Source organism: Bacillus sp. FSL M8-0077 (assembly GCF_038050255.1).
Classification (GTDB): domain Bacteria; phylum Bacillota; class Bacilli; order Bacillales; family Bacillaceae; genus Bacillus; species Bacillus altitudinis.
Map to the genome: position 1 here is coordinate 2,497,698 of NZ_JBBPAF010000001.1, position 115,343 is coordinate 2,613,040.

General features: G+C 42.2%; 113 protein-coding genes, 1 other RNA gene, 1 pseudogene, 1 riboswitch and 5 other annotated features (2 of these 121 cut by a window edge). Of the genes and pseudogenes, 16 read left to right on the top strand and 99 right to left on the bottom strand.

Going from position 1 to position 115,343, the window contains the following annotated elements:
* From NST57_RS12885 to NST57_RS12955, 15 genes are all read right to left on the bottom strand, one after another.
* Window positions 1–898, bottom strand: the 5' portion of a protein-coding gene (locus NST57_RS12885) for a peptidoglycan D,D-transpeptidase FtsI family protein (protein WP_341298652.1). It extends 845 nt beyond the left edge of the window; the window shows 898 of its 1,743 coding nt (coding positions 1–898); its start codon is at window positions 896–898; its stop codon lies beyond the left edge, outside the window.
* Between the two features lie 50 nt (window positions 899–948).
* A complete protein-coding gene (gene greA / locus NST57_RS12890) occupies window positions 949–1,422 on the bottom strand; it encodes a transcription elongation factor GreA (protein WP_142155572.1) in 474 nt (157 codons plus the stop codon).
* Window positions 1,423–2,052: 630 nt separating this feature from the next.
* The gene (gene udk, locus NST57_RS12895; protein ID WP_007501435.1) at window positions 2,053–2,685 is read right to left on the bottom strand and encodes a uridine kinase; all 633 of its coding nucleotides are present in this window, start codon (window positions 2,683–2,685) and stop codon (window positions 2,053–2,055) included.
* A gap of 7 nt (window positions 2,686–2,692) precedes the next feature.
* On the bottom strand, window positions 2,693–3,961 hold the full coding sequence (locus tag NST57_RS12900; RefSeq protein ID WP_017358097.1) for a peptidase U32 family protein: 1,269 nt from the start codon (window positions 3,959–3,961) through the stop codon (window positions 2,693–2,695).
* A gap of 20 nt (window positions 3,962–3,981) precedes the next feature.
* On the bottom strand, window positions 3,982–4,911 hold the full coding sequence (locus NST57_RS12905) for a peptidase U32 family protein (RefSeq protein ID WP_008342670.1): 930 nt from the start codon (window positions 4,909–4,911) through the stop codon (window positions 3,982–3,984).
* A complete protein-coding gene (locus NST57_RS12910; protein ID WP_008342672.1) occupies window positions 4,908–5,573 on the bottom strand; it encodes an O-methyltransferase in 666 nt (221 codons plus the stop codon). Before NST57_RS12910 ends, NST57_RS12905 begins: the two co-directional genes overlap by 4 nt.
* A gap of 212 nt (window positions 5,574–5,785) precedes the next feature.
* A complete protein-coding gene (gene mltG, locus NST57_RS12915) occupies window positions 5,786–6,868 on the bottom strand; it encodes an endolytic transglycosylase MltG (RefSeq protein ID WP_341298653.1) in 1,083 nt (360 codons plus the stop codon).
* Between the two features lie 73 nt (window positions 6,869–6,941).
* A complete protein-coding gene (locus tag NST57_RS12920; RefSeq protein WP_341299226.1) occupies window positions 6,942–8,030 on the bottom strand; it encodes an acetyl-CoA C-acyltransferase in 1,089 nt (362 codons plus the stop codon).
* A 2-nt stretch (window positions 8,031–8,032) separates the two neighbouring features.
* On the bottom strand, window positions 8,033–9,475 hold the full coding sequence (locus NST57_RS12925; RefSeq protein ID WP_341299227.1) for an acyl-CoA synthetase: 1,443 nt from the start codon (window positions 9,473–9,475) through the stop codon (window positions 8,033–8,035).
* On the bottom strand, window positions 9,475–10,044 hold the full coding sequence (locus NST57_RS12930) for a biotin transporter BioY (RefSeq protein ID WP_341298654.1): 570 nt from the start codon (window positions 10,042–10,044) through the stop codon (window positions 9,475–9,477). The genes NST57_RS12925 and NST57_RS12930 overlap by 1 nt, the downstream gene beginning before the upstream one ends.
* A gap of 152 nt (window positions 10,045–10,196) precedes the next feature.
* Window positions 10,197–10,481, bottom strand: a complete 285-nt coding sequence (locus NST57_RS12935; protein ID WP_017358102.1) for a DUF1292 domain-containing protein — start codon at window positions 10,479–10,481, stop codon at window positions 10,197–10,199.
* Between the two features lie 15 nt (window positions 10,482–10,496).
* Window positions 10,497–10,913 carry a Holliday junction resolvase RuvX gene (gene ruvX / locus NST57_RS12940; RefSeq protein WP_003216519.1) on the bottom strand — a complete coding sequence of 139 codons (417 nt, stop codon included), beginning with the start codon at window positions 10,911–10,913 and terminating at the stop codon, window positions 10,497–10,499.
* Between the two features lie 3 nt (window positions 10,914–10,916).
* The gene (locus NST57_RS12945; RefSeq protein WP_024718370.1) at window positions 10,917–11,183 is read right to left on the bottom strand and encodes an IreB family regulatory phosphoprotein; all 267 of its coding nucleotides are present in this window, start codon (window positions 11,181–11,183) and stop codon (window positions 10,917–10,919) included.
* An 89-nt stretch (window positions 11,184–11,272) separates the two neighbouring features.
* Complete coding sequence (alaS, locus tag NST57_RS12950; RefSeq protein WP_341298655.1) at window positions 11,273–13,909, bottom strand: alanine--tRNA ligase; 2,637 nt, start codon at window positions 13,907–13,909, stop codon at window positions 11,273–11,275.
* 80 nt (window positions 13,910–13,989) lie between these two features.
* Window positions 13,990–14,197 (bottom strand) — a binding site (T-box leader).
* A 43-nt stretch (window positions 14,198–14,240) separates the two neighbouring features.
* Window positions 14,241–15,305: an AI-2E family transporter gene (locus NST57_RS12955; RefSeq protein WP_142155575.1), complete on the bottom strand. Its 1,065-nt coding sequence runs from the start codon at window positions 15,303–15,305 to the stop codon at window positions 14,241–14,243.
* A 189-nt stretch (window positions 15,306–15,494) separates the two neighbouring features.
* Between NST57_RS12955 and NST57_RS12960 the strand changes: the two genes are divergently transcribed.
* From NST57_RS12960 to NST57_RS12975, 4 genes are all read left to right on the top strand, one after another.
* Window positions 15,495–16,223 carry an ATP-binding cassette domain-containing protein gene (locus NST57_RS12960; protein WP_142155576.1) on the top strand — a complete coding sequence of 243 codons (729 nt, stop codon included), beginning with the start codon at window positions 15,495–15,497 and terminating at the stop codon, window positions 16,221–16,223.
* 13 nt (window positions 16,224–16,236) lie between these two features.
* Window positions 16,237–17,046 (top strand): transporter substrate-binding domain-containing protein, encoded by an 810-nt coding sequence (locus NST57_RS12965; protein ID WP_142155577.1) that lies wholly within the window; start codon window positions 16,237–16,239, stop codon window positions 17,044–17,046.
* 80 nt (window positions 17,047–17,126) lie between these two features.
* Window positions 17,127–17,780 carry an amino acid ABC transporter permease gene (locus NST57_RS12970; RefSeq protein ID WP_007501460.1) on the top strand — a complete coding sequence of 218 codons (654 nt, stop codon included), beginning with the start codon at window positions 17,127–17,129 and terminating at the stop codon, window positions 17,778–17,780.
* A gap of 15 nt (window positions 17,781–17,795) precedes the next feature.
* Entirely contained in the window at window positions 17,796–18,446 is a 651-nt protein-coding gene (locus NST57_RS12975) for an ABC transporter permease subunit (protein WP_142155578.1), read from the top strand.
* A gap of 38 nt (window positions 18,447–18,484) precedes the next feature.
* On the opposite strand, the gene NST57_RS12980 is transcribed toward NST57_RS12975, so the two are convergent.
* The 8 genes from NST57_RS12980 to cymR all read right to left on the bottom strand — a co-directional run bounded on the left by NST57_RS12980 (window position 18,485) and on the right by cymR (window position 25,698).
* Window positions 18,485–18,616, bottom strand: a complete 132-nt coding sequence (locus NST57_RS12980; RefSeq protein ID WP_008362324.1) for a YrzQ family protein — start codon at window positions 18,614–18,616, stop codon at window positions 18,485–18,487.
* Between the two features lie 20 nt (window positions 18,617–18,636).
* On the bottom strand, window positions 18,637–18,828 hold the full coding sequence (locus NST57_RS12985; RefSeq protein ID WP_003216308.1) for a hypothetical protein: 192 nt from the start codon (window positions 18,826–18,828) through the stop codon (window positions 18,637–18,639).
* Window positions 18,829–18,841: 13 nt separating this feature from the next.
* The gene (locus NST57_RS12990; RefSeq protein ID WP_058214180.1) at window positions 18,842–19,300 is read right to left on the bottom strand and encodes a PRC-barrel domain-containing protein; all 459 of its coding nucleotides are present in this window, start codon (window positions 19,298–19,300) and stop codon (window positions 18,842–18,844) included.
* 284 nt (window positions 19,301–19,584) lie between these two features.
* Window positions 19,585–21,969, bottom strand: a complete 2,385-nt coding sequence (gene recD2 / locus NST57_RS12995) for an SF1B family DNA helicase RecD2 (protein ID WP_341298656.1) — start codon at window positions 21,967–21,969, stop codon at window positions 19,585–19,587.
* Window positions 21,970–21,988: 19 nt separating this feature from the next.
* The gene (locus NST57_RS13000; protein ID WP_008342707.1) at window positions 21,989–22,642 is read right to left on the bottom strand and encodes a tetratricopeptide repeat protein; all 654 of its coding nucleotides are present in this window, start codon (window positions 22,640–22,642) and stop codon (window positions 21,989–21,991) included.
* Window positions 22,643–22,904: 262 nt separating this feature from the next.
* Complete coding sequence (gene mnmA, locus NST57_RS13005; protein ID WP_008342709.1) at window positions 22,905–24,023, bottom strand: tRNA 2-thiouridine(34) synthase MnmA; 1,119 nt, start codon at window positions 24,021–24,023, stop codon at window positions 22,905–22,907.
* 94 nt (window positions 24,024–24,117) lie between these two features.
* On the bottom strand, window positions 24,118–25,260 hold the full coding sequence (locus NST57_RS13010) for an IscS subfamily cysteine desulfurase (protein WP_142155581.1): 1,143 nt from the start codon (window positions 25,258–25,260) through the stop codon (window positions 24,118–24,120).
* 18 nt (window positions 25,261–25,278) lie between these two features.
* Window positions 25,279–25,698, bottom strand: a complete 420-nt coding sequence (gene cymR / locus NST57_RS13015) for a cysteine metabolism transcriptional regulator CymR (protein ID WP_142155582.1) — start codon at window positions 25,696–25,698, stop codon at window positions 25,279–25,281.
* Between the two features lie 207 nt (window positions 25,699–25,905).
* Here cymR and NST57_RS13020 point away from each other — a divergent pair, with 207 nt between their 5' ends.
* On the top strand, window positions 25,906–27,171 hold the full coding sequence (locus NST57_RS13020; protein ID WP_341298657.1) for a replication-associated recombination protein A: 1,266 nt from the start codon (window positions 25,906–25,908) through the stop codon (window positions 27,169–27,171).
* A gap of 236 nt (window positions 27,172–27,407) precedes the next feature.
* On the opposite strand, the gene NST57_RS13025 is transcribed toward NST57_RS13020, so the two are convergent.
* The 5 genes from NST57_RS13025 to NST57_RS13045 form a co-directional block, all read right to left on the bottom strand.
* Complete coding sequence (locus NST57_RS13025; RefSeq protein WP_341298658.1) at window positions 27,408–28,172, bottom strand: tRNA threonylcarbamoyladenosine dehydratase; 765 nt, start codon at window positions 28,170–28,172, stop codon at window positions 27,408–27,410.
* Between the two features lie 92 nt (window positions 28,173–28,264).
* A non-coding RNA gene (gene ssrS / locus NST57_RS13030) (6S RNA) lies at window positions 28,265–28,445 on the bottom strand.
* A gap of 77 nt (window positions 28,446–28,522) precedes the next feature.
* Complete coding sequence (gene aspS, locus NST57_RS13035) at window positions 28,523–30,301, bottom strand: aspartate--tRNA ligase (RefSeq protein WP_341298659.1); 1,779 nt, start codon at window positions 30,299–30,301, stop codon at window positions 28,523–28,525.
* A gap of 18 nt (window positions 30,302–30,319) precedes the next feature.
* Complete coding sequence (gene hisS / locus NST57_RS13040) at window positions 30,320–31,594, bottom strand: histidine--tRNA ligase (RefSeq protein ID WP_142155586.1); 1,275 nt, start codon at window positions 31,592–31,594, stop codon at window positions 30,320–30,322.
* A 73-nt stretch (window positions 31,595–31,667) separates the two neighbouring features.
* Window positions 31,668–31,907 (bottom strand) — a binding site (T-box leader).
* 58 nt (window positions 31,908–31,965) lie between these two features.
* On the bottom strand, window positions 31,966–32,136 hold the full coding sequence (locus tag NST57_RS13045; protein ID WP_003216250.1) for a YrzK family protein: 171 nt from the start codon (window positions 32,134–32,136) through the stop codon (window positions 31,966–31,968).
* Window positions 32,137–32,273: 137 nt separating this feature from the next.
* Here NST57_RS13045 and NST57_RS13050 point away from each other — a divergent pair, with 137 nt between their 5' ends.
* Window positions 32,274–33,848: an SH3 domain-containing protein gene (locus NST57_RS13050; protein ID WP_341298660.1), complete on the top strand. Its 1,575-nt coding sequence runs from the start codon at window positions 32,274–32,276 to the stop codon at window positions 33,846–33,848.
* A gap of 93 nt (window positions 33,849–33,941) precedes the next feature.
* On the opposite strand, the gene dtd is transcribed toward NST57_RS13050, so the two are convergent.
* From dtd to NST57_RS13090, 8 genes are all read right to left on the bottom strand, one after another.
* Window positions 33,942–34,385, bottom strand: coding sequence for a D-aminoacyl-tRNA deacylase (dtd, locus tag NST57_RS13055; RefSeq protein WP_142155588.1), 444 nt, complete (start codon window positions 34,383–34,385; stop codon window positions 33,942–33,944).
* A gap of 18 nt (window positions 34,386–34,403) precedes the next feature.
* Window positions 34,404–36,614, bottom strand: a complete 2,211-nt coding sequence (locus tag NST57_RS13060) for a RelA/SpoT family protein (protein WP_142155589.1) — start codon at window positions 36,612–36,614, stop codon at window positions 34,404–34,406.
* Window positions 36,615–36,756: 142 nt separating this feature from the next.
* On the bottom strand, window positions 36,757–37,269 hold the full coding sequence (locus NST57_RS13065) for an adenine phosphoribosyltransferase (protein ID WP_008342729.1): 513 nt from the start codon (window positions 37,267–37,269) through the stop codon (window positions 36,757–36,759).
* A gap of 23 nt (window positions 37,270–37,292) precedes the next feature.
* Complete coding sequence (recJ, locus tag NST57_RS13070) at window positions 37,293–39,626, bottom strand: single-stranded-DNA-specific exonuclease RecJ (RefSeq protein ID WP_341298661.1); 2,334 nt, start codon at window positions 39,624–39,626, stop codon at window positions 37,293–37,295.
* Window positions 39,627–39,707: 81 nt separating this feature from the next.
* Entirely contained in the window at window positions 39,708–40,064 is a 357-nt protein-coding gene (locus NST57_RS13075; protein ID WP_142155591.1) for a lipopolysaccharide assembly protein LapA domain-containing protein, read from the bottom strand.
* A 99-nt stretch (window positions 40,065–40,163) separates the two neighbouring features.
* Window positions 40,164–40,652 carry a cation:proton antiporter regulatory subunit gene (locus NST57_RS13080; protein WP_008342734.1) on the bottom strand — a complete coding sequence of 163 codons (489 nt, stop codon included), beginning with the start codon at window positions 40,650–40,652 and terminating at the stop codon, window positions 40,164–40,166.
* A gap of 252 nt (window positions 40,653–40,904) precedes the next feature.
* Complete coding sequence (secDF, locus tag NST57_RS13085) at window positions 40,905–43,133, bottom strand: protein translocase subunit SecDF (RefSeq protein ID WP_341298662.1); 2,229 nt, start codon at window positions 43,131–43,133, stop codon at window positions 40,905–40,907.
* Between the two features lie 41 nt (window positions 43,134–43,174).
* Window positions 43,175–43,471: a post-transcriptional regulator gene (locus NST57_RS13090; protein ID WP_003216788.1), complete on the bottom strand. Its 297-nt coding sequence runs from the start codon at window positions 43,469–43,471 to the stop codon at window positions 43,175–43,177.
* Between the two features lie 116 nt (window positions 43,472–43,587).
* Between NST57_RS13090 and spoVB the strand changes: the two genes are divergently transcribed.
* On the top strand, window positions 43,588–45,138 hold the full coding sequence (gene spoVB, locus NST57_RS13095; protein ID WP_019743030.1) for a stage V sporulation protein B: 1,551 nt from the start codon (window positions 43,588–43,590) through the stop codon (window positions 45,136–45,138).
* Window position 45,139: 1 nt separating this feature from the next.
* Here spoVB and NST57_RS13100 read toward each other — a convergent pair whose 3' ends face one another.
* Complete coding sequence (locus NST57_RS13100) at window positions 45,140–45,802, bottom strand: DUF421 domain-containing protein (protein WP_019743031.1); 663 nt, start codon at window positions 45,800–45,802, stop codon at window positions 45,140–45,142.
* Between the two features lie 165 nt (window positions 45,803–45,967).
* Between NST57_RS13100 and NST57_RS13105 the strand changes: the two genes are divergently transcribed.
* Window positions 45,968–46,345, top strand: coding sequence for a TIGR04086 family membrane protein (locus NST57_RS13105; protein WP_142155595.1), 378 nt, complete (start codon window positions 45,968–45,970; stop codon window positions 46,343–46,345).
* 49 nt (window positions 46,346–46,394) lie between these two features.
* Here NST57_RS13105 and yajC read toward each other — a convergent pair whose 3' ends face one another.
* The 7 genes from yajC to NST57_RS13140 form a co-directional block, all read right to left on the bottom strand.
* Window positions 46,395–46,661 (bottom strand): preprotein translocase subunit YajC, encoded by a 267-nt coding sequence (yajC, locus tag NST57_RS13110; RefSeq protein WP_142155596.1) that lies wholly within the window; start codon window positions 46,659–46,661, stop codon window positions 46,395–46,397.
* A gap of 47 nt (window positions 46,662–46,708) precedes the next feature.
* The gene (gene tgt, locus NST57_RS13115; protein WP_007501495.1) at window positions 46,709–47,854 is read right to left on the bottom strand and encodes a tRNA guanosine(34) transglycosylase Tgt; all 1,146 of its coding nucleotides are present in this window, start codon (window positions 47,852–47,854) and stop codon (window positions 46,709–46,711) included.
* Window positions 47,855–47,887: 33 nt separating this feature from the next.
* On the bottom strand, window positions 47,888–48,916 hold the full coding sequence (gene queA, locus NST57_RS13120) for a tRNA preQ1(34) S-adenosylmethionine ribosyltransferase-isomerase QueA (protein ID WP_142155597.1): 1,029 nt from the start codon (window positions 48,914–48,916) through the stop codon (window positions 47,888–47,890).
* A 34-nt stretch (window positions 48,917–48,950) separates the two neighbouring features.
* Window positions 48,951–49,151, bottom strand: a complete 201-nt coding sequence (locus tag NST57_RS13125; protein ID WP_008342752.1) for a DUF2905 domain-containing protein — start codon at window positions 49,149–49,151, stop codon at window positions 48,951–48,953.
* Window positions 49,144–50,148 carry a Holliday junction branch migration DNA helicase RuvB gene (ruvB, locus tag NST57_RS13130; RefSeq protein ID WP_007501501.1) on the bottom strand — a complete coding sequence of 335 codons (1,005 nt, stop codon included), beginning with the start codon at window positions 50,146–50,148 and terminating at the stop codon, window positions 49,144–49,146. Before ruvB ends, NST57_RS13125 begins: the two co-directional genes overlap by 8 nt.
* A gap of 11 nt (window positions 50,149–50,159) precedes the next feature.
* A complete protein-coding gene (gene ruvA / locus NST57_RS13135) occupies window positions 50,160–50,765 on the bottom strand; it encodes a Holliday junction branch migration protein RuvA (RefSeq protein ID WP_142155598.1) in 606 nt (201 codons plus the stop codon).
* Between the two features lie 147 nt (window positions 50,766–50,912).
* A complete protein-coding gene (locus NST57_RS13140; protein WP_269430751.1) occupies window positions 50,913–51,413 on the bottom strand; it encodes an intercompartmental signaling factor BofC in 501 nt (166 codons plus the stop codon).
* Window positions 51,414–51,651: 238 nt separating this feature from the next.
* Between NST57_RS13140 and NST57_RS13145 the strand changes: the two genes are divergently transcribed.
* Window positions 51,652–52,296 (top strand): protein kinase family protein, encoded by a 645-nt coding sequence (locus tag NST57_RS13145; protein ID WP_142155599.1) that lies wholly within the window; start codon window positions 51,652–51,654, stop codon window positions 52,294–52,296.
* 217 nt (window positions 52,297–52,513) lie between these two features.
* Here NST57_RS13145 and NST57_RS13150 read toward each other — a convergent pair whose 3' ends face one another.
* Window positions 52,514–52,696, bottom strand: a complete 183-nt coding sequence (locus NST57_RS13150; protein WP_008342761.1) for a hypothetical protein — start codon at window positions 52,694–52,696, stop codon at window positions 52,514–52,516.
* Between the two features lie 190 nt (window positions 52,697–52,886).
* Between NST57_RS13150 and NST57_RS13155 the strand changes: the two genes are divergently transcribed.
* Entirely contained in the window at window positions 52,887–53,036 is a 150-nt protein-coding gene (locus NST57_RS13155) for a hypothetical protein (protein ID WP_200831231.1), read from the top strand.
* A gap of 30 nt (window positions 53,037–53,066) precedes the next feature.
* On the opposite strand, the gene thiC is transcribed toward NST57_RS13155, so the two are convergent.
* Entirely contained in the window at window positions 53,067–54,827 is a 1,761-nt protein-coding gene (gene thiC, locus NST57_RS13160; RefSeq protein WP_142155600.1) for a phosphomethylpyrimidine synthase ThiC, read from the bottom strand.
* Window positions 54,828–54,953: 126 nt separating this feature from the next.
* A riboswitch (TPP riboswitch) is annotated at window positions 54,954–55,063 on the bottom strand.
* A gap of 238 nt (window positions 55,064–55,301) precedes the next feature.
* On the opposite strand from thiC, the gene NST57_RS13165 reads away from it, so the two are divergent.
* Window positions 55,302–55,934 carry a LysE family transporter gene (locus NST57_RS13165; RefSeq protein WP_007501508.1) on the top strand — a complete coding sequence of 211 codons (633 nt, stop codon included), beginning with the start codon at window positions 55,302–55,304 and terminating at the stop codon, window positions 55,932–55,934.
* 47 nt (window positions 55,935–55,981) lie between these two features.
* Here the strand turns inward: NST57_RS13165 and NST57_RS13170 are convergent, their stop codons facing one another.
* The 5 genes from NST57_RS13170 to nadB form a co-directional block, all read right to left on the bottom strand.
* Window positions 55,982–56,602 (bottom strand): YhcN/YlaJ family sporulation lipoprotein, encoded by a 621-nt coding sequence (locus NST57_RS13170; protein WP_017367717.1) that lies wholly within the window; start codon window positions 56,600–56,602, stop codon window positions 55,982–55,984.
* A gap of 133 nt (window positions 56,603–56,735) precedes the next feature.
* A complete protein-coding gene (gene safA / locus NST57_RS13175) occupies window positions 56,736–57,932 on the bottom strand; it encodes a SafA/ExsA family spore coat assembly protein (RefSeq protein WP_341298663.1) in 1,197 nt (398 codons plus the stop codon).
* A gap of 131 nt (window positions 57,933–58,063) precedes the next feature.
* Window positions 58,064–59,173: a quinolinate synthase NadA gene (gene nadA / locus NST57_RS13180; RefSeq protein ID WP_341298664.1), complete on the bottom strand. Its 1,110-nt coding sequence runs from the start codon at window positions 59,171–59,173 to the stop codon at window positions 58,064–58,066.
* Entirely contained in the window at window positions 59,160–60,023 is an 864-nt protein-coding gene (nadC, locus tag NST57_RS13185) for a carboxylating nicotinate-nucleotide diphosphorylase (protein WP_017367720.1), read from the bottom strand. Before nadC ends, nadA begins: the two co-directional genes overlap by 14 nt.
* Window positions 60,005–61,576 carry an L-aspartate oxidase gene (gene nadB / locus NST57_RS13190; protein WP_142155604.1) on the bottom strand — a complete coding sequence of 524 codons (1,572 nt, stop codon included), beginning with the start codon at window positions 61,574–61,576 and terminating at the stop codon, window positions 60,005–60,007. The genes nadC and nadB overlap by 19 nt, the downstream gene beginning before the upstream one ends.
* Before the next feature lie 92 nt (window positions 61,577–61,668).
* Between nadB and NST57_RS13195 the strand changes: the two genes are divergently transcribed.
* Both NST57_RS13195 and NST57_RS13200 read left to right on the top strand, forming a co-directional pair.
* Entirely contained in the window at window positions 61,669–62,817 is a 1,149-nt protein-coding gene (locus tag NST57_RS13195) for an IscS subfamily cysteine desulfurase (protein WP_341298665.1), read from the top strand.
* 3 nt (window positions 62,818–62,820) lie between these two features.
* Window positions 62,821–63,360 (top strand): transcription repressor NadR, encoded by a 540-nt coding sequence (locus NST57_RS13200; protein ID WP_017358132.1) that lies wholly within the window; start codon window positions 62,821–62,823, stop codon window positions 63,358–63,360.
* Between the two features lie 24 nt (window positions 63,361–63,384).
* Here the strand turns inward: NST57_RS13200 and pheA are convergent, their stop codons facing one another.
* The 20 genes from pheA to NST57_RS13300 all read right to left on the bottom strand — a co-directional run bounded on the left by pheA (window position 63,385) and on the right by NST57_RS13300 (window position 81,468).
* Entirely contained in the window at window positions 63,385–64,263 is an 879-nt protein-coding gene (pheA, locus tag NST57_RS13205) for a prephenate dehydratase (RefSeq protein WP_017358133.1), read from the bottom strand.
* A gap of 18 nt (window positions 64,264–64,281) precedes the next feature.
* Complete coding sequence (locus tag NST57_RS13210; RefSeq protein ID WP_008342790.1) at window positions 64,282–64,725, bottom strand: ACT domain-containing protein; 444 nt, start codon at window positions 64,723–64,725, stop codon at window positions 64,282–64,284.
* A gap of 55 nt (window positions 64,726–64,780) precedes the next feature.
* Window positions 64,781–66,067, bottom strand: a complete 1,287-nt coding sequence (gene obgE / locus NST57_RS13215; protein WP_142155607.1) for a GTPase ObgE — start codon at window positions 66,065–66,067, stop codon at window positions 64,781–64,783.
* A 21-nt stretch (window positions 66,068–66,088) separates the two neighbouring features.
* Window positions 66,089–66,682 (bottom strand): Spo0B C-terminal domain-containing protein, encoded by a 594-nt coding sequence (locus NST57_RS13220; protein WP_142155608.1) that lies wholly within the window; start codon window positions 66,680–66,682, stop codon window positions 66,089–66,091.
* A gap of 278 nt (window positions 66,683–66,960) precedes the next feature.
* Window positions 66,961–67,245: a 50S ribosomal protein L27 gene (gene rpmA, locus NST57_RS13225; RefSeq protein ID WP_003216586.1), complete on the bottom strand. Its 285-nt coding sequence runs from the start codon at window positions 67,243–67,245 to the stop codon at window positions 66,961–66,963.
* Window positions 67,246–67,257: 12 nt separating this feature from the next.
* Window positions 67,258–67,596 carry a ribosomal-processing cysteine protease Prp gene (locus tag NST57_RS13230; RefSeq protein ID WP_142155609.1) on the bottom strand — a complete coding sequence of 113 codons (339 nt, stop codon included), beginning with the start codon at window positions 67,594–67,596 and terminating at the stop codon, window positions 67,258–67,260.
* Window positions 67,597–67,610: 14 nt separating this feature from the next.
* Complete coding sequence (rplU, locus tag NST57_RS13235; RefSeq protein ID WP_041090936.1) at window positions 67,611–67,919, bottom strand: 50S ribosomal protein L21; 309 nt, start codon at window positions 67,917–67,919, stop codon at window positions 67,611–67,613.
* Window positions 67,920–67,931: 12 nt separating this feature from the next.
* Window positions 67,932–68,005, bottom strand: a sequence feature (ribosomal protein L21 leader region).
* 66 nt (window positions 68,006–68,071) lie between these two features.
* Complete coding sequence (locus tag NST57_RS13240) at window positions 68,072–68,941, bottom strand: site-2 protease family protein (RefSeq protein WP_142155610.1); 870 nt, start codon at window positions 68,939–68,941, stop codon at window positions 68,072–68,074.
* A complete protein-coding gene (locus tag NST57_RS13245) occupies window positions 68,934–69,725 on the bottom strand; it encodes a peptidoglycan DD-metalloendopeptidase family protein (RefSeq protein WP_142155611.1) in 792 nt (263 codons plus the stop codon). The genes NST57_RS13240 and NST57_RS13245 overlap by 8 nt, the downstream gene beginning before the upstream one ends.
* A gap of 109 nt (window positions 69,726–69,834) precedes the next feature.
* A complete protein-coding gene (minD, locus tag NST57_RS13250; protein ID WP_017358134.1) occupies window positions 69,835–70,638 on the bottom strand; it encodes a septum site-determining protein MinD in 804 nt (267 codons plus the stop codon).
* A gap of 2 nt (window positions 70,639–70,640) precedes the next feature.
* Window positions 70,641–71,324 (bottom strand): septum site-determining protein MinC, encoded by a 684-nt coding sequence (gene minC / locus NST57_RS13255; protein ID WP_142155612.1) that lies wholly within the window; start codon window positions 71,322–71,324, stop codon window positions 70,641–70,643.
* Window positions 71,325–71,378: 54 nt separating this feature from the next.
* Complete coding sequence (gene mreD, locus NST57_RS13260; protein ID WP_008342803.1) at window positions 71,379–71,897, bottom strand: rod shape-determining protein MreD; 519 nt, start codon at window positions 71,895–71,897, stop codon at window positions 71,379–71,381.
* Window positions 71,894–72,793: a rod shape-determining protein MreC gene (gene mreC, locus NST57_RS13265; RefSeq protein ID WP_007501536.1), complete on the bottom strand. Its 900-nt coding sequence runs from the start codon at window positions 72,791–72,793 to the stop codon at window positions 71,894–71,896. The genes mreD and mreC overlap by 4 nt, the downstream gene beginning before the upstream one ends.
* A 27-nt stretch (window positions 72,794–72,820) precedes the next feature.
* Window positions 72,821–73,840: a rod shape-determining protein gene (locus NST57_RS13270; protein ID WP_007501538.1), complete on the bottom strand. Its 1,020-nt coding sequence runs from the start codon at window positions 73,838–73,840 to the stop codon at window positions 72,821–72,823.
* Between the two features lie 90 nt (window positions 73,841–73,930).
* Window positions 73,931–74,605 carry a RadC family protein gene (radC, locus tag NST57_RS13275; RefSeq protein WP_026050121.1) on the bottom strand — a complete coding sequence of 225 codons (675 nt, stop codon included), beginning with the start codon at window positions 74,603–74,605 and terminating at the stop codon, window positions 73,931–73,933.
* Between the two features lie 48 nt (window positions 74,606–74,653).
* The gene (locus NST57_RS13280; protein ID WP_268439738.1) at window positions 74,654–75,223 is read right to left on the bottom strand and encodes a Maf family protein; all 570 of its coding nucleotides are present in this window, start codon (window positions 75,221–75,223) and stop codon (window positions 74,654–74,656) included.
* A 177-nt stretch (window positions 75,224–75,400) separates the two neighbouring features.
* The gene (locus tag NST57_RS13285) at window positions 75,401–76,594 is read right to left on the bottom strand and encodes an SPOR domain-containing protein (RefSeq protein WP_341298666.1); all 1,194 of its coding nucleotides are present in this window, start codon (window positions 76,592–76,594) and stop codon (window positions 75,401–75,403) included.
* Window positions 76,575–77,306 carry a prepilin peptidase gene (locus NST57_RS13290; RefSeq protein ID WP_341298667.1) on the bottom strand — a complete coding sequence of 244 codons (732 nt, stop codon included), beginning with the start codon at window positions 77,304–77,306 and terminating at the stop codon, window positions 76,575–76,577. Before NST57_RS13290 ends, NST57_RS13285 begins: the two co-directional genes overlap by 20 nt.
* Window positions 77,307–77,455: 149 nt before the next feature.
* A complete protein-coding gene (locus tag NST57_RS13295) occupies window positions 77,456–78,760 on the bottom strand; it encodes a bifunctional folylpolyglutamate synthase/dihydrofolate synthase (RefSeq protein ID WP_341298668.1) in 1,305 nt (434 codons plus the stop codon).
* A 65-nt stretch (window positions 78,761–78,825) separates the two neighbouring features.
* The gene (locus NST57_RS13300) at window positions 78,826–81,468 is read right to left on the bottom strand and encodes a valine--tRNA ligase (RefSeq protein WP_142155617.1); all 2,643 of its coding nucleotides are present in this window, start codon (window positions 81,466–81,468) and stop codon (window positions 78,826–78,828) included.
* Window positions 81,469–81,527: 59 nt separating this feature from the next.
* Window positions 81,528–81,757 (bottom strand) — a binding site (T-box leader).
* A gap of 169 nt (window positions 81,758–81,926) precedes the next feature.
* Between NST57_RS13300 and NST57_RS13305 the strand changes: the two genes are divergently transcribed.
* Entirely contained in the window at window positions 81,927–82,115 is a 189-nt protein-coding gene (locus NST57_RS13305) for a hypothetical protein (RefSeq protein ID WP_003216497.1), read from the top strand.
* A gap of 74 nt (window positions 82,116–82,189) precedes the next feature.
* Here the strand turns inward: NST57_RS13305 and ysxE are convergent, their stop codons facing one another.
* The 8 genes from ysxE to hemA all read right to left on the bottom strand — a co-directional run bounded on the left by ysxE (window position 82,190) and on the right by hemA (window position 90,896).
* Complete coding sequence (gene ysxE / locus NST57_RS13310) at window positions 82,190–83,221, bottom strand: spore coat protein YsxE (protein WP_142155618.1); 1,032 nt, start codon at window positions 83,219–83,221, stop codon at window positions 82,190–82,192.
* 37 nt (window positions 83,222–83,258) lie between these two features.
* Entirely contained in the window at window positions 83,259–84,509 is a 1,251-nt protein-coding gene (locus NST57_RS13315; RefSeq protein ID WP_142155619.1) for a LysM peptidoglycan-binding domain-containing protein, read from the bottom strand.
* A gap of 132 nt (window positions 84,510–84,641) precedes the next feature.
* Window positions 84,642–85,934 carry a glutamate-1-semialdehyde 2,1-aminomutase gene (hemL, locus tag NST57_RS13320; protein WP_341298669.1) on the bottom strand — a complete coding sequence of 431 codons (1,293 nt, stop codon included), beginning with the start codon at window positions 85,932–85,934 and terminating at the stop codon, window positions 84,642–84,644.
* Window positions 85,935–85,961: 27 nt separating this feature from the next.
* Entirely contained in the window at window positions 85,962–86,930 is a 969-nt protein-coding gene (hemB, locus tag NST57_RS13325) for a porphobilinogen synthase (RefSeq protein ID WP_142155621.1), read from the bottom strand.
* The gene (locus NST57_RS13330) at window positions 86,930–87,721 is read right to left on the bottom strand and encodes a uroporphyrinogen-III synthase (RefSeq protein ID WP_341298670.1); all 792 of its coding nucleotides are present in this window, start codon (window positions 87,719–87,721) and stop codon (window positions 86,930–86,932) included. Before NST57_RS13330 ends, hemB begins: the two co-directional genes overlap by 1 nt.
* Window positions 87,718–88,653 (bottom strand): hydroxymethylbilane synthase, encoded by a 936-nt coding sequence (hemC, locus tag NST57_RS13335; protein ID WP_341298671.1) that lies wholly within the window; start codon window positions 88,651–88,653, stop codon window positions 87,718–87,720. The genes NST57_RS13330 and hemC overlap by 4 nt, the downstream gene beginning before the upstream one ends.
* A 37-nt stretch (window positions 88,654–88,690) precedes the next feature.
* On the bottom strand, window positions 88,691–89,521 hold the full coding sequence (locus NST57_RS13340; protein ID WP_008342830.1) for a cytochrome c biogenesis protein: 831 nt from the start codon (window positions 89,519–89,521) through the stop codon (window positions 88,691–88,693).
* A gap of 7 nt (window positions 89,522–89,528) precedes the next feature.
* Window positions 89,529–90,896, bottom strand: a complete 1,368-nt coding sequence (hemA, locus tag NST57_RS13345) for a glutamyl-tRNA reductase (RefSeq protein WP_008342832.1) — start codon at window positions 90,894–90,896, stop codon at window positions 89,529–89,531.
* 240 nt (window positions 90,897–91,136) lie between these two features.
* On the opposite strand from hemA, the gene NST57_RS13350 reads away from it, so the two are divergent.
* Window positions 91,137–91,622, top strand: a complete 486-nt coding sequence (locus NST57_RS13350; RefSeq protein ID WP_024718411.1) for a hypothetical protein — start codon at window positions 91,137–91,139, stop codon at window positions 91,620–91,622.
* A 245-nt stretch (window positions 91,623–91,867) separates the two neighbouring features.
* Here the strand turns inward: NST57_RS13350 and yihA are convergent, their stop codons facing one another.
* The 14 genes from yihA to ilvE all read right to left on the bottom strand — a co-directional run bounded on the left by yihA (window position 91,868) and on the right by ilvE (window position 110,219).
* A complete protein-coding gene (gene yihA / locus NST57_RS13355; RefSeq protein ID WP_142155624.1) occupies window positions 91,868–92,455 on the bottom strand; it encodes a ribosome biogenesis GTP-binding protein YihA/YsxC in 588 nt (195 codons plus the stop codon).
* A complete protein-coding gene (gene lon, locus NST57_RS13360; protein ID WP_142155625.1) occupies window positions 92,452–94,776 on the bottom strand; it encodes an endopeptidase La in 2,325 nt (774 codons plus the stop codon). The genes yihA and lon overlap by 4 nt, the downstream gene beginning before the upstream one ends.
* A 171-nt stretch (window positions 94,777–94,947) precedes the next feature.
* The gene (lonB, locus tag NST57_RS13365; protein WP_007501566.1) at window positions 94,948–96,609 is read right to left on the bottom strand and encodes an ATP-dependent protease LonB; all 1,662 of its coding nucleotides are present in this window, start codon (window positions 96,607–96,609) and stop codon (window positions 94,948–94,950) included.
* 138 nt (window positions 96,610–96,747) lie between these two features.
* Window positions 96,748–98,013, bottom strand: a complete 1,266-nt coding sequence (gene clpX, locus NST57_RS13370; protein ID WP_142155626.1) for an ATP-dependent protease ATP-binding subunit ClpX — start codon at window positions 98,011–98,013, stop codon at window positions 96,748–96,750.
* A gap of 251 nt (window positions 98,014–98,264) precedes the next feature.
* The gene (gene tig / locus NST57_RS13375) at window positions 98,265–99,539 is read right to left on the bottom strand and encodes a trigger factor (protein ID WP_008342839.1); all 1,275 of its coding nucleotides are present in this window, start codon (window positions 99,537–99,539) and stop codon (window positions 98,265–98,267) included.
* A 240-nt stretch (window positions 99,540–99,779) separates the two neighbouring features.
* Entirely contained in the window at window positions 99,780–100,787 is a 1,008-nt protein-coding gene (ddcA, locus tag NST57_RS13380; protein WP_008342841.1) for a DNA damage checkpoint antagonist DdcA, read from the bottom strand.
* Between the two features lie 123 nt (window positions 100,788–100,910).
* On the bottom strand, window positions 100,911–101,510 hold the full coding sequence (gene leuD, locus NST57_RS13385) for a 3-isopropylmalate dehydratase small subunit (RefSeq protein ID WP_008342843.1): 600 nt from the start codon (window positions 101,508–101,510) through the stop codon (window positions 100,911–100,913).
* Window positions 101,511–101,525: 15 nt separating this feature from the next.
* Window positions 101,526–102,941: a 3-isopropylmalate dehydratase large subunit gene (leuC, locus tag NST57_RS13390; protein WP_142155627.1), complete on the bottom strand. Its 1,416-nt coding sequence runs from the start codon at window positions 102,939–102,941 to the stop codon at window positions 101,526–101,528.
* A 42-nt stretch (window positions 102,942–102,983) separates the two neighbouring features.
* Complete coding sequence (gene leuB / locus NST57_RS13395) at window positions 102,984–104,081, bottom strand: 3-isopropylmalate dehydrogenase (RefSeq protein ID WP_341298672.1); 1,098 nt, start codon at window positions 104,079–104,081, stop codon at window positions 102,984–102,986.
* An 18-nt stretch (window positions 104,082–104,099) separates the two neighbouring features.
* Window positions 104,100–105,653: a 2-isopropylmalate synthase gene (locus tag NST57_RS13400; RefSeq protein ID WP_008342850.1), complete on the bottom strand. Its 1,554-nt coding sequence runs from the start codon at window positions 105,651–105,653 to the stop codon at window positions 104,100–104,102.
* Complete coding sequence (gene ilvC, locus NST57_RS13405) at window positions 105,640–106,668, bottom strand: ketol-acid reductoisomerase (RefSeq protein ID WP_007501581.1); 1,029 nt, start codon at window positions 106,666–106,668, stop codon at window positions 105,640–105,642. The genes NST57_RS13400 and ilvC overlap by 14 nt, the downstream gene beginning before the upstream one ends.
* 18 nt (window positions 106,669–106,686) lie before the next feature.
* Complete coding sequence (gene ilvN / locus NST57_RS13410; RefSeq protein ID WP_007501584.1) at window positions 106,687–107,205, bottom strand: acetolactate synthase small subunit; 519 nt, start codon at window positions 107,203–107,205, stop codon at window positions 106,687–106,689.
* Window positions 107,202–108,926 (bottom strand): acetolactate synthase large subunit, encoded by a 1,725-nt coding sequence (ilvB, locus tag NST57_RS13415; protein ID WP_341298673.1) that lies wholly within the window; start codon window positions 108,924–108,926, stop codon window positions 107,202–107,204. The genes ilvN and ilvB overlap by 4 nt, the downstream gene beginning before the upstream one ends.
* Window positions 108,927–109,048: 122 nt before the next feature.
* Window positions 109,049–109,296: a binding site (T-box leader), on the bottom strand.
* An 8-nt stretch (window positions 109,297–109,304) separates the two neighbouring features.
* On the bottom strand, window positions 109,305–110,219 hold the full coding sequence (ilvE, locus tag NST57_RS13420; protein WP_008342856.1) for a branched-chain-amino-acid transaminase: 915 nt from the start codon (window positions 110,217–110,219) through the stop codon (window positions 109,305–109,307).
* A gap of 433 nt (window positions 110,220–110,652) precedes the next feature.
* On the opposite strand from ilvE, the gene NST57_RS13425 reads away from it, so the two are divergent.
* Window positions 110,653–111,696 carry a beta-propeller fold lactonase family protein gene (locus NST57_RS13425; RefSeq protein WP_142155630.1) on the top strand — a complete coding sequence of 348 codons (1,044 nt, stop codon included), beginning with the start codon at window positions 110,653–110,655 and terminating at the stop codon, window positions 111,694–111,696.
* Window positions 111,697–111,712: 16 nt separating this feature from the next.
* Here NST57_RS13425 and NST57_RS20370 read toward each other — a convergent pair.
* The 6 genes and pseudogenes from NST57_RS20370 to dltA form a co-directional block, all read right to left on the bottom strand.
* Window positions 111,713–111,902: pseudogene (locus NST57_RS20370) on the bottom strand (hypothetical protein).
* Window positions 111,880–112,299: a YkvA family protein gene (locus NST57_RS13430; RefSeq protein WP_008342863.1), complete on the bottom strand. Its 420-nt coding sequence runs from the start codon at window positions 112,297–112,299 to the stop codon at window positions 111,880–111,882. The pseudogene NST57_RS20370 and the gene NST57_RS13430 overlap by 23 nt, the downstream one beginning before the upstream one ends.
* Window positions 112,300–112,394: 95 nt before the next feature.
* Window positions 112,395–113,561, bottom strand: a complete 1,167-nt coding sequence (gene dltD, locus NST57_RS13435; RefSeq protein ID WP_341298674.1) for a D-alanyl-lipoteichoic acid biosynthesis protein DltD — start codon at window positions 113,559–113,561, stop codon at window positions 112,395–112,397.
* On the bottom strand, window positions 113,561–113,797 hold the full coding sequence (gene dltC, locus NST57_RS13440; protein WP_017367737.1) for a D-alanine--poly(phosphoribitol) ligase subunit 2: 237 nt from the start codon (window positions 113,795–113,797) through the stop codon (window positions 113,561–113,563). Before dltC ends, dltD begins: the two co-directional genes overlap by 1 nt.
* A gap of 21 nt (window positions 113,798–113,818) precedes the next feature.
* Entirely contained in the window at window positions 113,819–115,003 is a 1,185-nt protein-coding gene (gene dltB, locus NST57_RS13445; RefSeq protein WP_341298675.1) for a D-alanyl-lipoteichoic acid biosynthesis protein DltB, read from the bottom strand.
* Window positions 115,000–115,343, bottom strand: partial view of a D-alanine--poly(phosphoribitol) ligase subunit DltA gene (gene dltA / locus NST57_RS13450; RefSeq protein WP_341298676.1) — the 3' portion only. 1,162 nt of this gene lie beyond the right edge of the window; 344 of the gene's 1,506 nt are visible here — the last part of the coding sequence; the start codon falls outside the window, past its right edge; it ends in the stop codon at window positions 115,000–115,002. The genes dltB and dltA overlap by 4 nt, the downstream gene beginning before the upstream one ends.

Genomic DNA, 115,343 nt, shown 5'->3' on the forward strand with positions numbered 1-115,343 from the left:
AACCGGGAGCCATTGCGGTCAGCATGTAATTTCTTGCCTCATGCCGGTTTTTGCTGGTCACATTTGGAACACTCGCCATCGCCAGCACACTGCTATTTTGGATGTCGAGCAGAACCGCTCCGCCTTTTTCAACACCTTGTGCTTTGAGAACATTCTCCATTTCCCTCTGCATGTCTACGTCCATGGTTGTCTGCACTTGCAGCGGATAAAACGAATGAGCTTCTGCTGTATATTTGACGTCCATCCCAAACAAAGGGTTTCCCCTTCCGTCCACATGATATAACAATTTTGTGTCTTGCTCTGGTAATAGAAATTCGTCAAATGTACTTTCCAAACCGAATGTACCGATCTCAGTGCGGATTGAAAGTTCTTTTTTGTCCGGATAACGCTTTCTCAAGAGTTCTGGATTCTCGCTTGTGAAGCCTAATGTGTGGAGGGCAAGTCTTTTTTTGTCCTTCTCTTTCATATATACGCCGTAAACACCTGAATATTTCATATCATTGATGTCTTTCAGCTTTTTTTTCGTCATATCATCTTTTAAAATGAGTGGTTTCTTCGTTTCTGTCAGCTGGCTTTTCAGTTCATCTTCTTTCATCTCAAGTATAGAAGCGGTTTGCTTTAAGTGAGGGAGGTCATATTGCAGGAATGGAAATATGATGACCGCTGGCTCTTCCTTTGTGAGAAGTGCCTCGCCGTTTCGATCTAAAAATTCGCCGCGTCCGTCTGAAATGACTACTTCTTCTGTCCGCTGCCTGACACTTTCTTGGATCAAATTAATATCAAGTTTTGAAAAAGATTCTGTGAAAAACAACTGAATTTCCGCTAGTCTAAACAGAAGACCGAGCAATAATATAAAAATAATGGCACCTGTCCATTGGATTCTTCTTGTTTTCAGCATAAAAACACCTCGTCCCTATTGTGGACGAGGTGTTCATCGTATAAACGTAATTATGAAATTTTTACAATTTGGACGAACATTTCTCCGCCAGGTGTTTGAACCGTGACTTTGTCGTCTACTTGTTTGCCTAAAAGACTTTTTGCAATTGGTGAATCGTTTGAAATTTTGCCTTCAAACGGATCAGCTTCTGCACTTCCTACAATTGTATAAGACTCTTCTTCACCGTCCGGTAATTCAACGAATGTCACCGTTTTACCGAGTGAAACAATATTTGAGTTACCTTCATCTTCAATAATTTTGGCATTACGAATCATATTATCAAGCGTTGTAATGCGACCTTCTACAAACGCTTGCTCTTCTTTAGCAGAATCATATTCCGAGTTTTCAGAGAGGTCTCCAAAACTTCTAGCGATTTTAATACGCTCTACAACCTCTTTACGTTTAACCGTTTTCAAATATTCAAGCTCTTCTTCTAATTTGCGCTTTCCTTCTTCTGTCATTGGAAATACTTTCTCGTGTGCCATGAATCCTTCACTCCTTCTATTAATCCTCATCATACAAGCTTTCTGCACGTGAGTGACGACTGAAATATACAAGAATGAGGACATATTCCGGCCCTCATTCCTTCTGTCCCATATTCGTAAAAGTCCATCTTACATGGCGTCCCTTTTAGATGCAACTATTATGCCTTTTTATTAGGCAGGAACAGCAGCGGTCTCATGATGATGTATTATCTTCATCGCACAAACTGTGGAAAGGCACAGGAAGCTCCTGTACCTCGTTCGGCCATTTCGATCATATGTAGAAGAATAGCTTATCCATTCTCCATCTTCCAATACATAATATGGTCAGTGTACGATATGTCTATGCTATATTATTACAAAATTGCATTTTGATCAAGAATTGTTTGAAAATTTGTGATGATTTGTTTGTCGTTTTTTAAATATACTTTTACAAACCAAGAATAACTGAAACTTTCAGCATCCCATCGTTATTTTCCTGTTTCCATTTCACAGCATTGTTTTCCTATCATATCAAATCCTTGATTTAGAAAGCTGCCTCTTACAATGCTTATCCATAATTTCGTTGACTGTACACCTTTTCCATCATGTTGAAAAGACCTTTACAACGTAAAGGTCTTACTTCTCCACCATTTACTCACCGCGGTTTTGAAGAATCGTTTGAATTTTTGTGACCATCAAATCAATGGCCACATGATTTTGACCGCCTTCTGGGATGATGATATCGGCGTATCGTTTTGACGGTTCAATGAATTGATTGTGCATCGGTCTGACGACAGATACATATTGTTCAATCACGGAATCAATCGATCTGCCTCTTTCTTTCGTATCACGTAAAATACGGCGAATAATCCGAAGATCTGCATCTGTATCCACATACAGTTTAATATCCATTAAGTTTCTTAGACGTTCATTTTCAAGGGCAAAGATCCCTTCAACGATGATGACATCCTTTGGTTCAACATGTACCGTCTCTTCTGAACGTGTGTTTAGTTTAAAATCATAAATTGGTTTTTCAATGGACTCGTACTTTAGCAGCGCTTCTACATGCTCAATCATCAGGTCATTGTCAAATGCAAGCGGATGATCATAATTGGTCAGCAGGCGCTCTTCAAATGGCATATGACTTTGATTTTTATAATATAAATCTTGCTGAAGCATGAGGATTGAATGTCCTTTAAATTTTTCGTAAATGGAATTGGTGACGCTCGTTTTACCTGAACCCGAGCCGCCAGCGATTCCAATCACCACTGGTTTTTTCCCCATGTGCCGGTTATTTCCCCTTTCTCATCATGTTGCTAGGGTATACTTTTTGATCAAGCTTAAATTTCACAATTTGCAGTGGATGACGAGCGGCATCGAGTTCGTTCCCTTTTTCGTCCCAAATCGTCTCAATCTTGCATGTGAAATTTTCGATTTCTGGACCGAAAAATTCAACTTCGTCGCCAGCTTTAAAGAAATTACGCTGCTGTAATGTGACAATTTGTTCTTGTTCATCATAATGAAGCACAAGTCCGACGAAATCAAAGGTCGTTTTCTTTCCGTGAATGCCAAACATTTGTTCATCCGTTCCTGGTACACCTTCAAAAAAGGCAGGAGCCGTGTCACGGTTGGCACATTTGTCTAATTCATCGAGCCATTCTTGTTGAATGACGAAATTGTCTGGATCCGCACAGTAAGCATCAATGACTTTACGATAGACACTGACAACTGTTGCTACATAATGAATGGACTTCATTCGTCCTTCAATCTTTAAGCTGTCAATTCCCATTTCGATCATTTGCGGTATGGATTCGATGAGTTTTAAATCTTTTGGACTCATCGCAAATGGTGCGTCTTCTTCACCGAATAAAGGCGCTTCCTCAGAGCCTTCTAGTTTATAAAGATCATAATCCCAGCGGCAAGATTGGCAGCAGCCTCCGCGATTTGAATCTCTCGCTGTCATATGGTTACTGAGCACACAGCGGCCAGAATAAGCAATACACATGGCCCCGTGAATGAACGTTTCGATTTCAATATCCACTTTTTCTTTCATTTCTTTAATCTCTAGAGCGCTTGTTTCACGTGCAAGGACCACACGCTCAAGCCCCTCTTCCTTCCAAAACTGCACAGCTTTCCAATTTGAAAGAGATTGCTGTGTGCTCAAGTGAACTTCAAGTTTTGGAGCTACTCGTTTGCATGTTTCGATGATGAGTGGATCAGCGACAATAATTCCCGCTACACCCGCTCCTTCAATCCCTTGAAGATATTCTTCCAGCCCGTCCATGTTTTCGTTGTGGGCGAAAATATTCGTTGTCACATAAATGCGAGCACCGTATTTGTTCGCAAATGCGACACCTTCTGCCATTTCTTCGATTGAAAAGTTATCTGCATTTGAACGAAGTCCAAATTCTTTCCCACCAATAAAAACAGCGTCTGCTCCATAATGCACAGCAATTTTTAGTTTTTCTAAGTTTCCTGCTGGCGCTAGCAGTTCTGGTTTTTTTGTAATGACACGTTTTCCATCGATCACTTCAGAAATTCCATCTTTTAAAAGTGCCATTTCCTCTGCCTCCTTTTATCTTAATAAACCGTTTCTTTAAAGAAGAACCCTGTATCGATTGAGCGGTTGACAGGCTGGATCTCTTCAATGCGCTCCACCCATTCATCTTTCTGATCTTCATAGGCTTCCTTATCAGTCACTAGTAAATCAATGGCTTTTCGATAGAGGGATGTCACCTCTGTCATATAAGAAAGTGACTTTAAAATTCCGTCAATTTTAAATGAGTCAATGCCTGCGTCGACAAATTCTTCTAATTCATCAATCATACATACATCATTTGGACTCATAATGTGTGTGCCATTTTCATCCTCAAAAATAGGATATTTGTTTTGACGCTCCTGGTCGTGAAGGAATAGACCTTCTTCCATATTTCTGCCTTCCACGTCCATTTGTTTGCCTTGATATTCAAAATAGTTGCCAACAAGTGTCCGTTTCGATTGGAACATACAGGTCATGCCGTGGACTTGAATTTCAATCTCCACTTCAGCGTTTTCTTTGATATCAATCACGCTATCCATATTGAGTTCTTTGGCAAGAACAGCACGTGTTGCGCCTTTTCTGCCCCAGTAGTTACAAGTGTAATAGTTTGTTCCCGTTGTTTCTGTACTCCAGTGCAGATTCAAGTTGACACCTGTTTCTTTTGCGGCCATGATCACTGCCGGATCTCCAAAAACGACACCATCCACGTTTAACCCATCGAGAAAGGTTAAATAATCTCCAAGCAGTGCCACACGGTCATTATGAAAAATCGCATTCATGGCGACATATACTTTTTTGTGATGTGCATGTGCGAGTTGAACCGTTTGTTTCACATCTTCTCTTGAAAACTCACCTGCAAGACGGATTCCATATGTTTGTTCACCTATTAAAAATGCGTCAGCACCCGCTTCAATGAGCGGCAGTACATCCGACACCTTGCTTGGCGTCACAAGCAATTCTGGTTTTTTCATGATTGGTCACCTCTTTTTGTACTAATAGCGATCCCATCTCCAACCGGAATGATACACGTTTGGTAGTCAGGATTTGACATCAGCCATTGATTGTATCGATCAATTTTGCCTATTAATTGTTTTTTTCGTTTATCTTCAATCTCTTCTTCATAATTTGTTGCAACTAAGCCTTTAAATAATACGTTGTCTGTAATAATCATTCCGTCATCGGACAGCATCGGTTCAAACAGCTCAAAAAAGCGTTGATACTGACCTTTTGCCGCATCAATGAAGATCACATCATAGGGCGCCATCGTCTGAACCGTTTTAGCTGATTCGATCGCATCGCCAAAAAACACGTGAATTCTATCTTTGAAATGTAATTCTTCAATATTTCGTGTCGCTTCCTCATAACGTTTCGCATTTCGCTCAATCGTATAGATTTCAGCATCTGGCAGAGCTTCTGCCATTCGAATCGCTGAATAGCCAATCGCTGTCCCAACCTCAAGAATCTTCTTCGGTTTTTTCAAAGAAAGCAGCTGCAATAACAGTTCAATGCTCACCTTTTCCATGATTGGTACATGATGCTCTTTCGCATATTCCTCTAATTGAGCGATGGCATCAGGACTCGGCTCAATTAAATCTTCAATATAATCATTTATTTGATCATCTTCGATTGTCATTATATGTCTAGCTCCTTCATGACCTGAAAAAGAAGAGTCCTGCCTGCTGCCGCTCTCTTTCTCGTCAATCTTTCGTTCATCTAAGTAAAAACAACCCGATATATTTTACCACAAAGATGTGGTAAATGCGAACCTATAAAATGGATATAACAACGAAAAAAACTGCAGGCAATTTCACCATTGTCTACAGTCTTTTTCCTTTCACATGAGCGCTAGTTGCTGCCTGTGATGTATTTCGCTTTTGCTTTGTTGTGCTCATTTAACGTTTTCGTAAAGACGACTTCGCCATTTTTCTTTGCTAGGAAGTAAACAAAATCGGTTTTCTCTGGATGGAGTGCTGCCTTCCAAGAGGATTCTCCAGCATTAGCAATAGGTCCAGGCGGAAGCCCTTTGTTTGTATACGTATTATAAGGTGATTTCACTTTTAAATCTTTGTAATAAACACGGGACTTATGCTCGCCAAGCGCATAAAGAACGGTTGGATCTGTTTGAAGCGGCATGTCCTTTTTCAACCGGTTATAAAACACACTTGAGATTTTTGACCGGTCTGTTTTTTCAGTCGCTTCCATTTCTATCAGGGATGCCATCGTTAGGACATCATGGATGGACATCTTTCTCTTTTTCATGTCCTTTTCATACGTTTTCACATATTGATCTGTTTGTTTAATCATCGTGTCAATGATGGTTTCAAGTGATTCATCCTCACGATAAAACGGATACGTCGCCGGGAATAAATATCCCTCTAACGGATACTTGACTTGTTTCCCGTTCACTTGTGATGTCACCGTTTTCGGGTATTTTTTCATCAATTTTTTAATAAAAGCTGGATCATCCAGCTTCGCTTCAACTTCTTTCGCTGAAAAATTCGTCTGGTTTGCAATAATAGCTGCAATATCAGACAACTGTTTCCCTTCAGGTATCACAAGCTGAAATGCGTAGTCTGTCCCGCCAGATGTCAGCTTTTGAATCAGCTGATCCGCATCCATTGTTTGTTTGAGATGAAAATAGCCCGCTTTAAAGCCTGATGCTTTTTTGTACTTTGCATAGTAAGTGAAAATCGTGTCATTTGAAATCAGTTCATTTTCTTTTAAAATGCTCGCAATTCCGCTGACAGATGTCCCATTTGGAATATGAATATTAATGGTTTGTTTGCTTTTTTGATCGACCGGCCCGAGTGCTGATTTTACATATAAAAAACCTGATAATGCTGCAATGATGATCACAGCAAGTACAGATAACAGGACGATCCCCATTTTTCGTTTTAAAAATGGTCGTTTCTTTTGTTCTGAAAACATGCATGGCCCTCCTCACATCTAGCTTTTATAGTACATGATTCGACGGAGTTCGGCAATTACTTGCTCATGCATGTCATGACAGAACTTGCCATAGTGTGGCTAAACCGACACCGCCTCCACTTCCAATTGCAGCCATGACATAGCTTCCATTCGGTAAGGCGCGGGCTTCGTAAAACAGTCTCACCATCATAGCAGCTCCCGAGGCGCTATATGGATGCCCAAGACAAAGCGCACCGCCTCTTTTATTGATACGGTCATAAGGAATACCTAGTGTCCGGGCAATGAGCACTACTTTGAGCGCAAACGCTTCATTGATTTCAAAAAGTGCAACATCTTCTATCTTCACTTGTTCTTTATGTAAAAGTTTCTTGATTGCATCAATTGGTGAAGCAGCAGGATAATGCGGGTCCATAGCGGTCACGGCACTCCCGATATACCGCAACATAGGGCTGAAGCCTTTTGCCTCCGCTTCCGCTCTTTCCATCACAACGACGGCAGCTGCACCATCTGCTTCTTTACAGCTATTGGTCACAGTCACAGTACCTTTGCCTGGTAAAAAGACAGGTTTTGCCCGTTTTATCAAGCTTGCAATCGGTCTTATTTTAGCTGCCGCTTCATCTGTGCTCAGCCCGCCAATCGGAACAATTTCTTCTGAATACGTTCCTTGCTTGAATGCGGTTATACTTCGTTCCCAGCTTAAAAGTGCATAGTCATCTTGCTCTTGTCTCGCAACTGAAAATCTCGACGCCGTCAGCTCTGCCGCTTCCCCCATATGAGGGTCTCCTATCCAGCCTGGAGAAAAGCGAGCCCTTTCTTTCATTGGTGACCGAGAAATGCTTTCCGTTCCACCAGCGATATACATTGATCCCTCCCCCGACTGAATCATGATGCACGCCGTTCTAATGGCTTCAAGACCGGAAGCACACTGCCTATCAATGGTCATACCCGGAATATGTAATGAAAGCCCTGCTTCTAACGAAGACAGACGGGCAATGTTGCCACCACCCCCGACGACGTTGCCTAAAATGACGTCATCTGGCTTGGTCACGCTTGAAAAATGCTGGATCAGGGGCGCAGCTAGATGCTCTGGCCGGTAATCCTTCAACATTCCATTTTTCTCACCGAAGGGCGTCCGCTTCGCTTGTACGATCACGGCTTGCATGATCATTGTTCCTCCGCCCACTTTTTCATCTTGGCACGAGCGATTTTCCCCCCGGAAGTTTCAATCATTTTGTCAGTGACAAGCCATTTCTTTGGTACTTTGTATGCCGCTAATGTTTCTTTTACAGCTTTCCGAATGGTTTTTGTCTGCTGTACATTCTCAATAATGGCAACAGGGATTTCGCCCCAATATGGATCAGGAAGTCCAATCACGATTGACCGATTCACCTCTGGCTGTTCATTCAGCACACGCTCAATTTCCTCTGGAAAAATATTCAGTCCCCCATAGACAATCATGCCATTCTCGCGGCCGCTCATATACAAGTAACCATCCTCGTCGAGCCACCCCATGTCATATACGGTCAGCCACTCTGCGGGCGGCTTTTCATCTTGTAAATAGCCTGAAAAAGACATTGGGCTTTTCACATAAATTCTCCCGATTTCATTTGGCTTGCAAACGGTTTGATCTGCCCTCCTGATTTCAACCTGAATAGAAGGAAAAGGCTTTCCGACAGAAGTAGGCTTTTGCAAAAAATCATCTGAAGATAAATAGGAGACAAAACTCAATTCTGATGTTCCATAAAAATCAAAAAATGTGATGTGAGGATAGCGGTTGACGAGCTGTTTTTTTGAAGAGTTTCCCCAATCTGCACCAGAAGACAGGACAAGAAGCGGATTTTTTCCGAAAGCATCCATTTGCAGTAACGCTTCTGTCATAGTCGGAACCGTATAAATAGCCGTGATGTCTCCTCTTTCTAAGGTTTTCTTTGCTTTCTCTGGCACAAATTTTTCTAACAATGTCACGGTGCCCCCGAAATAAAGTGTGCTGATCGCACCGTATAAAAAATGAGAAGATAAAAGTGTGCCCAAAATCAGTACATGATCTTTATGTGTGATCCGAAAGATGGAGGTTGTCATTTGAAAGCTCTCGATCCATGACTGCTGGCGTCTTATAAAGGCTTTGGGCGATCCCGTTGATCCTGAAGTAAATCCCATATAAAAAGCAGGATCTTCCTCCGTATTACTTTTGTTTGATTGAACGTTTATGCTGAGACTGATTCTTTCTTTCCATTCAGATAAAGAGAACACTGGCATGTCCAGCTTGTACTTTTCAATCCTTTTGATATATCGATCTTCCACAATGACAAAGTCCGCATCGCTTAATAAGAGCCTTTCCACGCATTCCTTGTCACTCCACCGTGGATCAAGAGGCACCGCTGTCCACCCTGCAGAAGCTGCGCCAGCAAAGAGTTGGAGAAACGGAACACCATTTGATAATAAAAAAGCGACTCTTTTTTGCTGATGAGGCGTTTCTTTTAACCATTGTGCAGATGACTGCACACGCTCATGCCATTCTTCATAAGTGATCTTCTCTTTTTCATCTATAATCGCCATCTGATCTGGCTTCACTTTTGCATGAGCTGCATAGCTTTCCGTTATTCTCATCAAACTGCTCGCCTCCCTCTATGTAAGTCCTTTTTTCGATATGACATCGCTTGAATGATTTTCACCGTGAAGACGGCACATATCCCTGCTTTGATCAGATCACCCGGTAAATAAATGACGCTGAACAGAGCTGCTTGCGTGATCTTTATATGCATCATCATGGCTTGAAAGGGAATTCCGCCTATATATAATATCCCGATACTGCATACCGCATAGATCAAAAATAGTCGTAAGGCCGTCACTTTCTTCAGCCGGTTCAGCCACAGGCTGATCAGAAAGGCAGCCACTGGATAAGCAAGTAAAAAACCGCCGCTTGGTCCAAAAAAGACCCCTATACCGCCTCTCCCTCCAGATAAAAGAGGTGCGCCTGCTGCCACTATTAGAAGAAACAGAAGTAAACTAATCAGCGCTTGCTTTGGTTTTAACAGCCCACCAGCAAGCAAAAGACCTGCGGTTTGCATTGTGATTGGTACAGGTGTAAACGCAAGAAAAATAGGCGGAATCAATCCTAACATCCCAATAACTGCTGTCATTAATGCCATTTGCATCATATCGTGAATTTTCAACATTCATACCCCTCACTCGATTCATTGTTAAAAATAGAGTAAAAGGTCGAGTGATATATGTCAACTTAAAAATTATAAAAGTTTACATATAAACCGTAAAAAAAGACCTGTGAAGAAAGATCACAGAGATCATGTTCACAGGCCTTTTATTCGTTCTATTCTTCTTCGTCTTCTTGATCTAAGAACGTATTTAACGTTTCTTCAATCATGTCCCACTCTTCATCCGTTTCAATTGGCTCTAATTCGCCATCTTCACCGTCTTCATTTGGTGTGAAGCTTGATGCATGAATTTCAATTTCTTCGTTATCTTGTTCAGAAATTGGGTAGTAAAGAACATATGATTTGTTAAAATGGTCGCTTTCAAAAGTAAATAGTACTTCGCAAAGCTGCTCATTTCCATTATCATCAACGATTGTAATTTGCTTTTCTCCGTGTTCCATTTGATTCACCTCATTTTAATTTAAGCTGTCTAAATACCCTTGAAGGATCATAACAGCCGCCATTTTATCAATGACTTTTTTACGCTTTTGTCTGCTCACATCTGCAGAGATGAGCATTTTTTCTGCTGCCATCGTTGACAGACGCTCGTCCCAAAGCACAACAGGAACATTGTACGTGTTTTCTAACACTTTCGCAAATGATTGGCTGGCCTCGCCTCTTGGACCGACCGTACCGTTCATATTTTTTGGAAAACCAAGTACAATTTTATCCGTTCCATATTGCGAGACGATCTCAGACAGGCGGCTGAGACCAAAGTCTCCGCCTGCTTCATCAATTTTAATGGTTTCAATCCCTTGAGCTGTCCATCCCATTTCATCACTGATAGCCACACCAAGGGTTTTCGTGCCTAAATCTAAGCCTAAAATTCTCATGTTTTACGCCTCTTTATGTGTCTCTAAGTACGATTTAACCAATTCCTCAATTAATTCGTCTCGTTCTAGTTTACGAATTAGGTTGCGTGCATCCTGATGTCTTGGAATATAAGCAGGGTCGCCTGACAGCAAGTATCCGACAATTTGATTGATCGGGTTGTATCCTTTTTCTTGGAGTGCGTCATAGACTGTTATGAGCACTTCATTCACATTGGTTTCAGCTGAATCATCAGAGAAGTTAAACTTCATTGTCTTATCAAATGAACTCACTGCTTCTTGCACCTCTCTTCCAACATTCTACTAGCAAGCTTTTTTCTAACCGCTCATCTAATACCATTATTCTACACTACATTGACTGATTATAAAACGGATTTGACAGATTCTTCGACAATTGCCAGTGCTTCTTCAAGCTTTTCTGGCTGTTTCCCGCCTGCTTGTGCCATATCTGGGCGTCCGCCTCCGCCTCCGCCGCAAATTTCAGCTGCCTGCTTCACAAGTTTTCCTGCATGAAGACCTTTTTCAATGACGTCTTTCGTCACACCGGCTGAAATGTTGACTTTTCCATTTTGAACGGCACCAAGTACGATGACAGCTGAACCTAATTTCGCCTTTAAGTCATCAACCATCGTTCTTAAATGGTTCATGTCTTTGGCGTTTACTTTTTCAGTTAACACGTTCACTCCGCCAACTTCGATGACTTTTTCTAAAATAGAGCCAGCTTCTGCTTGACTTAATTTCGCAAGAAGTGATTCGTTTTCTCTTTGAACTTCTTTTAAATCAGCCTGCAAGGAAGCGATGCGTTTTGGTACATCTTTTGTATTTGATTTCAGTTCATTAGCTGCCTTTTCTAAAATCGCAAGCTGATCATTTAATTCTTCATAAGCACCTTTACCTGTTACAGCCTCAATACGACGTGTTCCAGCACCAATACCCGATTCAGATGCAATTTTAAACAATCCAATCTCCGCAGTGTTTTGAACGTGACAGCCTCCGCATAACTCGATACTGTAATCACCCACTTGTACCACACGGACAATATCGCCATACTTCTCGCCAAACAGCGCCATTGCGCCCATTTCTTTTGCTTCAGCAATTGGTTTCAGGTCAATGGCAACCGAAATGCCTTCCCAAATCTTTTCGTTGACGATTTTTTCAATTTGTGACAATTCTTCTTTTGTTACTTGTCCAAAGTGAGAAAAGTCAAAGCGAAGTCTGTTTTCATTCACAAGTGAACCCGCTTGGTTAACGTGGCTGCCCAATACATCTTTTAGCGCTTGGTGTAAAAGATGTGTCGCTGTGTGATTTTTCACAATGCCTTTTCGAAGCGCTGATTCGACTTCTGCAGTGACTTCAATGCCTTTTTGAACCGTACCACTTACGACGACTCCTTCGTGGACATGCTGGCCGTTTGGCGCCTTTTTCACATCTTTGATATCAATGATCGCTTCGGCACTTTTTAACGTTCCTTTATCCGCCACTTGTCCGCCGCTTTCCGCATAGAAAGGTGTTTCATCTAATAAAATTTGCACCGTTTCCCCTTCGTGAGCTTCTGTGACAATTTCACCGTTTTGAAGCAATTCGATAATACGAGCATCTGCAGTTAAATTTTCGTAGCCCACAAACGTACTTTCTGCTTTAATATCGCCTAAAGCCCCGCCTTGAACCTGCATACTGCCCACATCTTGTCTGGCATTTCTTGCACGTTCACGCTGCTTCTCCATTTCTAGCTGGAAGCCTTCACGATCGACTGTCATGTTCTCATCTTCTGCATATTCTTCTGTGAGTTCGACTGGGAATCCATATGTGTCATAAAGCTTAAACACATCTTTACCTGAAATTTGTGAACTGCCATTGTCTCGTTCTTTTTTGATCACTTCTGATAAAATGGCTAACCCTTCATTCAGTGTCTCATGGAAACGCTCTTCTTCATTTTTGATCACTTTTGCAATAAATTCTTCTTTTGCTTGAACATCTGGATAGAAATCCTTCATGATCTCCGCAACAACTGGAACTAGATCATACATGAATGGACGGTGGATATGGATCGTTTTTGCATAACGCACAGCACGGCGCAGCAAACGTCTTAACACATAACCTCGGCCTTCATTAGAAGGAAGTGCTCCGTCACTGACGGCAAAGGCAACAGTACGAATGTGGTCAGCAATGACTTTAAATGCTGTGTCTTTTTCTTTCGACTCCCCATAGCTTTCTCCAGAAATCGTTTCTACTGCACGAATAATCGGCATGAACAGGTCTGTGTCAAAGTTCGTCGGTACGTTTTGAATAACAGAGACCATACGCTCAAGACCCATTCCTGTATCAATGTTTTTCTTCGGAAGCGGTGTGTATGTACCATCTGGATTATGGTTAAATTCAGAAAAAACAAGATTCCATACTTCTAGATAACGTTCATTTTCTCCGCCTGGATATAATTCAGGGTCGTTCATGTCGTTTCCATATGCTTCTCCGCGATCATAGAAAATTTCGGTATTCGGACCACTTGGCCCCTCGCCAATATCCCAGAAGTTGCCCTCTAGACGAATAATTCGTTCCTCAGGGACACCCATTTTATCTCTCCAAAGAACATACGCTTCTTCATCCTCTGGATGCACCGTTACAGATAACAGATTCGGATCAAAGCCAATCCACTCGTCACTTGTGAGGAACTCCCAAGCCCATTCGATTGCCTCTTCTTTGAAATAGTCTCCAATAGAGAAGTTGCCCAGCATTTCAAAAAACGTATGATGGCGTGCTGTTTTCCCTACATTTTCAATGTCATTTGTACGAATTGATTTTTGTGCGTTGCAAATACGCGGATTCTCAGGCACAACGCGGCCATCGAAGTATTTCTTTAACGTTGCCACCCCGCTGTTAATCCATAAAAGTGTTGGATCGTCATGCGGTACGAGGGACGCACTCGGTTCGACAGCATGTCCTTTTTCTTTAAAAAAATCTAAAAACATTTGACGTACTTGAGCTGAAGTTAAAGTTTTCATCATAAATCCTCCCTTTTTTATTCCTCAATCTTCACACAAACGAAAAAACATCCCGCCCTATGCAAGCAAAAAACTACTTACACAGGGACGAGATGCTCTCGCGGTACCACCCTGATTATAGACATATGCGTCTATCACCTTCACATCCGATAACGCCGGAAGAGAGCGGCAGTGTTTATCTGCACTCGGGACTAGCTTCCGTTAAAGGTCTGATAAGGCTTTTCTCAGCAAACAAAGCCTCTCTCTGCAACAGCTTTTTAACGTACTCGGGTCCGTCATTGAATTCAATATGTATGAATCGAAATTATTATAGACAACTCGGCTCGTCTTGTCAATGAACGCTTCGTCTCATGTGAATATATTGCACAATGATGACCCTGATAATGGCTGCGGACGGCACGGCTAAAATCATTCCAATCAAGCCAAACAGCTCACCTCCAGCGAGTAACACCAGCATGATCACGACAGGATGCATATGCAGGCTTCTCCCGACAATGATCGGACTCAGTACATTGCTTTCTAAAAATTGAAGCACGGCTACTGTAATTAGCACAATGATCACTGACTTCACTGAGATGGTAAAAGCGATAAAGACAGCTGGAATCGCTCCAATAATCGGGCCAAAATACGGAATGACATTCGTTGCACCGATTAACATACCTAGTACAAGCGGATATGGAATATGAAACAGCCAAAGAACAATGGCAGCAGCTCCCCCAATTAAAGAACAAACAAGCAATTGCCCTCTAATATAATCCCCAAGTGAGTCATCCACTGCTTCCACAAAGGCATGTCCCCTTTTTCGGAAGCTTGGCGGGGTTAAATACCATGCTGCCCGCTTCATCGTGTTCATATCTTTCACCATATAAAAGACAAGAAAAGGAATAAGTGCAGCAACTAAGGCGTAATCAAGCAGTACTTTACAGCTAAGAATCATCCGCTCTGCCCCATTTGCGGCATACGTCTCAGATTGGACAATAAAACGATCCAGCCGTTCATGCAGTCCATCAGGCCAGTGGCTTGTATGACGATGAACATGTGATAAAGCACCATTATACGTTTCGGCAAGCATGGGAATTTGCTCCGACAATTCATTTAACTGAGCGATTAAAACCGGTGCCCCTTTATACACAGCCAAACCAATGCCTCCAAAAAACAGCACATATATCAATAAGAGACTGACAGTCCTTGGCAAACCTCGCTTATGTAGTCTTTCAACAATGGGATAAAGAAGATAAGAAATAAAAATAGCGATAAGAAGCGGAATCAAAACCGCCTTGAGCAATAAAAAAATAGGCATCCATAACTCGTCAAGCTGAACCAAAATGAGTAAAGACGCAAGGACAAGCAGTACACCTGCAGCATATATTAGAAACTCGATCGGACGTTTCTTCACCTTTTTCACCTCTCTCCTTATTGTTTAACCAACTTCTGCAATTATCCATGTAAATAAAATTTGTCCTAACTTTGTTAAAAATGAATACACATGAAACATACAGCTCCATCCAAAGTCACTGTTTGCTGTAAAATGCCGCCAAGAAAAATTCCACCGCTTTCGTTCAATGATGACAAGAGGAGGTTCTTCATGATCACATTCGAAGAAGTCAACAAGCATTATGGCCAGTTTCATGTACTTAAGGACATTAACCTACATATTCAAAAAGGTGAGGTTGTTGTGATCATCGGTCCTTCAGGATCTGGAAAAAGCACGATGCTCAGGTGTATTAATCGTCTTGAAAGCATTGATGAAGGAAAAGTCCTTGTCAATCAAGTGTCTGTTCAGCATCCGAAATCCAATATCAATCTCATCAGGCAAAATATCGGGATGGTGTTTCAGCACTTCCATCTTTATCCGCATAAGACGGTGCTTGAAAACATTATGCTTGCGCCTATGAAAGTCAAAAAAGTGAGCAAAGAAGAAGCAAAGGAAACAGCTGAATTTTATTTAAATAAAGTCGGCATTCCTGAAAAAGCAGACACCTACCCTTCTAGACTCTCAGGAGGACAGCAGCAGCGTGTGGCGATCGCAAGAGGACTTGCGATGAAACCAGAAGTCATGCTTTTCGATGAGCCAACATCTGCTCTTGATCCAGAGATGATCGGTGAGGTGCTAGATGTGATGAAACAACTGGCAAGGGAAGGGATGACAATGGTCGTTGTCACGCACGAGATGGGATTTGCCCGTGAAGTCGCAGACCGCATTGTGTTTATTGATGAAGGAAGAATCCTTGAAGAATCTACACCAGCTGCCTTTTATGAAAAACCGCGTGAGAAACGCGCTCAGCTCTTTTTAAGCCGTATTTTAAATCACTAGGGGGAATGAACTTATGAAAAAAATGAAACGCTTTGGCCTATTACTGTTGATGACTTGCTGTATGATCGCTCTCGCTGCCTGCGGCTCTACAGAGAAAGGCTCAACCGATGCAAAACAAGGCAGCTCATTAGAAGCCATTAAGAAAGACAAAAAAATCGTTTTCGGTGTGAAAAATGATACTCGTTTATTCGGGCTAAAAAATCCTAGCAGCGGCGATATCGAAGGGTTTGATATTGATATCGCAAAAGCGATCACAAAAGAAATGCTCGGTGATGAAGGAAAAGCAGAATTCAAAGAAGTGACATCTAAAACAAGGATTCCTTTACTGCAAAAAGGCGATATTCATGCCATTGTTGCCACAATGACGATCACAGAAGAGCGTAAAAAAGAGGTCAATTTCTCAGATGTTTACTTTGAAGCAGGACAATCACTGCTTGTGAAAAAAGGCAGCGACATTCAATCGATTGATGATCTTAAAAAAGGTACGAAGGTGCTTGCAGTGAAGGGGTCCACTTCTTCTCAAAACATTCGCGAAAAAGCACCAGAAGCATCCGTTTTAGAATTTGAAAATTACCAAGAAGCCTTTACAGCATTAAAATCAAATCAAGGGCAAGTTCTGACAACTGATAATGCAATTTTATTTGGCATGGCAGACGAAGATTCAAATTATGAAGTCGTTGGCGGAACATTTACCGATGAGCCTTATGGCATCGCTGTGAAAAAAGGCGATGAAAAATTGACAGAAGCCATTAATAAAGCGTTAAAGGCATTAAAAGATAATGGAGAGTATGACAAAATTCATAAAAAATGGATCAAAGAATAATCAATTGACTCGATCAATCTCAACACCCTCAGGAGAGCCGCTTGCCGGCTCCTCTGTTGATTAGGAAGGAAGTGAACTGATTGCTGCGGTTTTCCATTTTAACCGAGAACTTCCATCTTTATTTAGAAGGGTTTAAATATACGATTGGTGCAAGTGTCATTGCGTTGATTGGAAGCTTTTTCATCGGTACACTCATTGCCATTATGAGAATTGCGCCACTAAGGCCGCTCAACTGGTTAGGGACGGCTTACGTGGAATTTATTCGGAATATTCCGTTATTATTGATCACCTTTGTGTTCTTTTTTGGTTTACCGGTACTTGGCATTGTGGCAGATGGATTTACAGCAGGAACCATTGCCCTCTCCATTTATACGTCTGCTTTTATCGCTGAAGCCATTCGTGCAGGTATACAAGCTGTACCGCTTGGACAAATGGAAGCAGCTAGAGCTTCTGGTCTGTCATATGGCGGAACGATGCGATATATTATTCTGCCGCAGGCAATCAAAATTGTCATTCCCCCACTTGGGAATCAATTTATCAATCTTGTGAAAAACTCGTCTATTTTAGGTGTCATTGCAGGGTTTGATCTGATGTACCAAGGAGATCTTATCGCTTCGAGAACGTTTGTGACTTTTGATGTATACATCTTTGTTGCCATGTTCTATCTTCTATTAACCATTCCGCTTAGTCTAGGCGTTGGTTATTTAGAAAAAAGATTAGCCCGAAGCCACTAGAAAGGAGGAAATACAATGGATTTTATAGGTGCCTACCAGCCTGATCATCTCGCCTTTTTACTTGAAGGATTTGCTGTCACCTTAAAAGTGGCTTTTATCTCCATCATGTTAAGCTTTATTATCGGATTAGTCGTTGGCACATTGAGGTTCGCACAAATCCCTATTTTATCAAAGGTGCTTGCTGTCATTGTTGAAACCGTTCGGAACCTGCCGCTTTTGCTAATCATCTTTTTTACGTATTTCGCCCTGCCTGAAATCGGCATTAAGCTGAGCATCACCGCCTCTGCCATTGCGGCTTTAACCGTGTTTGAATCCGCTATGCTGTCAGAAATCATTCGCAGTGGGTTAAAATCAATTGATAAAGGACAAATTGAAGCTGCCAGATCCTCTGGTTTAACGTATATTCAAACGTTAAAAATGATCATCATGCCACAAGCGTTACGCCGTATGGTACCGCCGATTGTCAGCCAATTTATTTCTCTTTTAAAAGATACATCGCTTGCCGTTGTGATTGCCCTTCCAGAACTATTGCATCACGCACAGATTTTAAATGGTCAAAGCCAATCTTATTTACTTCCTATTTTCCTCTTGGCTGCCATGATGTATTTTGTTGTTAACTTCAGCTTGTCCTTACTTGCACGGAGATTAGAGTACAGGCAGGCATAAAAAAAGGACATCCGCTCATGGTGGATGTCCCTTTTTGTTTAAAACATTCGCATAACTCGTTTTCTCATCTTTTTCATATCCCGCTTAGATGGCATATCATATCGACTTGCAAAGTGATATGCGAGTGCACCTGCACCAAGCGTTAATAGTGAAGAAGTCATTTTGCCCATTCGAAATTCCCCCTTAACACTTATAGTTGAATTGAACGTTCATCATCACTAAACAGGTCGTCTAAACTGCTTAGTGTACCGTCTTCCTCCACTTGGTGAGTAGATATTTTGCCTTTTGACAGTGTCAATTCAATAAAACAGCCCCAGCAATAATATTGATTGACCCCAATTTTTCCGATGTCTTTACATTTGCAATTTGGGCAAATGAGCATACTCAGCACCTCTTTACGTTCGGTTTAGAACAAGTGCTTCCTTTTGAACATCCATCAAGGTTCCGGCAGCATGCAGCTGCTTTCGAATCCCTGATAGCTCTGTAAAGAAGCCGTCCGAGAGTTCATATGCTACGATTGTGCCCGAATTCATGCAAAAGTATACATCTTCCAAAACACCTAATGTTTCACCATCTGGCGTATGGATCATTTTCTTTTTTAATTTCGAAAAGAAAAAGGATGGGGCGGAGGTATCTATCTCGATGCCCTTCTGGCAGCTCACATATAGACCTTTGTCTGTCAGTTTGTCGCCAGCTGAGAATGGAATGAAGGCACAGTCTTTCTTTTTCCCATCTAAAACATATCCCCCGCAGCTGCCGCCGGCTAAAAAGCAAATATCTTTGATCGCCCCAAGTGAATGAGACAGCTCGTCTGTATAGATCGTCAGTCCTTCAAGCTCTCGACATGTTCTCAAAATGTGATCAACCACCTTTTCGGAACAGTCTTATCGTGTGCGTTTCCTCTATGACTCATACGAAGAAATGGCTTCCATGAAGGAAGCCATCAGCGTGTAGACAAACCCTCGCATTCTTTGTCAGTCCTGCGTGCTGGTGCTCACGAATGTCAAATTCGCTCCGCGCCAGTACTCGTCCTTCCTAGACTGCAAAGGTTTTCTTTCACGCTGAAAAAAACAAAGGGCTAAAATCAAGTTCATTTTAGCCCTTTGTTTAACAATATGATGGCTTCCATGGAAGCCATTTACTCTTGCATAAAATCAAACGGAGTGATTCCCTCCATGCCAATATTGGCATCGTGTACGCTGAAAGGAAGTTCTTTTTGGAGGGCTGCTAGCTCAGCGTCCATCACTTCTTCTGTTTCAACAAGACGCATTGTTAAAGACGTTTGTCTGAGGGAGTCTTCATTATTTTTCACGCCCCACTCTAATGCTGATTCCTCGCCGCACAAAATTAAAAACTTTTTACTCCGTGTAATAGCAGTATAAAGCAAATTTCTTCGAAGCATTCGATAATAGCTTCTCACGACTGGCAGCACCACGATTGGGAATTCACTGCCCTGAGATTTATGAATCGAGCAACAATAAGCGTGTGTAAATTGATGAAAATCTTTTTTCGTAAACGTGATTTCGTTTCCATCAAAGGAGATGACCGCCATATCTTCTTTTTCAGTGTTTTCTTTCGCATAAAAGATCGAGACAATTTCGCCAATATCTCCATTAAAAATGTTATTCTCGGGCTGATTGACAAGCTGAAGTACCTTATCACCTGTCCGGTAGACGACATCACCAAATGGAATTTCTCTTCCTTTTGGCTTTTTAGGATTCAAAATTTGCTGGAGCATTTTATTCAGTTCATTAATGCCTGCTTTTCCTTTATACATCGGGGCAAGCACTTGAATGTCCTTTGCTGAATAACCCTTTTGAGCAGCATTGCTGACCACTTTCTCGATGACTTCTTTCATTTGGTCACTAGAGCATTGAATAAAGGATCGATCCTTCGAGCGTGCAGTAATATCCTTTGGCAAAACACCATTTTTCATATCATGCGCAAGCTCAACAATTGTTGAACCATCTGCCTGCCGGTAAATATCAGTTAGTGTAACTGCCGGTATAGCTTGTGACGCAAGCAGGTCTCTTAACACTTGACCAGGTCCGACAGATGGAAGTTGATGTTCGTCCCCAACCATAATGACTTGAATATGATCTGGGATCGCCTTAAACAAATGGTTCGCCAGCCAAATATCCAGCATACTCGATTCATCAATGATGACAAGCTTTCCTTCAATCGGCTGGTCTTCATCATGTGAGAAGCCTTCTGATCCATTCCAGCCTAGCAGCCGGTGAATGGTCACAGCAGGGAGTCCAGTCGATTCTGTCATTCGTTTCGCAGCACGTCCAGTTGGCGCGGCAAGTACGAACGGAAATGCTTCATCTTTTTTATAATCACCCGGGTCAAGAGATACGCCGTGAAGATCGCTGTAAAGCTCGACAATCCCTTTAATGACCGTCGTTTTCCCTGTACCCGGCCCGCCTGTTAAGAGCAGCATCGGGGACATGAGTGCCTTTTGAATGGCTTCTTTTTGGGTCGGTGCATACTGGACACCCAGCCGCTCCTCCAATTCACCAAGTGCGAGCAGAAATTCTGATTCAGGAAATTGATCTGCATATTCTGTTTGAGAGACAATTTTTTGAATGCGTTTTGCAACACTTTGTTCCGCATAAAAGAGCGAAGGATGATAACAGCGGTCATTTTCAATGATCATGTCTTTCCCTTCCCCAAGTGCAATGATCTGATTGGCAACGTCCATTTCAGTCACTTTGTAGTCATTGCCTGTTTGATTCAGCAGTTTACGGGTTTCGACGATCAGATCTTTCGTTTGTATGTACGTATGACCGTCTTGCAGGCTTGCTGTCTCAACGGTATACAAAAGGGCTGCACGAATGCGGTCTGGATCATTTCCAGATATCCCTGTTCTAGCGCCGAGTTCATCTGCTTTAATAAATCCAATCCCCTCTACGTCTTTGACGAGCTGATAAGGATTTTCTTCAATTTTCTGCAACGTTTCACTCTCGTACACTTGGTAAATCTTCATGCTAAGCTGAGGACCAAAGCCATATTGATTCAGGCTAATCATGATTTGCTCAAGCCCTTGATGCTCTTGAAGTGCGGCAGCCAGCTTATCGGCCTTCTTTTTTGACAGGCGAGGGACGTCATACAAAACAGACGGATCACGCATAATTTGATGAAGCGTCTGATTGCCAAGCTTGCCGACGATTTCTTCCGCCGTCTTTTTTCCAATCCCTTCAAACAAGTCACTAGAGAGATAATGAATGATGCCTTGCTTTGTTGTAGGGACTTCCTTTTGAAAATGAGTGGCTTGAAACTGCTCACCAAACTTCGGATGACTTGTGACCTTGCCATAGAAGGTGTAGGTTTCCTCCTCATGAAGCGCTGGGAAGTAGCCTGTGACAGATGCTGTTTTTTCCTCTAAATTCTCTGATGTTTCAATGACTTTTACTTTTAACACCGAGTATAAATTACTTTCGTTATGGAAAATAACGGCTTGAACCGTCCCTTTTAAAAACGGTTCGTCTTCAAGCTGCATTTGATCTGGATGTTCCTGCACAGGTCTTCCCTCCTTCCGGTTATTCTGCCTCTTGAATCAGCTTTTGCGCATGCAATGCAAGCATATGATCAGGCTGCACGTCAATGGCTTTTCCTAGCATTTCAAGCGCTTCGTCCTTTTTCTCTAAATACGCATACGCAACGCCTGCATTATAAAAGGCGTCTGCATGCTGCGGATCTCGCGTAATTACTTCAGTAAAGACTGCGACCGCTTCCTCCAGCAGATGTTCATTCGCTAAGCACATGCCAAATTGAAATCTTGCTTCGTTATCTTCTTCGTTTAGCTCAACTGCACGCTGAAGATAAGGCATCGCAAGCTTTGGCTGCTCTAATTTCATCAGTGTCTGCCCTAACATATAAAACAAATCACTGTTTTCCATTCCAGCTTGTAGCGCTTGCTCAAAATAGTCTTTCGCTTTCATAAAGTCTTCTTTCATCGTGTAGACATTTCCTGCTCCGTAATAGGCTGCAGCTGCTGTATGATCAAGTTCAATGGCTTTTTGAAAGAAGTTCAAAGCACGTTCAAATTCATGAACGCTTGAAAGTAAATTCGCAAAGTTAATATATGGAACCGGATCCTTTGGGCTTTCTTCAATGGCTTTCGTAAAAGCTTCAGCTGCCTGTTCGATGTTCCCTTGATTTAAAGCTTCAATACCGATTTCGTTATGATTCATTCGCTCTCTTCATCCTTTCATTAAAAAACCTCAACAGCGACGTTGAGGTTTCAACGTGTAGACAAACCCTCGCATTCGGTGTCAGTCCTGCGCTTCGGTGCTCACGAATGTCAAATTCGCTCCGCTCCGGTGCTCGTCCTTCCTAGACTGCAAAGGTTTTCTATCACGCTGAAAAGAAGACAAAGGGCTAAAATAAAGTTCATTTTAGCCCTTTGTCAACAACCTGAAACCTCAACAGCGACGCTGAGGTTTTTAACACATGTTACACATACGACAGCTTTTGGCCATCTTTAAAGACATCGTCAATTGTCCCGCCGCCAAGACATTCTTCGCCGTCATAAAAAACAACAGCTTGTCCTGGAGTGACAGCACGAACGGGTTCATCAAAGATCACCATTGCTTCCTGCTCACCTGTCATTTTGACTTTTACATGATGGTCTTCTTGACGGTATCGGAATTTCGCTGTGCATGTGAGTTCACCGTTTTCGCCGACAATATGAGGACGAGTCCAGCTGATGTTAACAGCTGAAATACTTTCAGAGTATAAAAGCGGATTGTGGAAGCCTTGTTCAACAAATAAGATATTTTTCTCTAAGTCCTTCCCAACAACGAACCACGGATCACCGCTTCCGCCAATGCCAAGTCCTTGGCGTTGACCGATCGTGTAATACATGAGTCCATCATGTTCACCTTTTACTTCTCCGTCCATTGTCTGCATCACACCGGGCTGTGCAGGCAAATATTGGCTGAGGAATGTTTTAAAGTTTCTTTCCCCAATAAAGCAGATGCCCGTAGAATCTTTTTTCGTTGCTGTTGCGAGCTCTGCTTCTTTTGCTAATTCACGCACTCTTTTTTTCTCTAAATCGCCGATTGGGAACAACACTTTATCAAGTTGTTCTTGAGTCAGCTGATTCAAGAAATAAGTTTGGTCTTTGTTTGTATCAAGACCTCTTAGCATTTTGACTTCATCGCCGGTTCTGTCGACACGGGCATAGTGGCCTGTTGCCAAATAATCCGCTCCAAGCGACAATGCATGCTCAAGAAATGCTTTGAACTTAATTTCTTTGTTACACATGACATCTGGGTTCGGCGTTCTGCCTGCTTTATATTCATCAAGAAAATATTGAAACACTTTGTCCCAATACTGTTTCTCGAAATTCACTGCATAATATGGGATTCCAATCTGGTTACAAACACGAATGACATCCTCATAGTCCTCCGTTGCTGTACATACACCATTTTCATCTGTGTCATCCCAGTTTTTCATAAATATGCCGATCACATCATAGCCTTGCTCCTTTAACATGAGCGCAGCAACTGATGAATCGACGCCTCCAGACATACCGACCACAACTCTTGTGTCTTCAGGTCTTTTTGTCATCTTCATCAACTCCAATTTCAATGAAACAACGTGCGCGTTTCGTTCTTCAGGTGCCTAGCTGTTTCATTTTTCACACACGAACAAAAGGGAACATTTATTTGGCTAGGCGTTTCACGACAGCCGCTATCTTACGCGCCGCCTGCTTTACATGTTCCTCTTCATTACCAAGACCGAAGCTTATTCTGACTGAGGATGTCAGCTCTTTTGCTTCTTCGCCATACATGGCGCTTAATACGTGCGAAGGAAGGACAGATCCAGCCGTACATGCTGACCCGCTTGAAACAGCAATCCCTTCCATATCTAAGTTCACAAGTAACGATTCAATGGAAACGCCCGGGAAGTGAACATTTAAAATGTGCGGCAATGTCTCTTTAGGATGTCCATTGATAGAGAAATTGAGTGATTCCTCTTCGAATACTTGCAGCATCGCTTCTTTGAGCTTACCATAATGCACTGCTTTTTCTCTTCTATTTTGCTTTGTTAATTGAACAGCTTCTGCAAGACCAATGATCCCCGCCACATTTTCAGTGCCAGCACGGCGTTTTCTTTCTTGTTCTCCTCCGAATTGCTGCGGAGAAAGTTTTACACGCTCATTCACGTATAAAAAACCTGTTCCCATCGGGCCATTTAGTTTATGACCGGACGCAGATAAGAGGTCGATATGAAGTTCTGTGACATCAATTGATATTGTCCCAAATGCTTGTACTGCGTCTGTATGAAAATAAGCAGTGTGTTCGTGTAAAAGTTCACCAATTTCTTTGATTGGCTGGATCACACCTGTTTCATTATTGCCGTACATGATGGTCACCAAAATTGTATCGTCTCTTAATGCTCGTTTTAATTGGTCAAGATGAATCAATCCAGTATGATCCACATCTAAATACGTCACTTCAAAACCAAGCTTCTCTAAGCGCTCACATGTATGTAGCACTGCATGATGCTCAGTTTTAGTTGTGATGATATGTTTTCCTTCATGCTGCCTTGCCATTGCCACACCTGTAATAGCCAAGTTGTCTGCCTCTGTTCCCCCGCTTGTGAGGATGATCTCCTGCTGCTTACAGTGTAATTCTCCTGCAATGACTTCCCTTGCTTCATCGAGCCACTTTCTTGCCTCGCGCCCATACGAATGAATACTAGAGGGATTGCCAAATATCTCTGTAAAGTAAGGCATCATCTTGTCCACAATTCGCTGATCCATCGGCGTTGTGGCTGCATGATCTAAATAGATACGTTCCATTTCCGGTACACCTCTGATCTAAATATAGAACATATACGCCTCTTGATCCTCGTCATCTTTATAGCTTGCCAAGTCTTCAAGAGTTGTATTGTCCAGTACGTCTTTTACTGCATCACGAATACGAATCCAAAGTGCACGTTTTGCTGGCTCTTCGTTTTCGATCACTTCAACAGGACTAATAGGTCCTTCTAATACACGAATAATATCACCGGCTGTAATCTCGCTTGGCTCATGGGCAAGCACATAGCCGCCATACGCTCCGCGGATACTTTTCACAAGACGAGCATTGCGAAGTGGTGATACAAGCTGCTCTAAATAATGCTCAGACAAATCATTGTTTTGAGCGATTGATTTTAATGATGTAGGGCCTTCGCCATGTTTTTTGGCTAATTCGATCATGATCGTCAGACCATATCTGCCTTTAGTAGAAATTTTCAAGTTAAACACCTCTGCGTTTTCTATTTCTATGTCATCAATTATTTTTCTGATTTCATATACGCTTATATAGACCAAAAGCAATTATATCATACTTTCAGCCAACTTTCATTTGCGGGTTCTGAGCTCAAAACGAGGACGCATCCCTTTTCTAATTAAAGAAATTTCGGTACTCTATACAAACAAGACATTGCTTTAGGAGAGATAATCATGAAACCTTTAGCGTATCGGATGCGCCCAAGTCATATTGGAGACATTATTGGGCAGGAGCATCTCGTTGGAGAAGGTCAAATTATTAGACGAATGGTCGAGGCGAAACATTTGTCCTCGATGATTTTATACGGTCCGCCGGGAATCGGCAAAACATCCATTGCAACTGCGATCGCTGGCAGTACAAGCATTGCCTTCCGTACATTGAATGCGGTGATTCATAACAAAAAAGATATGGAAGCGGTCGCCGCTGAAGCGAAAATGAGTGGTCAGGTCATCATGATTTTAGATGAAGTCCACAGGCTCGATAAAGGGAAACAGGATTTCCTTCTGCCTTATTTAGAAAATGGCATGATCATTTTAATTGGCGCGACAACAGCCAATCCATATCATGCGATCAACCCAGCCATCCGCAGCCGGACACAAATATTTGAGCTGAAGCCGCTGGAAACAGAGCAAATCAAAGCTGCATTATCTCGAGCTTTACAGGATGAACATCGCGGGCTTGGCGGTTATTCAGTAACAGTTGATGAGGAAGCAATGAATCATTTTGCAAATGGATGCGGAGGAGATGTGCGTTCCGCTTTAAATGCGCTTGAACTAGCCGTCTTATCAACAAAAGCGGATGAATCTGGCCAGATCACGATTACTCTTGCTGCAGCAGAAGAATGTTTACAAAAAAAGAGCTTCTCGCATGATAAAAACGGTGATGCCCATTATGATGTCCTCTCGGCTTTTCAAAAATCCATCAGAGGGTCTGACGCAGATGCTGCGCTGCATTACCTTGCAAGACTCATTGAAGCGGGAGACCTTGAAAGCATTTCGAGACGATTACTTGTAATGGCTTATGAAGATATTGGCTTAGCCAGTCCGCAGGCAGGGCCACGTGTGTTAAGCGCTGTTCAAACAGCTGAGAGAGTTGGTTTCCCAGAAGCACGAATTCCACTCGCTAATGCCGTGATTGAACTGTGTCTTTCTCCAAAGTCAAACTCCGCTTACCAAGCGATTGATGCGGCACTGCATGATATTCGCACGGGGAAAATTGGTGAAATTCCCGTTCATTTAAAAGATGCCCACTATAAAGGGGCAGCAGCACTTGGAAGGGGCGCCGATTACTTATATCCGCACGATTATGAAAATGGCTGGGTGAAGCAGCAATATTTACCTGACCCGCTGAAAAACAAGCAATATTATGAACCAAAGCAAACTGGAAAATTTGAAGGTGCACTAAAGCAAGTGTACGAAAATTTAAGACGGCAAAAATAAAAAAAGCCCCCTGCTCTATGCAGGCGGTATGCAGATTGTTGACAAAGGGCTAAAATGAACTTTATTTTAGCCCTTTGTCTTCTTTTCAGCGTGATAGAAAACCTTTGCAGTCTAGCAAGGACAGCTACTTGCGCGGAACGAATTTGGCATTCGTGAGCACCAGAGCGCAGGACTGACAAAGAATGCGAGGGTTTGTCTACACGCTGAAGCCCCCCTGCTCTAAGCAGGCGGGCTGTTTATTTATCTTTCACACGTGTAATCGGAATGTTTTTTAACAGTTTCATAATGACATGACCACCCATGATCAGGCCAGCAACAGATGGAACAAAAGCATTGGATGATGGCGGCATTTGTGCCTTGCGAATTTTCGCTTCATCATTTCCAACTTCTTTTCTCACATCTTCACGAATGACAATCGGACTTTCATCAGAGAAAATAACTTCTATTCCCTTACGAATGCCTTCCTTCCGCAGGCGTGTTCTGACGACTTTCGCAATTGGGTCTGTATGTGTTTTCGAGATGTCATCAATTTTAAAGCGTGTCGGATCTGTTTTATTTGCAGCACCCATACTCGAAATAATGTTCACATCGCGTTTCAGGCACTCTTTCATTAAATGAATTTTATAATGAATTGTATCTGATGCATCAATGACATAATCAAGTGGATACTCAAAGAATTGTTCATATGTTTCTTCTGTATAGAACATTTTGAGCGCAACAACTTCACATTCTGGGTTAATGTCTGCAATTCTTGCCTGCATTAAGTCAACTTTAGGCTGACCAACCGTTGATAGCAATGCTGGCAGCTGCCTATTTACATTTGTAATATCAATATCATCTTTATCAACAAGAACAATACGGCCAACACCTGAACGAGCAAGGGCTTCTACTGCAAAAGAACCTACGCCGCCTACTCCAAGCACTGCAACTGTACTGTTTTTTAATATATTTAAGCCTTCCTTGCCAATGGCAAGCTCGTTTCTTGAAAACTGATGTAACAAGTGCCTCACTCCACCTTTATTTAAAATGAATCGAAAGAATCATATCATATTCAGCGTTCTCCGTCATCCTTCTCAAATAGAAAAAAACACAAAAAAGTCCCGATCACGCCGCCAGTTTTTCCTTCGTTTTGAACCCCGCACCATGCAGGTGGGTGCTTTCTTCCTCACTTTATAAGTCCTCAGAAGAGGCATTTATGCAGAAAGGAAAGGCAAGCTCCCGTAGAAAAAAATGTTCGGTCAAAACTAGGTAACCACCGTACGTATCAGGACTTTATTTATTGGTTGATGAAAGCATATCATAGGCATGTCCCTTTTTCAAGCGTTTACATGCCTATAAACATGCGCCTATTTTACTGTTTTACTTTTGTTTTAATAGCCAAACTCAGTTCATCTAGCTGCGCTGTGCTTACAGTGCCAGGAGCATCTGTGAGAACACAGCTTGCACTTGCCGTTTTCGGGAACGCAATGGTATCTCTTAGGTTAGATCGGCCGGCAAGCAGCATCACTAAGCGGTCAAGTCCAAGCGCAATTCCGCCGTGCGGAGGCACACCATGCTCAAATGCATCAAGAAGGAAGCCGAACTGATCGTACGCTTCTTCTTTAGAAAAGCCAAGTAAACCAAACATTTTCTCTTGAATGTCCTTTTCAAAAATACGAATAGAACCTCCGCCAAGCTCATAACCGTTCAGCACAAGATCATACGCTTGAGCTTTCATATCTTCTGGACTTGTTTCAATTAATTCAAGATCATCCCGAACTGGCATTGTGAAAGGATGGTGGGCAGCATAGAAGCGGCCTTCTTCTTCATCCTTTTCAAGCAGCGGCCAATCGACAACCCATAAGAAATTGAAGACAGATTCATCGATGAGTTTAAGCTCTTTGCCAAGTTTTAAGCGAAGTGCGCCAAGCGCATCATGGACAACAGACGTCTTATCTGCAACAAAGAGTAAAAGGTCGCCTTCTTCAACTTGAAGCTGTTCTTTTAATTCTGCTTGTTTTGACTCATCAAAGAATTTAGCGATTGGTCCTTTTAACTCTGTCCCTTCAGCTTTTAGCCAAGCAAGACCTTTTGCACCATAGTTCGCTGCAAATGCACCAAGTGCATCGATGTCTTTTCTTGAGTAGTTTGCTGCAGACCCTTTGACATTAATGGCTTTGACAGCTCCACCATTGTTTACAGCACCGCTGAAGACTTTGAAATCTGAGTCTTTTACCGTGTCTGAAATGTTGACAAGCTTCATGTCAAATCGGGTATCTGGCTTGTCAGAACCATAGGAATTCATCGCTTCATCATACGTCATACGAGGTAATGGCAATGTCAGGTCAACACCTTTGACATCTTTCATCACCTTTGCCATCATCTCTTCAGCAAGCGTCATGATGTCTTCTTGGCTCATAAAGGACATTTCAATATCGACTTGTGTAAATTCCGGCTGACGGTCAGCACGTAAGTCTTCATCTCTAAAGCAGCGAGCGATTTGATAGTAGCGGTCCATCCCAGACACCATGAGCAATTGCTTAAATAATTGCGGAGACTGCGGCAGCGCATAGAATTCTCCTTCATGTACACGGCTTGGCACAAGATAGTCACGTGCACCTTCTGGCGTACTTTTTGTTAAAATTGGCGTTTCAATGTCTAGAAAGCCGTGATCATCTAAGAAATGGCGGAATGCTTTTGTGACTTCATGTCGCATTTTCATCGTTTCAAACATCGCAGGACGGCGAAGATCTAGGTAGCGGTATTTTAAGCGCACATCTTCTGATACCTCATCTGCTTGATCAGAAATCACAAATGGAGGCGTCTTGGCTTCATTTAAAACAGTGACCGTGTCGACTTGAATTTCAATTTTGCCTGTTTTTAAATTTGGGTTGATCGTGGCTTCTTCTCTTGCGACCACTGTCCCTTTAATATCAAGGACATATTCATTACGAATTGATTCTGCTGTCTCAAGAGCCTCTTTTGATTGGTCTGGATGAAAGACAACTTGCACAATGCCTGTACGATCACGCAGGTCAATAAAGATTAATCCACCAAGGTCACGACGTTTTTGTACCCATCCTTTTAATACAACGGTTTGACCGATTTGGTCTTCTGTTACTTCTCCACAATAAAAAGTTCTACCAAACACAAACATTCCACTCCTTCTTTACGCTTTCTGGTGGGCTTTCATCATTTGAATCAGCTCATCAAGCTTCACTTCAATTTGTTCACCTGTTGTCGTATCTTTTACATTTACAATTTGCTGCGCGAGCTCATCTTCACCAAGAACTGCAATAAACTTGGCTTTCAAACGGTCTGCCGCTTTAAATTGTGCTTTTAGCTTTTTCCCTGTATAGTCCATTTCACTTGAAATACCTTCTTTTCTTAGGCGATTCAATAAGCCAACAGCATAATCTTTTGCTTGATCTCCTAATGCCGCAATATATAAATCAATGCCGTCTTGAACAGGAAGCTCAATATTTTCTGCATCAATCGCTGATAGGAAACGTTCAATACTCATCGCAAAGCCGATACCTGGTGATTCAGGACCGCCAATTCCTTCAACGAGTCCATCATAACGGCCGCCGCCGGCTAATGTTGTGATCGCGCCAAAGCCTTCTGCATTACTCATGATCTCAAAGGCAGTGTGATTATAATAATCAAGACCGCGCACTAAGTTCGGATCGACAACATATTCAATACCTAGATCGGTTAAGTATTGTTTTACTTTTTCAAAATAAGTCCGTGATTCTTCATTTAAGTAATCTTGAATGGATGGTGCCGTTGCCATCAGTTCGTGGTCGCGGTCCTTTTTGCAATCAAGAATACGTAATGGATTTTGATGTAAACGAATTTGGCAGTCGTGACAGAATTCATCAATTCTTGGTTCAAAATGCTCGACAAGTGCTTGGCGGTAATCAGCACGGCTTTCTTTGTCACCAAGGCTGTTAATGACGAGTTTTAAGTTGGAAAGACCTGCTTTCTCGTACACACTCATCGCTAATGAAATGACCTCTGCATCAATGGCAGGATCTTTTGAACCGATCGCTTCAATTCCGAATTGATAAAATTGACGATATCTTCCCGTTTGCGGACGCTCATAGCGGAACATTGGTCCAATGTAGTACAGCTTTGTAGGCTGTGCAGGCTGTGCAAACAGTTTATTTTCAACATAAGAACGGACAGTTGAAGCTGTTCCTTCTGGGCGAAGTGTGATGCTACGTCCTTTTTTGTCTTCAAATGTGTACATCTCTTTTTGAACGATATCTGTTGACTCGCCTACTCCTCGTGCAAACAGCTCCGTATGCTCAAAAATCGGTGTGCGGATCTCTTTGTATTGAAAGGCTGCACATGTATCTCTCGCAATTTGTTCAACATACTGCCAGCGTTCTGATTCTCCCGGTAAAATATCCTGTGTGCCTCTTGGAATATTAAAACTCATTTTTCGTCCTCCTACGACCATCATTCATTTTTTATGTGGACATATAAAAAACCCCCGCCTCTACTATGTGTATAGTAGGGACGAGAGTTATACCCGTGGTGCCACCCTAGTTGGAACATGATCTAGCCATGTTCCCGCTCAAATCCTTAACGCAGATTCACGTTCTCCGCCTAATGACTCATTTTTTGAGTGTTCAGCAGGAAACCTACAGAGTGTTCTTTCGTGATAAATGCCATGCGGATTCGCTTTCAGCCTAAGGCGATTCCTCTCTGCTCACGCAATTTACCCTACTATTCTCTATCATCAGTTCCACATTTTAAATTTTCAAGTGTGTTGATTTATATTATAATAAGGTCGGTGCTGCCACTCTGTCAACCCTTGCCGTGTCTCTTTTTCTTTTCCAGCTCTTCTTTTGACGTGCATCCGTATTCAGATGCCGTTTCTTCAAGGAAGCCTGGTTGATCCATTTCGTCGTGCTGCCAGCGATCGATATCACGATGTCCATTATATTGCACTCGTCCTAATTTTCTGCTTAATCTCATGTTTGTACATCCTTTTATCACATTTTTATCTAGTATAAACAGATTGATTCATTTTTATTAGGGAAACTGCAAGGAATTCATCCATTACATAACGAATTAACATTCATCGGTTTTATAAGGGAGGGGAAAACACCGTTTTGAATCTGAAAACACACCATCACATGATGTTGCTGCTCACCTGTTTTGTCCTCATTGCCAGCACTTGGCCAATGACACATGCGACGGCTCAAACAGATCAAGCTGTCGTTGCAACAGATGAAATCAATGTGCGAACCGGACCTGGTTTAAGCTACGGGATCGCAGCTGTTGTGAAACGAGGAGAAAGCTATCCGATTCTCACTGAACAAGGAGAATGGGTGCAGATCGGGCTATCGAACGGACAAAAAGGCTGGGTCGTCTCATGGCTGATTACCAAGTCATCTGATGCACAAAAGCCTGTTAAGCAAAAGACGCAAGGTCAAAGTACGCAAGGAAGCAGTTTGATTACGTCAACAGCCTCTGAACTTCGCATTCGGACAGGCCCAGGGACTTCCTATCAAGTCATTGGCACTTTCCCGCAGGGCGCTTCCGCTAAAAAGCTGGACACAAGCGGCGAATGGACAAAAATATCGTACAAACAAGCGGAAGGCTGGGTCCACTCTGATTATATTTCCGGCGGACAAAACGCTTCTTCATCCAGTTCAGCCGAGCCCGCTCGTTCTAAACAGTCCGGCACAGTTGGCGTATCAAGCTTGAATGTTCGAAAATCGGCGGCACCAAATGCACAAGTAGCCGCTTCACTTTCACGCAACACTCAAGTCACCATTTTACGGGAGCAAAATGGCTGGTATGAAATCGAAGCAAAAGGCGTTAAAGGCTGGGTTGCAAGTTATTATATTGTCTCAAGCCAAGGAGCAAGTTCAGCACCTGAAAAGAATTCATCGTCATCTCATCAGAAAGCGTACATCGTTTATGATGGAACGAATATTAGAAAAAGCGCTTCTACCTCTGCTGGAATTGCAGAAAGAGCAACAAAAGGAGCTGCTTATCAAATTGTTCGTACGCAAGGTGACTGGTACGAGGTGACATTATCAAACGGCGGAACAGGCTACGTGGCGAGCTGGGTCGTTCAAACAAAGAAAAATAGCAGCGAAGCACCAAGACCTCAGCAGGACTCATCGTCTGGCACTGGATCTTTAAAAGGTAAAACGATTGTCCTTGATCCTGGCCATGGTGGAAAAGACAGCGGCACAATTGGCGCAGATGGTGCATTTGAAAAGAATATCACGATCAAAACCGCTCATTTGCTGGCAGGTAAGTTAAGAGCTTCTGGGGCAAATGTCTATTTAACCAGAAGTGATGATACATTCATCAGCCTTCAATCGAGGGTTGCCACTTCACATTACCGAAATGCAGATGCATTTATTAGTCTACATTATGATAGTTTTATGGACCCAAGTATCAGAGGAAGCACCGCATATTATTATCAGGCATCCAAAGATCAACGTCTGGCGACAAGCGTTCATACTGAAGTCGCAAAACGATCACAGATCCCTGATAAAGGAGTCAAATTTGGAGATTATTTTGTTTTAAGAGAAAACAAGCGCCCTTCCCTTTTATATGAACTCGGCTATTTAAGCAATCCTCAAGAAGAAGCGATCATTTATAGCGCCTCTTACCAAGAACGAGTGACAGAAGGAATGGCAGAAGGATTAAAACAATATTTCCGATAGAAAAAAGAGGCCGCTGCGCCTCTTTTTTGATGCCAAAAGAAAAAGACTCTAAACAAACTCTCAGCAAGAGTTTATCTACAGTCTAATGCCTTTCTATTCTTTGCTGTCCATCAACATGGTGACTGGCCCCGAATTGGTCAATGAGACGTCCATCATCGCCCCAAAACGTCCAGTTTCGACATGGATGCCTTTTTCTCTAAGCGTTTCATTGAAGCATTCGTAAAGTGAATTCGCCACATCCGGTTTGGCAGCTTTCATAAAGTTCGGCCGTCTGCCTTTTCTCGTATCACCATAAAGGGTAAATTGAGACACAGACAGTACACTTCCTTTTACATCTAACAAAGAATGATTCAATTTCCCGTTCTCATCTTCAAAAATACGCAAGTGTGCGAGCTTTTCAGCTAAGTAATGCACATCTTCTTCTGTGTCTTCATGTGTAACCCCAACGAGTACCATATAGCCTTCATTGATGGCACCTGTGATCTCTTCTTCTACTTTCACAGATGCACTCGTCACACGCTGAACAACAAGCCTCATAGACGATATACTTCCTTTCTAATTCATAAATCGGCGAACTGAGTAAATGTCTTTGATTTGTTTGATACGTTCCACTACTTTATGCAAATGATTAATATTTTGGATAAAAATAGCCATATGAATCGTCGCTACTTTGTTACGATCCGACTTCCCAGAAACAGAGGAGATGTTTGTTTTCGTTTCATTCACCGCTTGAAGCACTTCATTGAGTAAGCCGCGTCGATCGTATCCTAATATCTCAATTTCCACATTGTATTCTTTACGGTTTCGAGCAGGCTGTTCATGCTCCCACTCAACCGGGATTAACCGTTCCTGCGCTTCTCCTGTCTTCACGTTCGGACAGTCATCACGGTGAACAGATACGCCGCGGCCTTTTGTAATAAAACCAACAATGCTATCACCAGGAACAGGATTACAGCACTTAGATAAACGGACAAGCAAGTTATCAATGCCTTTCACTCGCACGCCAGCTTCCCGTTTTTTCCCGTGATATGGTTTTGACTCTACAGACACTTCTTGAACGGTTTTCTCTTGTTCTTCCTGATCTCTTTGTTTTCTTTCTTTTTCCGTTAAACGATTCGCCACTTGGAGTGCCGTAATTCCGTTATAACCAACGGCTGCATACATGTCCTCTTCATTTGAGAAATTAAACTTATCGGCCACTTTTTGCAGATTTTCAGCGGTCAAAATGTCTTTGACATCGAACTCAAGGTTTTTGATTTCTTTCTCCACAAGTTCTCGGCCTTTTTCGACATTTTCTTCACGGCGCTGTTTCTTGAAAAACTGTCTGATCTTGTGCTTCGCTTGGGAGGTTTGGGCAAGTTTGACCCAATCCTGGCTTGGTCCATAGCTATGCTTAGATGTCAGAATTTCAATAATGTCACCTGTTTTTAGTTTATGATCAAGTGTGACCATTTTACCGTTGACCTTGGCACCGATTGTTTTATTTCCAATTTCCGAATGAATTCGGTATGAAAAATCAATTGGAACGGAACCAGACGGCAGCTCGATGACGTCTCCTTTTGGTGTAAATACAAACACCATATCAGAGAAAAGATCAATTTTTAACGATTCCATAAATTCTTCCGCATCTGTGGATTCATTTTGGAATTCAAGGATTTCTCTAAACCAAGACAGTTTCTTCTGGAAAACGGCTTCTTCTGTCGATTCTGCTGATTCTTTGCCTTCTTTATACGCCCAGTGTGCCGCAATTCCATATTCCGCAATTTCGTGCATTTCCACTGTACGAATCTGAACTTCAAGCGGGTCTCCTTTTGGACCAATCACTGTTGTATGAAGAGACTGATACATGTTCGGCTTTGGCATGGCAATATAATCCTTAAATCTGCCTGGCATCGGCTTCCAGCATGTATGAATAATACCAAGTACCGCATAGCAGTCTTTAATGCTGTCAACCAAAATACGTACAGCCAGCAAATCATATATTTCATTAAACTGCTTATTTTGCAAGACCATTTTGCGATAAATACTATAAATATGTTTCGGTCTGCCGGAGAATTCAGCCTTAATGTTCACCTCAGACACACGGTCTTTCACTTCATTGACAACCTCGTCCAAGTATTCTTCACGTTCCGCTCGTTTACGCTTCATGAGATTCACAATCCGGTAGTATTGCTGCGGATTTAAATAGCGAAGAGCTGTATCTTCAAGCTCCCACTTAATCTTTGAAATCCCTAATCTGTGCGCAAGCGGTGCAAAGATCTCAAGGGTTTCGTTTGAAATTCTTCGCTGCTTTTCCTGCGGAAGATGTTTGAGTGTTCTCATATTGTGAAGACGGTCTGCCAGCTTAATTAAGATGACGCGAATATCCTGTGCCATTGCAACAAACATTTTACGATGGTTTTCAGCTTGTTGTTCTTCTTGTGATTTATATTTAATCTTTCCGAGCTTTGTCACACCATCAACAAGCATGGCCACTTCTTCATTAAAATGCTCTTTTAAATCTTCTAATGTCACATCCGTGTCTTCGACAACATCATGCAGGAAGCCGCCAGCAATGGTCGAAGGGTCCATTTCAAGATCAACAAGAATTCCCGCCACTTGAATCGGATGGATAATATAGGGCTCACCGGATTTCCGGTATTGCTCCTTGTGAGCATTTTCAGCATATTCGTATGCACGCTCTATAAATTGAATATGTTCAGCGGACAGGTATTCTCTTGCCTTATCAATGACCTGCTGCGCCGTTAAAACTTGTTCGTTCGCCATGGAATCACCTTTTTAAATGAAAACTGTATTGTAGTTTATTATCAAGAAAAATTTGATAGATGTAAAGAGAAGAAGTCCGCTAAAAGATTTTTGATAGGAAAAAAGCACCCTTCTTACTGAGTGCTTTTTTCGTAAAACTCCATTAGTATTGCATTAACGTCAAGATGTCGTAACCGTCAAGCTTCTTTCTGCCATCAAGATACGTCAGCTCAATTAAAAATGCAATCCCTGCCACAACGCCGCCTAATTCCTCAACCAGCTTGATGGACGCTTCAATCGTTCCACCTGTCGCAAGCAAATCATCTGTGATCAGTACACGCTGACCAGGACGAATTGCATCTTTATGAATCGTTAATACATCTTTACCGTATTCCAAACCGTAATCGACTTTGATGACTTCACGAGGAAGCTTTCCTTCTTTACGAACTGGGGCAAAACCTACACCAAGTGCGTATGCTACAGGGCAGCCAATAATGAATCCGCGCGCTTCAGGTCCAACAATAAGATCAATGTCTCTTTCCTTCGCGTATTCAACGATTTGATCCGTTGCATAACGGTACACTTCGCCTTTATCCATTAACGTTGTAATATCTTTAAATTGTACACCTTCCTTTGGGTAGTCAGGTACAACTGTCACATATTGTTTTAAATCCATCTTTTCCTTTTCCTCCTCGTACGTCAAAGCACAGGTGAGACTTCGCTCATCATGCTATTCAGCCATTCCTTCAGCTCTTTGGCTGAGGAATATGTTAGTGTTTGATCGAGTTCCATCAATCGTTGTTTTGCTGTATAAGACGATGATGCGGTTAAATCTTTTTTAGGGGCATCATGCACTATTGACAGCACACCATTCTCTATTTTAACAAAACCGAGTTCAAAAAACACCTTTGTCATAAAAATGATTGTATCTTTTGTCCAACCTCTATGTTTGGCAAGCTCCATGCCTTGTTCTTTAATAGGAAAACTTCCTCGTTTAAACAAGAACCCATAAAACCATTTGAATTGATCACGGCTCGGGAATGAGGACATAAAGTGATCTTCTTTCCGCTGAAACACCGTATAAATTCTTGCTGGTTGTTGATTTTCTAAAAGCAGCTTGAGCAAGTGTTCATCGGCAGGAACATCGGCAAAGATCACATAATTTTCCTTCACATCAAACGTGGATACATTTTCTGCATCAACAAGATGAATCGGAATATCCACTAGCTTCGATTGCCTTTTTGTTTCTTCGTCAAAACAGAAGACCATCGTTTTTGCTGGATCAAGTGTTGATACTTTCGTTTCCCAATCTTTTTTCCCGCGTAAATCAAACAGCTGCCATTCATCGACTCTAGCGTCTTTTAGCATGAGCTGAGGTTTTTTTCGGTTATTCCATTCATTAATCGAGACCTCGCCAACGACAGAAATTCGACTCCCTGGGACAAGTTCTTCTTTTAGCTTGCCTTGGTGAAAACCGACACAGTCAAGCAGCTTGTCTTCGTCTTTTAGTGACATTTTAATGTGATTTTGATTGGCCCCAATCGTTCGGATGTCCTCAAGCTTGGCGTCTTCAATCATAATAAACGGCTTAGGGTTCTGCATGCCAAATGGGGACAGCAGCCCCACTTCTTCAATGGCTTGCACCGTCATTTCGACCACTTTACATACTGCATCGACCCGTTGAATTGGAATAAAATCTTCTTCTGTCAACGTTTCATTTGCATATTGATTCAATCTTTCCCTAAGTAAAGGAACATCATCCGCTTGAAGTGTCATTCCTGCTGCCATCGGGTGTCCACCGAAATGCGGCAGGATGTCACGGCACTTGCTCAAATGGAAAAATAAATCAAAACCAGGAATACTTCGAGCTGACCCTTTCGCCATCTGCGTTTCTTCGTCTATTCCAAGCACAATCGCCGGACGAGAAAATGTATCCGTCAATTTTGAGGCAACAATGCCGACAACGCCTGGGTTCCAGCCAGCTTTTGCTACGACGATAGCAGACTGGTCAGCGCCTGTCTCTTCGACCATTTGAATGGCTTCTTCTGTGATCGCACTCACAATTTTCTGCCGTTCTTTGTTCAATTCTTGTACAAAACGAGCGAGTTCTTCCGCTTCATCCATCTCCTCAGTCATGAGAAGATGAACAGCCGGATCTGCCTGCTCAATTCGTCCAACAGCATTCAGCCTTGGCGCAATTTGAAAGCCGACCGTTTCCTCATTTGCTTCTTCAAGAGTGGCGCCTGCTTCTTTTAATAACGCTTTTAACCCAGGCCGTCTAGATTGACGAAGCTGCATCAGGCCTTTTTTTGCAAGCCATCTATTTTCATCATGCAGCGGGACAAGATCCGCAATTGTACCGATTGCAGCAAGATCTAGTAATTCTACTGGGAGTTTACCGAGGAGGGCATGTGCCACTTTAAACGCAACACCGACACCCGCCAGCTCTTTAAACGGATACTCACATCCAGGCTGCTTAGGATGTACAATCGCAAGTGCCTCAGGCAGTTCCTCGCTTGGTTCATGGTGATCTGTGATAATCAGGTCTAATCCTATTTCTTTTGCAATACGTGCTTCATTCACAGCAGCGATCCCTGTATCCACAGTGATAACAAGCGATGCTCCCTGCTCTTTGATATATCGGAAAGCCTGTTCGTTTGGCCCATAACCTTCTTTAAACCGATCTGGAATATAAAAGTCTACCTTCGCAGACCGTTCTTTTAGTGTATGTAAAAGTACAGACGTACTTGTCACACCATCTGCATCATAATCTCCGAAGATCACAATCGATTCCTGCTCTTCGATCGCTTTGTTGATGCGCTCTACTGCTTCTTTCATTCCTTTTAATAAGAATGGATCATGAAATTCGGCTTTTTGATCAAATAAAAAAGACCTCGCTTCTTCTACTTCTTCGAGCCCTCTTTGTACAAGAAGTGATGCAGTCAGCGCTGAAATATTCAGATTTTCAGAGAGTGATTTCACTTTTTCTTCGCTAGGATGTTCATATTCCCAGCGCATTTTGGATAATAACATAAATTCACCCCTCAACCACACTATTATACTAGAGTGGACTGAGGGGTTTCAATTTTTATTTTATGAAATGATACTGGAAGTTTATTTTTCCTTCCGGTCAAAAGACGCTGGCTGTTCTTTTAAAGGCGTGACATTTGTTTTCTTTTGAACGTCTTTGTCCACCTTTTTATGGGAAGAAGCAGGGCTTCTTTTAGCGGCTGCATGTTCAGCTTTTAATGCTTTTAATTCACGTTTTAGTTTCACAATTTGGAAAATCCCTGCAAAAGCCACAATGAGTCCGCCCATAAGAACAGAACCGATAATGACAAGGATCAGCGGCCATTCAGCCGTTCCAAATAAGTAGTCTACCTGTACAGGCCGCACGTTAATGACAGCAAATACTGAGACAATTAATACGAAAATAAATGCGAGTATGATGGTCCATTGTTGTTTATTCATCTACAAATCCCCCAAGCTTTTTCTTTTATTCTTCCCTCTTTCTTGCCCTTTTTAAACACAGAAAAAAAATAGCGGAAGGTTTTCTATCAGCATGGGCGCTTAGCTGCTGAGTTTTTCTTTAATGAGGCTCTTTAACTCTTTTCTTTCTCCAGAGATGACAAGGGTGTCTCCTTCTTCAATCACCGTATCTGGTCCTGGGTTTAAAATTTTCTCATGTGATTTTCTCACAATGGCGATGACTGTCACTTGATAGTTTTGGCGAACACTCAGGTCTCCAATCGTCTGGTTAACAGCCGGTGCGTTCTTTTCAATCTTAAACCATTCAATGATGAGTTCATCAATGGCCACCTCCACTGTCTCAAGCGCTTTTGGTTTATAGACCATGCCGCCTAAAATAGCCGAGATTTGTCTTGCTTCTTCATCGCTAAGCAAGATACCAGAAATACATTCTTCGTGATCATCTTCTTGAAAATGATACATCTCTCTTCTGCCGTCATCATGTGTGATAATGGCAAGTTTCTCATTATTTCTTGTGATCATTTCGGCTTTGTGACCGATACCTGGCAGTTCAGTTTCCCGAACCTTCATAACAGCCCCTCCAATAGATAAAAGCCAAATGCCCCAAACGGACACTTGCTTTCTATACTGATCTAAACGTATGTCATTATAGCAAAAGACCATTTCAAGATCAATGAAACCTGAAATGTTTTTACATATCATCTTATTGTTGTGACGATGACAAGTATGATGTATGAAAAAAAGACTGCCAAAGTGGGCAGTCTTTAGATTGTCGACAAAGGGCTAACATAATGTTTATGTTAGCCCTTTGTCTTCTTTCCGTTAAATATCTTGTTCCGTGTCTATTTTAGCCGGCTTTTTCAGCTCACGGCCTTTCCAAATTAGCCAAATTTGTGCCGCAATGTAAAGGGATGAATACACCCCTGTTAATAGGCCGACAAGTAAGGCGATGGAGAAATTTGTAATAGATGCTGAACCGAAAATGAGAAGTGCAATCACCACTACAAGTACGGTGAGCACAGTGTTCACAGAACGCGTAAAGGTTTGCTGTAAACTTAAATTCACAATGTACGATAAATCTTCGATCGTTTTCGGTTTGCGTTTCTTCATTTGCTCACGCACCCTGTCGAAGGTGACAATCGTGTCATTGATCGAGTACCCAATCACCGTGAGTATCGCTGCAATGAAGGTGACATCCACCTCTAATCGCGTAATGCTAAAGAAGGCAACGATAAAGAATGCGTCGTATAGCAGAGAGACAATCGCTGCAATCGCCATTTTATACTCAAATCGGATAGATACATATAAGATAATCCCGATCGAAGCAATGATGATAGCGTATAATGCGTTACGTGCCAGCTCTTTTCCGACCGTCGGAGACACTGTACTTACGTTAGGCTCCGTTCCGTATTTATCTTTGAAGTAATCTTTCACTTCAGCAATTTTTTCTTTATTCGGAACACCGACAAATCGAGCTGCTGCTTGATTTTCTTTTTGCCCCGATAACACCACACTGTCTGTCTCAAGGTCTAGCTTTTTAAAATCTTGCTCCACCTGTTCTGTTGACAGTTTATGGTCACTTTGAATATCAACTCTAGTACCACTTGCAAAGTCAATACCTGCATTGAGCTTGAAGATCGACAGCACAATGATTCCAGCAATGGTAATGGCTGCTGAGAAAATCATAAAGCCTTTACGTTTGCTGACGAAATCCCATTTATCAAATGGTGTTTTCGGTTCAGTATTTTCAGTTGTTTCATGAATATCAATGATGTCTTTCTGACGAACACCAAACCAACCTTTTCTGCGGTCGAAATAACGGCTTTCTACAAGTAATCCAAGAAGGAATCTTGATAGGAAGACAGCCGTGATAAAGCTTGTTAAAATCGATAGGATAAGCATAGTTGCAAACCCTTTGACAGAGCTTGTTCCAAAGAAGAATAGAACCCCGCCGGCAATAATACTTGTTAAGTTTGCATCAAAGATCGTGGCAAATGATCTGCGGTTTCCTGACCTGAAAGCAGAACGGACAGACTTACCGAGCTTGAGCTCTTCTTTTATCCGCTCATACGTAATAATGTTGGCATCGACAGCCATCCCTACTCCAAGAATCAATGCAGCGATTCCAGGCAGTGTCATGACTGCGCCCATCCAGTCAAAGACTTGCAGTGTGATAAAGATGTAAGCTGACAGTGTAATAACAGCAACAAAACCAGGTAGTCGGTAATAAAACAGCATGAATAAGAAGATAAATGCTATTCCTACAATTCCTGCGAAGACTGTTTCGTTTAGTGCTTGCTCACCAAACTGTGCACTCACAGATGTTGAATATTTTTCGGTTAATTTTACTGGCAATGCGCCGGCATTTAAAATGCTCGCAAGGTCTTTTGCCTCTTGAACCGTAAAGCTTCCTTCAATTTGTACGTCACTGCTGTTAATTTCTTGATTCACATTTGGCGCAGACACATACTTGTGGTTTGATTTAGAGACTTCTTTTTTGAAGGAATCTCCCTTATGATAATCAAGCCAAATAACAAGCTGATTGTTTGGTGCCATTGCCGCTACTTTTTTTGTCACGTCACCAAACTTTTTCGCATCCTTTAGTTTGACCGTCACAATCGGCTCATTCGTTTGATTGAATGTTTGTTTTGCACCATTTTCAACAAGGTCAGATCCGTTTAGGAGTTCTTTGTCATTCGTATCTCTGAAGGAAAGCTGTGCTTCCGTCGATAGAATCTCCCGTGCTCTGTTTTGATCTTTTACGCCCGCAAGCTGTACGCGGATACGGTTGTTTCCTTCAATCGAAATGTTCGGCTCACTGACGCCAAGCACGTTGGCTCTTCGGTTTAAAGCCTCTACTGTACTGACGAGAACACCATTTGTGATCTTGTCATCTTTTTTCACTGGGTGTACATCATACAGAACCTCAAATCCACCCTGTAAGTCCAGCCCTAGCGTCATATCTTTCGCAACGGGCTTCGTTAATAAGCCCACACCAGTTCCGATTAACAGAACCACTAAGAAAAACGCAAGTATGCGCCCTTTTTTCATTATGTATTTCCTCCTTAAACACCTGAATCCATTTAGATGGCTTATTTCAACAGTTCGTCCAGCATATTCTTGCCATCTTCACTGTCCAAAAAAGCAGACGTTTTAAACGACTGAACGGTTGCATAGTTCATAAATTCGCCAATTTTCACAGATAAAATATCTGCAACCATTTCATGAATCGGATACTCTTGTTTTTTCTTCCACTTCTTATTCTCTAAGTATGACCATAATTCCTCTAAATCTACATCTTTATAGCCCAAAACGATGAATTCTTCAAGCTTACTGAACAGAAAAGGCTTTAGATGGTCTTTGTATATAGCAGCCGGATGTTGTGTCATTGTGAGGCTCCCCCTTTTCAGTTTTTTATCGAGAGACTTGTCATGCTTGGACGATATACACGCATATCTTATTGTATATGATTCTATGTCGTTTGAGAAGGCAGGTGATCTGTGATTTGACGAAGCAAACGTTTTTAAAAGGGACGATTATTTTAATTTTAGCAGGTTTTATCACAAGAATATTGGGTTTTGTCAATCGAATTGTGATTGCAAGGTTCATTGGTGAAGAAGGCGTAGGGCTTTATATGATGGCAGCGCCCACCTTTTTTCTCGCCGTGACGCTGACACAATTCGGACTTCCTGTTGCGATTAGTAAGCTGGTCGCAGAAGCAGAAGCCCGTGGTGACAAACAGAAAACAAAACGTATTCTAGTGATGTCCCTTGCGATAACAGGAACACTCAGCCTGATTTTCACGCCGCTCTTTTTATGGTTTGCCCCTATTATGGCGGAAAATATGCTGACAGATCCTAGAACGGTCTATCCGCTGCTTGCCATTACACCAGTCGTACCCGTTATTGCGATCTCTAGTGTGTTAAGGGGCTATTTCCAAGGAAGACAGCAAATGAGCCCGCTTGCGATGTCGCAAGTACTAGAACAGGTCGCAAGAATTTCACTCGTGGCAGTATGTACAACAGCGTTCCTGCCTTATGGAATTGAATACGCAGCAGCAGGCGCCATGATTTCATCTGTCATCGGGGAAATGATTTCACTTGCTTACTTACTGATTGCCTTTCGTTATAAAAAGACCATCCGTATCCGAAAACGTTTTTTCAAGGCGATTCATGATGGCAAGGATACGTTTAAGCAGCTCATGAGTATTGCCCTGCCAACGACAGGCAGCCGTTTCATCGGCAATATCTCTTGGTTTTTAGAACCGATTGTAGTCGCGCAAAGCCTTGCGATTGCCGGTTATGCAGCTGTGGAAGCAACAAGGCAGTACGGAGAATTGACGGGACTTGCGCTCACCCTTTTGACACTTCCTAGCTTTATCACGTATTCTCTCTCCACTGCATTGGTCCCAGCGATTAGTGAGGGAATGGAACAGAACAAACGCAAAACGGTCGAATATCGGCTCAAGCAGGCGATGCGCCTTTGCTTATTAAGCGGAGGCATTTCATGTATTATCCTTTTCGTATATGCAGAAAATTTAACCCTCTTCATGTATGGTTCATCTCATGCCGCTGTCTATGTAAAATTCATGGCCCCCTTCTTTTTGCTCTATTACTTTCAAGGGCCGCTGCAGGCTGTCCTTCAAGCATTAAATTTAGCTGGGGCAGCGATGACCAACAGCTTGATAGGAGCTGTTGTGAAAACAGGCATGATCTTTGTTCTTGCTTCACAGCCAAGCTTTGGCATTATGGGCGCAGCGCTTGCGATACTCATCGGCATCGTCCTTGTCACATTGCTCCATGCGGCAACTGTCGGTAAAGTGCTGCCTATTCATTTACCATTAAAAGAATATGGACTTTGCGTCCTTGTGATCATCGGTACTGGGGCGGTTAGCTTATGGATGAAACATCAAGCGAGCGGACTCTTTTCCGCCCCTTTGGAGCTTGTCATGATGATCTTTTTGACGTGCGTGCTGTATGTCATTCTATTAATCTGTCTTGGGCTAGTGAAACGAGAAGAGCTACGCCGCATCCCGTTTATTGGGAAGCTGCTTTAGCTCATTCTTTCTTGATCACTTCATCTTTCAAATCAATATAAAAATCCTTCTGATTAAAGCTGCAGTAGGAGATTTGCTCGATGTCATCATAGCCTCTTTTGGCAAGCTCCTTTATCAGCCACTGTTCATCATGGTTGATCTGCTTGAGATGGTCATGCTGAACCACACCGTCTGCAATAAGTGGAAGCTCAAGCGCTGCATGTTTGCGCTTGTTTTCTTTTTCAACAACGGCGAGCTTCCCTGAAGGCTCTAAGATGGCATATGAGACATCCTGGATACTATCGATGTTATTTTCTCTTAATTGAATCAGCAAATCATCAAAATTGTATCGCTGTTTTCTCATCGCACCCTCATCTATTTTTCCGTTGATGATGAGCAGGGCTGGCTTACCGTCGAGAAAACGCCGGACACCTTGAAATTTTAATGACAAATAGGCAAGGGTGATTTGAATGAAGGTTAACAGCAGGATCGGCCATACTGTATGTAACATGTGATCCTCTACTTCTTCTATGGCGAGCACCGCAATTTCAGCGATCATCATAAAAATAACAAGATCTAAAATACTCAGTTCCCCAATCTCCCTTTTGCCCATTAAACGAAAAATAAACCAAATGAGAAAATATAAAATGATCGTTCTCATGGAGATAATTAAGATGTCCTGCATATGATGTAAACCCTCCTTCTCCACCATAGCTTGTGTCAAAACACTTTATTTATGTAGAAAAGAAAGCCTCGGTTTTTATCACGAGAAACATGTCTATTTTTTCTTCGCCGTGAATACATTTTAGTAAAAGACAAGCTTCGGTCAATTGGAGAGGAGACGAATCACATGCAGGAAACGAAACAAATAGGAAAAGGCATTTTATCTGGCTTAATTGCTATATTTGTCGTGATGATTGTGACAAGCTTACTTGTATCACTGATGCTTACCTTCACAAGTATGCAGGAATCATCGTTTAAATGGATGATTATGATCTTGTCCTTTGCGGCACTTTTTCTAGGAGGAATGATTTCTGGAGGGAAAGCAAAGGAACGAGGCTGGCTCATTGGTGCCATTACCTCTTTTATCTTTTCACTCACTGTCTTTTTATTTCAATATCTAGGGTTTGGAGAAACCTTTTCACCAGAACAATTCATCTATCATGCAGCCTTTTTGGGAACTTGTATGCTAGGGGGAATGATTGGCGTTAATCTTCGAGGCAAATAAAAAAAGAGCGAATACCATCGCTCTTTTTTTATCGCTATGTATTGGAGGATTAGCCTTTGTCAGCTAATTCTCTAATAGCACGTCGGTCGAAAGTTAAACGGTTGTTTTCGCTTGTTTTGATGATCACTTTTGATTCATCAATGTAGTCGATTTCACCGTGTAAACCACCGATTGTGACGATTTTATCGCCTTTTGATAAAGATTGCTGCATCTGACGCACAGCTTTTTGTTGCTTTTGCTGTGGACGGATTAACAAGAAGTAAAGCACAGCAAACATGACAACAATCATAATGATTGAACCCATACCACCATCCATTCTATCTCACCCCTTTCTAAAGCATTGTAAAGCTTTTCGTTTATGCGTTAAAAGTTTTTCGCATTCGGTTTGTTAAAGCCATAACGCTCAAAAAACTCTTCTCTAAAATCACCTAAACGATCCTCACGGATAGCTTCTCTCACTTGCTCCATTAATTTTAACAGAAAATGAAGATTATGATAAGTTGTTAATCGAATTCCGAACGTCTCATTTGTACGGATTAAATGTCTAATATAAGCACGTGTGTAGTTTTTACATGTGTAGCAGTCACAGTTTTCATCAATTGGTCTGAAATCACGCTCATATTTAGCATTTTTCACAACAAGGCGTCCTTCGCTTGTCATGAGCGTACCGTTTCTTGCAATTCGCGTCGGCAGTACACAGTCAAACATATCGACACCGCGGATCGCACCGTCAATTAATGAATCTGGCGAGCCGACACCCATTAAGTACCTTGGTTTGTCTGCCGGTAAATATGGCGTTGTAAACTCCAGCACACGGTTCATGACATCTTTTGGTTCACCAACAGATAAACCTCCAATGGCATAGCCTGGGAAATCAAGTGAAACAAGATCTTTTGCACTTTGTTTACGAAGCTCTTCGTATTCTCCGCCTTGCACAATGCCAAACAGCCCTTGATCCTCTGGACGCTGATGCGCTGTTAAGCAGCGCTCTGCCCATCTGCTTGTACGCTCTACAGAACGTTTCATATAATCGTACTCTGCTGGGTATGGAGGGCATTCGTCAAATGCCATCATAATATCTGAGCCGAGCGCATTTTGAATCTCCATCGCTTTTTCAGGAGAAAGGAACAACTTATCTCCATTTAAGTGATTACGGAAGTGAACGCCTTCTTCTTCAATTTTTCTAAATTCACTCAAAGAAAACACTTGGAAACCGCCTGAATCTGTTAAAATCGCTCGATCCCAGTTCATAAATTTGTGCAGGCCGCCTGCTTCTTTGACAATGTCATGCCCCGGGCGCAGCCATAGATGATACGTATTGCTTAAAATGATGCCTGCTTCCATTGCTTTTAACTCTTCAGGCGCCATTGTTTTCACTGTAGCCAGTGTACCAACTGGCATAAATACAGGTGTTTCAAAGGAGCCGTGCGGTGTATGAACGCGTCCAAGACGTGCACCTGTTTGTTTGCATGATTTAATGAACTCATAACGTATCGGTAATTGCGACAAAAATGAGCCCTCCTGTCTTTGTTGTATGATGTTTTATAGAATCAGCATGGCATCGCCAAAACTGAAGAATCGGTATTCTTCTTTTACAGCCTCATTGTACGCATTTAGGACGTGCTCTCGTCCAGCTAATGCACTGACAAGCATAATTAAAGACGATTTTGGCAGGTGAAAATTCGTGGTCATGCCATCAATTGCCTTAAATGTATAGCCTGGATAAATAAAAATCGACGTCCAGCCGCTTGACGCTTTGAATTCCCCATCATAAGCACTTGCAATGGTTTCAAGCGTTCTTGTCGAAGTTGTTCCGACTGAAATAATCCGCCCGCCTTCTTTGCGTACTCGATTAAGCTCTTCTGCCGTTTCTTCATTCATTTCGTAAAACTCTGCGTGCATTTCATGTTCTTCAATACGTTCAGCACTGACCGGTCGAAATGTGCCAAGCCCAACATGGAGCGTAATAAACGCAATATGCACTCCTTTTGCTTTCAGTGCATCCAGCAGTTCATTTGTAAAGTGAAGACCGGCAGTAGGCGCAGCAGCGGAACCAACTTCTTTGGAATAGACGGTTTGATAACGCTCACGATCGTCAAGCTGCTCTTTAATGTACGGAGGCAGCGGCATTTCACCTAAGGATTCAAGTACTTCATAAAAAATGCCTGTATACTGAAACTCAACTTTTCTTCCGCCATGTTCCAGTTCTTCTGTACATACCGCTTTTAATCGTCCATCACCAAATGTAATGACGGTTCCGTTTTTCACACGTTTTGCTGGTTTCACGAGCGTTTCCCATTTGTCTCCTTCTTCTTGTTTCAAAAGAAGCAGCTCCACTTTAGCACCCGTATCCTCTTTCGTTCCAAACAGACGTGCAGGCAATACACGAGTATTGTTTAAAACGAGACAATCACCCTTTTGAAAGTAATCTGTGATTTGCGAGAATGTATCATGTGTGATGCCACCTGTTTGTTTATTTAAGACCATCAGTCTTGATGCATCTCGTTTTTCAAGCGGCACTTGTGCAATCAATCTTTCTGGTAAATCAAAATCAAATAGTTCTAACTTCATTTCCTTCACCTATTCTGTAGTTAACTAGTTAACGTTATTTCATCCGTCCGAAGACATTGAGTAAAATGGTTAGGACGATGCTAATGACAATGCATGTAATCACAGGAAAAAAGAACGTTACGTTCCCTTTTTTCACGAAAATATCGCCTGGAAGTTTCCCAACCAATTGAAACACTAAACCTGCGGCAAAAAGGACACCACCTAAAATCATCAACATTTTAGGGAATTCAGTCACGAATCGGAACCTCCATATGAAAATGTTCATACGCTTCTCTTGTGACGACCCGCCCTCTTGGTGTTCTTTGCAGAAAACCAATTTGCAGTAAATACGGTTCGTACACATCTTCAATCGTATGTGATTCTTCTCCAATTGTCGCTGAGATCGTATCAAGTCCAACAGGACCGCCTCTAAATTTTTCAATCATACTTAAAAGCAGTTTATGATCGATATGATCAAGTCCGAGTCTGTCAACTTGCAGACGCTCAAGAGCATCTTCTGCAATGTCTTGTGTGATCGCATGATTTCCAAGCACCTGCGCAAAATCTCTTACTCTTCTGAGCAGACGATTGGCGACCCTCGGTGTGCCTCTAGATCTTCTTGCAATCTCTTCAGCTGAACGAATGTCGATCCCAATCTCAAACAGCTCGGCTGTTCTTGCTACAATGTGAGCCAAATCTCTTTGCTCATAGTATTCCAATCTTGCATGAACCCCAAACCTGTCACGAAGCGGAGCTGTTAAAAGCCCAACACGGGTTGTTGCCCCTACAAGCGTAAATGGCGGTAAATCAAGCCGCACAGAGCGCGCTGTATCTCCTTTTCCAATCACGATATCCAGACAAAAATCCTCCATCGCTGGATAAAGCACTTCCTCTATTGAACGCTGCAAGCGATGAATTTCATCAATAAACAGAACATCGCCAGGTTCAAGAGATGTTAAGATCGCCGCCAAGTCGCCAGGGCGTTCAATCGCTGGTCCAGACGTTGTACGCAGCTGAACATTCATTTCATTGGCAATGATCGACGCAAGCGTTGTTTTCCCAAGTCCCGGCGGTCCATATAAAAGGACGTGATCCAGTGTTTCCTGCCTCATCCGGGCAGCTTCAATAAATACGCTGAGATTATCCTTTACTTTCTGCTGGCCAATATATTGACTAAGCGTCTGTGGACGCAGACTTTGCTCAATGGCTGATTCATGGTTGTCTGCTTCAGTTGAGACGAGCCGTTCATCCATGAGACATCACCCTATTTCAACATTTTTTGTAAAGCTTTTTTCACATATTGATCGGTTGTAAGATTCTTCTCTTCTTTTAATAAAGGAAGAACCTTTTTGATTTCACGATCACCATATCCAAGGACACTTAAGGCTTCAACCGCTTCATCTAAAGCGCTTTGCTGTGTTTCAATCTGAATATGATCCTCGTGAGTAAATAAGTTTCCTATCATTTCTGGCACGACATCTGCGAGCTTCCCTTTCAGATCTAGAATGATCTGCCGTGCTGTTTTTTTGCCAACACCCGGGAATTTAATGAGGAAAGCTTCATCCTCCCGTTCGATCGCTGAAATGACAGCACCAGGATCACCGGAAGCAAGGATTGCAAGCGCACCCTTCGGTCCAATCCCTGTGACATTTAACAGTTTTGTGAACAATGCTTTTTCTTCTCGTGTTTGGAATCCATATAAAGAAAAAGCGTCTTCCTTTATGTAATGATACGTATAAATCGTTTCTTGTTTTGTTACTCGATAGATAAACGGATTTGGGGTATAGACTTGATATCCCACTCCGCCGTTTTCAATGACAACATATTGCGGGCACACATAATCAATGGTCCCTTTTACAAACTCTATCACCGTTTTCACCTCTTTGACTGTTCTCCATTGTAACATAAATCGAAGAGAAAACCGCAATAAAAGTTAACATATGTTCGCTCAGCCTTTTTTTATGGTCAACCCATGAAAAAGAGCTTGCAGTCTTCACACCAGCAAGCTGTCATACGATTAAAACGATTGTTCATTTCGGTAAGGTTTCATGACTTCAAGCACATGCTCAAATTCATCTTTTGTTCGAAATGGAATGCCTTGTGCAAGCTGCTGCTCTACATGACTTTCCAAACGGGACGTATCAATTTGAAAAAAGAGATGAATAGGCTCCGCCCACCCGTCAGGCCTTCCATGAAACGTAGAAATCACGCCGTCTTCTGATAATCCGATATATCCGTTTGCTTTACTCAAAGGCGATATATCGTCAATTTGCTTTCTAAAAAGGGCAAAATCCTCTCGCTGTTCTACCAATGTCCAGCCCTTATACTGGGCCCAAAATGTGTCTTTGTCTTCTAATGATGCCCGCTGTCTTTCAATACTTACATCGCCGTCTAGATAGACCTTTTCAAGCTGAACGTTGATGGTTTTTGACTCTTTTTGCAAGTGTTCTGCTGCTTCCATATCAACAGCGAAAAAGAGTACACTTGTCATGATAAGTCCTGTAACGAAATATTTCATCTTCACTTTCACTATTTACACCTCTTTAGAACATAAGATCGATGCATGACATATGTAGTTTGACCCATTTTGCTAAACATTAACCAAATCGATGTCTTGACACATAATGAGAGTCTTTCGTTGTATCCTTCGTGCGTAAATGTTATGTTTTATACAATCCATTGCTCTACCGAATCACATGGTTTTTTCATCATTCGTTTTTTAGCCGCATAAACTGAAACCAAAGAAGGTGAAGTCAATGTCAGATCTCAAAAGATTAGCCGAATCGATTCAGTATCAAGAAGAAAAGCGTTTTAATAAGCTCGTCTTTAAACCGGCTGAGCTTGAGCTGTGCGGCAAAGGAAGAAGTGCCTATGTATTTTCATACAAAAAAGACGGCAAGAAAATGGCGTTAAAAGTCTTTTTTCCTTCTTATCGAAACATCGCCCGCAAAGAGGCTGCAATTTATGAAAAACTTTCCGGCTCCTCCTATTATCCTGAGATTTACGAGTCTGGAGATCAGTATATTTTAATGGAATATATTAAAGGCTATACTTTCTATGAATGCCTGACAAAAGGAATTCCGATCAAAAAACAAATGATTGAACAAGTAGATGATGCATTAGAAGAAGCACGCGGTAAAGGTTTAAATCCTTCTGATATTCATCTACGAAATTTAATTTTAACAAAGGATGGCCGCGTGAGGGTCATTGACGTCGCCCGCTTCACGCAAACGAAAACATGTCATCAATGGGATGATTTAAAAGCTGCATACGCCTATTATCAAAAACCTTTTTTCCCTAAAAAAACGCCGCGTCTGTGGCTTGAAGTGATTGCTTATTTATATAAGAAAAACTGGTTGTCTCGAGGCCAGTTGAACAATCGAAATGATTTTACTGCCTAATGAAAGCCGCTCTCTTCGAGCGGCTTTCAGCGTGTAGACAAACCCTCGCATTCGGTGTCAGTCCTGCTTGCCGGTCCTCATGAATGTCACATTCGCTCCGGTACTCGTCCTTTCTAAGTTTTCTATCACGCTAAAAAGAAGACAAAGGACTAAAATAAAGATCATTTTAGCCCTTTGTCAAAATGATGAATCCGCTCTCTTTGACCGGATTTCTGTTTTATTCTGTTTCTACATGGATACTATTCACATTTAATAGGTTAATGATTTCATTATTCAGCTTAAACCAATGATTGGCTTCCTCAATTTTTTTATACACATCATAGGTAGCTGGACGTTTTAGCTCGAAATCGAGCACTTCCCCATTGTTCATATGAAATGTTACCTTAAATACTTTCATCATAAGATCACCTTCCACTCTCTTGTTCACTAACCGAATCGGTCAGCTCTTTTCATTCATTCTCTATTCAATCCGTTTCCCCTGCTTCTTTCCTTCTAAACACAAGAAGTTTAAATTTTGTTTAAATTCGCACAACATATCCATCTAGATACTCTTCAAAAGAAGTATATTGAATGAAAAGGAGGCTGTCTTTATGAAACAAAAGAAAAAACGAACATCTCCAGAGAGACAAACAGTCCTGTTTCATTTAACAGATGCCCTCATCCCAAGTATTGAAACGATGGCGGTTGCAGTAAGAGCATTTTTGCACCTCGTGAGAAAAGCCATTTCAGCCGTTTTATAAACCCCCGCACTAGAGGAGTGGGAGGTTTTTTTAGGATTGATAGATTTGACTTCCTTGACTGATAAACTCTTTTGCCTTCTTCTCCATCTCTCTTTTCACTTCTTCTGATTGGTTGCGGATGTCATGGGAAATTTTCATACTGCAAAACTTTGGTCCACACATGGAACAGAAATGAGCGGTTTTAGCACCTTCAGCAGGCAATGTTTCATCATGGAATGACAGCGCTCGTTCTGGGTCAAGTGACAGGTGAAATTGATCCCACCATCTAAATTCAAATCTCGCTTTTGATAAGGCATCATCACGCTTTTGAGCAGCAGGATGTCCTTTTGCTACATCAGCTGCATGTGCGGCAATTTTATAGGCGATGACGCCTTCTCTTACATCTTCTTTGTTCGGCAGACCTAAATGCTCTTTTGGTGTTACATAGCACAGCATGGCGGTTCCATACCAGCCGATCATCGCCGCACCGATAGCGGATGTAATATGATCATATCCCGGTGCAATATCTGTTGTTAGAGGGCCTAACGTATAAAAAGGTGCCTCTTTGCAAATCTCCATCTGCTTATCGACATTCTCTTTGATCTTATCCATTGGAACATGTCCGGGTCCTTCAATCATGACCTGTACATCATGTTTCCAAGCGATCTCTGTCAATTCTCCTAACGTTTCGAGCTCTGCAAACTGTGCTTCATCATTTGCGTCCGCAATGGATCCAGGTCTGAGCCCATCCCCAAGCGAAAAGGCAATGTCATACGTTTTCATGATTTCACAAATTTCTTCAAAATGGGTATACAGAAAGTTCTCTTGATGATGAGCGAGACACCATCTTGCCATAATGGCTCCGCCTCTTGAAACAATTCCAGTGACCCGCTCTACTGTGAGCGGAATATACCTTAACAGGACGCCCGCATGAATGGTGAAGTAGTCAACCCCTTGCTCCGCCTGTTCAATTAATGTGTCTCGGTATACTTCCCACGTCAAATTTTCTGCGATTCCATTCACTTTTTCAAGTGCCTGATAAATTGGGACAGTTCCTACTGGGACTGGGCAATTGCGGATAATCCATTCTCTCGTTGTATGAATGTCCTTTCCTGTAGACAGGTCCATCATCGTATCTGCCCCCCATCTAATTGCCCATGTCATCTTCTCCACTTCTTCTTCAATGGACGATGTCACAGCTGAATTGCCAATATTCGCATTAATTTTCACGTGAAAATTCTTTCCGATGATCATCGGCTCACTTTCAGGATGGTTAATATTCGCTGGAATGACCGCTCTTCCACTAGCCACTTCCTCTCTAACAAACTCGGGACTTAGCTGTTCTCTCAAAGCGATAAACTCCATTTCAGGTGTAATGATCCCCTTTTTTGCATAATGCATTTGCGTCACACAAGCACCTTGTTTCCCGCGGAGCGGCACATGATGAAAATCTGTATGGGCAGCTTGAAAGGATTCTTTCCCCTTCAAGCGATACCCATTATCTTCTGGCTTTACTTGACGACCTTCATAGCTTTCAGTATCTTCTCTTTCCTTAATCCATGCTGATCTCAGGCGCTTTAACCCCTTTGTGACATCAATATCAGCCTCCTCATCTGTATAAGGCCCACTTGTATCGTACACACGAATCGGTTCATTTTGGATATCACCTGCTTGTGTCACTGTATTTGTGAGCGTAATTTCTCTTTTTGGCACCAAAATATCAGGTCTTGAGCCTTGTTCATATACCTTTCGACTGCCTTCAAAGTTTGATAATAAAGATTGCGTTGATGGAACATTTGTCTTTTCATTCATTTGCTGTTCTCTCCTTTTTTTCGTGTCACCGGACAGGATGGAATCAGCACCAGCAAAAAACCAGATTCTATGTAAAGAACCTGGTTTCGTCGTCAGAAAAAAACATGTATGCCATACACATGGCACATGTATCATCTTCAACTTCCCCACGCTGGTACGAGCCAGATCAGGTCCAAAGGGTTAAGAAGCTTGTCTTCTCTCTCAGCCCGCATTTCCGGGCACCCCTAGTCACTTATATTGATTTCCACAACAGTGTAGCATAGCTGAGAAATGAAAAAAAGAAGTTTCAGGAAAATAGTTCCTTTCCCCTACAATGAATACACGATCTTCACGATATACATCTTTCTATACACGATCTATCTCTCTCATTTCGATTAAATCAGTAATAATCATTGATCCTTTTCTCCTGATATGTATAATTAATCTAAACGGAGAATTTTTATACAAACATGATTCAAAGGAAGTTCTAGTCGATTGCAAACATTTCTTACATTTATCGTCGTTGGATTCTCAATTGCTCTACCTGTTGGAGCGATCACGGTTGAAATGACAAAGCAGGGATTAAAAAACGGATTCTTTCATGGATTAACTGTAGGCGCTGGTGGTATGACCATCGATATATTGCTCATCTTGGCTTTATATGCTGGATTTGCTCAATTTTTATCTTTGCCCTTTATCCAAATTCCGCTCTGGCTGATCGGTGCCATTTTTTTAATTATTCTTGCCTACGATTCGATTAAAAATGCGGATCAAGACATTCATTTAGCAGGAGAAAAAGTGAATAAATCATTCGCTAAAACATATCGAAATGGTCTACTCGTAGCGGTATCCCCTGGAAACCTTGTGTTCTGGGTATCTGTGTTTGGTGCCGTACTCGCAGATGCTTATACGAATACAAATTCATCTGAATTTATATTGGCTGCTGCTGGTATTTTGGCGGGGATTCTTCTTCATGACATCGGTCTTCTCACGATTGTTTCTCTAACAAGAAAAGTGATGAATCGAACAATGATTAAGTGGACATCCATTATTGCCGGTATTTTATTACTTGGATTTGGCTGTTATTTCTTTTATGAATTTTATATCGGGATTAAGGTGTATTTTTAAAGAAAAGGCTAAAGTTCATGACGAACTTTAGCCTTTTTTATTCCAGCCTATCGGGTCATGCCTGTCTGACCTGTTTCAAATTGCGTTTTTCTCATATCTCTGAAGCGTGTAAATGCGCCTTCGTCTTTAATGACTTGGACAGCTCTTCCATCTGCATAACGAGTCGCTGCTTCTTCTACTTGTGATACACCCTCTGATGTCAAGCGCCCATCTGTTTTAAGAGCAATATACACATTTTCATCCGTCACCATGACTTGTGAGTCTGTCACATGGTTCATTTTGTTCACTCGGTTGGCGATTTTTCTTGAACGCTGGATGTTCTCTTGTTTATCGTAGCCAGAGAACGACATTTGGTTATGATAGTTCATATCTCCATGACTGTAGCGTCCATCTCCACCAGTAAGCGGCATTCTCACTTGATCCTGTGTAGGGCGTGAACGATAATCAACATTCGTTGTATTTCTTCCGTTCATTCCCTCCATAAGCTCAGAAACCGGTCCTTGATGATCTTGATTGTTGTCTGTTGCCTGTTGATTGGAGTGGTATCCAACTGGCTGGCCAGATTGATTATGACGTGTATCTACACCCGCATTGTTATTTGTACCACATGCCGTTAATCCAATAGGTAGAAGCACTAAGGCGATTGTTTTTTGCCATTTTTGTCTCAAACGAAAAACCCCCTGTACAAATTGAATCTCATGAGCGCAAAACAGGCTCTGTTTTAGCATGTACAGTTGAGGACAAAAACAAGCTGTCAGTTATAAACAAAAAAAGGAACGATTGAGATCGTCCCTTGTGTCATTAATCTTCTTCGTCTTCTTCTGGTCTTGCAAAGACAGATGGATTTTGATAAGGCTGCTGCATATAAGGCTGAGCTGGATAAGCACCCATTTGACCATATGGAACAGGGTTTGGATAATGTCCAGGCCATGGCTGATGATGCTTCATACCATCATCGCATCCGCAGTCTTCCTTGCCATATGCTTCATTTGGAGCGTTTGGATAAAAGCCTTGATTGGCATTCGCATTCGCTCCTGCATTTGGATGCATATGGTGGTGCCAGTGATGCCCGTCGTTTGCATGATGCTCGTGATGTTCACCGTAATAAGCTGGTGCTTGATACGCAGGGTAATACGGCTGAGCCGCCGGATAAGGGTACGGCATCATGTGATGGTGATAATACGGCTGTACCGGATAACAAAGGCCTGATCCCGGCAAAATAGGAGAAGCGGGTACCATTTGCTGCGGATATGGATACATTGCTGGCATGTAATGACCATGACCATAACCATAATAAGGATCATATGATTCTTGATGATGGTGGTGATGCTCTTTATTTTCAGCCATGCCCCCTACTGCTGCCCCTCCAACATTCGGCATTTGCGGGAAATTAGGAAGGTTTGGGTAATTACTATGCTCCATATCTTTTCCCTCCTCTTTTTGATGTGGGATATGAATGAATGGATCATATCCCTTTGCCACTTCATCTTTGAAATGATCCTTATTTTCATGATGAAAATGGTCCTTGTGATCTTTATGATCCTTTTTCTCATGAACATGATCTTTCTTTTCATGAACGTGATCTTTTTTCTCATGATGTTCTTTTTTGGGAGGAGGCGTGAATGGCTGGTAGAGATTCGTCTGATAATAGTTTACATCAACTTGTGGAAAAACTGGCTGTTCAATCTTTGGTACTGGTGGCACATAAGGTACCGGTTCATTCGGCTTTTCCTTCGGCTTCGTATCTTGAACTTGCACGACATCCTTTGGCTTTTCTTTTACATACGGGTGTTCTTTTGCTTTTGGCATTTCTTTTGCTTTGTGATGATCGGTTTTTACAGGAACACCACTAGATGGAATTTTGATTTTCATTCCTGGCATAATCAAATCTGGATTACTGAGCTGCGAATTTAATTTTTTCAATTCTTGAAAGTCGACTCCGTACTTCTTTGAAATTTTCCAAAGGGAGTCTCCTTTTTGCACAATATGAATTTTCAACGTTTTCCCCTCCTATGCAAAACGTGAACGTAGCGGTTATGTCAGAAGTACAATATGTTTCAACATAAATTTATGCCTATTTACAAGCCGATATGATAAAAACTTGTTTTCTGATAGGAGGGGACACTTCATTATTTAATGGTGAGCATCTTATTTAAAGCGAGCAATGCCTCTTTTGTCGTCTCTTCATTCACTTGAATCAAACCGACCGGCTCCCCTTTTTCAATGCTTTCAAGTGACCATAGTAGATGAGGCAGATCAATACGGTTCATTGTCAAACATGGACACATATCTGGATTGAGGGATTCGATTTGTTTGTCAGGGTGCTGGTCAATGATGCGTTTCACTAAATTCATTTCTGTTCCAATGGCCCACTTACTTCCTGCTGGTGCCTGCTTGATCGTATCAATAATAAATTTCGTTGAACCGGCTAGATCAGAAGCCTTTACAACTTCATGCGCACACTCTGGATGAACAAGAATCTGTATGTCACGGTCACGTTTTCTCGTTTGTTCAATATTCTCAATGGTAAATTTCTCATGAACAGAGCAATGACCTTTCCATAAAATCATTTTGATTCGATGAAGCGGTTGGTCGGTGATGAGCTTTTCTTCTATTTGATCCCAGACAGCCATTTCCTCTAGCGGAATCCCTAAATCATAGGCCGTGTTACGCCCTAAATGCTGATCAGGAAGAAAAAGAATCCGCTCTTTTTGGGTCAGCGCCCACTCCAATACTTTTTTAGCGTTTGATGATGTGACAGTCGATCCGCCATGTTTGCCGACAAATGCTTTAATATCAGCCGTTGAGTTCACATAAGTCAGCGGAAGGATCGTATCCCCAAACAGCTCAGTGAGCCTATCCCACGCCCTGTCTGTTTGTTTCATGTTCGCCATATCTGCCATTGAACAACCTGCTCTCATATCTGGCAAAAAGACGTGCTGATTCTTTTTTGATAGCATATCGGCCGTTTCTGCCATAAAATGAACCCCGCAAAATACAATGTATTCTGCTTCGTGATTGTCAGCAGCAATTTGTGCAAGCTGCAATGAATCACCTGTCACATCAGCAAATTGGATGACTTCATCTTTTTGATAATGATGACCTGGTATAAAAAGCTTTGATCCAAAAGCGCGTTTAATCTCTAATACTCTCTCTTTCATTTCATCATAAGAGCGCTGTTTATATTCATCTGGCATCATGGCTGTATGCTGCGCTGCTAACACATTAAGCATGGACATGAGTCGTTCCCCCTTTATGGCTGAATTCCATATTCATACTAAAATCGAATGATGGAGCAGAATGTGTGAGGAATCCAAGTGAAATAAGGTCTACACCTGTCCCCCGGTAGTTAGCCACATTCTCTAACGTGATGCCGCCTGATGCCTCTGTCAATATGGTTTCAGGGGTCATTTGTTTAAAGCGCTTCACTTCGTCTGGAGAGCAGTTGTCAAACATGATGACATCTGCTTTGGCATCAATGGCTTCCATCAGCTGTGCTTCTGATTCAATTTCCACTTCAATTTTCACCATATGACCGGCGTATGCTCTTGCTTTCTCCACAGCTTCCCTGATAGAACCACAAGCCGCAATATGATTATCTTTAATCATCACCCCATCTGATAAGCCGAAACGATGATTCTTTCCGCCTCCGACTTTTACTGCGTACTTCTCCAGCATGCGCAAACCGGGTGTCGTCTTTCTCGTATCACAAATCGTAATAGATGGATCAGCTAATCGCTCTACTGCTTCATGCGTTAGTGTAGCAATCCCTGTCATTCTTTGCAGGATATTCAACACCACCCGCTCCCCTTTCAGCAAGTCGTTGACGGGGCCTGTTATTTGTGCCAGTACAGCCCCTTCATGAATCCAATCACCTTCCTGGAAAAACAGCTCAGTTTGAACTTGTTCATTCAGCAGTTTGTATCCCATATCAATGACTTGTGTCCCGGCCAATACGCCTGATTGTTTCGCCATGATGTAAGCTGTTCCTTTCTTGTCTCCAAAGATGGCATCAGCGGATACATCTCCAAACCCAATATCTTCTTTTAAAAAATGAGTGAGCATTTGCTTTAACTGTAAACGTTCCATTTGGCACCAATCCTTTCATTTTTTACGGTATAAATATGGCCCTGTTCATGTACAATCTGTTTTGCTCGCCACGAAGCATCGTGCCGATTTGGATAATCGGTGCGATAATGACCGCCCCTGCTTTCTGTTCGGAGTAATGCGGACCTGACAAGGCATATCGCTAAAGCCCATTGATTGCTTATTTCGATCTGTTCATTTGTGATATTCTTCACATTAATTTGCTGAAAAGAGACTTGTTCTAAATGATCGAGCAAGGCCTGTAAACCTTTCTCATCTCTCACAATTGCGGCATATGCTGTCATCCATTTTCTGAGCTGAGCCTGTGACACCGTTGGGACCGACCATACTTCTTGAATTGAAGGAGCAAGGTTTTTATCTTGCTGGGCTTGCAACCGCTCAACATACCGTGCCGCCTTGTTTCCTAAAACGAGACCTTCTAAGAGCGAATTACTTGCTAGTCGATTGGCGCCGTGTAAACCTGTACAAGCTGCTTCACCAATGGCGAAAAGTGATGGAACTGTTGTTTCTCCATGTTCATTCACCTTAATTCCACCCATTAAAAAGTGCATACCGGGTGAAACTGGCAGCCGGCCGCTTGCCATATCAACTCCCGCACGCTGACACATCGCAGCAATCGCAGGAAAACGTGCAGAAAAATGCGGAATATCACGGATGTTAAGATAAATGGAATGACCGAGTTGCTGCTCATGGAAAATGGTCCTTGCCACCACATCTCTAGGCGCTAAATCGCTCTGCGGGTGTATTCCTTTCATGATCCGTCTGCCTGATTCATCTTCTAAATAGGCGCCCTCTCCCCTGACTGCCTCTGATACGAGACCGATCGCTTTACCTGAAGTGGTCAAAAGGGTCGGATGGAATTGCACAAATTCGAGATCTACTAGCTGTGCCCCTGCGCGATAGGCCATCATCAGACCGTCTCCTGTCACAGACGGATCATTTGTGTTTGTTTCATATAAGGATCCACAGCCACCAGTGGATAATACAACTGCATCTGCCGTCATTGTATGTACATGACCTTTCTCGTCTTTCCACACAACACCGGTACATTTCTCTTCATGAACTAATAAATCAATGACATGATGGTTTTCGTATACATGAATATGTGCGCCGAGCTTCCCCTTCAAAAACTGCACGAGGGTTTTTCCCGTTTGATCTCCTCCTGCATGCAAAATGCGATGGGTCGTATGGGCTCCCTCTTTACCTAACTGCGGGATTCCCGTTTCATCTCGATCAAATGGGCAGCCCTCTTCCACGAGCTTCTCTACAAGATCTTTTCCATGACGGACGATCTCCTGTACAGTTTTGTCATCATTGTGACCACACCCCGCTGCTAAAGTGTCTTGCACATGCTGATCGACAGAATCATGTGCGGAAAAGGCAGCAGCGATTCCCCCTTGTGCGAGCATGGAATTACTAGAGGAAAATTGTTTTTTTGTCATCATGATGACTTGGCAGTTCTCTGAGATCGTATTCACAAAGGAAAGAGCCGCAATGCCCGACCCCACCACAATGACTTTTTTGATAGATGACACAATTGCCCCTCCTGTCATTTACACCTGTCTTGACACATATCATTACACAACACTACAATAAATACAAGAAAAAATTTTCACACAGGAGATGGATGGATTTGATTTATTTAGATTATGCAGCTTCTACACCAGTTTCTGAGGAATCACTGCATGTATTTCAGCAGTTGAGCAAAGAATGTTACGGAAATGCGAGCAGCCTGCATGATGCAGGTGGAAGAGCAAATGAAATCTTGGCTTACAGCAGACAATCACTTGCAGCGATTCTAGAGGGCGAACCTGATGGCATTTACTTTACAAGTGGCGGAACTGAATCCAATATCCTTGCGATTCAATCGATCATAAATGGGCTGCCTCCACATAAACAGCATGTCATTACCACATCAGTAGAGCATCCTTCCGTTCATCATGCGGTCAATGCCTTGCAGCGTCTCGGTGTGAAGGTGACGGTCATAGAACCGAATCAAGAAGGAATCATCACAAAGGAGCTTCTCAAACAGGCTCTATTGCCTGAAACCGGACTAGTATCCATCCAGCATGCCAACTCAGAAACTGGGATTATTCAGCCATTAGCTGAATTAGCAACGCTCTTAAAAGAAAGAGACATTCTTTTTCATACAGATGCAGTGCAAACATTCGGAAAAATGCGTGTGTCGATTAGAGAACTTGGAGTTGATGCCCTCTCCATTTCGAGTCATAAAGTGTATGCACCTAAGGGCGCCGGTGCTGTCTATATGGGGGCACATGTCCCTTGGAAGCCTATATATCAAGATACTGTACAGGAAAATGGTCTACGCCCGGGGACAGTGAACGTTCCATGCATCGGTGCTTTTGTAGCTGCGAGCGAGCAAATCATGCTGAAAATAGATCAACAGCAACAGCTAGATATTCAGCTTCGTGATTATTTTCTTCAGCAGCTAAAAAAACGGAAGCTCCCTGTACGCATGCTGCAAGAAAATGATCAGCGCCGCACGCTGCCTCATATTATTGGTTGTTTTTTTGAAGGGTTTGAAGGACAATATGTAATGTTAGCTTGTAACCGGCATAGGATTTGTATATCCACAGGAAGTGCCTGCGCTTCTGGTTATCATCACCCTTCCCCTGCTGTGAAGGCATTACATGTATCAGATCGTGATGCCCTTCAATTCATTCGACTATCATTTGGACAAGGATCATCAAAGGATGACATCGATCAGCTTTTGCATACATTTGAGAGCTTGCAAAAGGAGAAGAAAGGAGCATAAAACGTGGAACAAGAGAGAAAACTCATTGGCGAAGAAAGAAGAAACGCCATTTTAAAGTGGCTACAAGAGACTGATACACCACTCACCGGAAGTTTTTTAGCTAAAAAAGCCGCTGTCTCACGACAAGTCATTGTACAAGATATTTCATTACTAAAAGCAAAAAACGAACCCATTATTGCCACAAGCCAAGGCTATGTGTATATGGCGCAGCATACACCGGAAACTGAAATTGAACAGATTATCGCTTGCAAGCACGATCCTCATCGTACAGAAGAGGAGCTGACACTGATTGTAGACTACGGTGTAACGGTGAAAGACGTGATCATTGAGCACCCTGTTTATGGAGAGCTGACGGCCTCTATTCGCGTGAGTACACGCAAACAAGTGGCTGACTTCGTTCATCATATTTCCAATACAGGCGCCTCCTACTTGTCAGAGCTGACAGACGGTGTACATTTACATACCCTTACTTCCTACAGCCAAAAGCAGCTTGACCAAGCCATTCAAGCGCTTGATGACGCTGGATTTCTCATTAAAGACTAAAAAAATAGTGTCCCCAGCAGGACACTATTTTTCATTCGTTAATTCATATGTTTGATAGCTGCCGAGCAGTTTCACCTCACAGCCAATCGCTTCTAATTCTTGAATGGCGCCAGGGACAAGTACATCATCCATTTCTTTTTCGATATCAATGATAAATAAATAGTGTCCAAGGCCTGTTTTTGTCGGACGCGATTCAATTTTGGACAAATTGAGATTCCGCCATGAAAAAGCTGATAACACGCGGTGCAATGCACCTGACTGATCATCCTTTGGCAGGCTGACAACAATGGTCGTTTTTGGCTTTGAAGAAAAACCAGAATTCATTGGGAACGATGCCTTCGCCTCTTTATGTAAAATAACAAAACGTGTATGATTGTGCGGATAATCATGAATGTCTTTTTTCGCAATCGTCAATCCGTACGTTTTTGCGGCGATTTCATTCGCAATCGCACCAACAGCTTCATCTGGATGCTCACTGATGTATTTCGCTGCATAGCCTGTTGATTCCACTGGCCGATGCGGAATATTAGGGAACTGCCTCTTCAAAAATTGATGACACTGCGCAATGGCGTGCGGATGTGACTGAATCACATCTAATGTCTCCCAGCTCTCCGCTCTCGATGGATGGACAAGCAGGTGCTGGCGAATCGGTGCTGTCATTTCGCCCACAATGGACAAAGCGTCCTCATGAATTAAATAATCAATCGTTAAGTTCACAGATCCTTCGAGTGCATTTTCAAGTGGAACGACCGCCAAATCTACTTCTCCCTTTGACACTGCATCCATACATTGCGGAATGGTTGCATAAGCCCGCTGCTCTGCATCTTTTGGAAAACAAGAACAGACAGCCAAATGAGTAAATGTGGCCTCTGGTCCAAAGTAACCTACCGTTAATTGCTTCATCTGCTATGATCTCTCCTTTTACGCCCCAGAACCTAGAATTTCAACTTTTTCGACAAATTCAAGTTTTCTTAATTGATTCATGACTGTATTGATATCATCTGCCATGCCGGCCGTACTGATCGACAGGGTGACATTCGCTCTTCCTTGCAGCGGAATCGTTTGGTGAATGGATAACACATTACAGCCAGAGTCAGCCACAATTTGCAGCAGCCTAGACAAAGCCCCAGACCGATCCTCCAGGTGGAAAAACAATGTGATGATCTGCTCTTTGACCATAGTATAAAATGGAAACACAGCATCTCGATATTTATAAAAAGCACTGCGGCTTAAATCCGCTTTTTGAACAGCATCGGCAACTGAATCCGCTTTTTTGCGATCGAGAAGCTTTTTGACTTCAAGCGTTTTTCGCATCGCATCCGGAAGTACATCCTCTCTTACTAAATAGAACGTTTCTTCTTTCACCTGTTTTCTCCCCTTTTAAAAACGGGAGAGCCCATGAACTGGACCCTCCTTTTGATCAATCGATAAATTCAAATTCAAATTCAAGCAGACGAATGATGTCTCCATCTTTTGCACCACGCTCACGCAGGGCATCATCAACGCCCATTCCGCGCAGCTGTCTAGAGAATCGTTTCACTGACTCGTCTCTTGAGAAGTCTGTCATCTTAAACAGACGCTCAAGTGCTTTACCAGTTAAGACAAACGTACCATCAGGATCTCTTGAGATCTCAAATGCTGCTTCTCCTTCATCAAACTTGTACATCACACGGTTATCAGAGAGCTCTTCTTCATTGTAGAGCGGGAATTCCGGTGTTGTTTCAAGCTGATTGGCGATTTCAAATAAGAGCTCACGAAGCCCTTCTCTTGTGATCGCACTAATTGGGAACACTTTATAGTCATCTGTTAATTTTTCTTTAAATGCCGCTAGATTGTCAGCTGCATCCGGCATGTCCATTTTGTTCGCTACAATGATTTGCGGACGCTCTGTCAATCTCATATTGTATTGCTCAAGCTCTTCGTTAATCGTCACGTAGTCTTCGTATGGGTCACGCCCTTCAAGTCCAGACATATCAATGACATGGACAATGACACGTGTACGTTCAATGTGGCGTAAAAATTGATGACCTAAGCCAACACCTTCGTGCGCTCCTTCGATCAGTCCTGGCAGATCCGCCATGACAAAGCTTCGGCTATCGTCTGTTTCAACAACTCCGAGGTTTGGCACAAGCGTTGTAAAATGATAATCCGCAATTTTTGGTTTCGCAGAAGAGACAATCGAAAGCAGCGTTGACTTCCCGACACTTGGGAAACCAACAAGTCCAACATCTGCAAGTACTTTTAATTCTAAGATGACGTCACGTTCTTTACCTGGCTCACCGTTTTCAGACAGCTGTGGTGCAGGATTGGCTGGTGTTGCAAAGCGTGAATTTCCACGTCCGCCACGTCCGCCTTTGGCAATCACAGCCCGCTGTCCATGCTCTGTCAAGTCAGCTAGCACTTGTTCCGTCTCGGCATCTGTCACAACTGTACCAGGCGGAACTTTAACAATCATTTCTTCCGCATTTCGGCCATGCTGGTTTTTACTCATTCCATGCTCGCCGCGGTCCGCCTTGAAATGACGCTTATAACGAAAGTCCATTAACGTTCTGAGTCCTTCGTCTACTTCAAAAACTACATCTGCACCATTTCCACCGTCGCCGCCAGCTGGCCCGCCTTTTGGCACATATTTTTCACGACGGAACGCCACCATACCGTTTCCGCCGTCACCGCCTTTAACATACACTTTAACCTGATCTACAAACATAACTTCCTCCGTTTCTCTGCATCACATATCTCGTTCTTGCCTCAAACAAAGCTCAATCATGGACTCATGATTCGTCACATGAAATTGCGTTATACTCATACATGGATAGTTTGCGTCATGAAACGCATTTAACGCATCCAAACTTGTTAATTTTCCTTTGAAATCAAAATATAAGATCACATCATTCTCTTCCTGATCCGTTTGGAAAGTGACCGTTAAATGATTTTCAGTTTTTTGGCAAACTGATTGATCGAATATCGAAAACAACTCCCGTGATACCGTTAGCAGCTGCGATTCATATGCTGATAAGTCCCGGGTTTCACCAAGCACTTCATATTCTAGGGTGATAAAATGCGACTCCCAATTAAAGGTTAGAAAGTAATAGGCCAATTGGGGAATTTTTAAATTTGAGAGTTTGGATTCATGCTGTGCTTCAATGACCATTTCTTCTATTATTTCGAACACTCGGTCATATTTTTCTAATGTCAAGTTGCCTTTGATTAACTGCAATTTATTCATCCAGTCGTGTCTTGAACGACTAAGCAGATGGATCAATTCATTCGTTAATGCAACGTGAGTTAATTTTTCGTTTTGTTTACTTGGTATCTCTTCCATTATCGCACTCCCAATCGTTTGGTCTCTCTTTTAGGAGTCTTATCATCAATATGTCTCCCTGAATTATAACAGAGAAGACAGCTTAGAAAAACACTAGTTATGTGAGGAAAGGTTGTTTTTTCTGATCGTATAGGAGAAAATGAGGCAAAGTCAGCAAACATTCTTTGATATTTATGGAGTGCATCTTCTTTTATCATCTTCGGTACTACTTGTAAAAAGCGCAAAAGCCCCCCTGAATAGTGAAAAAAACTCCAGTCAATGACCGGAGTTTTTAGCAATTATTGTGCCGCAGGATATACGCTCACTTTTTTACGGTCACGACCGAAACGTTCGAATTTAACTGTTCCGTCGATTTTAGCGAAAAGAGTGTCGTCGCCTCCGCGTCCAACGTTTTCACCTGGATAGATTTTCGTTCCACGTTGACGATAAAGGATAGAACCACCAGTTACGAATTGACCATCAGCACGTTTAGCGCCTAAACGTTTAGACTCAGAGTCACGTCCGTTCTTTGTAGAACCTACCCCTTTTTTAGATGCGAAAAATTGAAGATCTAATCTAAGCATGAAGTTCACCTCCTATTTTTTTGTAGATATTCTCACATAATCGTGATAATCTCGTTCAATTGTTTCTAAGGAAACGACCATGCCTTCTAAAAGCAGCTGAGCTTTTTCAAAGGTGACTGGATCTGTATCAGCTGGCAGTTCAAAAGAGAAATACCCGCCTTCATCTCCAATATCAAGCAGTGGATCCATTCCTGTCAGTGCAATAATTGAATTGACTGACCCGAAAACAACAGCAGATACACCTGCACAAACGAGATCCTGACCTTTTTCAGCAAACTCGGCATGTCCAGTCATCTGAAAAGACGTAATGCTTTCATCTGCTTTCGACCGAGTAATGGTTGCTTTGATCATATCACTCACACGCCTTAAGCGTTGATTTTTTCGATAACAACTTTAGTGTAAGGTTGACGATGACCTTGTTTCTTGTGGTTGTTTTTCTTCGGTTTGTACTTGAACACAGTAATTTTCTTACCGCGACCTTGTTTTTCAACTTTAGCCGTTACTGTTGCTCCAGCAACTGAAGGGTTACCCACTTTGACAGTGTCTCCGCCGACAAACAATACGTTTTCGAAAGTAACTGTTTCACCTGCTTCAGCAGTTAGTTTTTCAACATAAACAGTTTGACCTTCTTCAACTTTTACTTGTTTACCACCAGTTTCGATAATTGCGTACATCTCTGCACCTCCTAATAAACTCAGACTCGCCGAATACAGGGGGCCAATAGGCACTTTACACCTGCTCCGCGCGGTTGTAGCACGGGTGCTACATATCCATAACATTAAAAAATATATCAAATTAGACGCTGAATGTCAATGTATTTTCACCATTAGTACGGCAAAAGAAGATCTTCCATGGAAGAGGTGGTTCTTCGATCTGAAAAATAGGCATGAAGCAATTCATTTTCATCGAGCTGGCTCATTTTCACACCATTCCGTTCGATAATAATGGGGTGCTTACAGCCCCTTTGGAATCGCGCCATCACTTCATATATTTTCTCCTCAGCACTGGCTCTCAGCGGAATGAGTTTCTCTACCTTGTGCTCTTTTTTACCGTAATAACGTTCTAGTAAAAAACGTACCCTGACATAATGGCGCTGCCGGTGCTCCATCACAAGGGAGTAGGCTAAGAAAGTGAGCAGAATCCAGCCGTTGAATTGCAGTGGAGCAAAACAGAGTAACCCTGCTGTCAAAAGACCGAAAAAAATGAGTGAGCCTTTTATTGCAAGGGCATGTGCCTGTTGGAAAGGGTAAAAAACAGATAAGAGCAAAAAGAATAATTTTCCGCCATCAAGCGGCCAAATGGGCAAAAGGTTCACTAAAAAAATCGCTATATTATAAAAGGTAAACATCGTAAAGACGTCATATGAGATAAGTGAGGCTTCCATGAGAAGCCAGGCGACGAGCTGGAGCGGGACATGCTGAAGTGGTCCGCATAAGATGACGGCCAGTTCTTCTTTTAGCGGACGGTTCCCATGCTCTTCTACTTCTACCGCCCCGCCAAATGGCAGTAAAAAAATCCGCCGAATCCGCCAGTGATAATAACCAGCAGCCGCTGCATGTCCAAGCTCATGGACACAGACGATGATGAGCAGACAAAGCAGCGGCTTAATTTGACCTGACAGAATGGCAAATGCCATCACTATCCAAAGGAGCGGGTGAACATGGACCTTTGTCAGCATGAGCAGCCATCTATTCAAAGGTCATCACCTGAATGGGATCAATAAACTGTTCATTTTGCTTAATGGCGAAGTAATATGTCCCCTTCCCTTGTTCATCAAGCGCAATTTGACCAATTTTTTCACCCTTATCGACAAAATCGTATAAGGCCACATCAGCTTCTTTTAGTTGGCCGTACCAGCTGTAGCTGTTATCTGCATGCTGCACCACGACTGTGAGCCCTGTATCACTTTTCTTTTTCACCTCTACGACATAGCCTTCTTTCATACTATCGATGGCTTCAGCAGATGTTTCGACTTTGACTCCGGCACCATTTTGCGTGAAGGATTCCTGCACTTTTCCAGAAGCAGGGACAGCCAGTTCTTGATTGGCTTTTACGTCCTTTTGTCCTTCTTTTTTATCGGTTAAAAAGGCAAGTGGGTTTCCGACAGTTTTCTCAAACCACCGGTTGGCAGCGGCAAATTGAAAATCTTGTTCAAAGGTTTGACTGATCATCGGCTTCAGCTGCTGAAATGGCCCCGCCTGCCCTTTAAATGAAATAGCGGCAATTAGTACAAGAGAGGCAGAAAGTAAACATTTAAGCACAAACGTATTGGAATGAAATAACGGATGGCGAAATTTTTTAGTTTGGTGAGACGTTGACTCGTAGGAAGCCGAGCCAGAATGCTTTTCTTCTTCTGTTAACATGACCCATGGCGGAATATCATCTTTCTTCTTGAAAGCTGCCTTCTTAGGGGCAGCAGCTGGCTGCTTCATTTTGCGGCGCTGCGCTATTTTCTTTCGATACTCGTCCACTCTTTTCATAAGATCACCCTTTACATACAAACAGTTTGTACATTTTATGTGGCGACCTCATATGATATGCAACAAAAAGACCGATTCTCATCGAATCGGTCTCATCTCACGTGAATCATTATGCTCTTACACCGAAAAATGCTTTCAGCTTTGCAAACATCCCTTTGTTTTCTTCTTCAAAGGATTGAAGAGGAACAGATTCACCTAGTACGCGGCGAGCAATATTGCGATACGCGATGGAAACTTTATTTTTAGCATCCATGACAATCGGTTCACCATTGTTTGAAGCCTTAATGACATCATCATCATCGGCTACAATGCCGAGAAGATCAATTGATAAATGATGGACAACTTCATCCACATCCATCGAATCGCCATTTTTCGCCATGTGTGTACGAATGCGGTTCACAATCAAACGAGGCGGTTCAATATCCTCTTGTTCCAGCAAGCCGATAATTCGGTCTGCATCTCTCACAGCTGAAATTTCAGGTGTTGTGACCACAATCGCTTTGTCAGCACCTGATACAGCATTTTTAAAGCCTTGCTCAATTCCAGCAGGGCAATCAATGACAACATAATCAAAGTCTTGTTTCAATGATTGAATTAATTCTTTGATCTGCTCCGGCTCTACCGCCGTTTTATCGCTTGTTTGAGCAGCAGGTAAAAGATACAAAAGATCCTCGAACCGCTTATCCTTCACAAGCGCTTGGTGAATCTTGCATCTTCCTTCTACTACATCGACTAGATCATAAATAATGCGGTTTTCAAGCCCCATCACGACATCTAAATTCCGAAGGCCGATGTCGGTATCAACTAGACACACTTTTTTTCCTTGAATTGCTAGTGCTGTGCCTAAGTTTGCAGATGTTGTTGTTTTGCCAACGCCGCCTTTTCCTGAGGTAATCACAATAGCCTCGCCCAATTTCACATTCCTCCCTCAAGCCTTGTCAGATTAGGTCTTATATGAGCCAATTGCTGCAGGCGTTCAATGATCATATTGCCATCTATATCTAAATAAGCACATTCCATTTCATTTCCATCTTCTTTTTGATCCGGTGCACGGTTAAACACTTGTGCGATGCGAAGCTGGGTTGGAATCATATGAGATGCCGCAATCACAGCTTGTTTGTTTCCATTACATCCAGCATGCGCTACACCTTTTAATGCACCGAGCACAAAAATATTCCCCCCAGCACGAATAGTTCCACCAGGGTTGACATCTCCTATTAATAAAAGATCCCCTTCGACATAAAGCACCTGTCCAGAGCGTACAATTTTTGCTACAGAAGTAATCTCAGCCTCTGCTTTTAAACGCATCGCCTCTTCAGTTGACATGACGTCACTTTCAATAGAGTGAATGACAAGATGTTCATTTTCAGACACCGCTTCAGTCAAACGCGCCTCTTGATCCTCTGTTAAATACCGAAAACCAAGTTTAATATGCACATTGACTTTATGTCCTTCTCTTCCGTCTGTATATTGCTCAAGTAAAAGAACCTCTCGCAAGCCAGAAAGAAGGTCTTCAAACGAACAGTTATCATTTAACTGTAATGTTAATCCGTTTTTTGTACCTTTTATTGTCACATACTGCTGTTTTTGAGTTTTCAAGATGCTCACCTCAACAACATACTCATTTCGCCGTAAATGGACAAACTCCTGCTTTTATTCGTCGATCAGTCCTTGTTTCACATTGATGAAAAAGAGCCTAAGCGGCACAACAAGTATGAGAGACGCAGCAGTATTTAAAAGAATCGTTGGAATAAAGCGTTCGATGACATACGTATTAAAAGGCATAATGCCTGGTTGAATCGTCGCTTGAACGCCGTACACATAAAACTCCATCACTGCAACAGCAATCATCGATAGAAAGACAACGACTAACATATTCGTCTGGAGGACTTTGAAGGCTTTTGCTAACAAATAGCAGAGCGCACCAAAACCAAACATATGAACACCAAGAATACCTGTATACGAAATATCATATAAAAGTCCAAAGATAAATCCATAAATCACACCATATTTTTGATTCACAAAAGCTGTCATAAATACAAGTGCGAGTAAGATGAAATGAGGCGCTAAAATTTGATTGTCTGAAACAAATGGGAGCTTCACTAAATCGACAAAAATACTGTCAAATACGAAAATAAACAACATGACGAAAGCAAGAAGGACACGTTTCACGAGCCTTCCTCCTTCGTTAATTGAGATGCATCTGCCGTACTTGTGCTGCGATTCACAACAATCACGCGGTCTAAATTATTGAGTTCAGCAGCTGGTTCTACATAAATAATTTTTGTCAGTCCGTAATGGTCCGGCTCGATTTCGCTTACCTTCCCAATCGTCAAGCCCTGCGGGAATACGCCCCCTGCTCCAGATGTTTCAACAAGATCGCCTTTTTTGACATCCCCATCAGCATCGGATTTTAAAATGTTCATTGTCAGCATTTTTTTCTTGCTGTCATAACCGTTAATAATTCCATTGAGTTCTTCTTTGCCCTTTTTCGCAAAAATTTTCGTTGAAATTCTATTATTTTGATCTGTAGAGCTTAGCAACCTTACAGTCGACGTAAAATTGTTGAGCTTATCACTTTCAATTTTCCCAATTAACGCACCACTCTCATTGGTGACTGCCATATCTTTTTCAACGCCTTGTTTTTTCCCTTTATCAATCATAACAAAACTATCCCAAAGGGACGGATTTCTCGCAATGACTGTTGAAAGAATGGGCGTGTAGTCACGAATAGAGTTCACATATCCGAGCTGCTTGCGAAGCTTTTTGTTCTCATCTTCTAGTTCTTGAAGTTTCGCCTCATATTGGGTTTGTCCATCAAGTTTTTTTCGAAGACGCTCGTTTTCATCATATGTGTTCTTTAAATCTTGTACGTTCCCATAAATACCGGCAATAAATTGTGATGGTTTATGAAAGACACCTTGAAAAAAGCCTGTCGTATCCCCCACTAATTTTTCCGGCCATGAAGCACCTCTGCCGCTTTTCACTGAAAAACCAATCATGGCCACCAGTACGATGACACAGACAAGGAGCAACATTAATCTTTTATTCATAAAAAACTGCGGCATGTCTTACACCTCTTTATTTACGCCCAATTATCGATTATCTTTAGATTTTCCTTTGAACAAGTGAATATGTTCTAGTGCTTTCCCTGTTCCGATCGCCACACAGTCAAGCGGATCTTCAGCAATAATGACCGGCATTTTTGTTTCATCACTAATGACTTTGTCAAGATTACGCAATAATGCACCGCCGCCTGTTAAAACGATTCCACGGTCCATAATATCTGCTGCCAGCTCAGGTGGCGTTTTTTCAAGTGTCATTTTGACCGCATCGACAATTGTTTCCACCGTATCGCGAAGCGCTTTTGCAATTTCTTCTGCCGTAATAGAGATCGTTTTTGGGAGACCTGTTAAAAGGTCACGGCCGCGAATGTCCATCTCATCATGTACGTCAGGCTGCGCAGAACCGATTTCCATTTTAATCGCTTCTGACGTGCGATCACCGATCATGAGATTATACGTTTTACGAATGTAGCTGCTGATCGCATCATCCATTTCGTCTCCTGCAACACGGATCGATTGTGATGTCACAATACCGCCAAGTGAAATAATGGCTACTTCTGTTGTGCCGCCGCCAATATCTACAACCATGCTTCCAGTTGGCTCCCATACAGGAAGGTTAGCACCGATTGCCGCAGCAAATGGCTCTTCAATAGGGTATGCGTCACGAGCACCAGCTTGTCTTGTTGCATCAATGACTGCACGCTCTTCTACTGCTGTAATACCAGATGGTACACAAACCATCACGTACGGTTTACGAGCAAAAAGCCCTTTACCTTTTAATGCTTGATTAATGTAATATTTCATCATTGTTGCTGTCGTCTCGTAGTCTGCAATGACTCCATCTTTCATTGGGCGCAGTGCCACAACATTACCAGGTGTACGGCCGATCATGTTTCTAGCGTCATTTCCAACCGCCACTATAGACTTCGTATCAGTTTCCAAAGCTACGACCGAAGGTTCTCTCACAACAATGCCTTTTCCTTTAATAAAAACAAGCGTATTCGCTGTTCCAAGATCTATTCCAAGGTCTTTTGTACCAATTCCAAACATATGTATGTATCTTCCTTTCTTAAACCAAAATTCCCTTTAGGGAAAAACTCATAAACTCTATTATATCGTAAAACATTGAAAAAAAAAGTGTTACAAATACCCTTTTTCCTTCAAACTCACAAATTTTTGATCACCGATCACTAGATGATCAAGCAGCTGTATTCCAATCAGCTTCCCACATTCAAAAAGTCGCTGTGTGACTTCAATATCTTCCCTGCTGGGCGTCGGATCTCCAGATGGATGGTTGTGCACACATATAAATGAAGCGGCCGAACGTTTAAAGGCCTCTTTAAAAATTTCGCGCGGGTGAACAATCGACGAATTTAGACTTCCGATAAACACAGTATGTTTATGAAGAACTTGATTTTTGGTATTGAGATAAAGACAAACGAAATTCTCCTGCGTCAAAAATCTCATATCTTCCATCACAAAATTCGCACCATCCTCCGGCGTGCGGATCACATAACGATTGTCCGTCGTTTGATGGTGTAATCTAGTGCCGAGTTCTAAAGCAGCTAAAAGAGAGATCGCCTTTGCTTTTCCAACTCCTCGAATCTTTGACAATTCTTCAATCGAAGCTTCCTTCACAGAACGAAGACCACCAAATGTTTGCAAAAGTCTTGCGGACACTTGAAGAACTGATTCCTTTTTTGTGCCTGTTCTCAAAAGAATCGCGACAAGTTCATGGTTTGATAAGCTGCTTGGGCCATATTTGACAAATCGTTCGCGCGGCTTTTCATCATGAGGAAAATGCTTCAGCAGCATAGGGAAATGATTCAAGATCTACACTCCTTTTTTGATTCCTTCCCGTCATCAAAAAGGGTTGATACCAAATGTTTCAAGCACTCTGACTGTTTTAGCAATAGGGAGTCCTACAACGGAAAAATAATCACCGTCTATTTTTTGTACAAATAGGGCACCTTTTCCTTGAATGCCATAGCTTCCAGCTTTATCAAGAGGCTCACCTGTTTCAATATAGCGGTCTATTTCATCTTGTGTAAGCGGCCAAAATGTCACGTCTGTCTGTTCATAAAATGTTTCTTTTCTATTCTCTGATTGAATCGTGACACCAGTCAAGACTTGATGTGTCTTACCTGACAATAACTGAAGCATTGAGGCTGCATCTTCCTTGTCTTTTGGCTTTCCAAGACATTTGCCATCAATTGCAACAATTGTATCTGCACCAATGATCACAGCTTTGGGATGTATTTTTTGAATATCATTTGCTTTTTGTTCTGCCAACCATTGGACGTTCTCAGCAGGAGAAAGGTTTCGATTTATTTCTTCTTTTAAATCACTTGCTTGAATGTCATAAGAAAACCCTGCTAAATCAAGCAATTCTTTTCTTCTAGGTGATTGAGATGCGAGTATTAACTGGTTCATGTTTGTTCATCCTTTCAGGGTTTAGCCTAAGAAGTAAGATACCCATTCATCCTATCAAATGAACATCTTACCGACAATTGACGAAAATGCCATTTTCATGTTCCTACATCATTATGTTGGAAGCAAAAGAAAAAAACTAGTCATTTTTTGACTAGTTTGGCTATTAAAAACATGATTTTACGTATTTAGTTGATCTAATAGCGCTTGCTGAGATTTCCAGCCATTTTCAGCAGATGGGTCATTTAAAAGCTGAACAGCTTTCAGTAAACTGCTTTTAGCTGGTGCGTCGGTTGTTTTGGCATTTTCAAGCTCAGAAATCAACTGAGTGACTTCTTTTTGATCCACATCTTCTCCTGCAATCACCTTAGAGGATAAGACAGATGCCTTCTCTATTAAACCTGTCAGCTCATCCGGCACTTGAAACGAAAGCTCTTTTCCTCCCCATGCTTCAAAGTGCTGATCGATCAATTTTTTCCCAACGGCACTTGTCATGCCTTGTTCTGTGGCAAGTCCGGCAATCACATAATATCCATCATCCATTGATACCTTTTTACCTGCATATCCTGCCTCTTTTAAACTGTCAACTAAGTCATCTGCTCCTTTTTCAGAAGAAAACTTTCCAGCCTGCACCACAAAGGTTGAAAAATGACCTGATGCACTTTTTTCACCTTCATTGTCCTTTGACGTATCTGCAAGATCAGCCGGTGGTGCATCTCCCCCAGCTTTCGCCGAAGGCCCGCTTCCAGATGCTGAGACGCTGATATGATCGCCTCCTGATGGATTGGCAGATCCATCTTTACTTAAACTTAGTGCAAATACACCGAGGCCTGTCCCTAGAACGACTGCAAACACAATCGTTGTCATCACTCGTTTGAAGGGACCGCGGTTTTTACTGAACTTCTGGTCAAAAGAACCTTTTTTCTTTTGATAAGGTGTGACGACCTTTGGATCCGAATGGTAAATGTGATCAGCTGCATCGTCCCATTGAAAATCTTCTTCTTTCGGTTTGGACGGTTCTTCCTCGGAAGCGGCTGTCTCCTGTTCCGACTGCCTCTTTTCCTCCCAGTTCGAAAACGTCACTTGATCCTCTTGCTGTTTTTGAGGTTGATGCTCTTCTTCATGCAGCATTTCTTCCTTGCCATTAATATTGACCTTTAACCCTTGTTTTTTTGCCTGCCTTTTTTTCACTGTTATTCCCCGCTTTCTGACATTGTTTGTAAGAAAGACCTTTCTGTCCAATGAAATAGCGCGAATGTAACCCGTCCTTCTTTCTGTTTCACACTTTAACATAGCCAATAAAAAAAAGAACAAGACTTTTGTCGGCAGGTTCAAAAAGTGTTCGCCAATTTTCTCATCCAAAAAAATGACCAATTGGGCTTAACAAATCACCACAAAAAAGATAAAGCCAGAAAGAACAAGCGATGGCAGGAACAAAAGGAAAGGGTTCATTTGCCTTGTAAGAAAACACCTTTGCGTAAACCATTCCCGTGACAGACGAAAGAAAAAGAATGATCAGAAACGGCTTAAATCCGAAGCAAAATGCAAGCACACCAAATAGTTTGACATCCGCTCCCCCCATACTATTTGGCTTGAAATGTTCTAAACTATAAAACAAAAGAAGACAAATAAGAAGGGATGCCGCTCCTTCCCACCAAATAAAAAGTGGTTCTAGCGTGCGGTATATGACGAAAAGAGGAAAAAAGACGAGAAAGAGCTCGTTGGGTACTCTCATATAAAAAAGATCGCTCACGACAGCAATCACGAATAAACTACATAGACTCACAAGAAAAAGGCCCTCAAAAGAGAAACCAGCATGTCTATAAACGAGGAAAAAAAGGCCGCCTGTCAACAGCTCAACCAGTGGATAAAGCAAAGAGAGCCGGGTTCCACAATGCTTACATGACCCTTTCAATACAATATAAGAAACAAGCGGGATCATGTCATGAAAAGAAAGCGGCTCTTTACAAGCTGCGCAGTGTGATCGAGGAAAAAGAATGGACCGCTTCATTGGAAGCCTCTCACCAACTAGATGAAAAAATGACCCCATGACCATGCCTTTGAAAAACATAAAAAAATCAATCAAATTAGGTGACTCCTTCCGGAAATAGAATAGACCGGATTGTACCATAGCGATTCACCTTTGATCACCTTGCGAAAAAGTGAATTTCCCCCTCTCCTACATATCAAAAGAAAAAAGACGCACACTGCATAGAAGCAATTTGCGTCTTTTCCTTACTGTAAAATACGACTTCGTACATCTGAGATAAAATAAAGCGAACCTGTCACCAGAATCATTGCTGAAGGGTCAGCGCTTTTTTTCTGAATGAAGTCAAGCACTGTACGAGGGTCTTCATCAAACGATTTTGCTTTTAAATGGCTGCAAGCATAAAGCTTTTCCGCTGATTCAGCTCTTGGAAAGTCAAAGGAAACAAAATGAATCGATGAACTAATCCTTTCAAGCTTTTCGATCATTTGTTTGTAAGGTTTATCTTTTAACGCACTAAAACATACATGAACCTGTTTACTGGAAAAATGAGCTTGTACAGTTTCGATTAAACGGTCCATTCCTTCTTCGTTATGAGCACCATCTAAATAAACAAGAGGCTGATCTTGGATCTTTTCAAATCTTCCAGCCCACACCGCTTGCCGAATTCCTTCATACACTTGCTCATTTAGCACATGGATATATCCTTCTTGCTCCAGCCATTCGATCAGTAGAACGGCAAGGGAGGCGTTCTGCCTTTGATGCGTTCCGATTAACCCTGTCTCTAGCTGCGAGTACTCCCTTTTTGGGGTAGTGAATGTGAAGCGTTCGCCTGTTTCAGTCGGCTGCTGGTCCTTAAAGGTACATGTATCATGTAACGAGATAAACGGCGCATTTTTTTCTTCTGCTTTGTGTTGAATCACAGTAAGAGCTTCCGCTTGATGAACGGCCGTGATCATCGGAATCTCAGCTTTAATAATGCCAGCTTTTTCTGCGGCAATCTGATCAAGTGTGTCGCCTAAAATGGCCATATGATCGTGACCAATCGACGTAATTGCTGTTAAGATGGGCGCTGCCACATTTGTAGAATCAAGTCTTCCGCCAAGTCCTGTTTCCAAGAGGACAAAGTCTACTTGGTGCACATGGGCAAAATAAGCAAACGCACATGCTGTAATGATCTCAAACTCTGTTGCTGCACCAAGCTCTGTATCATCTAATTCATCAACTAAAGGCTTGATGTCGTTCACCAAACTCAGCCACTCTTCGTCCAAAATCGGCTCCCCATTTACACTAATTCGTTCATTGAACGTTAAAATAAATGGTGAGGTGAAGGTTCCAACTGAATAGCCCGCTGACTGTAAAATGGATCGAGTAAATGCAATCGTTGATCCTTTTCCATTTGTTCCAGCCACATGCACTGCTTTTATTTTTTGTTCAGGATGGTCTAGTCTGTCCATCAGCCATTTCATTCGTTCAAGTCCCGGTTTGACACCGAAAGCGAGTCTGCTATGAATCCATTCAATGGCTTCATGATAGGTTGTAAACAATGTCATCTCTCATTTCATACGAAATTTTCAAAAAAGACGACTCCATTCCGTTAGGAGCCGTCTTTTCAACATTATGCTTTCAGCTCTTCAATACGCTTTTGAACAGCTTCACGTTTTGCGACATAATCACGTTCTTTCGCACGCTCTTCTTCTACGACACTTTCAGGCGCTTTTTTCATAAAGCCTTCATTCCCAAGTTTTTTCTGTACGCGCTCAACTTCTTTTGTCAGCTTATCAAGCTCTTTTTGCAGACGGGCAATTTCTTCGTCTAAATTGATTAAACCTTCAAGCGGAAGAATGAGCTCTGCTCCAGAAATAACTGCTGTCATCGCTTTATCACTAGCAGGAACATCCGTGCCAATTTCAAGCACACTTGGATTCGTAAAGCGTTCAATATATGAACGATTTTTCTCTAAACGTTCCTGTACATCAGATGTGGATGCTTTGATATATAGCTCGACTTGTTTGCTCATTGGTGTGTTGACTTCACTGCGAATGTTACGAACAGAACGAATCAGTTCAACAAGCAGCTTCATATCAGCAGAAGCTTGTTCGTTGGAAAGCTCAGGCTTCACTTCAGGCCATTTCGCAACCGTAATAGACTCACCTTCGTGCGGCAGATGCTGCCAAATTTCTTCTGTTAAGAACGGCATAAATGGATGAAGAAGTCTCATCGTTTGATCTAATACATACGCAAGGATCGAACGAGTCGTTTTCTTCGCTGCTTCGTCTTCTCCGTAAAGCGGAAGCTTCGCCATCTCAATATACCAATCACAGAAATCATCCCAAATGAAGTTGTATAAGTGTCTGCCCACTTCTCCGAATTCATACTTATCAGCAAGCTGTGTGACACTTTCAATCGTTTCATTTAGTCGTGTTAAAATCCATTGATCAGCGACTGATTTTTCTCCTGTCAAATCAAGCTCATCGTACGTTAAACCATCCATATTCATGAGAGCAAAACGGGATGCGTTCCAAATTTTGTTCGCAAAGTTCCAAGTGGATTCAACTTTTTCAAAGCTAAAACGCAAATCTTGACCTGGAGAGCTTCCAGTCGCTAAGAAATATCTCAGTGAATCCGCACCGTATTTGTCGATGACCTCCATTGGATCAATTCCGTTGCCAAGTGACTTACTCATTTTACGCCCTTGTTCATCGCGAATAAGACCGTGAATGAGGACGTCTTTAAATGGTTTTTCTCCTGTGAATTCAAGACCTTGGAAGATCATACGAGATACCCAGAAGAAGATGATGTCATAGCCTGTTACAAGCAGATTGGTTGGGTAGTAGCGCTTGAAGTCTTCACTTTCTGCATCTGGCCAGCCCATTGTAGAGAAAGGCCAAAGCGCTGAACTAAACCATGTATCAAGGACATCGTGATCTTGCTCCCAGTTTTCAATATCTTCTGGCGCTTCAAGTCCCACGTATACTTCCTTCGTTTCTTTATGATACCAAGCCGGGATGCGGTGCCCCCACCATAGCTGACGAGAAATACACCAATCACGAATGTTTTCCATCCAGTGTAAATAGGTCTTCTCAAATCGATCCGGAACAAATTGAACTTGCTCATCACCTTTTTGCAGATTGATGGCTTCATCTGCGAGCGGCTGCATTTTCACAAACCATTGTGTTGATAAATATGGCTCCACTACAGCGCCACTGCGCTCACTGTGACCAACTGAATGCATGTGGTCCTCAATTTTGAACAAAATGCCTTCTTCTTGAAGATCTTTCACAAGCTGTTTACGACAGTCGAAGCGGTCCATTCCATTGTATTGAAGTGCGTTTCCATTCATTGTGCCATCTTCATTCATCACAAGAATGCGCTCTAGGTTATGACGGTTTCCAAGCTCGAAGTCATTAGGGTCATGAGCCGGCGTAATTTTTACAGCTCCTGATCCAAATTCCATATCGACATAGTCATCCCCGACGATTGGAATCTCTCGGCCTGTAATTGGTAAAACAACTGTTTTCCCAATCAAATGCTGATAGCGTTCATCTTCAGGATGTACAGCGACTGCCGTATCTCCCAGCATCGTTTCAGGTCTTGTTGTCGCAATTTCAATCGAACCTGATCCATCTGCAAGCGGATATCTCAAGTGATAAAACGCACCTTGCACATCCTTGTAGATGACTTCAATATCAGAAAGGGCCGTTTTTGTTGCTGGGTCCCAGTTAATGATGTATTCTCCGCGATAGATCAATCCTTTTTCATACAATTGAACAAACACTTGGCGGACTGCTTTATTCAAGCCTTCATCTAATGTAAAACGCTCACGCGAATAGTCTAGACCTAGACCCATTTTCGCCCACTGGCTGCGAATAAAATCGGCATACTCTTCTTTCCACTTCCACGTTTCTTCTACAAAATTTTCACGTCCGAGATCATAGCGGCTCACACCTTCTTCGCGAAGCTTTGCCTCTACCTTTGCTTGTGTTGCAATACCCGCATGGTCCATTCCTGGCAGCCATAAAACATCATAGCCCTGCATCCGTTTCATACGTGTCACGATATCTTGAAGGGTAGAATCCCAAGCATGCCCTAAGTGCAATTTTCCTGTCACGTTTGGTGGAGGAATGACGACTGTATATGGATCTTTCGTTTTGTCATTTTGTGCTTCGAAGAATTTCCCTTCAAGCCAGTACGTATAGCGGTCTTTTTCAATCGCATTTGGATCGTACTTTGTTGGCATTTCTTGATTATTTGTTCCCATTTGTGTTACCTCCACATTTTTTCGGCTGATGAAACATAAAAAAAGCCTTTTCATCCTTATAAAAGGACGAAAAAGCTTTTTCGCGGTACCACCTTTTTTCACGAAACACTTAGACGTGTCCCGTACTCTCTAAAGGATAACGGGGATCTCCCGAATTTCTCTACTACATGTTTCAAGAAATTAAGCTCACAGGCGACCTTCCAAGCAAGTGCATCCTAGAAAACCTTTCAGCTATTGGTTTCCCTCTCTTTAGGGTCTTGCTCGTACTCTTCCTGATCCACGCTTACGATATATCACGTTCATCAGCTTATACTCATCTTTTATTAATATTACTAAATGCCTTTTGTTTTCGTCAATCATCTTTTCCGCTTTTCTTCTTCTTTATACAAATTGGGCAGGCACCCTTTGCGTTATTGCCCATATGATAATAACAAAATAAAGAAGGAGGGCGTTTTATTTTGAAAAAGATCAATCCTTACACACTCCCCCCATGGCTTAGACAAATTCGGGCAGTTGCCTCCCAAGTCGTTCTCCCGATTGCCATATTTCAAGGCTTTCGCACGATCATTTTTCCCACAACATTTGACGTCCTCATCTTAGGAATTCTCATATTTCTCGCCTGTGCCTTTCATCTTGATTGGTTTTAAGAGAGCTGAAAGCTGCAGGCTCACTCTTATGTATCGATTACCCCATGTTAGACATTTGACAGCAAACAACCTCGTCACTCTTCTGATGACGAGGCATTTTGTTCTTCTTCAAGGCGTCTAGCCTGCTCAATTTCGTGTATTTTCATGACGGTCGGCTCAGAATTTTTCATTTGCCAATACGCCCTTAACAGCTCCTGACAACTTTCCATCTCATCCTGTCCGCCTGCTTCATAGGCTTTCACCGTATCAAACAAACCCTGCGGATAAGCGAGGTAGCTCAAGAACAAATGAATCTCTTCCTCACGAAGTTTATTTCCCTTTTGATACGTATAAAACAAAGATGTGCATTCAGGACAAGGAGTAGGGTAGGTTTTGAATGTACGATAGTAAAAGGTCAAAAGGTCATAAATGGGGGCAGCCTTTTTGGACCGCTCAAAATTGGTGAAATGTCCTGTACCTACATCATTGTACAAAAAGTGATGGATCGACAATTGCCCATGGTTTAACACAATACGTGTCGTCTCTCGGTCTTTCATTTCCTCATGCCAATCCTCTAAACGTTCAAGTGCAAATTCACTTGCAGACATCGCTTCTGAAAAATACATAGCAGCAGCCAGCTCAAATGGCGACATAAACCATGTTTGTTCTGCCCGCTCGATAAATCGTTCATACATGTCTTTCTCTGTTTCCCATTTGCTTTTCATTTGCGTGTAGTGAGCTTCTATTTCCTGCTCAGTAATGTCCATCATGACTTCTGTTCGTTTATGAAGTCTTGCAATCTCTTGAAATAAATATTCATGTTTATCGTCCTGCTCTTCTCTCTTTTCATTCGTCAGCCATGGCATAAGGTAATACGTGTACTGGCTTTCTCGTTGATTTGAGAAAAAGGAACCGCTCTTCGTGCGATAAATCGGCACAAAGGAGCGATAGCCTTTTGATTCTAGTTCAAGCATTTGCTCTGTAAATTGCATTTGTCGATGGGGTTTTACTCGCTTTAGTGCAAATACGCCCTGCTTTGTATACACTCTAACGACAGCTGGACTGACAGGTTCGATATATTCAGCCTCAAGCCCATATTCGTATAGGACAGATTGGATTTCATCCACGTTCTCTCACCACATTTTCTCGGTCCATCATCTCATACTATGCGTTGCTTTTTTGATATTCAGGAATATAAAGAATCTGCCCTTCTTCAAGCTCTGCATCCACCGACAATGAATTCGTTCTAAGCAGCTGCTGCACATTCAACTGATATCGCTCACAAATACGATCGACCGTATCTTCTTGCTGAACTATACATATTTTCATGCGAGAAAAATCTTCCTCCTCCTGCTTAGCGAACAGCTTCGTTAAATAAAGAGAATTCTCACTACCAGACGCTTCTCTCTGGTCATCTTCAAACTCCTCAGCTTCTTGAGCTGATTCATACACCTTTGGTGCTTCACGTTCATATAACCGTTCAAACTGATAGCTGTCATCCCGCTCTTCCTGCGTCTGTTCCATCTGATAAGCAGATGATTCAAAGGCCGGATAAGCTGGCGGCGCTTCTTCTTCCTTGCCCTCTGCTTCAGGGTCTTTCCTTACTTCCACCTCAAAGAACGTATCATCCCGCTCCTCTTCTTCTAACAGCTTAGGCGGGTCAAAGAATGGCGGCTCTTGTACTTGAGCTTCTGGGAAGGAACGATACCCAAGCGCCACGGCTTCTTCTTCCTCATATTCCTCTTCTTCTACTTCTTCTGCTTCTTCCACCATCACCGTCTCGATGTCTATTTCATCCTCTTCTTGTTCGGTTCGCACTTCATGCTGCAAAAGAGCCTGCTGTTCTGCATTTTCTTCATGCTCTTCACCTTGCAGCATTTCTTGCTCTTCATATTCAGACTGCGCCTGATATTCATATGTGACATCGCCATATTCCTCTTCAGCACGATGGACAAATTCATATGGCTCTTCTACAAGCGGTTCAGCCGCTCCATCATCTAACAGACCTTCAATGGCCAAATCAGCCTGAATCGTCAGCAAACGGCTTTCTGTCAGCTGGTAATCAAATGCATCAATAAACACAAATACATCATTTAAATGACTAATTTTGTTCTTCGGGATCGTGATATCCACCGGAAATTGATGCAGCAACTCCGCCGTTCCATCCTCTCTTACCTTCACCTCATCAGCCTGTCTGTATGATGCATAGGAACTGGATTCACCCATTAGCTCCTCTTGATTTATGTTGTATTCTCCTGTTAGCTCGAGTGAACCTCTAATGGAAACATAATCATTCACTTCTTGAACGAGAATGTCAGGATCGAGAGAAATTGACAGCAGCTCACTGACTTCCTGTCCGTTTTTGAAATAAATGGACTCTTCTACCGAAAACTGTAATCGATTGTTTTGAGACAAGTCGGTGTCCTCCTTTCATCTAATCCTTCAAAATAAAATTAGATGTCAATACAGGTGTATGAAGGAGGCGGTGAAAATATGATTGGTTTTATGCAAAGCAAAAAGCCGATATGTCTCCATATCGGCTTTTGGTTACTGAGCTAATTTTTGAAATACCTTTTCAACTGTCTCAATCGTATACTCGATGTCTTCGTCCGTATGAGCAGTTGATAGGAACAGCCCTTCAAATTGTGAAGGTGGAAGGAAAATGCCGTGATCAGCCATTTCCTTGTAGAATTCAGCGAATAAAGCGAGGTCAGCTGTTTTCGCTGTATCGTAATTGACGACTTGTTCGTTTGTAAAGAAGAATCCGATCATAGAACCCGCACGGTTAAATGTTAACGGAATCCCATGTGCTTTCGCCGCTTTTGAAATGCCTTCTTCCAAACGATCTCCTTTACGTCTAAACTCTTCATAAGACTCAGGTGTCAGCTGTTTTAATGTTTCAAGACCTGCTGTCATCGCAAGCGGGTTACCAGATAACGTTCCTGCTTGATAAATCGGGCCGCTTGGCGCAATTTGTCTCATAATGTCCGCTTTACCGCCATAAGCACCAACTGGCAGGCCGCCTCCGATGACTTTACCAAGACATGTCAGATCAGGCGTAATGCCAAAATAGCCTTGTGCACAATGATAATCCACACGGAAGCCTGTCATGACCTCATCAAAAATGAGTAAAGAGCCATATTGCTCAGTGATGTCTCTCAATCCTTGCAAGAATCCTTCCTGCGGAGGGACAACCCCCATATTTCCTGCAACTGGTTCTACAATGACACCTGCAATGTCGTCTCCAAATTCTTGAAAAGCGACTTTGATGCTTTCTAAATCATTGTATGGAACGGTGATCGTATTGCTTGCCGTACCTTCAGGGACACCAGGGCTATCCGGAAGTCCAAGCGTTGCCACACCCGAACCGGCTTTAATGAGCAAAGAATCACCATGACCATGATAGCAGCCTTCAAATTTCACAATTTTGTTTCTGCCTGTAAAACCACGTGCTAGACGAAGCGCACTCATCGTCGCCTCTGTTCCAGAGCTGACCATACGAATGACCTCAATAGAAGGAACTCGTTCTGATACAAGCTTAGCTAATTCATTTTCAACTAAAGTAGAAGCACCGAAGCTTGTACCATGTTCAGCTACTCGCTGAATACTTTCAACCACACGGTCATTCGTATGCCCTAAAATAAGCGGTCCCCACGATAAGACATAATCAATATATTCATTTCCGTCAATATCGTATATTTTTGCGCCTTTGCCTCGTTCCATAAAAATCGGGTCTGTATTGACTGATTTAAATGCTCGCACAGGGCTGTTTACACCACCCGGCATTAACTGCTGCGCTTCTTCAAATGCTCGCTTTGATTTTTCATAGCTACGTCCCATTTCAATGTCCTCCTGTCTATCCGTTCTTTATTCTGAAAGCCATTTCGCTGCATCTTTTGCATGATACGTAATGATTAATTCTGCGCCTGCACGTTTCATGCTAGTCAGCATTTCAAGAACAAGCTCTTTTTCAGAAATCCAGCCATTTTGAGCTGCTGCTTTGACCATTGCATACTCTCCGCTCACATTGTACGCAACAACAGGAAGTGTAAATTCATTTTTCACATCACGCATGATATCTAAGTATGAAAGTGACGGCTTCACAATCAGGAAGTCAGCGCCTTCTTCTACATCAGACTGTGCTTCTCTCAGAGCTTCTAAACGGTTTGCGGGGTCCATTTGATACGTTTTACGATCTCCAAACTGCGGTGTGCTATGCGCCGCATCACGAAACGGACCGTAAAAAGCACTTGCATATTTCACAGCATATGACATCACAGGCACATGAACAAAGCCGGCCTCATCAAGTGCCTCACGAATTGCGATAACAAAGCCATCCATCATGTTTGATGGAGCAATGATATCTGCACCTGCACGAGCCTGACTTACAGCGGTTTTCGCTAAGAGCTGAAGAGATTCATCATTTAAAATTTCTCCATCTTCAACGATTCCGCAATGTCCGTGATCTGTATATTGGCATAAGCAAGTATCAGCAATGACCACAAGCTCAGGGAAATGCTTTTTGATTTCAAGCGTTGCTCTTTGAACAATCCCATGATCGTGATAAGCTTCACTGCCTACATGGTCTTTATGGTCTGGTACCCCAAAAACAATGATGGATTTAATCCCAAGGTCAACAAGCTCCTGGACTTCTTCTTTCACAAGATCAACTGAAATGTGATAGACACCCGGCATTGAAGGGACTTCTTTCCGGACATTCTCTCCCTCTACAAAAAAGATCGGATAAATGAAATCAGATGGTCTTAAAAAGGTTTCTCTGACTAATTCTCTCATTCCTGCGCTTGTCCGCAGTCTGCGGTGTCTGTTAAATTTCATCAATGGTTCAACTTCCTTTCAGATAAACGGCACATCAATTCAAGCATTCCGTCTATCGTATAAGTATCTGGGGTTTCAGAAGAAATCCCGTATTGAAGCAGTGCCTCTTTTGTTAGAGGACCGATCGTCACAAAACAAGTGTCAGAAGCAGCTAGATTCGCTGCATCTGCCTCCATGGCATGCATAAATGAATGGACAGTCGATGAGCTCGTAAATGTAATAAAATCAAATGATTGCTTCGTCATTGCCGTTTTAAGAGCGGCAATCCCTTCCTCATCCTTGACCGTTTCATATAAAATCCATTCCTTTACTTCTATGCCAAGTGGAACAAGCGTTTTCTTCACGACATCTCGAGACAGGTGTCCTTTTGCTACAAACACACGCTCTCCCGGACGCACATGGTCAAGCAGCGCATCAGCGAGCTCTTCCGCTATGAATCGTTCTGGTACGACATCCACCTTCAAGCCGTGCTGCTCAAGGTAGGCAGAGGTTTTCTCACCTACCGCAGCCACTTTCAAATGGGATAAACTTTTATGTAAATGATGGTCCTCTATGTAGCTCAGAAAAAAAGACGCACCATTTACACTCGTGAAAACAAGCCATTGGCTATTTTCTAAGTCTTTTAAAAAGGCCTGCGTTTTTTCATTTGTAAGCGTGGGCTCAAACCGAATAAGAGAGGTTAAAACAGCATGGCCGTTCAGCGCTTCAATTTTCTGCTGAAACGCACCCGCTTGACGTTCATTTCGAGTGACAAGCACCGTCTGTCCGTAAAGCGATTTGGCTATCGTCATTGGGAAGACAGATCCTTTTTCACCTTGTCGATCAAATCCTTTGCTCCCTTATCAGCCATCTGCTTCGCACATGCTGTTCCGATTGCCTCAGGGTCAGTACCTGTTACGGTTTCTCGAATAATCGTATGCCCATCCGCAGATGCCACAAGACCTGTCAATTCAATTTCATCACGCTCATTCATCGTTGCGTAACCAGCGATCGGCACTTGACAGCTTCCATCCATTTGCTTAAGGAAGGCTCTTTCAGCAAGGACCGTTTTCTTTGTATACTCATTTGTGAATTGAGATAACAGCTGCAATAGCTCTTCGTCATCTCCGCGGCATTCTATCGACAATGCGCCCTGCCCCACAGCAGGAAGGCAAGTATCAGGAGATAAAAATTCTGACACGACTTCTTGACTCCAGCCCATTCTAGACAATCCGGCAGCCGCTAGAATAATCGCATCATATTCTTCATTTTTCAGTTTTTCGAGTCTCGTATCAATGTTTCCTCGGATCCATTTAATCTCAAGATCTGGTCTCTCCTGAAGAAGCTGGGCACTGCGCCGTAAGCTGCTCGTTCCCACAACCGCTCCCTTTGGCAGTTCATGAAGACGGAGATGATCCTTTGAAATCAATGCATCCCGTACATCTTCACGCTCAGGAATACAGCCGATGACTAAACCTTCTGGAAGAGAAGCCGGCATATCTTTCATGCTGTGTACTGCCATATCGATGTCATGGTTCAGCATTGCCTGTTCAATCTCTTTAACAAACAGACCTTTTCCGCCAACCTTTGATAAGGTCACATCTAAAATTTGATCACCCTTTGTCACAATCTCTTTAATTTCAAAAGAATAAGAAGGGTTTAGCTCAGACAACTTTTGAATGACCCATTTTGTTTGTGTAATCGCAAGTTTGCTTCGTCTAGAACCTACTTTAATTGTACGCATTACGTCTTCCTCCCGACAATGCCCTTAAGACTCATCATTATTGAAACCAATGAAAGGTTGATAAGCTACCAAGCAGAAAATAATTAATCATCAGCACAAGAAATGAAGCGACATTCCATCGCGCCACGATTTTGCCTTGCATATTTCTCACCAGTCTAATGTATAAGTAAAAGCCGTATAAAAACAGCATAATAAACGAACCGAGCACCTTTGCATCTGTCCAGTACAACGTATCATACGAGATATATGCCCATATAATGCCAAGAATCAAACTAAGCAAGAGCATCGGTACGCCAATAATATTTAAGACATACGCCATATGATCAAGTTTTGATAAGTCTTCAATTCTCAAAAGCCATTTTCCCCATTTTTTCTTTTTCAGCAAACGATATTGAAATAGATAGAGTAGTGAAAAAGCAAATGAAAGTGAAAAAGCGCCATATGATAAAATGGCCATCGTAATATGGATGACGAGCAACTCACTCGTCAGCTTTCCCGTCAGTTCGGCAGAATGAAGATCGGATGGTGTAAAGGTGTGAATCGCCATCATGGAAAAACCAATCACATTTGTAAAAAAGACAATAAATTCAACGCGTAATACTTTTGTCAAAACGAGTGACAATGTCACAAGCACCCACGTATAAAAATATAACCCCTCTGCTACATTCAACACAGGGAATCGGTCTGTTTCCATCATAATATAAAACATGTAGACTGTTTGCAGCAGCCAGACAATAGAAAGCAACCAGAAAGCCATTTTTCCAGCCTTCCGGTTGTGTTGAAGAAAATCTATGAAATAGAACAAGACACTGAGTGCATAGATCAAGATCGTCGCTTCGCCTAGTCTCGCTACAATGGATTCCATCATCGCCTAATCACTCACTTGCAACTGTAGCAAGGCCTTGTGCCATATTTGATTTAAACAGCTGAAATGCCCCTTGCTCCACCTGCATCGGCTCTGCCTTTTGCTCTTCATCTTCAACCTGTAAATCAAAGATTTCTTTAAAGAGTAAAAGTTTTTCCTCTGCATTCGGCTCCCCGGCAATTTCTTTGGCCTTTAAGATAGGATCTTTCAGCATTTGATTGATGATGCTTTTCGTATGTTTATTTAACAGCTTCATTTCACGATTTGTGAGGTTTGGAAGCTTTCGTTCGATGCTTTGCATCGTATCCGCTTGAATCGAGAGTGCTTTTTCTCTTAAAGCAGAAATCACAGGAACCACTCCGAGCGTATTAAGCCATTGCTTAAATTCCACAATTTCAGCTTCGATGAGAAGCTCCACCTCTTCAGCTACTGCACGTCGCTCTTTCAGGTTAGCTGCCACAATACCCTCAAGGTCATCAATGTCATACAAAAAAGCACCTTCTACTTCAGAAATAGCTGGATCTAAATCACGTGGTACTGCAATATCCACCATGAATAGAGGTCTGCCTTTTCTCTGTTTGTTCGCTTTTTCGACCATTTCTTTTGTAATCACAAATTGTTTAGCACCAGTAGAGCTAATTAAAATATCCGCTTCAGATAATGTCTTTTCTAATTGATTCAAGCTCTTAGGCTCTCCTGAAAAACGACCGGCCAGTTCTTTGGCCTTTTCAAACGTTCGATTGATGACCGTTACCTGACCAATCCCTTGACCTTGAAGGTTTTGAGCTGCAAGCTCACCCATTTTACCCGCACCAAGAATAAGGACATGCTTATCAGAAAGACGTCCAAAGATTTTTTTGGCAAGTTCCACTGCCGCATAGCTGACAGATACAGCATTAGACGCAATATCTGTTTCCGCATGAGAGCGCTTCGCGACTGTTACCGCCTGCTTAAATAAATAGTTGAAAACGGTACCAATGGTCTTCTCCTCTTGAGCGACTTTGAAGCTTGAGCGTACTTGACCGAGTATTTGTGTTTCACCAATGACCATAGAATCAAGTCCACAGGCAACCCGGAATAAATGCTCAACCGCTCCATCATTTTCATAAAACTTCAAATATGGAGAGACATCTTCTTTTTCTAAACCGAACCAATCTGCTAAAAATCTTTTTATATAAAACCGACCAGTATGAAGCTGATCTACAACTGCGTAGATCTCTGTTCGATTACATGTTGAGATGACGATATTCTCTAGAATGCTTTTTTCTTCTTTAAGCTTGGACATCGCTGTTCCGAGCTCGCTCGGTTCAAAGCTCAGCTGTTCCCGTATCTCAACAGGGGCTGTTTTATAATCTAAACCCACAACAAGAATATGCATAACTTCAGCTTGCACCCCCAACGCCCTGTCTAATTTATAATAATTACAATATAGAATTTATTATTTATAATGATTATAACATATATTCATTTTTAACTGGATAAAAATTGTGAACAGATTTCAAAAATGTTGTGATATAGTAGAAAAATGTTCGACATCGAATGCCATATCATCACTTCAAGCAATTTACCAGATTTGGCTCGTGCGGACAAATGATCTGCTTATAAGAAGGTGACATCTTTGAAGAAGAAATCTATTTTGCTGCCGCTCACTTTGCTGGCTGTAGCACTATATGCCATTCTCTCAGGAGATCAATTTGACATTTGGAAAGATCAGGAGAAATGGTATACACTTGTACTGCTTTTTGGCCTTGCTTTCTTATATCAAGGAAAGAAGGAACAGGAAACCTCTCATGTGTTTATCGGTATGCTCATGACAGGCCTTGCGCTACACTTTATCCTTCAGCCGAAATTAGAACACTGGCCAGATACATTTACAATGATTGTGTTCATCGTCGGCCTTGCGCTTTTGATGAAATCATCACAGAAAAAGGAATATCGAATAGAAAGTGTTGTTCTCATTGCACTCGGTCTATTCCTTTATTTCTTTCAACAAATTACAAAGCAACTTAGCACACTTTCGATCCCTACTTCCGGTTTTGAATTGTACTGGCCGTATGTATTGATTGCCGTCAGTCTCCTCTTATTATTTTTAAAAAGGAAATAACTTATACAATAAAAAGGCATCTGCTTTGTGCAGATGCCTTAGAATGTTGACAAATGGCTAAAATGAACTTGATTTTAGCCATTTGTCTTCTTTTCAGCGTGACAGAAAACCTTTGCAGCCCTAGGAAGGACGAGTACTGGCGCGGAGCGAATTTGACATTCGTGAGCACCAGCACGCAGGACTGACACCGAATGCGAGGGTTTGTCTTCGCGCTGAGTCATCTGCTATGTGCTGATGCCTTTCTTTTAACTGTTAATCTTCGCAAGGATCGCATTCCAGGCTTCATCTTTTCCCTTTTTTGTTTCAGAAGAGAAAAGGATTAATTCATCTGATGGGTCAATGTCGAGTGTCTGTTTGACGACTTTCGCATGCTTTTCCCATTTACCTTTTGGAATTTTATCGGCCTTTGTCGCAATGACGATCACAGGAACTCCATAATATTTAAGGAATTCATACATGTTCACATCATCTGCGGACGGCTTATGACGCAGATCCACAATTTGGACGACTGCTTTTAACTCTTCACGCATTGTAATATACGTTTCGATCATTCTACCCCATGCTTCGCGCTCTGTTTTTGATACTTTTGCAAAGCCATAACCTGGGACGTCCACAAAATGGAGCATATCATTAATAATGTAAAAATTAAGCGTTTGGGTCTTTCCTGGTTTAGAAGACGTACGCGCTAAATTTTTCCGGTTAATCAATGAGTTAATGAACGAGGATTTTCCAACATTTGATCGTCCAGCAAGTGCGATCTCAGGCAGTCCCCCGCTCGGGTACTGCTCTGGTTTCACCGCACTAATGACGATATCTGATTTTGTTACTTTCATCTTCCCTCTCCTACTAACGCTTTCTCAAGCACTTCATCTAAATGTGAAACCGGAATAAAAGTTAATCCTTCTCTCACACTTTCAGGAATATCATCAATATCCTTCTCATTGTCCTTTGGAAGAATAATCGTTTTTAGTCCTGCACGATGTGCGCCTAATGCTTTTTCTTTTAATCCGCCAATCGGAAGCACTCTTCCTCTTAACGTAATTTCTCCTGTCATGCCAACCTCTTTTGAAACAGGACGTCCTGTGAGTGCTGATACAAGAGCCGTCGCAATGGTAATACCAGCTGATGGCCCGTCCTTTGGAACCGCACCCTCTGGAACATGGATATGAATATCGTGCTTTTCATTAAATTGAGGATCAATGTTCAGTTCATCTGCTTTTGAACGGATATAACTGAATGCCGCCTGCGCAGATTCTCTCATGACATCACCAAGCTTACCTGTTAGCAAAAGTTTGCCTTTACCCGGCGAGAGTGAGACCTCGATGGACAAGGTGTCTCCGCCAACTGTGGTATATGCAAGACCTGTGACAACGCCGACCTGATCTGTCGTTTCCGCCTGACCATAACGGTAAAGTCTTTTTCCGAGGAATTCAGATAAGTTCTTTTCCGTCACTGTGATGCGTTTACGGTCTTCAGCCACAATCGTTCTCGCCGCTTTTCGGCAAATTGCCGCAAGCTGACGCTCTAACCCGCGGACCCCCGCTTCTCTCGTGTAATAGCGAATCATATCGTAAATCGCTGCTTCACGAAGCTGCAAGTTCCCCTTCTTTAATCCGTGCTCCTTTAGCTGCTTCGGCAAAAGGTGATCTTTCACAATTTCTGCTTTTTCAACTTCCGTATACCCTGCAATCGTGATAATCTCCATTCTATCACGAAGTGGACCTGGAATGGTTGCTAAATTGTTGGCAGTTGCGATAAATAACACTTGAGACAAATCAAATGTCTCTTCAATATAGTGATCGCTAAAGTTATGATTTTGCTCTGGATCTAACACTTCAAGCATCGCAGAAGACGGATCTCCTCTAAAGTCAGAAGACATTTTATCAATTTCATCTAAAAGAAAGACCGGATTCATTGTGCCCGCCTTGCTCATCCCGCGAATGATACGGCCCGGCATCGCACCTACATAGGTTCTTCGATGACCACGGATCTCAGATTCATCACGTACACCACCAAGAGAGATACGGATAAACTTTCGATCGAGTGATTTGGCAATGGATTTTGCAAGTGACGTCTTCCCTACCCCAGGAGGTCCTGCTAAGCAAAGAATCGGTCCCTTTAATGAATTTGTTAGTTTTTGAACAGCAAGATATTCGAGTACCCGCTCTTTTACTTTTTCAAGCCCGTGGTGCTCGTCATCTAAAATTTCACTTGCAAGCTTTAAATCTAGACGATCTTCTGTATAGATGCCCCACGGCAGATTGATCAGCCAGTCAATATAATTGCGAATGACAGAACTCTCAGCAGAGCTTGAAGGGATTTTTTCATAACGGTTCAGTTCTTTTAAAGCCGTTTCACGAACGGAATCTGGCATGCCGGATTCTTCAATTTTAGCCATAAGCGTACTGACTTCGCCGGTTTTCCCCTCTTTGTCTCCAAGCTCTTTTTGAATAGCTTTCATTTGTTCGCGCAAATAATATTCTTTTTGCGTTCGCTCCATTGAACGTTTGACACGCTGCCCAATTTTCTTTTCAATCTCCAGCACTTCTTTTTCATTGTGAATGAGGCTGATGACCCGGTTCAACCGTTTTTTGACACCGACTGTTTCCAGCACTTCTTGCTTGTCTTTTAATTTCAAAGGCAGGTGGGAAGCGACGATATCCGCCATCCTTCCAGGTTCTTCAATATCCGTCACCGTTGCATATGTTTCAGCTGAGATTTTTTTTGAAATTTTTATGTACTGATCAAAGTGATCTAGCAAAGTGCGCATGAGTGCTTCTGCTTCTGCGTCCTTTAATTCTTCTTCTGCCAACTCTTTAATATCGACTGATGTATAGTCTTCTAGCTCCATGTAGGATTCGATCTGCGCTCGATTTAAGCCTTCGACGAGCACACGAATCGTTCCATTTGGCAGCTTCAGCATTTGTTTAATTTTTGTGTAGGTGCCGACTTTGAAAATTTCCTCTTCACCTGGTTCATCTATTGAAATTTCCCGCTGTGTAGCTAGAAAAATCATATGATCGTTCATCATGGCCTGTTCTAATGCTTGAACAGACTTTTCGCGCCCAACGTCCAAATGCAAGACCATTGTTGGATAAACAAGCAAGCCTCGCAGTGGAAGGAGCGGAACATTCTTTTTGATTTCATCTGCCATGTTGATAGACACCTCCGTCACTAGTATGAATCATTATAATATACCTGTTTCAGTCTTGTACAATGTAAAAGACTTGAGAAATGATGATCTTACCGTAGTATACCCTTTCTTTTTATCTTGAAAAAGAAAAAAAGATCTATTTCACTAAAAAATCCCCATATGAGATGGGGATTAAACAGATTTCCTTTTCATTTCTTCTTCTAGTCCATCTTTCTTCTCATCTGGCGGATTGACCAAACACTGATCCAGCACTTCTTGGAAGTGCTTCACAGGCACAATCGTAACGCCTTCAATCTCTTTTAAGATCGACTGCTGATTGTCATATGGGATGATCACTGTTTTGACACCCGCTTGTTTGGCTGCCTTGATTTTTGGTATGACACCGCCGATCGGCTTCACCTGACCTTGTAATCCAATCTCACCGGTCATCGCCGTTAAATGATCAATCGGGATTTGATGAATGGCTGAGAAAATGGCTGTGGCCATCGCAATTCCAGCAGACGGCCCATCAATTGGGGCACCAGCCGGAAAATTAATGTGGATATCATATTCATTTGTTCGTATGCCCAAGTTTCGAAGCACGGTTAATACATTTTCAACTGAGCCCTTCGCCATACTTTTCCGTCTGATTGATTTCGACTGATTGCCGATGCTTTCTTCTTCCGCAATACCAGTAATATTGATACTGCCTTTTTCAAGGGCTTTACAAATGTTCACTTCAATTTCAAGCAAAGCCCCGCTATTCGGTCCATACACGGCAAGACCATTTACTACTCCTACCTTTGGCTTTTCCGGTACTTTTTGTTCATATCTTGGTGTCAGCTGGCTTGAATGAATGACCCATTCTACATCGGCGATCGTAATATCTTTTCGGTTTTCAGTGACAGCCATACCTGCGGCGATCTGCACCATGTTGACCGCTTCACGTCCATTTTTCACGTAGGATGTTAACAGGTTCAGTCCTTCATCACTTAATTCCTTCTGTATTTTCTCGACTGCTTTAGCTGCAACAATTTTCAGCTCATGCTGATCCAAATCCTTAAAGAAAATCTCCAAACATCTTGATCGAATAGCCGGCGGAATTTCGTCCGGTGTTCTTGTCGTGGCGCCAATCAGTCGAAAATCAGCGGGCAGCCCATTTTGAAAAATATCATGGATGTGATTCGGGATTTGCGTATTTTCTTCACTGTAATAAGCACTGTCTAAAAACACTTTTCGATCTTCTAGCACTTTGAGCATTTTGTTCATTTGAATCGGATGCAGTTCTCCAATTTCATCGATAAAGAGAACGCCGCCATGAGCATGTGTGACGGCTCCTTGTTTCGGCTGCGGAATGCCTGCCTGTCCCATGGCCCCTGCTCCTTGATAAATGGGATCATGTACGGAACCAATCAAGGGGTCTGCGATGCCTCGTTCATCAAATCTTGCCGTTGTGGCATCAAGTTCAACAAATACTGCATCTTTTTTAAATGGTGAATCAGCGTGACGCTTCGCCTCTTCCATCACTAGACGGGCAGCAGCTGTTTTTCCAACACCAGGCGGCCCGTAGACGATAACATGTTGCGGGTTCGGTCCACACAGGGCAGCTTTAAGTGCACGTATACCGTCTTCCTGCCCTACAATATCTTGAAACCCCTTTGGCCGGACTCTCTCTGATAAAGGTTCACTCAGTTTAATGGATCGCATCTTTCTGAGTGCTTCCATTTCTTTCTTTGATTCTTTATCGATCGTCACCTTTTGTGTGCGCTGATTTTTCAGTAAGTTCCAAAAATACAACCCGATGACGATACCAAAGAACAGTTGTATGAATAATACGATTCCTGTCCAGCTCAATCGGTGCTCCCTCCTTCATCTATCGTTATGTATTGGTTTCTGTCTGCTAGTATTTCCTAGAGCTGGACGGAATAAACACAACTTCCACGATAAATAAAAAACTCCTGAATCAAACGATTCAGGAGTCATCAAATGGGCTTATGCTGATGTTTTTGTATCTTTATTCACGACTGTACCGTCTTTTAAGACAAGACGAGGCGGCTCACCATCAGCAACCGTTGCACCAGTAATGACACATTTCTCAATATCATCACGAGATGGAAGATCAAACATCACATCAAGCATGATGCCTTCAATGATGGAGCGAAGGCCACGAGCTCCTGTTTTACGCTCAATGGCTTTTTTCGCAATTTCGCTAAGAGCATCTTCTTCAAACTCTAGCTCAACATCATCAAGCTCAAGCATTTTTGTATATTGCTTAACGAGTGCATTTTTAGGCTTCGTCAAGATTTCGACAAGTGCTTTTTCATCTAACGGCTCTAGGCTTGCAATAACCGGAAGACGACCAATGAATTCTGGGATTAAACCGAAGCGAAGTAAGTCTTCTGGCAGAACTTTTGATAGAAGGACTTCTTTTTCAATATCTTCAATTTTATTTTCCGCACCGAATCCAATGACTTTTTGACCTAAGCGGCGTTTGATGATTTGCTCAATGCCATCAAAGGCTCCACCACAAATGAAGAGGATATTTGTTGTATCAATTTGAATGAATTCTTGATGAGGATGCTTACGTCCACCTTGAGGCGGTACACTAGCGACCGTTCCTTCAAGAATTTTCAAAAGGGCTTGCTGTACACCTTCCCCAGATACATCACGAGTGATAGAAGGGTTTTCTGATTTTCTTGCTACTTTATCGATTTCATCGATGTAGATAATGCCTTTTTCAGCTTTTTCTACATCATAATCTGCTGCTTGGATCAGCTTTAGTAAAATATTCTCTACGTCTTCCCCAACGTAACCTGCTTCCGTTAAAGACGTCGCATCTGCAATCGCAAATGGAACATTTAAAATACGTGCAAGCGTTTGTGCAAGTAATGTTTTACCGCTTCCTGTTGGTCCAATCATAGAAATGTTACTTTTCGAAAGCTCAACATCATCAATCTTACTGTTGGAATTAATCCGCTTGTAATGGTTATAAACCGCTACAGCTAAGGATTTCTTCGCATTCTCTTGTCCGATGACATATTCATCAAGAATCTCCCGGATTTCATGAGGTTTCGGAACATCCTTGAATTCAACTTCTTCCTCAGTACCGAGCTCTTCTTCAACTATTTCCGTGCAAAGCTCGATACATTCATCACATATATATACGCCAGGTCCTGCGACCAGTTTACGCACTTGATCTTGCGTTTTTCCGCAAAACGAGCATTTTAATTGACCTTTTTCCTCGTTGAATTTAAACATTCTTTCACCCCTTATTCTTCTTCACTTGCCTGTAGCTAACAGTCAGCTACCCTTCTGGGTCCAGTATGTATGCATTTTACCATACTTTCCTAAAAGACGGTAATGATGTGTTTGTAACACTGCACATTGAGATATGTATGACAGAAAGATGCGACTTACACTATCGTTTCCAAAAGAAGCGATGATAAGTCAAAAATTGTACAAAACAAGGCACGAGTCACTCGCGCCCTGTTTTATTATTATGCACCATATTAACGGTTTTCTACAAGAAAATCAATTGCTTTACGAACTTTTAAATCTTCTTTCATTGCTTCAGTAGAACCGATCGCTTGTTTGATATTTTCAATAGGCATGTTGTATGCTTCAGCCATTTTTGAAAGTTCTTCTTCCACTTCTTCATCAGACACTTGTAAGTCTTCTGCAGCAGCAATTGCTTCAAGAGTAAGATTAGATTTTACGCGTTTAGCAGCATCTTCTTTCATTTGCTCTTTTAGCGCATCTTCATCTTGTCCAGAGAACTGGAAGTAAAGCTCAAGGTTCATCCCTTGCATTTGAAGACGTTGTTCGAATTCTTTCATCATACGGTCTAGCTCAGTGTCAACCATCGCTTGAGGAACGTCAACTTCCGCATTTTCAGAAGCTTTTGCTACTAGCTCTTCACGAAGTTTGCCTTCTGCTTCGTTTTCTTTTGCTTCTTCAAGACGTTTCTTCGTTTTTTCAGTTAATTCAGCAATCGTTTCTACTTCTTCATCAACATCTTTAGCGAACTCATCGTCAAGTGCTGGAAGTTCTTTTGCTTTGATTTCATGAATTTTCACTTTGAATACAGCTGGTTTACCTGCAAGGTCTTCAGCATGATATTCTTCTGGGAAAGTCACTTCAACGTCTTTTTCTGCACCTGCTTCAAGACCAACCAATTGCTCTTCGAAACCAGGGATGAATGAACCAGAACCTACTTCAAGAGAGTAGTTCTCAGCTTTTCCGCCTTCGAATGCTTCTCCATCAACGAATCCTTCGAAATCAAGAACAACTGTATCGCCGTTTTCGATTGCGCCTTCTTCTTTGACAACAAGCTCAGCTTGACGGTTTTGCATAGCTTTTAACTCTTCTTGGACATCTTCATCAGATACAGATGTGTCGTCTTTTTCTACGTTAAGACCTTTGTAGTCACCAAGTTTTACTTCTGGCTTCACTGTTACTTTTGCAGTGAAGATTAAGCTTTCGCCTTTTTCGATTTTCTCAACATCGATTTCAGGGCGGTCAACCGGCTCGATACCAGCTTCGTCGATTGCTTTTGGATATTCAACTGGAAGAAGAATATCTAGTGCATCTTGATAAAGAGATTCTACTCCAAAACGCTGCTCGAAAAGACCACGTGGTACTTTCCCTTTACGGAATCCAGGGATTGATACTTGCTTAACTACTTTCTTAAATGCATCATCAAGTGCTTTGTTAAATGTTTCAGCGTCAACTTCTACTGTTAAGACACCTTCGTTACCTTCTTGTTTTTCCCATTTTACTGACATGTGTGTTTCCCTCCAAAAATCTATTCAGATTGTGCGTTGTTACATTCTAAAGCATCATAAAGACTTCGTCCAATCAAAAACTACGCACTCCGCTAAAGAAGCGGTCTTATGTATACAATATTTGACTTGATTATACATAACGTCTTTCAACCGTTGGAATCTTACAACCGCACGATATATGCACAAATACAACCATTATATTATAACATAACAAGTCCGTCTTTCAACTAAATCGACAAATTACAAATAAGAAATTTCTTCAATATCTTTCAGCATTGTACAAGCTTCTCTCAGCTCTCGTTCGTTAAAATCATACAATAAATGCAATTCTTCGAGATCGATCTCGATCCCATGCATTTCATAGCCGACTTTATGAAGTGCCGCTGCCCAAAGATTTGGATCTGTATATTTAGGAAGAAATGGATATAGCACAAATAAGTGCCGGCGCCATAACTCTTCAACCCCTTGGTAAAGGGTTGGGTTCTCATTGCCGAGAGTGTCATCGAGCTTTCGAAGGACTTGCTGAAGCAGTGGCATTTGCTCTGGCTTGACAGCCTCAGAAGGAACAAGCGTTAAAGAATCACCGAACTTCGTCACATGAACCGGCTTTGCCACATCATGATCTGACAGAAGTTGCAGGATCAATGATTTGACCAAAGGGTTTCCATCAGGCTTTTGTAGGATCGTATTTAATAGACCCATATGCGGCGTGATGTTTCGGTCTTTCAGCGAATGGATGAACTGCACCTGCTCTTCTGGCCGCTCGAGCATTTCATCTATATTGATTTCTCCGCTGCCTTCCTCGTCTTCGTCTAAAATCTCTTCTGGTGATTCAATCATCTTTCTGCTAAATTCAAGCAGTTTATAGAAATGCTCCGCGCTTTCTGCTGGAAGGTGATTTTCTTCAAGGACAGCCTCAATTGTTTGTTTGACTTCCTCGTACTCTTTCAGCTGAATTAAGATGGTCATATACACTTGAAGCACAGTGAAATAGTGTCCATATCCTTCATGTAGCATCTTTTCACATACTCGCTTTGCATCCTGCAGCTCACCAAGCTCTAGAAAACAAATCGCCATACCGAGATGAATATCGGATTCTTCATCGTCATCATACGATTTCGCTTCTGAAAATAAGTGAAGCGCCTCTTGATACTGTTTATCTTTTAATGCTGCCATTCCTTTTTCAATCAGTCTTTCTTTCAGACCAGGAAACAAAATGACATTATCTTTCTTCTTGTCATGTTTCATGCTTACGTTCCTTTCGGGCGCATATTTTTTATCAGTTTACCAACGAAGGTTAGTAAACACAAGTAACGAGAGGTTTTCATGCAAAAAAGAAGCCGTCACACCACGGGGACGGCTTCTTGTTGTTTATGCACGCAGCCAGCTGCTACGTTTCTCTTCAAATGCCTGAATCTCATCTTCTAGTAACAATGTTAATGAAATCTCATCATAGCCATTCAGGAGCATTTCTCTCCAGTGTGGATCTACATCGAAAGGAGTAACATTCCCTTCATGGTCTTGAATCTGTTGTTTTTCCAGATCAACTGTCATTTCATATCCTTTGTTTTCATATGATGCAGCAAACGTTTTCCACACATCATAATCAAGGCGGATCGGAAGCATCCCGTTTTTAAAACAGTTTTGATGAAAAATATCGGCGAAAGATGGGGCAATGACAATTTTGAAACCATAATCATCAAGTGCCCAAGGCGCATGTTCCCTTGATGACCCGCAGCCAAAGTTTTCGCCTGCGATCAAAATAGAGGCTCCTTCATAAATCGGCTGATTGAGTTCAAAATCTGGATTCGGACTGCCATCTGCTAAATATCGCCAGTCAAAAAAGGCAAATCGGCCATATCCTGTTCGTTCGATTCTTTTCAAAAACTGTTTCGGAATGATTTGATCTGTATCTACATTAATACGGTTAAGCACAGCGGCTTTTCCTTTATGAGTGACTAAAGGCTCCATTTATGACACAACTCCTTACACGACTGTTTTCTCTTGATTAAACTTCCTGACATCGACAAATCGGCCATGTATGGCAGCCATTGCAGCCATTGCCGGGCTGACAAGATGCGTTCTTGCACCCTTCCCTTGACGTCCCTCAAAGTTACGGTTTGATGTAGATGCACAGCGTTCACCTTCTGGCACCACATCGTTATTCATGCTGAGGCACATACTACAGCCAGATTCTCTCCATTCAAATCCTGCTTCTAGGAAAATTTCATGAAGACCTTCTTTTTCTGCTTGCAGTTTGACACTTTGAGAGCCAGGAACCACAATCGCTCTGACATGATCGGCTACTTTTTGGCCTTCAATCATAGAAGCGGCTTGGCGTAAATCAGTCATTCTTGAGTTCGTACATGAGCCAATAAACACATGCTCAATCGTAATATCTTCAATACGCTGATGCGGGTGAACCCCCATGTATTCATAAGCACGTTTTGCTTCTTTTTGGTCATCTTCTTGTGCAAAATCTTCAGGTCCTGGAATCGCTGCATCCACTGGGAGCACCATTCCTGGGTTAATTCCCCACGTGACCATTGGTGAAATATGATTTCCATCTAAAACAATGGTTTTATCATAGGTCGCACCCGGATCTGTTCTTAGTTCTTTCCATTCTTTTATCGCTGCTTCAAAATCTTCACCCTGCGGTGCGTATTTACGTCCGCGGCAATATTCAAAGGTCACTTCATCAGGTGCGATCAATCCTGCTCTTGCGCCTGCTTCAATTGACATATTACAAACGGTCATCCGCTCATCCATTGACATGTTTCTGAATACTTCCCCAGTGTATTCAATGACATAACCTGAACCGAACTTCACGCCATGTGCGCCAATGACTGCTAAAATGACATCTTTGGCTGTTACCCCTTTTTGAAGCGTTCCGTCTACTCTAATTTCTAGTGTCTTCGGACGCTGCTGCCAAAGTGTTTGTGTGGAAAGTACATGCTCAACCTCACTTGTGCCAATCCCAAAGGCAAGTGCACCAAATGCGCCATGTGTAGATGTATGACTATCTCCACATACGATTGTTTTCCCCGGAAGTGTTAAACCAAGCTCAGGTCCAACGACATGAACAATTCCTTGGTCAACACTGTGTAGGTCAGCTAGACGGACCCCAAATTCAGCACAGTTGCGCTCTAGAGCACTCACTTGCTTCTTCGCAACCTCATCTTTGATCACAAATCGATTCACAGTCGGAATGTTATGATCCATCGTTGCAAATGTGTTTTGTGGTCTTCTCACCTTACGCCCTTTTTGTCTTAATCCTTCAAATGCTTGAGGTGACGTCACCTCATGCACCAAGTGCAGATCAATATATAAAAGGTCTGGTTTTCCCTCGCCATTTTTGACAACATGCTGATCCCATATTTTTTCGATGATTGTTCGAGGCATAACCCTTTTTCCTCCCTCTACCTAATTCAACAAGATTTCTATTTATACAATGGTTTTCGCCTGTTGTTTCAGTGCATCTACAACGGCTTTCGTGATATCATCAGTCGTTTCATACGTTCCCTCTTTTGATGCTAGGTCCTTTGTTCGTTTGCCAGAGGCAAGAACGGCTTCCACAGCTGCTTCAATTGCAGCCGCTTCTTCTTCTAGAGCAAAGGATGTTCTAAGCAAGCTGGCTGCTGATAATATAGTAGCCAGAGGGTTTGCGACATTTTGCCCCGCAATATCGGGTGCTGAACCATGAATCGGCTCATATAAGTGAAGGCCGGTGCTTGATAAACTAGCAGATGGCAGCATGCCGAGTGAGCCAGTAATCATAGATGCTTCGTCACTTAAAATGTCACCAAACATATTTTCTGTCACGATGACATCAAATTGAGCGGGCTTATAAATAAGCTGCATCGCGGCATTATCGACGAGCATGTGCTCAAATGCGACATCTGGATATTGGGATGCAACTTCTTCTACCGCATCCCGCCATAGTTTACTCGAAGCGAGAACATTTGCTTTATCCACAGACGTTACTTTTTTACGTCTCGTTAACGCCATGTCGAATGCTTCTTTTAATACACGAACAATTTCTTCCTTCGTATAAAGAAGTGTATCAACCGCAGCTTCTTTTCCTTCATCATCCGTGTAGCGCTCACTTGGTTCACCAAAGTAGAGGCCTCCAGTTAATTCACGAACGATGACGAAATCTACTCCACTAATGTGATCTTGTTTTAACGGTGAAGCCTCACTCAAGCTATCAAATACTTTGACAGGGCGGATGTTCGCAAACAAGTCCAGCTGCTTGCGGATTGAGAGCAAACCTTTTTCTGGGCGAAGCTCTGGCGGGTTTTGATCCCACTTTGGTCCGCCAACGGCTCCTAATAAAATCGCATCTGCGCTTTTGCACACTTCTACTGTTTCTTGAGGGAGCGGATTGTTTTTTTCATCTATCGCTATGCCGCCAATGAGAGCTGTTTCAAATTCAAATTCGTGTTGAAATTGAGCCGCTGTCTCTTTCAGAACAGCGACGGCTGATGTGACGACTTCCGGTCCGATTCCATCGCCGGGCAAAAGTGCAATTTTCTTTTTCATGAGTCCCTTCCTCCTTTCTTATGAGATGGCGTGATGTTTCTCAATTTCTATTAGGTTTGATTTAAAGATTAAATGTCTATTCACTGCATTGACGTAAGCTTTAGCCGATGCTTCCAGCACATCTTGCGCTACACCGCGTCCTGCTGTTTCTTTTCCTTCTATTGAAACAGTGACATATACTTCCGCTAGTGCGTCTCTGCCTTTTCCATTTGATTGAATACGATAGTCTAGCAAATGAATTCTTTCCTCCATACAGCGCTCAAGCGTGTTGTATACAGCTTCTACACTGCCTGCACCTGTAGCTGCTTCTTGAATGACTTCTTGCGTTTCTTGATTTTTAAGAGAAACTGTTGCTGTCGGCATTTGCTCTGTCCCATAGTGAACTTGAAGACTTTCAAATTCATAGCCGATTTTACGGTCTGCTACTTTTTCTTCTAATATAATAGAGATCAAATCATCATCTGTGATTTCTTTCTTCTTCTCTGTTAAGTTCTTAAAAGTTTCGAAGAACTTATTGATTTCTTCTTCAGTCAATTTAAAGCCGAGTGTTTTTAAGCGGTCTTTAAACGCGTGTCTTCCGGAGTGTTTACCAAGGACAAGCACATCTGTTGTGACGCCTACAAGCTCTGGAGAGATAATTTCATAGGTTGTTTTTTCTTTGAGGAATCCATCTTGGTGAATACCTGATTCATGGGCAAATGCATTGTTTCCAACGACTGCTTTATTACGCGGTACAATCATACCTGAGTATTTGCTCACTACATCACTTGTGCGCTTAATTTCATTCAACTGAATGGTTGATTCGACTTGGTAAAAGTCTTTGCGAATATGAAGGGCAACTGCTATTTCTTCTAAAGCAGCATTCCCTGCGCGCTCTCCAATACCGTTGACAGCTGTTTCAATTTGATCTGCTCCATTTTCAATGGCAGCAAGTGAGTTCGCTACAGCCATTCCTAAATCATCATGACAGTGTGCTGACAATATGACTTGATCAATATTTGGAACGTGTTCCTTCATATATTTAAAGATATTTCCGTACTCTTTTGGTGCTAGGTATCCAACAGTATCAGGCAAGTTAATGACACTTGCGCCTGCGTCGATTACTTTCTCTACAATTTCTGCTAGGAAAGAAAGATCTGTCCGGCATGCATCTTCTGCTGACCACTGAACAACTGGGAAGCGCTCTTTCGCGTATTTCACCATTGAAACAGCTTGTTCAACCACTTCTTCACGTGTTTTCTTTAGTTTATGCTTGAGGTGAATGTCAGACGTCGCAATAAAGACGTGTATTCTTGGTTGAGCTCCATCTTTTAATGCGTCCCATGCAGCATCAATGTCACCTTTCACACATCGTGCAAGTCCTGCAACTGAACAGTTCTTAATCGTTCTTGCAATTTCTTGTACGCCTAAGAAATCCCCTCGGGATGAAGCGGGAAAACCCGCTTCAATGATATTAACCCCAAGGCGCTCAAGCTGCTTTGCAATGATTAGCTTTTCTTGTGCATTTAAGTTCACTCCTGGTGATTGCTCTCCATCTCGAAGTGTTGTGTCAAAAAAATTAATTTTTCGCACCGACGCTCACCGCTTCCTTTTTCTTTCCTTGTTTAACGAAAGGCATCATTTCACGAAGCTTTCTTCCGACGATTTCAATTTGGTGCTCATTTTCATTTGCATTGATCGCATTGAAACGTGGACGATTTACTTGGTTTTCAACAATCCATTCTTTCGCGAATGTTCCGTTTTGGATGTCAGTCAAGACTGCTTTCATTGATTCTTTTACTTTTGCATCCACAACGCGTGGTCCTGATACGAAGTCACCCCATTGTGCTGTATCAGAGATTGAATATCTCATACCTTCTAATCCTTCTTCATACATAAGGTCAACAATCAATTTCAGTTCATGCAGACACTCGAAGTATGCAAGCTCTGGCTGATAACCAGCTTCTGTTAATGTTTCAAAACCTGCTTTTACTAATGAAGTAAGACCTCCACAAAGAACTGCCTGCTCACCGAATAGATCCGTTTCCGTCTCTTCTTTAAATGTTGTTTCAAGTACGCCCGCTCTTGCTCCGCCGATTGCTTTTGCATAAGCAAGTGCTTTGTCTTTCGCTTGACCAGATACGTCTTGATAGATAGCAAATAGTGCAGGTACACCAGCGCCTTGCTCATATGTTCTTCTCACAAGATGTCCTGGACCTTTTGGAGCCACAAGATACACATCTACGTCACTTGGAGGAACAATTTGATGGAAGTGAACGTTGAATCCGTGTGCGAATACAAGTGAATTACCTGCTTCTAATTGATCTTTGATTTCTTCATCATATACTTTCTTTTGCTGCTCATCTGGAAGTAATACCATGACGACATCTGCTTGTGCTGCTGCTTCTTTTACTGTGAATACTTGATGGCCGTCTTCTTGTGCTTTTGTATAAGATCCGCCTTTTCTCACACCGACAATCACATCTACGCCGCTCTCTTTTAAGTTCAATGCATGTGCATGACCTTGTGATCCGTAACCAATGATGGCAACCTTTTGACCATTTAATACGTTTTCTTGAATATCACCGTTATAATATACTTTTACCATTTGACTCTCTCCTTTTGTTTAGACAATTGAAATTGTTTTATTTGTTTGGGGCTTTTGCTGATTATCTCTCGCAAAGGCCGTGGTGCCAGTTCTGGCGACTTCTTTAATGCCGTATGGCTTAAGTAATTCAATGAGTGCTTCAATTTTTGAAGACTCACCTGTCACCTGAATGACGACACTCTCTCTGCTCACATCTACAATAGAAGCTCTAAAAGGCTCAATGACCCCTGTGATTTCCATTCTAGATGCTGGTGCAGATACGACTTTTATCAAAGCCAGCTCTCGCTGAACGATTGATTGGTTTGTAATATCCGTTACTTTGAGAACATCGATTTGTTTGTTCAGCTGTTTTGTCAGCTGTTCGATGTCTTTCTCTTGGTCTACATGGACGACGAACGTGATGCGTGATACATCTTGAATCTCAGAATGGCCGACCGTAATGCTTTCAATGTTGTAGTGTCTTTTGGTAAAGAGGCCTGTGATTCTGTTCAGTACGCCTGATCGATTTAATACAGTCAACACAATAATTCTTTTCAAGGTTTCACCCCCACCATCTCATGAAGTCCTTTCCCCGGTGCTACCATCGGGAATACTTTTTCATCTCTCGCTACATTGACATCGATGAAAACAGGCTCTCTAGAGGTTAAGGCTTCTTCGAGTTTTTCTTGCGCCTCTTCGTCTGATGAGATTCTGATCCCTTTAATGCCATAAGCTTCAGATAATTTCACGAAGTCTGGCTGCTCTGAAAATTTAGAATGTGAGTAGCGTTCTTCGTAAAAAATTTCTTGCCATTGTCTTACCATTCCAAGACTGTGATTATTGAGAACAATCACTTTCACTGGAAGGTTCAGCTCACGGATAACGGCAAGTTCTTGCAGGGTCATTTGGAAACCTCCGTCTCCTAAAATCGCCACAACCGTTGCCTCTTGATCAGCTAGCTGCGCGCCAATCGCTGCCGGTAAACCAAATCCCATTGTGCCAAGCCCACCAGATGTCACCCATTTATCGGCATTTTCAAATGGATAGAACTGTGCAGCCCACATTTGGTGCTGTCCGACATCAGTTGCCACAATGGCTTCACCTTTTGTAAATTGATGAATGTATTCGATCAGCTTTTGAGGCTTAAAGCCTTCAGCTTCGTTTTCGACATACCAGAGTGGATATTCTTCCTTCCACTGATTTAGCTGGCTCTTCCACTCGCCTGCTTCACCTTGTTTCCCGTTCTGTTTGATCAGTTCTTGGAGCACTAGCTTACTATCACCAACAACCGGGATATGGGTGTGAATGTTTTTACCAATTTCCGCTGGATCGATGTCAATATGAGCGACCTTCGCATGCTTTGCAAAATGATTGAGGTTGCCTGTTACCCTGTCATCAAATCTCGCTCCGATTGAAATGAGTAAGTCACATTGATGAAGTGCCATGTTCGCTGCATATGTGCCGTGCATACCCGCCATTCCTAGGAAAAGAGGATGCTTTGCTGGGAATCCGCCAAGTCCAAGCAATGTATGAGCGACAGGGATTTGCTGCTGCTCTACATACTCCCTTAATTCTTCCGACGCTTTGCCATGAAGAACGCCAGCTCCTGCTAGAATGACTGGTTTCTTCGCTCTGCTGACAGCTTCTACCAACTTGCGAATTTGCAAATAGTTCGGCTCAATTTTCGGCTGATAACCAGGCAAATCGATTGGCTGATCGTATTCAAATGTCCCTTCAATGCCAGCGACATCTTTTGGAATATCAATCAAGACTGGGCCGGGTCTACCAGTTGTTGCGATGTGAAATGCCTCTTTAATGACACCCGGTAACTCTTCTGGGCGTCTCACTTGATAGCTGTGTTTTGTGATTGGCATTGTGATACCAAGTACATCTGCTTCTTGGAAAGCATCTGATCCAATGACTGAGGTTGCCACCTGTCCAGTGAAGATAACCATAGGTAGTGAATCAATCATCGCATCTGCAATTCCTGTGACTAGATTTGTTGCCCCCGGTCCTGATGTGGCAATGACAACGCCTGGTTTACCAGATACTCTTGCGTATCCCTCCGCTGCGTGAATTGCTCCTTGCTCATGTCTTGGTAGGACATGAAATAAACCAGAATCGTAAATTTTATCGTAGATCGGTAAAACGGCTCCGCCAGGATAACCAAAAATGACTTCTACTTTTTCTCTTTTGAGTGCTTCAATTAACATGAGTGCACCATTCATCGTTTGTGGTGCATTTGATTTTTCCGTCTCCATTTGTACATTTGTCCCCATTTGATTTCCTCCTCTTTGTCTTGCTTCAGTCAAGTCCTTTCACCCTTTTCCATTCAAGATAGAGATATGAGACCATATAAAAAAGCCTTCTCACCCCACAATGACACTACTTTTCACTAGGTCAAAGGGGCGAAAAAGCTTTGTTTTTCGCGGTACCACCCTTGTTCACGGCAAATCATGCTGCCGTCTCATGGACATCTTTCGTCCATTTTGGTAACGAGTGATGCAATGTCACTCGGTCTGCCCTACTATCATTTCAAGCAGACACTCAGAGGTGAGTTCACTTTAGAAAGTAACACCGGTTTCCAGCTAGCACCGGCTCTCTGTAGATACTGACTCTAAAGCTACTAGTCCTCTTCAACGTTTATCGATATCTATTTAGCTTGCGTGAATGTTTTCATCGGTAAAGACTACTTTTTCTCCTTCTTCAACGACTCGCTTGCGGAATTGTTCAAGAAGTTTGTTTGTGTGGAACCCTGGTTTTCCTTCGCCAATGATACGGCCGTCAACTTTTACAACAGCGATGACTTCGGCAGCGGTTCCTGTCAGGAAGACTTCTTCAGCTGTATACACATCATGTCTTGTGAAAGGTTCTTCTTTCACTTCGTAGCCTAAGTCTTCTGCGATTTCCATGATGGCATTTCTTGTGATGCCTTCAAGTGCGCCGATATAACCTGGCGGTGTATAAAGCTTGCCTTTTTTATAAATAAACACGTTGTCCGCTGAACCTTCAGCCACATACCCTTGATCGTTCAGCATGAGCGCTTCACTGACACCGGCCATATGGGCTTCAATTCGGACAAGAATGTTATTCAAATAGTTTAATGATTTCACTTTTGGACTTAGTACATCAGGACGATTTCGCCTTGTCGGTACTGTCACAATATCAATACCTGTTTCATATAGGTGCTTTGGAAAGATGGCCAGCGGTTCTACAATGATCACTGTGTTGGCTCTCCCGCAGTTGTTTGGATCTAAGCCAAGATCACCGGCTCCTCTTGAGACAACAAGGCGGATATAGGCATCTTTTAGGCCGTTCCTTTCAACTGTATGAATCATTTTTTCAGTGAGCTCCTCAAGTGAATATGGAATGTTCAGCATAATGGATCTAGCGGAATCATACAGGCGGTCTAAGTGTTCTTTCATTCGAAAGATATTCCCGTTGTACACGCGTATTCCTTCGAACACACCGTCACCATATAAGAAGCCATGATCATAAACTGAAATTTTCGCATCCTCTTTTTTCACGAGTTCATCGTTTAAAAAGATCCACTGTTCCTTTTGGTCTTCCATCTTCAGTGAGCACCCTCTCTTTCAAACAAAAAGTAGTTGAATTTTCAGACACTTTATATTGAAGTGTCTCACGCTTGCTCTTTCGTGTTTGTTTGCTTTTGTTGAACCCATCTTACGCCGCTTTCCATACAGTGTCAACAGCATTTTTAAAATTATTAGACAATTTAGACTAATCAAAATAAAATGTATACGCTTACACCTTTGCTAGACAAGGAATGAAAAAAGTTAAAATTTTTTGTATTTTTTCTTCAATTTATTTACTCTACATGAACGGTTTTCTTTTGAACAAGCTTTTGTGATATTTTTTCACACGGTTTTTGAAGAATATTGTGAGATTTCATTGCGTTTGTTTTTTCCTTCAGCATGCCTTTCTAAAGCGTTTTCCTATGAATTTGTGATAGAATGAGAGCATCTAATAGAAGGAGGGCAATACATGGCTAACATCAGAGGTTATATCGGAACGTATACAAAAGGAGACAGTAAAGGAATCTATTCTTTTACTTTAAATACGGACAAGCAGCAGATTGAACAAGTAGAAGTGGCTGCAGAACTTGAAAATCCTACATATTTAACTGTCTCAGATTCTCAAAAGTTTGTGTATGCTGTTGTGAAAGAAGGAGCACAGGGCGGTCTTGTTGCGTATCAAATTGATGCTGACACCGGCGCACTTCGTTTCATCAACCAAGAGCTTGCCGATGGGGCTTCTCCTTGTCACGTGAGCGTGGACAGCCAAACGAAAACGGCGTATACAGCAAACTATCATAAAGGAACAGCAGAGATGTATGAAATTGATGCTGAAAACGGCTCAGTGATCCGCACGCTATCACAGGCGCAGCATGAAGGCACTGGACCAAACGAAGACCGTCAAGAAAAACCGCACACTCACTTTATGGGTTTGACACCTGATGAACAATTCGCAGTGGCTGTTGACCTTGGCACAGACGGTATTTATACGTATAAGAAAGAAAACGGCAAACTTGAACTTGCCCATACATTTGAAACAAAACCAGGCAGCGGTCCTCGTCATATCACATTCCACCCAACGAAACCTGTGGCATATGTCATGACAGAGCTCAGCTCAGAGGTCATTGTACTTCGTTACTTTGAAGATGGTCATTTTGAAGAGATCCAAACGATCGCAACCATTCCTAATGACTTCACAGAGAATAATCAAGGCAGCGCCATTCATGTGTCTTCTGACGGTCAATTTGTGTATGCAGGAAATCGTGGACATGACAGCATTGCCATTTTCAAAGCAGATCATGACGGCAAACTAAGCCTTGTCGACATTGCTTCATCTGAAGGAAATTGGCCTAGAGACTTTGTCCTTGATCCAACAGAAGAATTTCTCGTTGGTTCAAATCAAGAATCTAGCAATCTTGTGTTATACAAACGTGACAAAGAAACCGGTCGACTCACTGTCTTACAATCAGACATCACCGTTCCGCATCCGGTTTGCGTGAAATTTTTAGGGTAATGAAAAAAGCCTCCGTTTAGGAGGCATTAGATTGTTGACAAAGGGCTAAAATGAACTTTATTTTAGCCCTTTGTCTTTTTTTCAGCGTAGTTGAAAACCCTTGAAGTCTAGGAAGAACGAGCACCGAAGTGCAGGACTGACAAAGAATGCGAGGGTTTGTCTACACTTTTAAGAGGCTTTTCTTTAAGCAGACGGCATACCGCCATCTTCAAGCTTTTGATCAATGAAAGACGTATCGCTTTTTTCACCGAACCATTTTCCCAGCCTGTCTTTCGCTTTTCCTTTGACATCGTCATCAATGTACATTGCCACTTGAAGCAGAGCAAATGTGATGGCGCCTAGATCATCTGTGTAGCCGATCCCCACCAATGTATCAGGGATCAGATCAATCGGAAGGATAAAGTACCCTAGCGCCCCAATGATGAGGGTTTTCGCTTTAACCGGTACTTCGGGTTTTTGCAATGTATAATAAAGTAATAACACAGCATAGACAAGAGAAACTCCAGCTTTTTGTGCCGTCTTTTTTAACTTTTCCCAAAAGGCATGATCATTAAAATGCTTCTTTGAACGCTTTAATAGTTCTTTTTTCTCAGAACGATTCATCGTATCGCCTCCATATTCAGCATAGCCCTTCCACCTTATTTATACAAGAAATCCACTCATTCGACAAACAAAAAGCAGCAGAAAGCTGCTGCAATCTACTGCTCTTTGTAAAACTTTTCGATCGCCTTATCGATGTATACCCATCCTTTATACGACACATGAATCGTATCCTTAAAGAAATATGGGTCATACTCATGCGAAGTCAAATCTGCGACTTCATACCCATTATCTCGAATTTGACGATTGATTTTTTGATAATAATCTGTACGTCCCTCTTTCGGAAAACCAGTGTAATCATACCATTTTCCGTTGACGGGAATCGTCACAAATAAAGGCTTCGCCCCTGCCTGTTTTAAAATATCCAGCATGATCTGGAAATCTTTATATTCAGGTGATGCTGCATAAGAATTGTCGCGACGAGAATCCTTCATCTTTTTCATGATCGGCTTCAGCTTGCGATCAAACAGTCTCTGATCAATATAAAACGGGTTGTCCCCTGCTTTTTCAGATCCTAGGACGCTCGCTTCTTTTTCAAGCTCAGTCCATGTTTTCCTTTTCACTGAAGGAGACGGACGAAGCTTGCGCTCATGCCCAGACCCGATCGTATAGTACATGTCTTTCTTTTGAAGCATGCCATAATACATTTTTGCAATAGGAGAAATCGCGCCATAAGCGAATTTGTTCCCAGAAAGCTCTGCTTTAAAAAGCTCTGTGATGACCATGTCGTTCTTTACTGCCTTAAACTTCATGATTCTTTTGATGAGCTCTTTTTTCACAGCTGGATCAATTTCTTTATTATAAGCGAGATCAAGCGCCTGAAGCGCTGAATAGTTAGGAGCAAAGTGATTCTCGTCTGATCCCCATTTGACAAACCACTGCGGGGACACGATAAACACAAGCTTTTTCCCTTTTAATTCATCCATATGCGCTGCAAAGTTCATCGCATGAATTAATGATTGCGATCCACCTTTTCCAACAAGATAAGGTGTAAACCCTTGAGGATTTTCATGAAAGAAATTCGAAGGGTGATATGGATCAAAACGTGATAGTTCAGAAGATCCATAGATCGGCAAATAAGTTGGATCTTTTAGCATTTCATCTTGTAAATAAAGCCCTTGGAACATCCCTGGATCTAATTCTGTGGCTGACTTTTGTAATTTGTCTTTTGGGATCAGATGTGAGAGCCATGCATTTGGTACAAGAAGAACACCAATGAATAGAACAGCCGCTAAAATAAGCGGCCCAAAAAAACGCTTTTTCATTACTTCATCTCTGCCAGCTGCTCAGCAATGTGATTCGGTGTATCCCACACATCACGATCAAATTCTGTAATTGGAACCATAATTCCTAGCTGACTTTCAATTGCCATGAGCAATTCAACTGTACCAAATGAATCAAGAAGACCTTCTTCAAAAATCGCAATCTCTGGATTTTCTTTCACAACGTCATCCTGACAAACCTCTGCAATAATACCGTATACTTGATTTTTAAATTCCATAATTTTCTACTCCCTTAATCATTAATGATGAAATGGTTTTCCTGAAAAAATATAAAAACCGAAACAAATCACATGGAATGTAATAATGATCGACACAACCATTGTGACCTTATTATCCGGCCACCACTTATGCTTTTTATTCCACTTCTCAAATAAATTGTAACCGGACATCACAACTGCATGGTATAGTCCGTAAATAATATATTGAAGGGCGAGACCATGCCAAGCACCCATCAATAGAAAGAGGACAAAGTACCCAATATTTGATACAGCCATCCGGTTCTTGATCCACTTCTTCTTTGTCATAAAGAACACAAATCTCATAAACACATAATCTCTGAACCAGAAGGATAGCGACATGTGCCAGCGATTCCAGAAATCTTTAATATTGCGGCTGATAAACGGTTTATTAAAGTTTTCTGGTGATTTAATGCCCATGATATAACTCACACCTACAGCAAATGCTGTATATCCAGCAAAGTCAAAGAACAAATACATACTGTACGCATACATATACGTTAACTGTTGAACAAAGTGACTGCTGCTAATGTGATGAATATTCATGAGAATATATGTGTGAATGAGATAACCAATAATGAACTTATATAAGAACCCGATAAAAATTTTATGAATCCCTGCATATAAAAGATCACTGTACACTTCCTTTTCAGGCGGTGTATCCATATCCTTTTCAAACCGGCGGTAACGGTCAATTGGACCTGACGAAATCGTCGGGAAAAAGACGATGAAATAGACCAAACGGTGAATCGGGATTTTCTTTTTAATCAAGCCGTCTCTCGTCTCGATAATTAACTGAACACCTTTAAATGTTAAGTACGAGATCCCTAAAAAGCTCAGCCAGTTCATTGGTGGCGGTTGATGCGGATGATGAGTTAAAAAGAACGGTAAAATCTTTGATAGCACAAGCGGCAAAATCGATGCCACCACTGCCATATAGAAGACAGACGCCCTGTTCGCCTTCAACCGGTACGCAAGGTATAGGCGGATAATCAAGACTTGCCACACTGTGAACAAGAACAGCAGCAAAGCGCCATGTGCATCCTTTGAGAAAATAAGCGCGAGTGCCACAACCGTTGCAAACATGTTATAGCCCTGCATTCTTTTGCCGCGAAGACCAAGAATCATCGTCGGCAGAAGAAGAATACCAATTAGAATGAAGAAAAAGAATGAACTAAACGGAATCATAGAAGAACCTCTTTTGCGATTCTTTTACGGTCAACCTTCCCGTTTGGCGTCATGTATAGCTGCTCAAGATAGACGAACTTTCTTGGAATCATGTACGCAGGCAGTGAATCCGCCATTTCTTTCTTAATCGCACTTGTCAGCTGATATTCTTTTTCAAAGGAATGCTCGGTTGGGACAATTGCTGCAATTAAGTACTCCACATGACCGTTTGGCTGAAATGGCACAATCACACAAGCATTGACATAAGTTGTCTCGCTCACATGATATTCAATTTCTTCAAGCTCCATTCGGTATCCATGTAGCTTAATTTGATAGTCCAGACGACCGTGGCACGTAATCA

Bases quoted from the DNA above. Each gene is read 5' to 3' on its own strand.
- greA (WP_142155572.1), bottom strand. From the start codon at position 1,422: ATGGCACACGAGAAAGTATTTCCAATGACAGAAGAAGGAAAGCGCAAA.
- udk (WP_007501435.1), bottom strand. From the start codon at position 2,685: ATGGGGAAAAAACCAGTGGTGATTGGAATCGCTGGCGGCTCGGGTTCA.
- NST57_RS12900 (WP_017358097.1), bottom strand. From the start codon at position 3,961: ATGGCACTTTTAAAAGATGGAATTTCTGAAGTGATCGATGGAAAACGT.
- NST57_RS12905 (WP_008342670.1), bottom strand. From the start codon at position 4,911: ATGAAAAAACCAGAATTGCTTGTGACGCCAAGCAAGGTGTCGGATGTA.
- NST57_RS12910 (WP_008342672.1), bottom strand. From the start codon at position 5,573: ATGACAATCGAAGATGATCAAATAAATGATTATATTGAAGATTTAATT.
- mltG (WP_341298653.1), bottom strand. From the start codon at position 6,868: ATGTTTTCAGAACAAAAGAAACGACCATTTTTAAAACGAAAAATGGGG.
- NST57_RS12920 (WP_341299226.1), bottom strand. From the start codon at position 8,030: ATGCAAGCCGTGATCGTACAAGCGAAGCGGACGCCCTTCGGTGAGAAA.
- NST57_RS12925 (WP_341299227.1), bottom strand. From the start codon at position 9,475: ATGAGAATAACGGAAAGCTATGCAGCTCATGCAAAAGTGAAGCCAGAT.
- NST57_RS12930 (WP_341298654.1), bottom strand. From the start codon at position 10,044: ATGTTGAAAATTCACGATATGATGCAAATGGCATTAATGACAGCAGTT.
- NST57_RS12935 (WP_017358102.1), bottom strand. From the start codon at position 10,481: ATGGAACACGGAGAAAAGCAAATTACAATCGTTGATGATAATGGAAAT.
- ruvX (WP_003216519.1), bottom strand. From the start codon at position 10,913: ATGAGAATTTTAGGCTTAGATTTAGGCACGAAAACCCTTGGTGTGGCT.
- alaS (WP_341298655.1), bottom strand. From the start codon at position 13,909: ATGAAAACTTTAACTTCAGCTCAAGTACGTCAAATGTTTTTAGATTTT.
- NST57_RS12960 (WP_142155576.1), top strand. From the start codon at position 15,495: ATGATCACATTCGAAGAAGTCAACAAGCATTATGGCCAGTTTCATGTA.
- NST57_RS12965 (WP_142155577.1), top strand. From the start codon at position 16,237: ATGAAAAAAATGAAACGCTTTGGCCTATTACTGTTGATGACTTGCTGT.
- NST57_RS12975 (WP_142155578.1), top strand. From the start codon at position 17,796: ATGGATTTTATAGGTGCCTACCAGCCTGATCATCTCGCCTTTTTACTT.
- NST57_RS12980 (WP_008362324.1), bottom strand. From the start codon at position 18,616: ATGGGCAAAATGACTTCTTCACTATTAACGCTTGGTGCAGGTGCACTC.
- NST57_RS12985 (WP_003216308.1), bottom strand. From the start codon at position 18,828: ATGCTCATTTGCCCAAATTGCAAATGTAAAGACATCGGAAAAATTGGG.
- NST57_RS13000 (WP_008342707.1), bottom strand. From the start codon at position 22,642: ATGAATCATAACGAAATCGGTATTGAAGCTTTAAATCAAGGGAACATC.
- mnmA (WP_008342709.1), bottom strand. From the start codon at position 24,023: ATGACAAAAAGACCTGAAGACACAAGAGTTGTGGTCGGTATGTCTGGA.
- NST57_RS13010 (WP_142155581.1), bottom strand. From the start codon at position 25,260: ATGGAACGTATCTATTTAGATCATGCAGCCACAACGCCGATGGATCAG.
- NST57_RS13020 (WP_341298657.1), top strand. From the start codon at position 25,906: ATGAAACCTTTAGCGTATCGGATGCGCCCAAGTCATATTGGAGACATT.
- hisS (WP_142155586.1), bottom strand. From the start codon at position 31,594: ATGAGTTTTAATATTCCAAGAGGCACACAGGATATTTTACCGGGAGAA.
- NST57_RS13045 (WP_003216250.1), bottom strand. From the start codon at position 32,136: ATGAGATTAAGCAGAAAATTAGGACGAGTGCAATATAATGGACATCGT.
- dtd (WP_142155588.1), bottom strand. From the start codon at position 34,385: ATGAGGCTTGTTGTTCAGCGTGTGACGAGTGCATCTGTGAAAGTAGAA.
- NST57_RS13060 (WP_142155589.1), bottom strand. From the start codon at position 36,614: ATGGCGAACGAACAAGTTTTAACGGCGCAGCAGGTCATTGATAAGGCA.
- NST57_RS13065 (WP_008342729.1), bottom strand. From the start codon at position 37,269: ATGGATTTAAAACAATATGTGACAGTTGTACCTGACTACCCAAAGGAA.
- recJ (WP_341298661.1), bottom strand. From the start codon at position 39,626: ATGTTATTATCCAAAATGCGCTGGGAATATGAACATCCTAGCGAAGAA.
- NST57_RS13075 (WP_142155591.1), bottom strand. From the start codon at position 40,064: ATGAATAAACAACAATGGACCATCATACTCGCATTTATTTTCGTATTA.
- NST57_RS13080 (WP_008342734.1), bottom strand. From the start codon at position 40,652: ATGAAGGTTCGGGAAACTGAACTGCCAGGTATCGGTCACAAAGCCGAA.
- secDF (WP_341298662.1), bottom strand. From the start codon at position 43,133: ATGAAAAAAGGGCGCATACTTGCGTTTTTCTTAGTGGTTCTGTTAATC.
- NST57_RS13090 (WP_003216788.1), bottom strand. From the start codon at position 43,471: ATGACACAACATCCGGCTGCTATATACAAAGACCATCTAAAGCCTTTT.
- NST57_RS13100 (WP_019743031.1), bottom strand. From the start codon at position 45,802: ATGCAGGACATCTTAATTATCTCCATGAGAACGATCATTTTATATTTT.
- NST57_RS13105 (WP_142155595.1), top strand. From the start codon at position 45,968: ATGCAGGAAACGAAACAAATAGGAAAAGGCATTTTATCTGGCTTAATT.
- yajC (WP_142155596.1), bottom strand. From the start codon at position 46,661: ATGGATGGTGGTATGGGTTCAATCATTATGATTGTTGTCATGTTTGCT.
- queA (WP_142155597.1), bottom strand. From the start codon at position 48,916: ATGAAGTTAGAACTATTTGATTTTGATTTACCAGAAAGATTGATTGCA.
- ruvB (WP_007501501.1), bottom strand. From the start codon at position 50,148: ATGGATGAACGGCTCGTCTCAACTGAAGCAGACAACCATGAATCAGCC.
- NST57_RS13140 (WP_269430751.1), bottom strand. From the start codon at position 51,413: ATGAAATATTTCGTTACAGGACTTATCATGACAAGTGTACTCTTTTTC.
- NST57_RS13145 (WP_142155599.1), top strand. From the start codon at position 51,652: ATGTCAGATCTCAAAAGATTAGCCGAATCGATTCAGTATCAAGAAGAA.
- NST57_RS13150 (WP_008342761.1), bottom strand. From the start codon at position 52,696: ATGATGAAAGTATTTAAGGTAACATTTCATATGAACAATGGGGAAGTG.
- NST57_RS13155 (WP_200831231.1), top strand. From the start codon at position 52,887: ATGAAACAAAAGAAAAAACGAACATCTCCAGAGAGACAAACAGTCCTG.
- thiC (WP_142155600.1), bottom strand. From the start codon at position 54,827: ATGAATGAAAAGACAAATGTTCCATCAACGCAATCTTTATTATCAAAC.
- nadA (WP_341298664.1), bottom strand. From the start codon at position 59,173: ATGTCCATGCTTAATGTGTTAGCAGCGCAGCATACAGCCATGATGCCA.
- nadC (WP_017367720.1), bottom strand. From the start codon at position 60,023: ATGGAACGTTTACAGTTAAAGCAAATGCTCACTCATTTTTTAAAAGAA.
- NST57_RS13195 (WP_341298665.1), top strand. From the start codon at position 61,669: ATGGATTTGATTTATTTAGATTATGCAGCTTCTACACCAGTTTCTGAG.
- pheA (WP_017358133.1), bottom strand. From the start codon at position 64,263: ATGAAGCAATTAACGGTAGGTTACTTTGGACCAGAGGCCACATTTACT.
- obgE (WP_142155607.1), bottom strand. From the start codon at position 66,067: ATGTTTGTAGATCAGGTTAAAGTGTATGTTAAAGGCGGTGACGGCGGA.
- NST57_RS13220 (WP_142155608.1), bottom strand. From the start codon at position 66,682: ATGGAAGAGATACCAAGTAAACAAAACGAAAAATTAACTCACGTTGCA.
- rpmA (WP_003216586.1), bottom strand. From the start codon at position 67,245: ATGCTTAGATTAGATCTTCAATTTTTCGCATCTAAAAAAGGGGTAGGT.
- NST57_RS13230 (WP_142155609.1), bottom strand. From the start codon at position 67,596: ATGATCAAAGCAACCATTACTCGGTCGAAAGCAGATGAAAGCATTACG.
- rplU (WP_041090936.1), bottom strand. From the start codon at position 67,919: ATGTACGCAATTATCGAAACTGGTGGTAAACAAGTAAAAGTTGAAGAA.
- NST57_RS13245 (WP_142155611.1), bottom strand. From the start codon at position 69,725: ATGAAAAGAGTGGACGAGTATCGAAAGAAAATAGCGCAGCGCCGCAAA.
- mreC (WP_007501536.1), bottom strand. From the start codon at position 72,793: ATGCCGCAGTTTTTTATGAATAAAAGATTAATGTTGCTCCTTGTCTGT.
- NST57_RS13270 (WP_007501538.1), bottom strand. From the start codon at position 73,840: ATGTTTGGAATTGGTACAAAAGACCTTGGAATAGATCTTGGAACAGCG.
- radC (WP_026050121.1), bottom strand. From the start codon at position 74,605: ATGCTGCTGAAGCATTTTCCTCATGATGAAAAGCCGCGCGAACGATTT.
- NST57_RS13280 (WP_268439738.1), bottom strand. From the start codon at position 75,223: ATGAACCAGTTAATACTCGCATCTCAATCACCTAGAAGAAAAGAATTG.
- NST57_RS13295 (WP_341298668.1), bottom strand. From the start codon at position 78,760: ATGACATTGTTTACAACCTATCATGAAGCCATTGAATGGATTCATAGC.
- NST57_RS13300 (WP_142155617.1), bottom strand. From the start codon at position 81,468: ATGGGAACAAATAATCAAGAAATGCCAACAAAGTACGATCCAAATGCG.
- hemL (WP_341298669.1), bottom strand. From the start codon at position 85,934: ATGGGACGTAGCTATGAAAAATCAAAGCGAGCATTTGAAGAAGCGCAG.
- hemB (WP_142155621.1), bottom strand. From the start codon at position 86,930: ATGAAATTTAACAGACACCGCAGACTGCGGACAAGCGCAGGAATGAGA.
- NST57_RS13330 (WP_341298670.1), bottom strand. From the start codon at position 87,721: ATGACGATAGCCAAATCGCTTTACGGACAGACGGTGCTTGTCACTCGA.
- hemC (WP_341298671.1), bottom strand. From the start codon at position 88,653: ATGCGTACAATTAAAGTAGGTTCTAGACGAAGCAAACTTGCGATTACA.
- NST57_RS13340 (WP_008342830.1), bottom strand. From the start codon at position 89,521: ATGATGGAATCCATTGTAGCGAGACTAGGCGAAGCGACGATCTTGATC.
- hemA (WP_008342832.1), bottom strand. From the start codon at position 90,896: ATGCATATTCTTGTTGTGGGTTTAGATTATAAAACAGCCCCTGTTGAG.
- yihA (WP_142155624.1), bottom strand. From the start codon at position 92,455: ATGAAAGTAACAAAATCAGATATCGTCATTAGTGCGGTGAAACCAGAG.
- lon (WP_142155625.1), bottom strand. From the start codon at position 94,776: ATGGCAGATGAAATCAAAAAGAATGTTCCGCTCCTTCCACTGCGAGGC.
- clpX (WP_142155626.1), bottom strand. From the start codon at position 98,013: ATGTTTAAATTCAACGAGGAAAAAGGTCAATTAAAATGCTCGTTTTGC.
- tig (WP_008342839.1), bottom strand. From the start codon at position 99,539: ATGTCAGTAAAATGGGAAAAACAAGAAGGTAACGAAGGTGTCTTAACA.
- ddcA (WP_008342841.1), bottom strand. From the start codon at position 100,787: ATGAAACATGACAAGAAGAAAGATAATGTCATTTTGTTTCCTGGTCTG.
- leuD (WP_008342843.1), bottom strand. From the start codon at position 101,510: ATGGAGCCTTTAGTCACTCATAAAGGAAAAGCCGCTGTGCTTAACCGT.
- leuC (WP_142155627.1), bottom strand. From the start codon at position 102,941: ATGCCTCGAACAATCATCGAAAAAATATGGGATCAGCATGTTGTCAAA.
- leuB (WP_341298672.1), bottom strand. From the start codon at position 104,081: ATGAAAAAGAAAATTGCACTTTTGCCCGGCGATGGAATCGGACCGGAA.
- ilvC (WP_007501581.1), bottom strand. From the start codon at position 106,668: ATGGTAAAAGTATATTATAACGGTGATATTCAAGAAAACGTATTAAAT.
- ilvB (WP_341298673.1), bottom strand. From the start codon at position 108,926: ATGGGGACAAATGTACAAATGGAGACGGAAAAATCAAATGCACCACAA.
- ilvE (WP_008342856.1), bottom strand. From the start codon at position 110,219: ATGGAAGACCAAAAGGAACAGTGGATCTTTTTAAACGATGAACTCGTG.
- NST57_RS13425 (WP_142155630.1), top strand. From the start codon at position 110,653: ATGGCTAACATCAGAGGTTATATCGGAACGTATACAAAAGGAGACAGT.
- NST57_RS13430 (WP_008342863.1), bottom strand. From the start codon at position 112,299: ATGAATCGTTCTGAGAAAAAAGAACTATTAAAGCGTTCAAAGAAGCAT.
- dltD (WP_341298674.1), bottom strand. From the start codon at position 113,561: ATGAAAAAGCGTTTTTTTGGGCCGCTTATTTTAGCGGCTGTTCTATTC.
- dltC (WP_017367737.1), bottom strand. From the start codon at position 113,797: ATGGAATTTAAAAATCAAGTATACGGTATTATTGCAGAGGTTTGTCAG.
- dltB (WP_341298675.1), bottom strand. From the start codon at position 115,003: ATGATTCCGTTTAGTTCATTCTTTTTCTTCATTCTAATTGGTATTCTT.